Consider the following 115,343-nt stretch of genomic DNA (forward strand, 5'->3'; position numbering starts at 1 on the left):
AAAGCTGGCAGAAATCGGCGCGGCAAGCGAGGCGCTGTGCGCTGACCCGCCCGAGATTCCCGGTGGCGTCCTTGATGCCGATGATGGTCTGGAACTCTTCCGACAGGCGATGGATCACCGGCACGCCGATGTCGGTGATGGTGCGGCTGGGCACATTATAGAGGATGATCGGCAGCGAGCAGCGCTCGGCCAGATAGGCGAAATGCTGGTAGACGCCGTCCTGATTGGGCTTGTTGTAATAGGGCGCGACCACCAGCGCGGCGTCGGCGCCCGCCGCCTGCGCCGCGAACATATGCTCCAGCGCGATTCGCGTGTCGTTGGAACCGCAGCCTGCGATCACCGGCACCCGGCCGGCCGCCTGGTCGACGCAGATGGCGATGACGCGATTATGCTCCTCGACCGTCATGGTCGCGCTTTCGCCGGTCGTGCCGCAGGGCACCAATCCGCTGCTGCCTTCCTCGATCTGCCAATCGACAAAGGCGCGGAAGGCGGCCTCATCCACCGCCCCGTCACGGAAGGGCGTGATCAGCGCCGGAATCGACCCGGAAAACATGGCAAACAAACTCCTTCAATTCACCGGGATTCCGGGGCATCATAGCGTGAAACACGCGAACGGCGCGCTATAGCGCGTCATTCATGGCCTGATAAGGATGCAATTGCGATCATGTCTAGTAGGCTGTCGCCCTCCTGTTCTGAAACTGTCATGGTCCGTATGCCTTTGATTGCTCTCTTGCTGTTCACCGCGGGCGCCAGCGCCCAGACGGAAACGCCCGTGCCTCCGCCCGCTTCGGCCTATCCGCCGGGCGCCGTGGTCCAGCCGATTCCAAGTTCGAACGAACCGAGCCCCTGGCAAAGGGCGCAAGGCCGAATCGGCGTGGCGAGCGATCCTTCGATCTCCGGCACGATCAGCCAGTGGCGCGCGCTCCAGCAAAGCGATGGCCTCGGTTCCTCCACCTATATGAGCTTCATCATGGCGAACCCCGGCTGGCCGGGCGAGGACCGGATGCGGCGGTTGGCGGAAACCGGCATCAACCCCAACAGCTACGATCCGGGCCAGGTCGTCGGCTTCTTCACCCGCTTCCCGCCCCGCACCGCCACCGGCAATGCCCGTTACGCGCTGGCGCTGATGCAGCAGAACCGCATGGGCGAGGCGCGGGTCGCCGCGCGCAATGCCTGGATCGGCGGCACGCTCTCGCCCGATGACGAGGCGCGGCTGCTCTCACTCTTCGGTTCCGGCTGGACCTCGGTCGAACATGACCTGCGCGCCGACGCCCTGCTGTGGAAGGGCGACATCATGGGCGCGCAGCGGATGCTAGCCTATGTCTCCCCCGCCCGCCGCCCGGTCTATGACGCGCGCATCGCCTTCCGCCAGAAGGCGCCCGACGCGACGATGAAGATGCAGCTTGGCGAGGCGGTCGGCGCCACCGACGCCGGCTTCATCGCGGACAAGGCAGGCTGGATGCTGAATACCGGCAACTGGATCGCCGGCCGCCAATATCTCGCCAATCGCCCGGCGCTGACCTTCCGGCCGGGCGACGCGGAGAAATGGTATGAAACGCTGCTGACCCAGGCGCGCGCCGCCGCCAACGACAGCCAGTGGAGCTTCGCCTACGGCATCGCCAGCAAGCTGGACGACGCCTATCTGCCCGGCACCGACGTCAACACGCGGCCGATCGGCGAGCGCGACGATTATACCAGCCTTGCCTGGCTGGCGGGGTCGACGGCCTTCTATAATCTCAATAAGCCGCTGGACGCGGTGGAGATGTTCCGCCGTTACGCCACCGCCGCCAAGTCACCTCAGACCCAGTCCAAGGGTTTCTACTGGGCCGGGCGCGCCGCGCTCCAGGCGGGCGATGCCGCCAGCGCGAACAGCTATTTCGCACGCGCCGCCGTCTTCCCCGACCAATTCTACGGCCAATTGGCACTCGAACGGCTGGGCCGCCCGATCCCCGCGCCGGCCACCGTCGAGCGCCCCGTCGAAATCTCGGCCGCTGAACGCGCGGCGTTCGCCAACCGCTCGGTCGTTCGCGCGGTGAAGGCGCTGGGCGAAATGGGCTATTGGGAAGACCAGAGCAAATTCGCCCGCGCCATCGCCAACAATGCCGACAGCGACGCCGATCATTATCTGGCGGTGGAACTCGCCCAGAGCATCGGCCGCCCGGACATGGGGGTGATGGTCGGCCGCCGCGCCGTGTCGAGCGGCCTCACCGGCTATGGCACCAGCGCCTTCCCGCGCGTGCCCGTCCCGTCCGAGGCGCAATATAACTGGACCATGGTCCATGCCATCGCCCGGCAGGAAAGCCAGTTCGACCGGCAGATCGTCAGCCATGCGGGCGCACGGGGCCTGATGCAGCTGATGCCCGGCACCGCGCGCGAGCAGGCGGGCAAGCTGGGGATGAGCTACGATCCCAGTTCGCTCAACGATCCCAGCTACAACATCATGCTCGGCTCCTCCTATTTCCAGCGGATGCTCGACTATTATGGCGGCAGCTACCCGTTGGCGGTGGCGGCCTATAATGCCGGGCCGGGCAATGTGAACCGCTGGATCGCCGCCAACGGCGATCCGCGCCTGCCCGGCGCCGACATGCTGCGCTGGATCGAGCAGATCCCGCTGTTCGAGACGCGCAACTATGTCCAGCGCGTGCTGGAAAATGCCGTGGTCTACGAGGCGATGAACCCTCAGCGCGCCCGCTTCCGGGGGACCACGACGCCCTTGTCCAAATATCTCGGCAAGCAGACACCGGGCTGATATGGGCGGGGCATGAGCACCGCCCACCCCAATTACATCACTCCCGAAGGCTTTGCGAAGCTGCGCGCCGAATATGACCAGCTCCTCGGGATCGAGCGCCCCAGGATCGTGGAGGTGGTGAGCTGGGCGGCGGGCAATGGCGACCGCAGCGAAAATGGCGACTATCTCTATGGCCGCAAGCGGATGCGCGAGATTGACGGGCAATTGAAGCGCCTGTCGCGCAAGATGAAGGACGCCAAGGTCGTCGATCCGCGCCAGCAACCCGACAAGAGCAAGGTCTATTTCGGCGCCACCGTCACCATCGCGGACGAGGATGACAACCACCGCACCGTCACCCTGGTCGGCAATGACGAGACGGACGCGGGCGCCGGCCGCATCGGCTGGGCCACGCCCATCGCCCGCGCCCTGCGCGGCGCGGCCGTGGGAGACCTGCGCCGCGTGATGCTCCCCGCGGGGGAAAAGGAATATGAAGTGATGGCGATCCGCTATCCGGAGTGATCATTTTGCCGCCATTCCCGGATAGCGGTGCTAGAGTATCGTGCGCAAAAGTGGGAACCCGTTTTGCGCTTAAAACGATACGACAACAAAAGCTTAGAGCGCGCGACTTGCGTACGATTTAACGCAGCGCGCTCTAATCATGCGGCCGCAGCGAATGGTTGAGCCGCTCCATCACCTCCCCGATCGGTTCCACCACGGTCACGCTGCGCCCCTCGCCGAAGCGGATGCGGGTGCCGTCGGTGACCGATGAAACGAAGGTGACCTGCGCGGCATTGACGGCGGTTTCGGTCCGGTCGGCGCCCACGAACATGACGAGCATGCATCCTCTCCTTCTTTATGGAGGGCGAGCCTAGCCCGAATTCCGTCCGAAGCCAGCCCCTTTTCCCGCGAGGGCCATATTCAGCCCTATGCCGCCTGAATCGCGCGGATATAGGCTCCGGCGCGATCCTCCAGCCGGTGCGCCTCCTCCGACAGCCGGCCCGCCGCACTGCGCATCGCCCGCGCATCCTCCACCGCCGCGCTCGCATTGGCGCTGATCCGGCTGGCGCTGGTACGGATATGCTCGCTCGCCTCGCCCGCTTCCCCGACGCTGCCCGCGATCGCCTGGCTGAAGGCGCCATGCCGCGCCACCGCCTCGAACACCGAAGCCGACAGCCGGTCCGCCGTCGCCATGGCGGCGTCCATATGGGCATGACCCTGCGCCACATGGCCGACGGTCAGGCGGATATGGTCGATTCGCCGGGCAATCTCCGCCGCGGCATCGCGGGTCTGCCCGGCGAGCGACTTGACCTCCCGCGCGACAACGGCAAAGCCCTGCCCCGCCTCCCCGGCCCGCGCCGCCTCGATCCCGGCATTGAGAGCCAGCGTCGTCGTCGCCCGGGCGATGCTGTCGATCAGCGCGGTCACTTCGCCGATCCCGTCCGCCTGCGCGCTGAGCATGCGGGTCTGGGCCGACCCCGACTGCGTCTGCTCCACCGCCGCGCGAATGGCGGCGCCTGCCTCATGCACTTCGGCCTCCATCGACCGGAACAGCAGCCCCAGCTCGCGCCCGGACGCTGCAATACCCGACAGATTATCCGCCGTCTGCGCCGCCGCCACCGCCATGCCCGCCGAGGCCTGTCCATTATGCGCCGCCCGCTCCGCGGCGTCCTCAGCCAGGCGGGACAGCATGTCGGCCATTCCCACCAGATCGCCGATCAGCGTTTCGATGTCGGACCGGAACGTCGCGCTTTCCCGCGTCACCCGTTCCAGCCGCTCGACCCGCGCCAGTGCCACTCGCGCATCGCGCTCCGCCGCCAGCTTCAGCAGCAACTGACCGCCGACCATCCCCGCATACCGTCCGTCTTCGGTGACGATCAGCCCCTCACAACCCTGTCCCTGCGCGGCATAGAGATCGATCAGCGCCTCGATGCTGGCGCGCCGTTCGACCGTGGCGCAGGGCCGGACATGATCGTCCAGCCGCCCGCCGAAACTGGGATTGCGCAGCAGCGCATGGCCAAAGGGGTTGAACAGGATGCGCCGCATGTCACGCTCATAGATCGCCCCGACCGGCCGGTCCGCGGCATCCAGTACCGGCAGCAGGCGCAGCGCCGGGTCATGCTGGAAATGGTCGACCGCCTCGCTCAGCGGCCGCCCCAGCCGGATCGCCGGACTGGGCGCGACCAGGAACAGGGCCGCCTCCGGGCGAGCCCTGGCTTCGGTCGGGGACGGGTCGAGCATCTGCGGTGCGTACATGGCCGCTCGATTAGGCCCGAAATGGTAAACGGGTCGTTAGAATTTGGTGACAGTTTTGTTACAACCATATGTTTTCATAAGATATTCCTAGACAGGCTTATAGCCATAGGCCTTGGCCGCCAGCTTCACCACCGCAGGGTCGGCCTCTGGAAAATCCATGGGGACCAGCTTTTCCAATCGCTTGGCCACCATGGTCAGCGCCGCGATCCGTCCGGCCCGACGATGATTATTGTCGATCACATGCCATGGCGCATATTTGCTGTCGGTCTTGTGGAACATGTCGTGCATCGCATCCAGATAGTCGGCCCGCTTCGCCCGGTTGCGATAATCGTCCGCGCCCGTCTTCCACCGCTTCCACGGCGTATCGAGTCGTTGGGCGAGCTGTTCGTCCTGTACCTCCTGGGTGATATGAACGAACAGCTTGACGATATTGGTCCCGGCGTCGACCTGCTGCTTTTCGAACGCGTTGATCTCCTCATAGGCGCGCTTCCACTCGCCCTTGGAACAATAGCCCTCGACCCGTTCCACCAGCACCCGGCCGTACCAGCTCCGGTCGAAGATGGAGATGTTCCGCCCGGCGGGCAGCCGCGTCCAGAAACGCCAGAGGAAATGATGATCGCGCTCCGTCTCGCTGGGCGCGGAGATGGGATGGACCTGAAAATAGCGCGGGTCCCATTCAGCGGTCATCCGCTTGATGATACCCCCCTTGCCCGCCGCGTCCCAGCCTTCCAGCATGATGACGCTGCGCCGGTCGTGGATGATGTGGGCGACCTGGATCTTGGCGAGCCGCTGCTGGAGTGCGGCCAGCTGCGCCTCATAATCGCCCTTGAGCTTCACACCTTTCTCATAATCGGCGAGGTCGATGGTCATGCGTCCCTCCGGCAAAAGCAAAGCCCCGCCCCCGTTCTGGAACAGGGACGGGGCTTTAACAAGCCGTCACGCAATAAGGTTTCAGGCCTTGGCCTGGGGCTCCACCACGCGGATGTTGAGTTCGCGCAGCTGCTTGAACTCGGCCGCGCTCGGCGCGCCCATCAGCAAATCCTCGGCGCGCTGGTTCATCGGGAAGAGCGTGATTTCGCGCAGGTTCTGCGCGCCGCACAGCAGCATCACGATGCGGTCCACGCCCGCCGCCATGCCGCCATGGGGCGGCGCGCCATATTGGAAGGCGCGGTACAGACCGCCGAAGCGCTCCTCCACATCCGCCTGGCTGAGGCCCACCTTCTCGAACGCCTTGACCATCAGTTCGGGCGACTGGTTGCGGATCGAGCCCGAGGCGATCTCATAGCCGTTGCAGACCATGTCATACTGATAGGCGTTGATGGTCAGCGGGTCCTGATCGTTCAGCGCGTCCAACCCACCCTGCGGCATGGAGAAGGGGTTGTGCGCGAAGTCGATCGACTTCGTGTCCTCATCATATTCGTAGAAGGGGAAATCGACGATCCAGCACAATTCGAACCGATCCTTGTCGATCAGGTCCAACTGCTCACCCACGCGGATGCGCGCCAGACCGGCCAGCTTGGCCGCCTGCGACTCCTTGCCCGCCGCGAAGAACACGCCGTCATTGGGGCCAAGGCCCAGCGCCTCGATCAGCTTCGCCGTACGCTCCTCGCCATGATTCTTGGCGATGGGGCCACCGGGCACGCCGTCCTTGATGTTGATATAGCCCAGGCCCGAATAGCCCTCGGCCCGCGCCCAGACATTCATGTCGTCGAAGAACTTCCGGCTACCCGCGCCCGCGCCCGGCGCCGGGATCGCGCGGATCACGCCGCCGCTCTCCACGATCCCCGCGAAGATGCCGAAACCCGAACCCACGAAATGCTCGGTCACGTCGGTGATCAGGATCGGGTTGCGCAGGTCGGGCTTGTCCGACCCATATTTCAGCATCGCCTCGGCATGCGGAATCCGCGGGAAGCTGCCCGCGGGGGTCACCGGCTTGCCGTTGGCGAACGCCTCGAAAACCTCAGCAATCACCGGCTCCATCGTGTTCCACACATCTTCCTGCGTGACGAAGCTCATCTCCAGGTCGAGCTGGTAGAACTCACCCGGCAGGCGGTCGGCGCGCGGGTCTTCGTCGCGGAAGCAGGGCGCGATCTGGAAATAGCGGTCGAAACCGGCGACCATCAGCAACTGCTTATATTGCTGCGGCGCCTGCGGCAGGGCGTAGAATTTCCCCGCATGGATGCGGCTCGGCACCAGGAAGTCGCGCGCGCCCTCGGGCGAGGAGGCCGTCAGGATCGGCGTCGAATATTCGGTGAAGCCAATGCCCTCCATGCGGCGGCGCATGTCGGAGATGATCTTGGTGCGCTTGACGATGTTCGCGTGCAGCGTCTCGCGCCGCAGGTCGAGGAAGCGGTAGCGCAGGCGGATATCCTCGGGATAGTCCTGCTCGCCCGCAACCGGCAGCGGCAAATCGGCGGCGGCGGAGAGCACGACGGCGTCCAGAGCGCGAATCTCGACCTCGCCGGTCGGCAGGTTGGGGTTCACGGCCTCCGTGGCGCGGGCCACGACCTTGCCCGTCACCGTCACGACGCTTTCGGCGCGCAGCGATTCGATCACCTTGAACACCGGCCCGTCGACCTCGGTGACGATCTGCACCATGCCATAATGGTCGCGCAGGTCGATGAAGACCAGATCGCCATGGTCGCGCTTGCGGTGCACCCAGCCGGACACGCGCACCTCATTGCCGACCTCGGCCGAGGTCAGGGCGCCGCAGGTATGAGTGCGATAAGCATGCATGGCGATCTATTCTTTCAGCTACGTTTTACGGAAATGACAAATTGTTGCAGCGCCGCTATGGGCAGTCTTGTCAAGCATTGACGAGCCCGCGTGCGACGGGCCAGCCCATAATAAGATCGAAGACCATATGCAAATCCATCCGCTGATTACCGACAGCAAGACTCTCGCTTCATTCTGCGCCCGGATCGCCCAATCGCCCTATATTGCGGTCGACACCGAGTTCATGCGCGAAAACAGCTATTGGCCCGACCTCTGCCTGGTGCAGGTCGCGGACTCGAACGAGGCCGCCGCGATCGATCCCAAGGCACCCGGCCTCGACCTGTCGCCCCTGCTCAACCTGATGGTCGACAATGAGGATGTGCTGAAGGTCTTCCATGCGGGTGGGCAGGATCTGGAGATCATCTACAACCTGACCGGCAAGACCCCTCACCCGATGTTCGACACGCAGATCGCGGCGATGGCGCTGGGGCTGGGCGAACAGATCGGCTACGGCAACCTCGTCGACGCATGGCTGGGCGTGCAGCTCGACAAGGGCGCCCGCTTCACCGACTGGGCGCGCCGTCCGCTCGACAAGCGGCAGATCGACTATGCGATCGGCGACGTCACCTATCTCATCCAGATCTTCCCCAAGATGCTGGACGAGCTGCGCCGCACCGGCCGGGGCGACTGGCTGGACCAGGAGATGGAGCGGATCAGCAACCCGGAAAATTACGTGAACGTGCCGGAGGAAGCCTGGCAGCGCGTCCGCATCGCCAGCCGCAAGCCCGACGTACTCGGCCGCCTCAAGGCACTCGCCGCCTGGCGCGAGATCGAGGCGCAGGACAAGAACCTGCCCCGCGGCCGCATCGTCAAGGACGAGACGCTGGCCGACATCGCCAGTCATCCGCCACGCGCGCAGGAAGACCTTGGCAAGGTGCGCGGCCTTTCCGCCACCTGGAAGACCAACGACATCGGCGCCCGGCTGATGCTGGCGCTCACCAACCACAAGCCGCTGGGCAAGGACGAGATGCCCGAACGCGACCCCAAGCGCCCGGGCCTGGGCAAGGACGGCGCGCTGGTGGCCGATCTGCTGAAGCTGCTGCTGAAAATCCGTTCGCGCGACATCAACGTCGCCGCGCGGCTGATCGCCCGCAGCGACGATATCGACGCGCTGGCGGCGGGCGTGCGCGACGATCTCGCGATCCTGGAGGGTTGGCGCTATGAACAGTTCGGCCGCGACGCCGTCGATCTGGTGGAGGGCCGGCTCGCCTTCGCGGTCAAGAACGGCCGCCTCAAAATGACCCGGACGGAGTAGGAGCTTCCATCATGCGGACCGCAGCCCTTGCCCTCCTTCCCCTGCTGGCGGCCTGCGCGGGCGCAGCGGGCGAAGGTCCTGCAACGCCGCCGGCCGTCGCTGAAGGTCCTTGCCGCAACGAAGGTCTCGGCCGCTTCATCGGCCAGATCGCCAGCGCGGAGCTGGGCACGGAGTTGCTGAAGGCCTCGGGCGCGCGGACCCTGCGCTGGGGCGCACCGGGCATGGCGATGACGATGGATTTCCGCCCCGACCGCCTGACCGTCAGCTATGACGGGAAGATGACCATCACCTCCGCTCGCTGCGGCTGAAACCGACAACTACCGAATCCGACTTATTTCCGATGGAATAAAGGGCGCCCCTCGGTCGTAATCGTTCCGTCGACGGTCCCGGTCCCCCTGATCGCGATCGGCCGGCCCCTCGGGTGGTCCCCATGGGCGGCGTAGCGATGATGCAATGAGGCTAGGCCCCTCTCGGCGTCATCGCTACGCCATCGGTCATCTTCCATGCTAGACGGATCGGGATGCAGGAGCCGCCGCACATGGATGACACGAATACCCCTTCCGCGCTGATCGACGCCCGGATCCGGGAGTTGGGCGATTGGCGCGGCGAAACCCTCCGACATGTCCGCCAGCTTATCAGGGATGCCGATCCGCATGTGGTCGAGGAATGGAAATGGCGCGGCGTCCCGGTCTGGTCGCATGGCGGCATCCTCTGCACCGGGGAAAGCTACAGGACGGCCGTGAAGCTGACCTTCGCCAAGGGCGCGTCGCTGGACGACCCGTCAGGCCTGTTCAACGCCAGCCTGGACGGCAATGTCCGCCGTGCGATCGACATTCACGAAGGCGAAACGATCGACGCAGAGGCTTTCAAGGCGCTCATCCGGGCGGCGATCGCCCTCAACATGACCAGGCGCGGCGGGAAGCGCTGAGAGGAAGCGCTGAGAGTCTGTTTGGAAATGCGCGGAAGAGCGCATTTCGAGGCGGCACCAGCCCTCTCCCCCACCCGGCCACCCATAGAATACTGCCGTTGGGTGGCCGGGTGGGGGAGAGGGCTGGTGCGGCGATGCGTCGAGCGGCGCATTTCCAAACAGACTCTGACCTCAGCACTCCAGCCCGATCAGCGTCCCGCTACCGATGCGGCCGACATAGCGTTTGCCGTCAATCTCCAGCCAGTCGGGCGTGACCTCCAGCCGGCGGCCCCTGATGGTGGTCCGCAGATGCTCCACCGCGATCCGGTTGCGCGCCACGATCCGCAGCACCGCCAGCCCATCGCCCCGCGCCGCCATCATGCTGTACCGATCGCCCCGCAGCAGGAAATGCCAGCTCCCATTTTCGGGCAGCCATTCATTGCCGTCGATGATCTGCGTCGGCTCGCCATCGCTGTCGCCCATGCGCAGGCTGATGCGGGTCGCGCCGTTGCTGCGGCGCGGCGGCGCGAAGATGAGGATCGGCTCACCCTCCAGCGTCAGGGGAATCGGCGTGTCGCGCAGCAAGGGAGAGCCCCCCATGATCAGGGAGGGCAGTTCCGGTGAGAAAGGCAGGCGATCCCGCGCGAAATGGCGCTGTCGCACGACCGGATTGGTGTGGAACCCCTGCACCTGCATCGGCGTCAGCCGCCCTTCCTCCACCAGCCCGTGGCATGTCGGGCACAGCAGCGTGGCGCCATGGCTCTCGGGCAGGCGCAGATAGCGGTAGATCGTCACGCCACAACGGACGCAGGCAAAGCCGCAGGCCTGGCGAACCTCCTCCCGCTGTTGTGCGGTGAGTTCTGGTAGCGACGGCATCACACGCAAGCCCATGCACGACGACCCCTTGGCAAGCCGAACCCGCGCCATTCGCGGACCGGCATTCCTTCAGCGTCCTTCCTGCTAGGCTGGGGGCACTTGAAAGGGCCCCTTCTCGCTATGACCCTATCGTTGAAATAAATGCGAACAAGTCAAGAGGGCCTGCCGCAATCTTATCGCTGCGGCAGCAGATCGAGGTTGCGGGAAGCCGCGATCGCCCGGATGCGATCCGGCCGCGGCATGGATTTGATGGCGATTTCCGCCATGTCGCCGGCGCTGAACAATTCGACATTGCCGACGTTGAAAATGCGCTGGCCCAGCGTCTGGGTAATCCGCACGCTGCGGATGCTGGACAGGGCGATTTCGGTCCGCTGCTTGGCCAGCAAGCCGCGCTCCAGCAGCACCTCACGGTCGCTGAGCGCCAGCCGCTCACCCTTGCGCAACACCCACCACACGCCGATCGCCACTATGCCGACGACCGAAATCAGCAACAGGATGAACAGGAAGGGGTGCGCACGGAACATCGCCGGATGCTCGTCATACAGCCATGTCTCGCTCATGCCGGTCCCCTGCCGTTAACCGCCTGAATAGACGATGGAAGCATTGACCATGGAAGCAGCGCCATGGTCAAGACGGGATACGGCACGGAAACGCGATGGCCTTGGAGTCTGTTTGGAAATGCGAAAGAGCGCATTTCAGTGCCGCACCAGCCCGCTCCCCCGCCCGGCCACCCATATGATACTGCCGTTTGGGTGGCCGGGCGGGGGAGCGGGCTGGTGCGGGGTATGTGCCGATAGGCGCATTGCCAGACAGACTTAGCTCTCATCCCCCATGCGCAGCGCCGCGATGAAGGCTTCCTGCGGAATCTGCACGCTGCCATATTCGCGCATCCGCTTCTTGCCCTCTTTCTGCTTTTCCAGCAGCTTCTTCTTGCGGGTGATGTCCCCGCCATAGCATTTGGCGGTCACGTCCTTGCGCATCGCCGCGATCGTTTCGCGGGCGATCACCTTGCCGCCGATCGCCGCCTGGATCGGAATCTTGAACAGATGGCGGGGGATCAGGTCCTTCAACCGCTCGCACATATGCCGCCCGCGCGATTCGGCCGCGCTGCGGTGGACGATCATGCTGAGCGCATCGACCGGCTCATTGTTGACGAGGATGCTCATCTTGACGAGGTCGCCCTCACGCGTGCCGATCTGGTGATAGTCGAAGCTGGCATAGCCGCGCGAAATCGACTTCAGCCGGTCGTAGAAATCGAACACCACTTCGTTCAAGGGCAGTTCGTACGTCACCTGCGCCCGCCCGCCGACATAGGTCAGGTTCTTCTGGATGCCGCGCCGGTCCTGGCAGAGCTTGAGGATCGAGCCCAGATATTCGTCGGGGCAGTAGATCACCGCCTCGATCCACGGCTCCTCGATCATCTCGATATGGTTGGGATCGGGCATGTCGGCGGGGTTGTGCAGATGCTTCACCTCCCCGTCCTTCATGTGCATCTCATAGACCACCGAGGGTGCGGTGGTGATGAGGTCGAGATCATATTCGCGCGTCAGCCGTTCCTGGATGATCTCCAGATGGAGGAGGCCCAGGAACCCGCAGCGGAAGCCGAACCCCAGCGCAGCCGACGTCTCCATCTCGAAGGAGAAGCTGGCGTCATTGAGTCGCAGCTTCGAAATCGAATCGCGCAGCTTCTCGAAATCATTGGCGTCGACCGGGAACAGGCCGCAGAACACCACCGGCTGCACTTCCTTGAAGCCCGGCAGCGGCGCGGCGGCGGGATTCTTGACCGTGGTGATGGTGTCGCCGACGCGGGTCTGGCTGATATCCTTGATCTGCGCGGTGATGAAGCCGATCTCGCCGGGGCCGAGTTCGGGCAATTGCTCGATCTTGGGCCGCATGCAACCCACGCGGTCGATCAGATGCTCGGTCTCGCCGATCATGAACTTGATCTGCTGGCCCTTCTTGATGACGCCGTTGACGACGCGAACCAGAATGACGACGCCCAGATAGGGGTCGTACCAGCTATCGACCAGCATCGCCTCCAGCGGGGCGTTCCGGTCGCCCTTGGGCGGCGGAATCTTGGCGACGACGGCTTCCAATATGTCGTCGATGCCGATGCCGGACTTGGCGCTCGCCAGCACCGCCTCCGACGCGTCGAGACCGATCACCTCCTCGATTTCCGCGCGCACCTTTTCCGGTTCGGCGGCGGGCAGGTCGATCTTGTTGAGCACCGGCACGATCTCATGGTCATGCTCGATCGACTGGTAGACGTTCGCCAGCGTCTGCGCTTCCACGCCCTGCGCCGCATCCACCACCAGCAGCGCGCCTTCGCAGGCGGCCAGCGACCGGCTCACCTCATAGGCGAAGTCGACATGGCCCGGCGTGTCCATGAGGTTCAGCTCATAGGTCTCGCCATTCTTCGCCACATAGTCGAGCCGCACGGTCTGCGCCTTGATGGTGATGCCGCGCTCCTTCTCGATATCCATATTGTCGAGAACCTGGGCGCTCATCTCCCGGTCGGTCAGCCCCCCGGTGCGCTGGATCAGGCGGTCGGCCAATGTCGACTTGCCATGGTCGATATGGGCGATGATCGAGAAATTGCGGATGTGCGAGAGATCGGTCATGGACCGCGCCGATAGCAGCCATTTACGGGCCTGTCAGCAGCCTCGCGCATCGACGTGCCAGACGGCGCACCGAAGAAGGCCACAGCCATGATAACCATTCGCATTACTTGCGCGCCCACGCGGTTGTGCTAGAGCTTGGCTCCAATATCGGGGCGCTACAAAAGCAAAAAGACATCAGCAACTTTCAGGGGTGCATGACAATGCGTGTGTTCACGAAATTCGTCGCTGCCGCAGCCGGTCTGGCTGTCGTGGCTTCTCCCGCAATGGCTGCCGACAAGGGATCGTCCGCACGGCAGCAGCAGGCCAAGAAAACCGCCGAAATCCCTCATTGCACCCGTCGCCTGGGCACGGTTGCGATCGTCGAGCCCGACAACCAGTGGTGGCGTGAGTTGAACCTGGGCAGCCCGGAGGCGATCCTCAAGGTCTTCATCCAGCAGTCGGGCTGCTTCGGCCTGGTCAACCGTGGCCGCGCCATGGCCAACCGCAATATGGAACGCGCCATGGCCGACTCCGGCGAACTCCAGGCGGGTTCGAACCTTGGCAAGGGCCAGGTGAAGGCGGCGGATTATTTCCTCCAGCCCGACATCGTCTCCTCGAACAAGAATTCGGGGGGCAACGCTCTGGGCGGCATGCTCGGCGGCTTCCTGGGCGGCCGGACCTTCGGCGCACTGGCCGGCGGCATCTCGATCAAGAAGAGCGAGGCCAATGTGACGCTCTCGATCGTCAACGCCCGCACGACCGAGGAAGAGGCGCTGACGGAAGGCTATTCCCGCAAGTCGGACCTGAGCTTCGGCGCAGGCGGCGGCGCGGGCTGGATGGGCGGTCTGGCCGCCGCCGGCGGCGGCGGCTATCAGAATACCGAGATCGGCCAGGTGATCGTGCTCGCCTATCTCGACGCCTATACCAAGCTGGTGACCCAACTCGGCGGCCTGCCCGCCAACGCAGCGGCGGCGGCACCCCGCGCCCAGTAAATCGCGGCTATTGCTGAAGGGGCGCTGCCGGGCTCACCGGCGGCGCCCCTTCTTCATGTCTGGCTGGGCAGGATATCATCCGGCATGAGCGGCCGATTCCGGCGACGCCACCAGGACAGTATCGCCTCCCCAGCCGGCCGCTCGACGCACCGGTTGATGAGCGTGCCAAGGCCGAGCGCCACCGCGAAGGCGGCTGCGAACCCGGTCCAGGGACTATATCCCGCTTCGGCCATCTTCAGCATCACGACAAAGCCGACATGCTGGTGGATCAGGTAGAAGGAATAGCTGATCCCACCCATCCAGACGAGCGGCCTCAGGCGCAGGAAACGCAGCCGTCCGGCGACCAGCGCCGCGAACGCCGCCAGCAGGATGATGCCCGCCAGGCTGATGTCCGGACTGTCGACGGTCGCGATCGACAGCAGCGCCAGCGCGGCATAGGGCACCTGCTGCCGCCAGCGCCGCTGCCCCGCCCAGACGCGATAGGATAATATGCCGATGATGAAGAAGGGCAGATAACGCAGCACCAGCAGCATCACGATCCGTTCCGGCATGCCCGGCCACAGCGCATAGAGCCAGCGCAGCGCCAGCCAGCCCAGCAACACCGGCTCCAGCCTTTTGAGGCCCACCCATTTCCAGATCGCCACCATGCAGAAATAGAAGGCGATCTCGACCGTCAGCGTCCAATAGGCGCCATCGACCTCGGGCAGGAAGGCGAAACCCTGCAACATGGTGAAATTGGCCAGGATCGCGCCCGGCCCGATCAGCAATTGCGACGCGCGCGCCAGATATTCGATGCCCAACGTCAGCAGCATCGCCACCAGATAGGCGGGATAAAGCCGGGCGAAACGGTTGACGGCAAAATCGGCCACGGTGCCGATGCGGTCCAGGGTGAAGAAGATCGCAAAGCCGGAAATGGTGAAGAACAGCAGCACGCGGTAATTGCCGCCCAGGAAACTGAAGGGCACATGCGCCGCTTGCGGAAACAGCTCGTGAAAGCGCGTCGAGTAATGGAACACCAGCACGCATAACGCGCCCAGGCCGCGCAAGGCGTCCAGTTCCGTCAAACGGCCAGAGGAGAGGCGCGACCCTGCCATGGCGGCGCTATAGCAACGAAGCAGCAATCATTCCGTTAATATCGTGGTTAAGCCCGCGCACTGCCTGCATTTTCCCATATCGTGCGGGCCGCTAGGATTTTTCCGCCTCGGCCGCGCGCTTGAGTCCCACCAACTGTTCCGCCAGCACCTTGTCGACGATCGGCGCGATCCTCATCCCACCCATGCGGATATAGCCGCCCACGACATAGCTCATGACGACTCGCACCCCCTTGCCGGCGGGCGTGATGTCGAAGGTCAGCGTTCCCGTCACCGCCTCCGCCTGCAATGGCCCCAGGGCGCCCGACAGCCGCAACTGCCGGTCAGGCGCTGCGTAGATCACCCGGGCATGCTCAACGCTCCCCGCCCGCCCGCTCTTGCCCGGCATGGTTTCGCAGAAACAGCCGCCCGCCACCGGCTGAAGGCGCAGATTGGCCGCCTTGCCGCTATAGGTATGTTCGCTGCTCCACCAGCGTCCGGGCTGGCCCAGCAAGCGATAGACGGTGGCCGCGTCCGCAGCGACTTCGACGCTGTTCTCCACCGCAAAGCCGCCATCGCTGCTGGCTGTAACGGCAGAATGGGCCGGCGCGGCCATCGCCGCACCAGCCCATCCCAAAATCATGATCTTGCGCATGGCTCGTCCCTCCCGTGCAGGAGGGGCAGCGTAACTCAGGCGCCCTTGCCGTCCAAGATGGCGGCGATCTCGACCGTCACATCGTCCATGTCGGCCATGCCGTCGACCCGCGACACGATGCCGCGCGCTTCGTAGATCGGCAGGATCGGCGCGGTCTTGGCACGATATTCGGCCATGCGGGTGCGCACGGTTTCCTCATTGTCGTCCGGACGGCGCTTGAATTCATGACCACCGCATTTGTCGCAGCTGCCCTCGACCTTCGGCGTCTTGAACCTGTCGTGATAGCCCTCGCCGCAGGTCGCACAGGTAAAGCGGCCGGTGATGCGCTCGACCAGCGCGTCCTCGTTCACTTCCAGCTCGATCACATGGTCGAGCGTGCGATTGCGGTCCGACAGGATGCTATCGAGCGAATGGGCCTGCGCCTCCGTCCGCGGATAGCCGTCGAAGATCACGCCGGTTTCCGGCGCCAGCGCGTCCAGCGCCTCGCCGATGATGCCCGACACGATCTCGTCCGACACCAGTTCGCCCGCTTCCATCACGGCCTTGGCCTTGAGGCCGATCGGCGTCCCGGCCTTCACCGCCGCGCGGAGCATGTCGCCCGTCGACAGTTGCACCATGCCCCGGCTGTCCACCAGACGAGTCGCCTGGGTTCCCTTGCCGGCACCCGGAGGGCCGAGCAATATGATATTCATGTCGCGCATTCTCCCCTGTTCTTCGCGCTTTGACTGCCCTGCGCCCTAGCGCAGGCGCCCCTTCAGCTTCGCCTTCTTGATCAGATCCCCATATTGATGGGCGAGCAGGTGGCTCTGAATCTGCGTCACGGTATCGACCGTAACATTGACGACGATCAATAGGCTAGTCCCACCAAGGTAGAAGGGAATCCCCGCCCGGGCGATCACGAATTCGGGCACCAGGCAGATGAAGGCCAGATAGGCCGCGCCGATCACCGTGATCCGGGTCAGCACATAATCCAGATAATTTTCGGTGTTCTTGCCCGGACGGATGCCCGGAATGAACCCGCCATTGCGCTTGAGGTTATCCGCCGTCTCTTCCGGATTGAACACCACGGCGGTGTAGAAGAAGCAGAAGAAGACGATGCCGAGGCCATAGAGCGCCATATAGACCGGGCTGCCGTGCGACAGATACTGGTTCAGCGTCAGCACGAAATCGCCCAGCTTGCTCTCGCCCGCAACGGTCTGCCCAGCGAACTGCGACACGGTGAGCGGCATCAGCAGCAGCGAGCTGGCGAAGATCGGCGGGATCACCCCCGCGGTGTTGACCTTCAGCGGCAGATGGCTGCGGTCGGCCTGCATCAGGCCCTGACGCGTCTGCCGCTTGGGATATTGAATCAGCACCCGGCGCTGCGCCCGCTCCATGAAGCAGATGAAGGCGATCAGACCAAAGCCCAGCACGATCACCAGGAAGATGATGAGGCCCGAAATCGCACCCGTGCTGCTCGACTTGAACAGATTGCTGAGCGTCACCGGCAACTGGGCGACGATACCCGCCATGATGATGAGCGAGACGCCATTGCCGATGCCGCGCGAGGTGATCTGCTCACCCAGCCACATCAGGAACATGGTGCCGCCGATCAGCGAAATCACCGCCGCGACGCGGAACAGGATGCCCGGATCGACCACCGCCTGCACGCCCGATTGCGCGCCGAAGCTTTCAAGGCCGACGGCGATGAAATAGCCCTGCACCGCGGTCAGGCCGACCGTGCCGTAGCGGGTATATTGGTTCAGCTTCTTGCGCCCGCTTTCGCCTTCCTTCTTGATCGCGGCAAGCTGCGGCGAGAGGGAGGCGGCGAGCTGCACCACGATCGAGGCGGTGATGTAGGGCATCACGCCGAGCGCGATCAGGCTCATGCGCGAAAGCGAACCGCCCGAGAAGGTGTTGAAGATGTCGAGGATGCCTCCGTTCGTCTGCTTGTAGAGCTGCGACAGGGCGGTCGGATCGACCCCCGGCAGCGGCACGAAGCTGAGGAAGCGGAAGACGATCAGCGCGCCCAGCGTGAACCACAGGCGCTTCTTGAGGTCGGTCGCCTGGCTGAACTTCGCCAGGCTGAGATTGGATGCGAGCTGGTCGGCTCTCGATGCCATCTTGGCTGCCCTTCAAAACATCTAGCCGGGACACGCGCCCGGAGCGGAATCGCTAACCCCTTAGCGGGGCGATGGGGCGCTGTCGAACCGGATATTGCCGCCGATGCGACGAAAAAGCCCCTGATGCACATGGCCCCGCTTACCCATATCGGGCAGCGGGGCCATGCTTGCAAGAGTGGGTAGACCGAAATCAGGCCTTCGCTGCGGCCTTCTTGGCCGCAAGGGCGGTGCCCTTCTTCGCCTTGGCCTTTTCAGCCGCTGGAACCACCTCGATCACATCGACCTTGCCGCCAGCCTTCTCGACCGCCTCGACGGCGCCCTTGGAGGCGCCAGCGACCAGGAAGCTGACCTTCGCGGTCAGATCGCCCTTGGCGAGCAGGCGCACGCCGTCCTTGCCGCCACGGGCCAGGGCAGCGGCCTTCAGCGCCGCATGGTCGATGGTCGCATTGGCGTCGAGCTTGCCGGCGTCGATCGCCTTCTGCACCGCGCCCAGGTTCACGATCGCGTAATCCTTGGCGAAGATGTTGTTGAAGCCGCGCTTCGGCAGACGCATGTGGAGAGGCATCTGGCCACCCTCGAAGCCGTTGATGGCAACGCCCGAACGCGCCTTGGCACCCTTCTGGCCGCGACCGGCGGTCTTGCCCTTGCCCGAGCCGATACCACGGCCGACGCGCATCCGGCCCTTGCGGGCACCGGCATTGTCATTGAGTTCGTTGAGCTTCGTCATTGTTTGCACTCGCTTTCGCTATGTTCGCGCAGTCCCATCTGGGACAACTAAAAGAGGGCACGCCATTAGCGCCCTTTCCCAAAATACGAAAGAGGGGTTGCCCCCTCTTCCGCTTCATTCCGTCATGATCGGAAGGCTCAGCCTTCGACCACGGCCACCATGTGCGGCAGCTTGGCGATGGCACCGCGGACTTCCGCCGTGTCTTCCAGCTCCACGACGCGGTTCATCTTGCCAAGGCCGAGGCCGATCAGAATCTTCTTCTGGGCTTCGGGGCGACGGATCGGCGAACCGATCTGCTTGATCTTGATCTTCGCCATGATGTCTTACTCCGCAATCGCTTCGGCGTCAGCCTGCGCGACTTCAGCCGAGGCGCCACCGCGACGCAGAAGGTCGGCGACCTTCTTGCCACGACGCTGCGCAACCGCCTTCGGGCTGACCTGTTCACCCAGCGCCGCGAAGGTCGCCCGGATCATGTTATAGGGGTTCGACGTGCCGTTGGACTTGGTCACGACGTCCGCGACGCCGAGGCTTTCGAACACGGCGCGCATCGGACCGCCGGCGATGATGCCCGTACCGGCAGGCGCCGAACGGACCGTCACCTTGCCCGCACCGAAATGGCCGAGGCCATCATGATGCAGCGTGCGGCCTTCCTTCAGCGGAACGCGAACCATCGCCTTCTTGGCCGAAGCGGTCGCCTTGCTGATGGCTTCAGGCACTTCGCGCGCCTTGCCATGGCCGAAGCCGGCACGACCCTTGCCGTCGCCGACGACGACCAGAGCGGCGAAACCGAAGCGCTTACCGCCCTTGACGGTCTTCGAGACGCGGTTGATGTGAACCAGCTTCTCGATCAGCTCTTCGCCCTGCTCCTCGTCGCGGTTGCCGCGACGGTCGTCGCGACGGCCACGGCCGCCACGCTCGCCACGGTTGCGATCGCCGCCACGGCCACGGCCACGGCCGGGACCCCGACCTTCGGTCTGAGCCTCGACGCCCTCGGTCGGGGCGCCGGCTTCAATGGTGTTTTCTTCAGCCATGATCAGAACTCCAGCCCGGCTTCACGGGCCGCATCGGCCAGCGCCTTGACGCGGCCATGGAACAGGAAGCCACCACGGTCGAACACGACCTGGGTGACGCCGGCAGCGGTCGCCGCAGCGGCGACGCGCTTGCCGACTTCGGCAGCGGCTTCGGAAGAGGCGCCGGTCTTGCCCAGAGCCTTGGCACCCACATCCTTGTCCAGGGTCGAAGCCGACGCCAGGGTCTTGCCCTGCGCGTCGTCGATGACCTGGGCGTAGATGTGACGGCCCGAACGGTGGACGCTGAGGCGCGGACGGGTGCCCGAAACAGCCTTGAGCGCGGTGCGGACGCGGCGACGACGCCGCGCGAAGAGGGAAAGCTTTGCCATCTTACTTCTTCTTCCCTTCCTTGCGGAAGATGAACTCGCCGGCGTACTTGATACCCTTGCCCTTATAGGGTTCGGGCTTGCGCCAGCGGCGGATCTCGGCGGCAACCTGACCCACCTTCTGCTTGTCGATGCCGCTGATCTCGACCGTCGTGTTATCCGGGGTCTTGATCTCGATGCCTTCCGGCACGTCGAAGTCGACGTCATGCGAATAGCCGAGCTTCAGGTTCAGAACCTTGCCCTTGGCGTCCGCACGATAACCGACGCCGGTGATCAGCAGCTTCTTGGTGTAGCCCTCGGTCACGCCCGTGATCAGGTTGGCGACCAGCGTGCGCTGCATGCCCCAGAAAGCGCGGGCGCGCTTGCTGTCATTGGCAGGCTTCACCGCGATCACACCGTCTTCGATGCTGTAGGTGACTTCGTCGGCCAGCGGCAGCGACAGGGTGCCCTTGGGGCCCTTCACCGACAGCTGACCGCCTTCAATCGACGCCGTGACGCCCGCGGGGACGGCAACCGGCTTCTTACCAGTACGGCTCATCAGAACACCTCCGCCAGCACTTCGCCGCCGACATTCTGCTCACGCGCTTCGGCGTCGGACAGAACGCCGCGGGGCGTCGAGACAATGGTGATGCCCAGGCCATTGCGGATAACCGGCAGTTCCTTGGAACCCGAATAGACGCGGCGGCCCGGCTTCGACACGCGGGCGACATGCTTGATCGCCGGCTGGCCTTCGAAATATTTCAGCTCGATGCGCAGGCCAGCATGCTTGCCGAGCAGTTCCTCGGAATAGCCACGGATGTAACCTTCGCGCTGCAGCACGTCGAGCACGCGGGCGCGCAGCTTCGAAGCGGGGGACATCACGCTGTCCTTCTTCGCCTGCTGCCCGTTGCGGATGCGGGTGAGCATATCACCCAGGGGATCGGTCAATGCCATCTCAAATGATCCTTACCAGCTCGACTTGGTGACGCCGGGGATCAGGCCCTTGTTGGCCAGATCACGCAGCTGCACGCGGCAGAGGCGGAATTTGCGGTAATAAGCGCGGGGACGCCCCGTCAGCTCGCAGCGGTTCCGAACGCGGGTCGGGTTGCCGTTGCGGGGGATCTCCGCCATCTTCAGACGCGCGATCAGACGATCGCTGTCATCGGCCGCGGTATCATTCGCGATCGCCTTGAGCTTCGCATAGCGGCCGGCATATTTCTTCACCAGCTTCTTGCGGCGCTCGTTCTTGTTGATCGAACTCAGTTTCGCCATGACTTAAGTTCTCTTCCTTAGCTTAAGCGTTGGGAGAGAAGCGGGGCCAGATTCCCTAAAAAGGGCTTCAGGCCGCCTGCTTCTCTTCGAGCGGGAAGGGGAAGCCGAAGAGACGCAGCAGTTCGCGCGCTTCCTCGTCCGTCTTCGCCGTGGTGGTGACGATGATGTCCATGCCGCGCACCTTGTCGATGCGGTCATAGTTGATCTCCGGGAAGATCAGCTGCTCCTTGATGCCGAAGGCATAGTTGCCGCGGCCGTCGAAGCTCTTGGGGTTCAGGCCACGGAAGTCGCGCACGCGCGGCAGAGCGATGTTGATCAGGCGATCAAGGAATTCGTACATGCGCTCGCGGCGCAGCGTGACCTTGGCGCCGATCGGCATGCCCTCACGCAGCTTGAACTGCGCGATCGACTTGCGGGCCTTGGTGATGACGGGCTTCTGACCAGCGATCAGTTCCATCTCTTCCGCGGCCTGCGTGACCTTCTTCTTGTCCTGGGTCGCTTCGCCCACACCCATGTTGAGCGTGATCTTCTCGATCTTGGGGACCTGCATGACGTTCTCGTAACCGAACTTCTCGGTCATCGCCTTGGCGATTTCGGCGTCATAGAGCGACTTCGAGCGCGGGATATACTTGTCGCTCATTACAGCACCTCACCGGACTTGACGGCGACGCGGACCTTCTTGCCGTCGCGATCCTCGAAACGGACGCGGGTCGGCTTGCCATCCTTGTCGGCGACAGCGACGTTCGAAATGTGGAGCGGCGCGGGCTTGCGCTCGATGCCACCCTGCGGGTTCGCCTGGTCGGGCTTGCGATGCTTCGCATGCACGTTGATGCCTTCGACGAGGACCTTGTCGGCCTTCGGCAGCACCTGCAGGACGGCGCCGGTGCGGCCCTTGTCCTTGCCGGCCAGGATGACGACCTTGTCGCCCTTCTTGATCTTGGCAGCGCTCATTACAGCACCTCGGGGGCAAGGCTGATGATCTTCATGTGCTTCTTGGCGCGCAGTTCGCGAACGACGGGGCCAAAGATACGGGTGCCGATCGGCTCCTCGTTCTTGTTGATGAGCACAGCGGCATTGCCGTCGAAGCGAATCACGCTGCCATCAGCGCGACGCACGTCCTTGGCGGTGCGCACGATGACGGCGCGGTGCACGTCACCCTTCTTCACCTTGCCACGAGGCGCAGCTTCCTTGATCGAGACGACGATGATGTCGCCCACGCTCGCGAAGCGACGCTTCGAGCCGCCCAGCACCTTGATGCACTGGACGCGCTTGGCGCCGCTGTTGTCAGCGACGTCAAGATTGGATTGCATCTGGATCATGGATCCGGTTCCTTCTTATTTGGCCTACCGGGACAATTCCCGGCGGTTCCGAATTTCGTTGCCTAGAGCCTTTGACAAACCATCTGACTCGCACCCGGCGAGCCATTTGACTCTACGCGAAGCGCGGGCCTGTACCCTTTCCTGGAGGAAAAGGCCAGCCCCGCGCCGCGATTTTAGTTCAAAGGCTCAACGAGCCTCCCTCAGGCCGCCGTTTCCGGCGACTTGTGGGTGTCCACGCGCTCGATGACCTTCCAGGTCTTGAGCTTGGAAATCGGAGCGGTCTCCTCGATGCGGACCGTTTCGCCTTCCTTGTAGACATTGCCCTCGTCATGGGCATGGTACTTCTTCGAGCGGCGGATGATCTTGCCGTAGAGCGCATGCTTAACCTTGCGCTCCACGCGAACCACCACCGTCTTGTCGGTCTTGTCGGAAACCACCGTTCCCGTCAGCACGCGCTTGGGCATCGTGTAGTTCCTTCTTACTTCGCAGCCGAGCGTGAACGCCCAGCTTCTTCTTGTGCGCTCCGCGCACGGGCGGACTGGAGGGTCTTGATCTGCGCGATCGAGCGACGGACTTCCTTCACGCGGCTCGGCTTTTCCAGCTGGTTGGTGGCCGCCTGGAAACGCAGGTTGAACTGCTCGCGCTTCAGGTTGTTGAGCTCGGTCGACAGCTCGTCGTCCGACTTGGTCTTGAGGTCAGCTACATTCGCCACGGATTAACCCTCCAGGTGGGAGGTGTCGCCGAGGCGAGCGACAACCTTCGTCTTGATCGGCAGCTTCATCGCGGCGCGCGAGAAAGCCTCTGCTGCGAGCGGGCCGGGAACGCCGTCCAGTTCGAACAGGATGCGGCCCGGCTTGACGCGAGCTGCCCAATATTCGACCGAACCCTTACCCTTACCCTGACGGACTTCGGCGGGCTTCTTGGAAACCGGCACGTCGGGGAACACGCGGATCCACAGACGGCCCTGACGGCGAAGGTGGCGCTGGATCGCGCGGCGGGCCGCTTCGATCTGGCGTGCGGTGACGCGCTCGGGTTCCAGAGCCTTCAGACCATAGGCGCCGAAGTTCAGAGCCGAACCGCCCTTGGCGTCGCCCTTGATCCGGCCCTTGAAGGTCTTGCGGAACTTCATTTTTTTCGGTTGCAGCATGACGCTATACCTACCTTATTCTCAGCGCGCCGGGCGCACGCCGGAGGTCTGAGCCTCCAGCATCAGCCGGTCGGTAGCCATCGGATCGTGACCAAGGATTTCGCCCTTGAAGATCCAGACCTTGATGCCGCAGACGCCATAAGCGGTGTGCGCTTCGGCTTCGGCATAGTCGACGTTCGCGCGCAGCGTGTGCAGCGGAACGCGGCCTTCGCGATACCATTCCACGCGGGCGATCTCCGCGCCGCCCAGACGGCCGCCGCAGGTGATCTTGATGCCTTCGGCGCCCAAACGCAGGGCCGACTGCACCGCACGCTTCATCGCACGGCGGAACGCCACGCGACGCTCCAACTGGTCGGCAATGCCCTGCGCGACGAGCTTGGAGTCGATTTCCGGCTTGCGGATTTCGACAATGTTCAGGCTGACGTCCGAAGAGGTCAGGCTGCCCAGCTTCTTGCGTAGCTTCTCGATGTCCGCGCCCTTCTTGCCGATGATGACACCGGGACGGGCAGCGTAGATCGACACGCGGCACAGCTTGGCGGGACGCTCGATCACGACCTTGGAGATCGCGGCCTGCGGCAGGTTCTTCATGATATACTGGCGGATCTTCAGATCCTCCAGCAGCAGGCGGCCGTAATCGGCGCCTTCCGCGAACCAGCGGCTGTCCCAGGTACGGTTGATCTGCAGGCGCAGACCGATCGGATTGCTCTTGTGACCCATAGTCTTACGCCTCCGCTTCTTCAGCTGCTTCGCGAACGACGATGCGGACGCGGCTGAAGGGCTTCAGGATCCGGGTCGACTTGCCGCGGCCGCGGGCGTGGAAGCGCTTCATGGTGAAGCTCTTGCCCACCGATGCTTCCGCGACGACCAGCGCGTCGACGTCCAGATTGTGGTTGTTTTCCGCATTGGCGATGGCCGAAGCCAGCACCTTGCGCACGTCGACCGCCATCGCCTTCTTCGAGAAGGCGAGGATGTTCAGCGCGTCCTCGACCTTACGGCCGCGGATGAGCGTGGCGACCAGGTTCAGCTTCTGGGCCGAACCACGGATCTGCGTGCCAACGGCCAGCGCCTCATTGTCGGCGACGCGACGGGGAGCCTTTTCCTTGCTCATCAGCGCTTGCCCTTCTTGTCGGCGGCGTGGCCGGGGAAGTAGCGGGTGGGGGCGAATTCGCCCAGCTTGTGACCCACCATCTCCTCGTTCACGGAGACCGGAACATGCTTGCGGCCGTTATAGACGTTGAACGTCAGGCCGACGAACTGCGGCAGGATGGTGGAACGGCGCGACCAGGTCTTGATCGGACCCGAACGGCCACCGGCGTCCTGCGCGGTTTCCGCCTTCTTCAGAAGGCTGAGGTCCACGAACGGACCTTTCCAGACGGAACGAGCCATCTCGCTTACCTCTTCTTCTTCGCGTGGCGGCTACGGATGATGAACTTGTCCGTCGCCTTGTTGTGGCGGGTGCGCGCACCCTTGGTCGGCTTGCCCCAGGGCGTGACCGGATGACGGCCGCCCGAGGTCCGGCCTTCACCACCGCCATGCGGGTGATCGACCGGGTTCTTCGCCACACCGCGCGTCAGCGGACGCTTGCCGAGCCAGCGGTTACGACCGGCCTTGGCAAGGTTGGTGTTGGCATTGTCCGGGTTCGACACGGCACCGACGGTGCCCATGCAGTCCGAACGGATGTAACGCTGCTCGCCCGAGGACAGGCGGACCATCACCATGCCACGATCGCGGCCGACGAGCTGGGCATAGGTGCCCGCCGAACGGCAGAGCTGACCGCCCTTGCCTGGCTTCATCTCGATATTGTGGATGATGGTGCCGACCGGCATCTGGCCCAGTTCCATCGCGTTGCCCGGCTTCACGTCGGTCTTCTTGCCCGCGACGACCTTGTCGCCCGGGGCCAGACGCTGCGGCGCCAGGATGTAGGCCTGGGTGCCGTCGGGATAGTTGACCAGCGCGATGAAGGCGGTGCGGTTCGGGTCATATTCCAGACGCTCGACCGTACCTTCCACGTCCCACAGACGACGCTTGAAGTCGATGATGCGATAGCGCTGCTTGTGACCGCCGGCGATGCCGCGCGAGGTCACATGGCCCTTGTTGTTGCGGCCGCCGGTCTTGCGCTTGCCTTCGGTCAGCGCCTTGACGGGCTTGCCCTTGTGCAGACCGCTGCGGTCGACCAGGATCAGGCCGCGCTGGGCGGGGCTGGTCGGGTTATAAGTCTTCAGCGCCATGATCAGCGCACTCCTTCGGTGATGTCGATCGACTGGCCATCGGCCAGACGAACGATCGCCTTCTTCACGTCCGAACGCGTGTAGGGCTTGCCCTTCCACTTCTTGGTCTTGCCCTTGGCAACCAGCGTGTTCACGCTCTTGACGCTCACGCCCCAGATCGCTTCGACGGCAGCCTTGATCTCCGGCTTGGAGGCGTCATTGGCGACCTTGAAGACCACGGCGTTGTTCTCGGAGAGAAGCGTCGACTTCTCGGTGATGACCGGCGCGACGACGACGTCGTAATGACGGTTGTCGACGGTGGTCGCTTCCTTCTTAGCCATTGAAACGGGCCTCCAGCTTTTCGACCGCGGCGCGGGTCAGCACCAGCGAGTCGGCCTTCAGTATGTCGTAGACGTTGGCGCCAACGGCCGGCAGCAGGTTCACGCCGATGATGTTGGCCGACGCCTTCGCGAAGCTGACATTCACCGCGTCGCCGTCGATGAACAGAGCCTTGTTGAGGTTCAGCTTGGCGAGGTGCGCGACCAGAGCCTTGGTCTTGCCTTCCGCCACGTCGAGATTGTCGAGAACGATCAGCGAACCGCTCTTGGCCTTCGACGACAGGGCCATTTTCAGGCCGAGCGCACGAACCTTCTTGTTGAGGTCGTGACCGAAGGTGCGGGCGCGGGCGCCGTGAGCCTTACCACCGCCGATGAAGACGGGAGCGCGGCGATCGCCGTGACGAGCCGTGCCGCCGCCCTTCTGGCGGCCGAACTTCTTGCCGGTGCGGGCAACGTCCGAACGCTCACGGGTAGCGCGGGTCGGAGCCCGGCGCTTTTCGAGCTGCCAAGTGACGACGCGGTGCAGAATGTCGGTGCGGGGCTCGATACCGAACACGGCATCGTTCAGCTCCAGCTCGCCGGCGGCTGCGGCATCGAGGGTCTGTACATTGACCTTCATGGATTAGCCCTCCTGGCCTTCGGTCGCTTCGGGAGCAGCCGCTTCTTCAGCGGGCGTTTCGGCCGGAGCGTTGTTGCTGTTGGCGGCAGCCTTGAGGCTCGCCGGATAGGGCGCATCGGCCGGACGCTTCACCTTGACGGCATCGCTGACGGTCAGCCAGGTGCCCTTGGCACCGGGAACGCTGCCCTTGACGAACAGCAGGCCACGCTCGACATCCGTGCGGACGATTTCGAGATTCTGCTGCGTGCGCTCGCGGTCACCCATGTGACCCGCCATCTTCTTGTTCTTGAAGACGCGGCCCGGATCCTGACGGTTACCGGTCGAACCATGGGCACGGTGGCTGATGGACACGCCGTGGGTGGCGCGCATACCGCCGAAGCCCCAGCGCTTCATGGCACCGGCGAAACCCTTACCCTGGGTATGACCGGCGACGTCGACCAACTGGCCGGCGATGAAGTGATCGGCCGCGATCTCGGCGCCGACATCGAGGAGCGCGTCCTCGGCGACACGGAATTCGACCAGACGCTGCTTGGGCTCCACCTGCGCCTTGGCGAAGTGGCCGCGCTGCGGCTTGGCGACATTCTTGACCTTCGCGACGCCCGCACCGAGCTGCACCGCGACATAGCCGTCACGCTCAACTTCCTTGCGGGCCACGACCTGATTGCCCTCAAGGGCCAGAACCGTAACCGGAATATGACGTCCGTCCTCCTGGAACAGACGGGTCATCCCGACTTTCTTAGCGATCACGCCTGTGCGCATCACTGATTACTCCCATAGAGGCCCGCTGTAGCAGCGGGCGTATCCAACGAAAAAACCGCTCAGGATCTCTCCCTCGCGGCCAACCCATGCATAACAATCACCCCGTCCGGGTTGGATGCCGATCCCGCCAGGGAAAGGCGACGGGGGACCAGGACCACGCGCCTTGGCCGGTTCACCGGCGGGCCGTGCGGTATCCCTTGTGTCGTTTGAGCTTCCGGCCAGCCCAAAATAGAGTGGCCAGAATGCCCGATACCCTGCCCTCCTTTCGGAAAGCAGGGACTTGCCAGCTTAGGCCAGCTTGATTTCGACGTTCACGCCGGCAGCCAGATCCAGCTTCATCAGCGCGTCGACCGTCTGCGGCGTCGGCTGCACAATGTCAAGCATACGCTTGTAGGTGCGGACCTCGAACTGCTCGCGCGACTTCTTGTCGATGTGCGGACCACGGTTGACCGTGAACTTTTCGATGCGCGTCGGAAGGGGAATCGGACCGCGGATAAGGGCGCCAGTGCGGCGGGCGGTGTCGGCGATGTCGCCGGTCGCCTGATCAAGCACGCGATGATCGAACGCCTTGAGGCGAATGCGGATGTTGCTGTCCATTGTTCCTGTACCGATGCGAAAGAGCCAAAAACTCAGAGCATTTTCAAAAATCAGCCGGAGCAGCCGATGACTTGTGAAAATGCGCCAACAAAAATTTACCGCCCCGTTTCTGGCCCTTCTAGCTCAGTCGAGCCGGAGAAAGGCGATCCGGGGCGGTTAAAATCCTCAGCGGCGCGAATCAGGCGATTCGCGCCGCTGCGGTCCTATATTACTTCGAGATCGTGCCGACAACCCCTGCACCAACGGTGCGGCCGCCTTCACGGATGGCGAAGCGCAGACCCTGGTCCATGGCGATCGGGGCGATCAGCTTGACGCCGAGCTTCACATTGTCGCCGGGCATGACCATCTCGGTGCCCTCGGGCAGGATCACTTCGCCGGTCACGTCGGTGGTGCGGAAGTAGAACTGCGGACGATAGTTCGCGAAGAACGGGGTATGACGGCCGCCTTCTTCCTTCGACAGGACGTAGACTTCCGCGTCGAACTCGGTGTGCGGGGTGATCGTGCCGGGCTTGGCCAGAACCTGACCGCGCTCGACTTCTTCACGGCCCACGCCACGGATCAGCGCACCGATATTGTCGCCCGCACGACCTTCGTCGAGCAGCTTGCGGAACATTTCCACGCCGGTGACGGTGGTCTTGCGGGTGTCCTTGATGCCGACGATTTCGACTTCTTCACCAACCTTGACGATGCCGGTTTCGACGCGGCCGGTCACGACGGTGCCGCGGCCCGAGATCGAGAACACGTCTTCGATCGGCATCAGGAACGGCTTGTCGATCGGACGCTCCGGCTGCGGAATGAAGGTGTCGACCGCTTCCATCAGCTTCAGAACGGCGTTCTTGCCGATTTCGTCGTTCGTGCCATCCAGCGCCTTGACGGCCGAGCCGGGGATGACGGGGATGTTGTCGCCGTCGAAGTCATAGCTGCTCAGCAGTTCGCGGATTTCCAGCTCGACCAGTTCCAGGATTTCCGGATCGTCGACGAGGTCGACCTTGTTCATGAACACGACGAGCTGCGGCACGCCGACCTGGCGGGCGAGCAGGATGTGCTCACGGGTCTGCGGCATCGGGCCGTCGGTGGCCGAAACGACGAGGATCGCGCCGTCCATCTGGGCCGCACCGGTGATCATGTTCTTGACGTAGTCGGCGTGACCCGGGCAGTCGACGTGCGCGTAGTGACGGGCTTCGGTCTCATACTCGACGTGCGCGGTCGAGATGGTGATGCCGCGTTCGCGCTCTTCGGGAGCCTTGTCGATGTTGGCATAGTCGACGAAGGTCGCGCCGCCGGTTTCGGCGAGCACCTTGGTGATCGCCGCGGTCAGCGAGGTCTTGCCATGGTCGACGTGACCGATGGTGCCGATGTTGCAGTGCGGCTTGTTCCGCTCAAACTTAGCCTTAGCCATTTTATCCTACCTTCTAATCAAATCAGCTTTGGTCTGACCGCTCGGCCGCGCCTCGCGAAGGCGCGTCCATAGCAGCAAATTTACAGATTACCAGCCCTAACCGAACCGGTTGCCCGGTTCGGTCACGGGATTCTTCAGGCCATCTTCGCCTTGACCTCGTCCGCTACATTCTGCGGCACTTCGTCATAGTGCGAGAAGATCATCGAATAGTTCGCACGACCCTGCGTGAAGGACCGCAGCGAGTTCACGTAGCCGAACATGTTGGCCAGCGGAACCATCGCCTCGACGACCTGCGCGTTGCCGCGGGTATCGGTGCCCTGGATCTGACCACGACGGCTGTTCATGTCGCCGATGACGTCGCCCAGATATTCCTCCGGAGTGACGACCTCGACCTTCATGACCGGCTCGAGCAGGGTGATACCCGACTTCTGCGCCGCTTCGCGCATGGCGGCGCGGCCGGTGATTTCGAACGCCAGCGCCGACGAGTCGACGTCATGATAGGCGCCGTCATAGAGCAGGATTTCGAAGTCGATGATCGGGAAGCCGATGAGCGAGCCGGTGGCCGCCGTTTCGCGCATGCCCTTCTCAATGGCGGGGATATATTCCTTCGGAATGTTGCCGCCCTTGATCTCGTCCTTGAAGATGATGCCAGCGCCGCGCTCGCCCGGCGTCAGCTTCACCTTGATGCGGCCGAACTGGCCGGTGCCGCCCGACTGCTTCTTGTGGGTATAGTCGATGTCGACCGGCTTCTTGAGATACTCGCGATAGGCCACCTGCGGCGCACCGACATTCGCCTCGACCTTGAACTCGCGCTTCATGCGGTCGACGAGGATTTCGAGGTGCAGTTCGCCCATGCCCTTGATGATGGTCTGGCCCGACTCGTGATCGGTCGTGACGCGGAAGGACGGGTCCTCGGCGGCCAGGCGGTTGAGCGCGACGCCCATCTTTTCCTGGTCGGCCTTGGTCTTGGGCTCCACCGACAGTTCGATGACCGGCTCGGGGAATTCCATCCGCTCCAGGATGATCGGCTGGCGCTCGGCGCACAGCGTATCGCCGGTGGTGGTTTCCTTCATGCCGGCCAGCGCGACGATGTCGCCGGCATAGGCGGTGTCGATATCTTCGCGGCTGTTGGCATGCATCAGCAGCATGCGGCCGATCTTTTCCTTCTTGTCCTTGACCGAGTTCAGGTACGTGCCCTTGGTCAGCGTGCCCGAATAGATGCGCAGGAAGGTCAGCGAACCGACGAACGGGTCGTTCATGATCTTGAACGCCAGGCCCGAGAAGGGCGCGTCGTCCGCCGTGGCGCGGCTATCGGGCTCTTCGGTGTTCGGGTTGATGCCCTGCACATCTTCGATGTCGAGCGGCGAAGGGAGATAGTCGACCACTGCGTCGAGCAGCGCCTGCACGCCCTTGTTCTTGAACGACGAACCGCACAGCACCGGCACGAACGCATGACCCAGCGTACCCTTGCGGATCAGCTTCTTGAGCGTATCGACGTCGGGCAGATTGCCTTCCAGATAGGCTTCCATCGCGGCATCATCCTGCTCGACGGCAAGTTCGATCAGCTTTTCGCGATATTCGGCGGCCTTGTCGGCGAGGTCAGCCGGGATGTCGATATATTCGAACTCGGCACCCAGGCTCTCATCCTTCCAGATGATGGCGCGGTCGTGCACCAGGTCGACCAGACCCACAAAGTCCGATTCCGCGCCGATGGGGAGATAGAGAACGGCCGGAGTGGCGCCCAGACGGTCGATGATGGTCTGCACGCAATAATAGAAATTGGCGCCGGTGCGGTCGAGCTTGTTGATGTAGCACATCCGCGGGACCTTGTACTTGTCCGCCTGACGCCACACGGTTTCCGACTGCGGCTCAACGCCCGCGACGCCGTCGAAAGCGGCAACCGCACCGTCGAGCACGCGCAGCGAACGCTCGACTTCGATGGTGAAGTCGACGTGGCCGGGGGTGTCGATGATGTTGAGGCGGTGGTCCTTCCAGAAGCAGGTCGTGGCCGCGGAGGTGATGGTGATGCCACGCTCCTGCTCCTGCTCCATCCAGTCCATGGTGGCGGCGCCTTCATGGACTTCGCCGATCTTGTAGGACTTGCCGGTATAATAAAGGATGCGCTCGGTCGTGGTGGTCTTGCCGGCGTCGATATGCGCCATGATACCGAAATTGCGATAGCGTTCGAGCGGATGGCTGCGGGCCATGATGCGTCTCCGTTGCCGGCGCGCCGGCGGTGAGTGAATGAGTCTTGCGGCTGGCCCCTAAACCAATCCGTCCGCCATGGGTAGCCCCACGGCGAACGGACCGATCTTCGAAACCTGAAATGACAAGGCGGGCACCTGAGCGCCCGCCCTGAATTACCAGCGGTAGTGCGAGAAGGCGCGGTTCGCTTCCGCCATGCGGTGCGTGTCTTCGCGCTTCTTGACGGCATTGCCGCGGTTGTTGGCGGCATCCAGCAGCTCACCCGACAGGCGGGCGGCCATGGTGGTTTCGCTGCGGTTGCGCGAAGCCGTGATCAGCCAGCGGATGGCCAGAGCCTGGGCGCGCTCGGGACGCACTTCGACCGGGACCTGATAGGTCGCACCGCCGACGCGGCGGCTGCGGACTTCGATGCCGGGCTTCACATTGTTCAGCGCGTCATGGAACATCGCGATCGGGTCCTTCTTGGACTTCGTCTCGACGGTTTCGAGCGCACCGTACACGATGGACTCGGCGACGGCCTTCTTGCCGTCCTGCATGATGCTGTTCATGAACTTCGACAGCACGATATCGCCGAACTTGGGATCGGGCAGGATAACGCGCTTTTCGGGGCGACGACGACGTGACATATTCTAGTCTCCCTTACTTCGGACGCTTCGCGCCGTACTTCGAACGGCTCTGCTTACGGTCCTTGACGCCCTGGGTATCCAGAACGCCGCGCAGCACGTGGTAGCGCACACCGGGAAGGTCGCGCACGCGGCCGCCGCGGATCAGCACGACGCTGTGCTCCTGAAGGTTGTGGCCTTCACCGGGAATGTAGGTGATGACTTCGCGCTGGTTGACCAGACGCACCTTCGCCACCTTGCGAAGTGCCGAGTTCGGCTTCTTCGGGGTCGTCGTGTAGACACGGGTGCAAACGCCGCGCTTCTGCGGGTTCGCTTCCATTGCAGGGACCTTCGACTTGGTCTTCTGCAGCTCGCGGCCCTTGCGGACCAGCTGGTTGATCGTTGGCATGAAGCCCTTCACCTTTTTCAGTTACTTTACCTGCATTCCCGCGTTCCATGCAGCCTGAAAAAGCGAATCGCTTCCAAACGGCAAAGGCCCCGGCGGAAACCCGCCCGGAGCCGCAAGAGCACCGGCAATGTTCAGCTCTGGCGCCCCAAGGACCGTTTCTGGGCAGACGAATCCATCCATCCCGGACCTTTGAGCAGGCGCGCCTATAACGATGCCTGCCCGGTGGGTCAAGGACGGTGCCGGCCGCACTCGTTCCGTCCCCGGTCCGACATGGTGAAGGCAGGGTTAGGGAATTGATAAGAACAGGGAAGCTATTCTGGACCGATGCCGCCACGACGGTGCGCGCTTGGATGGAATGTGACCCAGCTTTCAACAATCACCGGCGAATTCAACGCCCCGGACATGGAGGCCGCCTTTCAGGCCGACCGACTGCCCGAGTCGCAACGCCACGCCCGGTTGCTTTTCCTGCTGTCGGCAATCCTCAACGCCCTCTTCCTCTTCAGCGACTGGCGCTTTGCCGGCACGCCGCATTTCTGGATCGCCGTTCCCGCTCGCACCGCGGTGGTCCTCTGGTCGCTCGTCTGCCTGTCCTTGTCCCGCCATATGGTCAATTTCCGGGCGGTGGAGCGGATCTGTTTCGCCTGGCAACTCGTGACGGCCATCGGTGTCGCATTCCTCGTTTCCTCGCGCAGCGACATCGCGATCTTCGTCCTCGTGATGCTGCCGCTGATCTTCTATCTGGTGGTGCCCACCAGCTTCCGTGGCAATGTCGGCGGCGGGCTGGGCTGCGCGGGGCTGCTGCTGGTCGGCTATCTCGCCCCGGCCCCCTTCGCGCCCACGGCGCCCGGCATGATCATGGCGGTGCTGATCCTGCATTGCGGCATGTGCATGGCGATCGCGCGAACCAACCGGCTCCAGCGCAAGGAATGGATGGCAAGCCAGATGGCCCAGACCGCCCGCACCGCGCTCGCCGCCAATAGCGAGACGCTGGAGCGCATGTTCCTGAGCGTGCCGATCCCGCTGCTCGTGACGCGGCCGGACGGTTCGGTCGTGCGCTTCAACGACGCAGCCGTCCGCACTTTCGGCGCCTATGGCGACCTTTCCAGCGTCCCGTTGCTGAGCGAAGAAGGCGCCGCGCCACCATCGGGCTGCGGGACGAACCTGCGCGACCGCATCGCCGCCGGACAGGAAGTCGACAATCTCGAATGCCGCATCGTCAGTGGCGACGGCGCCGTGCATGATGTGCTGCTGGCCTCCCGCCCGATCGTGATCGGGGGGGAGGATTGCATCCTCTCCAGCATCGTCGACATCACCGCCCGCAAGGAGGCGGAGCGTCATCTCGCCCATCTGGCCATGACAGATGCGCTGACCGGCCTTGCCAACCGGTCGCATTTCATGGCGATGCTGACCCAGGCCTCCGCCGCCACCAGCCGTTCGGGCGGGCAGATGGCCGTCGTGTTGATCGATGTCGACGAATTCAAACGGATCAACGACAGCGCCGGCCATGATGCAGGCGACGCCCTGCTCTGCGCCGTCGCCGAACGGCTCCGCGATGCGGTGCGGCCCGGCGATCTGGTCGCGCGCATGGGTGGCGACGAATTCGCGGTGCTGCTGACCCGGCTGCGTATCGCGTCCGACCTCGATGCCATATTGGCGCGCATGACCGAGCAGCTCCACCAGCCGCTCAGCCACGGCACCCGTGACATCGACTGCCGCGTCTCCATGGGGGTCGCGCTGTTCCCCGAACATGCGGGCAACATGGCCGACCTCATGAAACATGCCGACATCGCTCTCTATGAAGCGAAAAACGGCGGCCGGGGCCGGGCCTGCCTCTTCGAACCGGGCCTGCTGGTGCGCTGGCAGCGCGATGCGCGGATGCTGGAACGCGCGCGCGACGCGCTGGTCCACTCTCCGCCCGCGCCCTGGTATCAGCCCAAGGTTGACCTCTCCACGAACCGGGTCATCGGGTTCGAAGCGCTGCTGCGCTGCGTCCGCCCGAACGGATCGATCATCATGCCGGGCGAGATCGCCGCCGCCTTCGAACATTCCGAACTGGGTCGCGTGATTACCGAACGGATGCTGGCCCAGGTGCTGGCCGATTGCCGCATGTGGCAGGACCAGGGCCTAGATTTCGGCCATGTCGCGATCAACGTGCCCGGTGTCGAACTGCATGACGGCAGCTTCCCCGACCGGCTGCTCGACGCGCTGGAAGCCACGGGCGTCCCGCCCAACCGGATCGAGCTGGAGGTCACCGAATCCGTCTTCCTCGGCCGCAATGCCGAAGTGGTGGAACGCAGCCTGCATCGCCTGAGCGCGGCGGGCGTCTCGATCGCGCTCGATGATTTCGGAACGGGCTATGCCTCCCTGTCGCACCTCAAGCAGTTCCCGATCGACATCATCAAGATCGACCAGTGCTTCGTGCGCGATCTGGAAACCGATCCCGATGACGCCGCGATCGTACGGACGGTGCTCAACCTCGCCTATAGCCTGGGTATCCGCACCGTGGCCGAAGGCGTCGAGAATGTGCGCCAACTCGACTATCTGCGCGCAGGCGGCTGCCATTTCGGTCAGGGCTTCCATTTCGGCGCGGCGGCACCCGCGTCGCAAGTGCCCGAAATGCTGGGACTGAGCCCGTCGGCGAAGGCGGTCCGCCCCGCATAGCAATCCCGCGCAAGAATTTTTGCGACCGGCCGGAACCAAAATTCAGCTTCCACGTTTCGTCCCGTTCATCCTTCGACTCGTCACGACTCCGCCGACGCGGATTCGCGCGACTCGATTCCTTTTGTTAGCGCCCCCTTCACTAAAAAACGCACGCGGGGTCGCAATTGTCGCAACAGAGCAAGAAGGGGGTCGCCACCCTCTGGGCCAGGATCGCTGCCCGGTGCGCAAGCCTGTGCCCGGAGCGGGAGATTTTCCTGCGCTCAGGCGGCCAGGTGAAGTTCATCCGTATTTCCCGCCGGGCGCAGCTTGCCGCCGCCGGTCTCCTGTCCACCGCGGTGATCGGCTGGACCGGCCTGACCCTGTCCATGGCCGTCGGCAATGCAAGGATGGAGCGAGATCGCGCAGCGCTCAGCGCCGAGGGCAAGGCCGTCGCCAGCAGCGCCAACAAGGTCGCGACCTATCGTCAGTCGGTCGACCGGCTCGCCCATGAGCTGGAAGAACGGCAGGATTTCATGGACGACCTCTACCGCACCCATTTCGGCAAGGAAGACGCAACCCCTGCCCAGGATGTGGTCGGCAAGCCCGACAGGACGACACAGGCCAATGGACAGGCCGATGGCAAAGCCGGTGCGCACCGGCTCAGCACCCGGATCAGCGCCGCCCCGGAGGCGGCTCCACTGCTCCAGATCGACGCCCGCCAGCGCCGGTTCGCAGCGCTGCTGACCGGCGCCGTGCAACAGCGTGCGGAAAAGGCCGCCGCCGCGATCCGCAGCTTCGGCCTCAACCCCGATGCCCTCGCCCGCAGCGCCGCGCGGGCCCAGGGTGGTCCCTTCGTCCCATGGGAAGGACAGGATGCCATGCCCGGCGAGTTCGAAAAGCTCGCCAAGGCGCTGTCCCGCATGGAATTTCTGGAAGCCAGCCTGCTCGCCATCCCTTCGGGCAAGCCCACCGCGACCCCGATGCTCAGCAGCAGCTACGGCTATCGCAGCGACCCGTTCAACGGCCATGCCGCCTTCCATGCGGGGCTGGATTTCCCGGGCAGCTACGGCCAGCCGATCCTCGCCGCCGCCGACGGCAAGGTCAGCTATGTCGGCCAGCGCAGCGGCTATGGCAATGTGGTCGAGGTCGATCATGGCAACGGCATCATGACCCGCTATGCACATCTGTCCGGCTTTGCCTCCCATGTCGGTCAGAAGGTGGCGCGCGGCGACAGGATCGCCCGAATGGGCTCGACCGGCCGCTCGACCGGCACGCATCTGCATTTCGAAGTGCGCGTGAACGGCAACCCCATCAACCCTCGCCGCTTCCTGGAGGCCCGCAAAGATGTTCTCCAAATCCAGCAGATCGCCTCGGCCCGCCTCGCCGGTGTCGGCGACCGGGGCTAAGAACACCCCCTTTTCCCTGATCGGCAGCGATGTGACGATCACCGGCAATCTGACCGCGAGCGTCGACCTGCATGTCGACGGCGTGGTCGAAGGCGACATCGGTTGTGCCGCGCTGGTACAGGGGCCGGACAGCCGCATCACCGGCCATGTCACGGCGAAAAGCGCACGGCTCGCAGGCCTGGTCGACGGATCGATCACGGCGCAGGAACTGGTGATCGAAAGCAGCGCCCGCATCACCGGCGATGTCGTCTATGACAATATCTCGATCGCGCCCGGCAGCCGTATCGAGGGCCGCTTCACCCACAAGGACAACGGTCCGGTCGCGCCGGGCGAACTCAAACTGATCGCCAACGACAGCGCGGGCTAAGGATTAGCCTGGTCTGCGGCCGGTTTTGGCCAGAAGCGGACTTCAACAATTCGTCATCCCAGCGAAGGCTGGGATCTCGTGAGGCTGGGCTGTCCCCTCTCGCCTGAGATCCCAGCCTTCGCTGGGATGACGAGTTTGAGTGGCAGCTAACCACCCGATCCAGCCCGATCAGTTGACCGGCGCCCGCCGTCGATAGCTGAGCGCCTCCGCCACATGCACCCGGCCGACCCGTTCGGACCCGGCCAGGTCCGCGATCGTCCGCGCCACCCGCAACACCCGCGTATAGCCCCGCGCCGACAGCTTCATCGCCGCAGCCGCCTGCGCCAGCAATTCGCACCCCGCCTGGTCCGGCCCGGCGACATCCTCCAGCCGGTCGCCGTCCACCTCGGCATTGGTGCGCGCAGCCGTCCCGGCATAGCGCCGCGTCTGCACATCCCGCGCGGCCGCCACCCGCGCCGCCACCTCGGCCGATCCCTCGGCGGGCGGCGGCAACACCAGGTCGGCCGCGGTCACCGCCTGCACCTCGACATGCAAGTCGATGCGATCGAGCAGCGGCCCCGACACCTTGGCCTGATAATCCGCCGCGCAGCGCGGCGCCCTGGAGCAGGCCAGCGCCGGGTCGCCCAGATGACCGCAACGGCACGGATTCATGGCCGCCACCAGCTGCACCCGCGCGGGAAAGGTCACATGCGCATTGGCACGCGCCACCGTAACTTCCCCCGTCTCCAGCGGCTGGCGCAGCGAATCGAGCACCGTGCGCTGGAATTCGGGCAGTTCGTCAAGGAACAGCACGCCCAGATGCGCCATGCTGACCTCGCCCGGCCGCGCCTTGTGCCCACCGCCGACCAAGGCCGCCATCGACGCGCTGTGATGCGGGTTGCGGAAGGGCCGCGCCCGGCTGATCCGGCCGCCCTCCAGCGTTCCCGCCACACTGGCGACCATCGACGTTTCGAGCGCTTCCGCCGGTGTCAGTTCCGGCAATATCCCCGGCATGCAGCTCGCCATCAGCGACTTGCCCGCGCCGGGAGGGCCGACCATCAGGAGATTATGCCCGCCCGCCGCCGCGATCTCCAGCGCCCGCTTGGCCGTCTCCTGACCCTTGACCTGTTTGAGATCGACGGCGCGCAGCGGCGGCTCCACCGCTCCCGGCTGCGGCGGCGTGAGGGCGGCGGTGCCCTTGAAATGGTTGAGCAGGCCAAGCAGGTCGGGCGCGGCAACGACTTCCACCTGCCCCGCCCAGGCCGCTTCGCTCCCCTGCGCAACCGGGCAGACCAGGCCCAGTTCACGCTCCCCGGCATGAAGCGCCGCAAGCAGCACGCCCGGCGTCGGCGCGATACGGCCATCCAGCCCCAGTTCCCCGACGACGACATAGCCCGACAGCGTTTCGGCATCGATCACCCCCATCGCGCCCAGCAGGGCGAGAGCGATGGGGAGATCGAAATGCGATCTATTCACGTATTGATGGAAACCTGCCACTTCAGATCCTGGAAGGGTTAGCCGGATCGGGGCAACGAGCCGCCCCAATCGGCGCCCGAGAAAGTTCGTGTTGAGGCGGTGGCCGTAAGGCTCACGAGCGTACCTGCTGATGAACAAAGCCGATGGCGAATCGGATTCAGCGGGGCGTCTTCCGGCAATCCTGCATGAGAGCGTAGTCACAAAAATTTTCTCTCCGCCCCCCTTTTTTGGACGTCCAATCGGTAATGCGCGACGTCCGATGATTACGCCTCCGTGAGCAGGCTATTTCTCTGAATTGCGGCAACCACAATCGGACATGACGTCCAATTGAATTGGACGTTAAATAATACGTAATTCGATTATTACTTCATTTATCTATGTCCTATTTCGCATTCACTATTATAGTATTAATTTCGTGTTGATTTAATCCAGTACAATGTCTATCAATGCTCAGTTTTTGTAATGACGCGACGAAGCCGATCGTGCAGAAGCACTATGGCAGTCGCCGAATTGACTGGATAGAGTAGTGCCTTTTGAAAAGCTTACTAAGAAAGAATGTATGAGACGATGGTCGATGCTCAATGAGCAAACGACCGATCCGCATCAGACTGAGTCAGTTCCTGGACAATCCATTAGATTCGGCGGATCATTCTACGAATTCGGCCAACTAACACCGCTGTTTGGTTCTGATTTCGTATTTCCGCTGATAATTTATTTTGCCGAAGAATTTTATTCGAATGCCCCCTCAGGAAACGCCAAACGCAATCTCGGATTGCGTCTGTTTTTAACTTGGGTCGCAAGACAGGCTCTCGCTGCCCCGCTGAGCGCTGCGGGACGGGTACACGAGCAATTGTCGACTAGGGTCTGCCCCTCAGAAGTCGACATGACTGAAGTGGCTGAAACATATGGCGATATCATCCGCGATCTTGGCGATTTATCAATCCTGGATTCAGACGATGAGACTTACCGCTCCACACATTTAGATGCGGTGTCGGCCACATTACGGCGGCTAGCACCTTATGAGCTTTGGCCGTTGATGCCGCCGATCAGGCGTATGAGGCGCGGTACAAGGCACATTCCAGCTTTAGGTCAATTAGGGCCTGGCCGATCCAAGGTCGTGTTCGAGGGGGCAGACGCATACGCCAGAAGCGTTGAGGCATCGAAGGTGCGAATGGCGCAACTGCGGCGTATCGCAGAGGATGGGCTTATCGAGGAGTTCGAGATCTTTGAGACTGGCAAGAAACTCTTGGCGCGAAGTGATATTAGTGATTTCGCCACTATCACCCAAGCTGTCAAAAGCTTGACCGCATACGGTGTTAATAAGTCCGAGGGCGAACTAATCGATGAAGTGTTTCCAAAAAATGATCCAGAACTTCGATTAGCCAACTTACTGACTTATCTTGATCACACCACCAACGGTGCAGTGCCGACCTTAAGAGATCCAGATGGTTCGTACGGCCTAGATTGCCTTATTAGGGCATGTGGCGGCGGATCGTTCATTAATTCTCATCTCAACGGGACGAAGCGCGCGCTTCTTTGTGGCCAGTTGGTCGTCATGATCGACACCGGTTTAAATGTGCAGCCAGCCACGGATTTGGCTGCAGAACCTTTCGATGGCGAGTTTCGCCGTGGAAGCGTCAACCTGCTCGTGAATCAGGTAACCAAGACGCGACCCGAAGCAAAAACTGTCTTTAGCGTTGTACCCGCTGAGGGGGCTGAGGCGCTATTGAATGTGCCTGGATTTAAGTTGTCCACCAAATCCGCAATCACGATGTGGCAGGAAATGTCCTTGCGGATGCGTTGTCGAGCTAGGTCGCAGAGCGACGACGCACACCGATATCTGTGGATTTGCGGCAAAGGTTCGGGCCATTGCGGGGTAATACAGACCTTCGCTGGGACTGTCGCGAAATCACAAATAAATCTGTTCCGAGATGAATTGGCAGACGACCCGATACTCGGGGGAATTGAATTTACCAGGCAAAATATCAGGCCAACTTATCTCGCGATCAGAAACTCAAAGCACCTCGACAGTCAGGTGGTGGTTTCGATTGCAAACCATAACAGCGCCGCCACAACATTTGGTTCGTACTTAAGTAGCGCTGAATATCGTCAGGCACTTGCCTCACTTATTCGGAATTTCCAGAATCAGCTCGAGGCTGCCATTTTGGTCACCGACATATCGAGAGTCGTTCAACTCGGTGTTGACGCTGAGACGATTGTCGGCAGGGCCGAGGAGGCTATTCAAAACGGTCTTGATGAAATTTTATTCGATGCCAGCGCTGCCAAGACCTCAGCCATCGCCGCGACGCCCGAGGTCGAACTTGTCCCCGACAGCCTTGAGAGCTTCCTCACGTTCGAGCCGACCCACGAAGACTTAGTAGCGCTAATCCTCGTCAAGAAGGGGCTCGAAGCCGATGAAGAGCGCTTCCTTGTCGCCAATCCGGACCGTTGGAAAAACAAGTGGATGCCCGGCTTGGCGCTCGTGACCGCCACCGCCGCTCGTCTTGAGCAGAGCAAGTACAAGGTGGCGCTTAAGCGCGCCTTGACCTCGGCCGAGCAAGGAATTTCATCCGGCAAGCTAAGGATTTTTGTCCCATGGTAAAAGCAGTTGCCGCCGCGAAGAAGACTCGCTCAACTCGCACCCAAAAGAGCGATCACGATCGCATTATTGGAGCATTGCCGAAGCCTAGCTGGATGGTGAACGACTCGCCTCTCGACAATGAATGGATTGTCCGCACACACGGTGGCAATGTCCGCAAAGGTGACGTCACTGTCAAATTCGACGTTGTAATTGCCCCTGGCGTCAGGTCAATCGATCTAGAGATCGATTTGATTACAGCGAAGCTCCTCGCTTTTCGCGGCCTCACTGGCAATGACGCAAGATATGACTCCGGCGCGACCATCCCTATAAACAACAGGAACTACTTTGCCTTTGTCCGCTGGAGGCACGCCCGCGGGATTGAGCGCAACGCGGAGCTCACTAAGGACGATATTGATGACCTCGTTAAAGACCTGGAAGTCGGCGGCATCGTCGGATTGCCCCCATATCGGCAGCGGCTCGGAGAACTCATCCAGAAAATTGAGACGGGTGAGTTCGAAATTCCCTTCTATTGCAAAGGGAACAAGAAGTACGCCCGGAAAGAGCCGCTCGCCAATGCGCTCGGCGCACCTCACACACGGAGTCTTCCGGCATCCGTTTCGCATGATTTGGATGACTTCATCCGCGGACAAGGCCTTTCAATCCAACCTCGCAAAGGCGCGGGCCAAGACGATGAGGAAGATGATCTGGTCAACGAAATCGAGGAAGGTGCGCTTTCGGAGAATCGGATAATATCATTCCTGACTGCGCCGCAGTTACTATTCTATTATCGAAAATATCTTACCCATGATCCGATCAAATTCGAGCCGTTTGAAGGCGAGGATGGCATCTCGAAGATTGCTAAATCGATCTGCCGTGTCGCTGCGGAGCGATCTTTTACCACACCAGCATATCAGGCCTGCTTTCTCGTCAATCAAGCAATAACCTGGATCACAACGTATTTTGATGAGATTCGAGATTTTACTAATGATCTCGATGAAACTATTAAAAAGTACGAGGCGCTCAATCATTGGCGGCCCACAGAAGCGGCTTTCAATGAGCGGCTAAGAGAGGATCGGGACAAATACACCACGGCGCCGGGCAGTTGGTGGCCGATCCACCCGTCTTACTTCGCGGCACCTGGTTGGACAACGAATGTCAGTGAATACCGACCGGCGCTGCGTCCGGTCTTATTTGAGTTGCTCGCTACGGCGGCATTGGTGGTTATCGCTGCGTTCGCTGCCCGCCGAAAAGAGGAGATGGGCTCACTAAAGGCCGATTGTATTTCGACCGTAGATGGTGAGTTTTGGCTAGAGACTTGGATTTCGAAGAATCTCCATGAAATGGACAAAATTCCCGTCCCTACCACAGTGAAGAAGGCGGTCGATGTGTTGCTATGGCTATCCGAGGAGGGCCGCCTTAGCTCAGAAAGTGCCTGGATTTTGGATTTCGCTGAATTTGTGGTCGTTGGGGAAGGTTCGCAAGCAAGCAATCCTGCCTACCGTTTCTACGACGGCCTCGACCGCTTTGCCGAATTCGTTGGTGTGCCGCTTATTGATGGCAAGCGCTGGATTCCGAAACCGATCGAATACCGGCGCTTCTTCGGTATGACGTACTTTCACCGGTTTCATTATCCCAGCCTCGTCGCGCTCAGCGATTTCTACCGCCACTTCAATCCTACCCGGACCAGAGGCTACATCACCGAGATTGCCTACGGGACGGTTGTCACGCGTCAGGGGGAGAGTGCTGAACGCAGAAAGCGCGCCGAACGGAGGGTAGATAATTTCGCCCAAGACCGTTTGAAAGACTTTGAGGAATGCGGGCTGCAATTTCGCTTGTCCATAGTTCGCGATGCCATCACCGGCGAGGGCTACCTCACCGGGTTCGGCGGCACCACGATCGTAAACGACGCGAAAAAGCACGTCGACGACTACAAGGCCCAGATCAACTTGGGCCCAGGAGAAGATCTTGATCGCCCCACATTGAACAATGTGTTGCGCGTGATGGTCAAGCCGATGTCGTTCGAGCCTCACCCCGCGGGCCATGGCTTGTGCAAGTGCACTGGAAAGACGCAGGATTTGGCTACGGCCAACTGCGTTCGTTCCTGGAAAGAGGCGTATCCGAATGCGCCCGCCCCTAGTGGTCCTGTTATTGAGTTCGCGACTGAGAGTGCTTGCGGGCTCTGCGTTCACAACATGCAACTTCAGTGCAACAGGCGCTGGTGGGCGAATGCCTTGGAGCATGAGGAGCATGAGCGCGAGCACGCCCTTTTACCTTTTTTGCGGGAAATTGCCGCTCAGCGAGCCGCGATGATCGATGGCGTCCTCAAGCGCTGTCACCCGGACCCTAAGAGCTAGATATGAGCTCTGAGCCTGCGCAACTTCGTGAAGGAAAGAACGGAAAGTCGTTTCGCCTGAAGATCGAATTTCTCGAAGCAACGGCACGAAGCGGCACGATTCCAGAATTCATTCGTGATATGAAGTTTCTGAAAGATTTGGCATCTTGGGAGGATGAAGAACGCGGCTTCACAGCTTGGACGAGTGAAAATGTTCATTCGGAGAACGGCAGGTACCCTGACTTAGCGAAGCGGTGGCACGACGTTCGCCAGAAGATCGACCGTATTATTCCACACAAACGCACGGGTCGAAATCTTAGCGAAAGTAAGAAGCAAGAAATATCCCTGCGCTCGGAGAACAAGGTTCTCATGCTTCAGAATGAGAGTCTCCTTGTGAATGTGGAAAATCTTCGCAAGCAGCTGAGAAAGGCACTGAATGACCTCGAGAGGGCAAACAAGAGCCTACGCGGCCATGGCCTTGAGATTATATTGCCAACGGCGACGGAGATTTAGTCGTGGGGACAGTCACGCCATTCATTCCGAAGAATAGCCCGTTGCGCTTGCAGCGAGTAGTGCATGACGGCGCCGTGAGTTTTTTCATCGTGGATCCCGCAATCGGCATTTTTCCCGAAGCGCAGGCCTTTATCCGCGAACTGACGAAATGGAGATCCAGTCACAATAAAACTGTTCGAGGCATAGCCTACATTATTATTGATTGGTGCAACTATCTTAGGCGCAACGGCCTATGGTGGTATCAGGCCACTGATCAAAATTACATCGACTGGATGAAAAACCAGAAACTTGGCAAAAAGAGGCTCAGTCGGAAGAATCGAGTTGTATGGAGATGGTATAAATACCTTTACGAGCACAGCGAATATAAGCGCCAGGCGTTATCGATTTTCGAAAGCATTTCGTTGCCCACAGATGCATCAGAATTTGGAAAGCCAAGATATTCGCCTCCGCTCCAGGGAGGAGGCGAACGCGATCCTGAGAAAGCGCGCAAGAGTATAACTTTCTTGAGCGACGAGACAGTCGATACTCTCGTAAACGATATAGCGAATCTTCCTCAGAACTTTATAAATGAGCGCGATGGATTGATTGTGGCTTATGAAAAAGAGTGCGGGTTAAGAGCTATTGGCATCTCTGACATTCGCGTCTCATCGTTCAGCGCAGCGCTTTCCAAGGTAGGAATAATTCCGAAATATGGAAACATCCTCAAATATGCCACAGACAAAGCAGGGCGAGCGCAGGTGCGTCGCAAAGTCGCTGAGTTAGCTGAATTTGGCAGCCATGGCGTACAAATCAATGTGGTTGAGAAATTCAGCAAATCTCGCGACGTTATGCTCAATTTCGACGTCATATATCAAACGCTCGATTTCCTTTGGAAATATCATGACAGATGGAAGAAGAAAGGCTCTTCCTCATATCGGTCGAAAGTTCACCTGTTTATTAGTCTAAAAACAGGTGAAGGGCTTTTATCAAGCACCATAGCCGACATTGTTAAGAGGCGTTTCAACAATTCAAACTTGGATGGAAGTGGGCATGACTTGCGGCGACATCGAATCACACAGGACGCCTTAGACATGGTCAAAGCCAATAAAAGGGCAGGAAAATTATTCGACAATGTGGCAATAGAGGTCGCGCTGGCGGATAAGTATGGTCACAATGATTTTGCAACTATGAGGCCGTATGTAAATATGGCGAGAATTATGGACTCCATTGAGGAGGAAGTAATTGATCACTACGAAAGATAGAAGAGAAACTCGCTAATCGTATTTTCGCGATCTTGGTTCATTTGTTCCCTTGGGGATCATCGACGCGATCAGCCTTAGCATTCCCTGAGGGGACATCAGATCGACCCGTCGCGACTCAGTTGACGAAATGCCCCATGCAATAGAACATATGGCGAACAAGTGAGTCGATGATTGAGCCATGTCTACCCTGCAACCCTCCACGCCTCGGCCTTCAGCCGAGTTGCTCGCCGCGCTTCGCGTCGATCTGGCGATCGCACGCGCGCATCGAGGACCTGTGCTGAGTTTCGGGCTGCCGGCGATCGACGAACGACTTTCTGATCACGGCCTTGATGCCGGTGGGCTTCACGAGATTGCGGCAGCTTCCGAACAGCTTACCGACGATGCAGCAGCCACCCTGTTTCTCGCTGGAATAGCGGCGCGCTTCTGCGATCAACCCGACTTCACCATGCTGTGGGCAGTCACTGCCTTTGACCTCTATGCCCCCGGTCTCGAGCAGGTCGGCCTCGGGCCTGAAAAGGTTCTGTATGGCCAGGGCCGAAAAGACGCTGAAGTGCTTGCTATGGCCGAAGACGCATTACGCGATGGATCTTTGGCCTGCGTAATCGCCGAGGTGAAGGCGGCCGACATGACGGCCACGCGCCGGCTGCAGCTTGCTGCCGCAGACGGTCAAACCCCTATGTTGCTGTACCGAAGGCATCGTTCGCGCGGGCGATGCCCGCTGTCGACGCCGTCCGCAGCCATGACACGTTGGCGGATCGGTAGCGCAGCCTCAGAGCGTACGCCTTGGCAAGGCGTGGGGCGACCTCGCTGGCAGATCGACCTGGTCCGCCAGCGCAATGGCAATCCCTTCTCCCTCGAACTGGAGGCGTGCGATGCTACGGGTCGCCTCGCTCTTCCTGCCGCAGTTGCCGATAGAGCGGTTGCGCAGGAACGAGCGACCAGCAAAGCAGCCTGAGGCCAGCTACGCGGCCGTGCCGCGCTTCGCTCCGCCGATCGACGACGACCCTGGCGCCTGCTCAGTCCCACGAGGAGGAGGCTGGCGACCCGGTGCGCGCTGGGCGCGCGATGGCGCACTACTCCAGCGGCCATCGCAGTCGGATATCGATGCGCTCCCTGCACATCAACGGCCAACGATGCGTGAGATGGGACGGCGAAGCGAACATGCCGAACATCCATTCAAGGCTATGCGGGCTGACGATGCTGGATCAGGTTCGGCAGTCATTTCGGCGGCGCCGACCTGGGCGTCTCTTTGGGGGCGACCGACCGTGCTGATCACGCGCACCGGGCAGCGGGAAACCATCGTGTCAGCCTGCCCCGCGGCGCTGGATTTCGGGCTGCGACCCGGCATGGCTGCAGCACATGCCCGTGCGCTTGTGGCCGATCTTGATGTTCGTGACGCCGAGCCAGAAGCGGACGCGGCTATGTTGGAGCGCCTGGCACTCCATGCAGCACGGCAGTGGACGCCGACTGCCAGCGTATCGGGGCCGGACGGACTATGGTTCGATCTCACCGGCACGACTCACCTATTCGGCGGTGAGGCCCGCTTCTGTCAGCGGTTGCTCCGGTTCCTCGAACGGCTCGGTTTGACCGCGCGGATCGCCATCGCCGGAACCCCAGGCGCGGCCCATGCGCTGGCTCGCTTCGGCAATGAAGCGGTCACGCTCCTAGAATCTGGAAGGGAAACCCAAGCGATTGCGGACATGCCTCTGGCTGCACTTCGCCTTGCCCCCGAGGCGCTGCTTTCTGCGTCGCGCTTCGGATTGGAGCGGATCGCTGATCTTTACCCGATGCCACGCGGGCCTTTGGCGCGTCGCCTTGGGCTGCGGACGGTCGAGCGCCTCGACCAAGCTCGCGGGAGCCTTGCTGAGCCGATTGTCCCAGTGGTGCCGACGCAAGCTCCGGTCGTCACGCTCCGACTGCTCGAACCAATCGGCACTCCGGAGAGCATCGCACAGGTGATAAGCGACCTTGTCGATGATCTCGTAACTCTTCTGCAGACCCGTGGCCTTGGTGCACGAATCGTGCGCTTGAAGGCTGACCGCGTGGATGGTGAAGCTCAGCACCTTGCCATCGGTGCGTCCCGGGCCACCCGCGACGGTCGGCATCTCAAACGCATGTTCGCTTTGAAGATGGATGGGCTGGACCCCGGCCTTGGCATCGAAGTGATGCATCTCACAGTTCCCCATCATGAACCCCTCGGCGCCATGAGTGCTGGCGCATTGCTCGAGACATCCAGAAAGGAGCGGGATCTTGCGCCGTTGGTCGATCAACTCACAAGCCGCGCAGGTCCCTCAGCCTTGTTTCGCCTGTCATCTCAGGAGAGCGATGTACCGGAACGAGCGATGCGCCGCCTGGCGCCCCTCGCGACTCCAAAGGGTTGGCCAGGCTGGAAACGACCAGCGCGCCTGCTCAAGCGTCCTGAACGACTATCGAACGTGGTGGCATTGCTGCCTGATCATCCGCCGCGTCGCTTCACCTGGCGACGGCAGGATTATCGCGTTGTTGCCGGCGACGGGCCAGAGAGGGTTCACGGTGAGTGGTGGCGAAACACTCAAGAGATGTGGGCCGTTCGCGATTACTTCCGTGTTGAGGCTGAAGGCGGCCAGCGCTTCTGGCTCTTTCGCCGCGGCGATGGCGTTGATGCCCCGACGGGCGACCTCAGCTGGTACATGCATGGGATGTTCGGCTGATGGGGACCTATGTCGAGCTCCAGGTCGTCAGCCATTTTTCATTCCTGCGTGGCGCCTCCTCGCCCGAGGAGCTGTTCGCGGCCGCCGCCTTGCTTGGTCATGGGGCGATGGGTCTAGCTGACTGGAATACCGTCGCAGGCGTTGTGCGTGGCTGGGATGGCCAGAAGACGACTGGCGTCCGCATGATTCCCGGTGCTCGCGTCGAACTCACCGATGGCCGCGCGCTGCTGCTTTACCCCCGCACCCGAAACGCTTGGTCCCGCCTGACGCGCCTGCTTTCCCTCGGGAAGGGACGTGGAGGCAAAGGCAAGTGTATTCTGGAATGGGCGGACATCGCTGCCCACGCCGACGATTTGGTCGGCATCCTGCTGCCGGATATGCCGGGCGAAACCACGCTCGCTCACCTGCAAGACCTGCGCCGCGTCTTTGGCAAGCGCGGCTATTGTGCGCTGTCGCTCCGCCGGCGCCCTGACGATGCCGAACGGCTGCACAGGCTTGATGCCGCCGCGCGCAGCGCCGGGGTCCGGGCAGTCGCGACCGGTGATGTTCTTTATCATGAACCTGAGCGCCGCCCTTTACAGGACGTGGTCAGCGCGATCCGCGAGCACTGCACGATTGATACGCTGGGCTTTCGCCGTGAGCGGTTCATGGACCGTAATCTCAAGTCGCCTGAGGAGATGGAGCGGCGCTTCCGCGCTTTCCCGGATGCCATTCGTGCCACGGCAGACATCGCGCACCAGTGCACCTTCGACCTGGGCGAAATTCAATACCAGTACCCCTATGAGCAGGTGCTGGAAGGGCGGACCGCCCAACAGGCACTGGCCTCGCTGACCGAAAGTGCGGCTGAGGCAAAGTTTCCGGACGGCGTGCCCAAGCGCTATCGCGATCAGATCAATCATGAGCTCGGCCTCATCGATCAGCTTGGATATGCGCCGTACTTCCTGACAGTGAATTCCATCGTGGCTGAAAGCAGGCGGCGCGGCATCTTATGCCAAGGACGCGGATCCGCCGCGAACAGCTGCGTTTGCTACCTGCTGGGCATCACGTCGATCGACCCAATCCAGCATGAGCTCCTGTTTGAGCGCTTCGTGTCAGGTGAGCGACGGGAGCCGCCCGATATCGACGTTGATTTCGAACATGAGCGCCGAGAGGAGATAATCCAGTGGATTTACGAGACCTACGGACGCGACCGCTCGGCGCTGACCGCAGTGGTGGCCCGTTACCGGACGCGCGGCGCTGTCGCTGAAGTTGGCAAGGCACTCGGCCTGCCACGTGACCTGACGAAAATGCTCACAGGCCTGGTTTGGGGCTGGTCTATGGATGGCATCCCGAAGGAGCAGATCGAGAGCCTGAACCTCAACGCCGACGATCACCGGCTCAAGCTAACCCTGGATTTAGCCCGCCAGCTCATCGGCACGCCGCGCCATCTGTCTCAGCATCCCGGCGGCTTTGTGCTGACGCAGGATCGGCTCGACGACCTTGTGCCGATCGAGCCGGCGCGCAGGCGGATGACCGCCGGCAGAGATGTGGTCGAGGACTACCGGTCGCTCCAGCTATCCCTGCGCGGTCATCCCCTTCAATTTCTCCGGCCCGAGCTGGACCGCATGCGGATCGTACGCTGCGCCGATCTCCCGTCCATTCGGGATGGCCGCAACATCGAGGTCGCCGGCGTTATTCTCGTTCGCCAGCGCCCAGGATCAGCCAAGGGTGTCTTGTTTGTCACGATCGAAGACGAAACCGGCGTCGCTCAGGGTATCCTGTGGCCCAACAAGTTCGAAATCTACCGCCGCCAGATCATGTCGGCCTCTATGATCGCCATGCGGGGGCGACTTCAGAAGGAAGGCGAAGTCATTCACGTCATCTGCGATCGCATCATGGATCATGACGATATGCTCCGCTCGATAGGCAGCATGGATTTCACCGTGACGCCTGGTCGGGGAGATGGTGCATCACATGGCGGCGGCCCGGACCCACGCGATCCCGGCTTCCCGCGCGGGCGCACATTGGCGTCGGCGCCGTTGGGCAGCATCCAGGAGCAAGAAGAACTGGTGCGTATCCGTAGCCATGACTTCCACTGACGCGGACGCGCGGACCTCAGGCACCATCGACCGGGCCCTGAACGTCTTACGCGAGGCTACAGCTGCCCGGGCCAAGGTGCAGACGCGCGGTGTTGCCTTGGCTCTATGGGTGCTGCGTGGACGCTGCCCGGATGAATGGCTGTTGTCGTTCTGGGAGGCGGCCGGCTCCGACCATGAGATTGGGCGAAGCCAAGGCATGCACGCAGCATATAACGGAATCGTCCGTCAGCTTCGAAGCGGCAGAACGAGGATGGGTACGGCGTCGGACTGAGCAGTCCTGATCATTCGAACGAGATCCCAAGTCGCTCGCTGGCTACATGCTTCCCGTAGGCTTTCGCCATGTCCAACATGAGCGAAATGCTCGCGCCTCCGACCTTCTTTGCCCCATCCTTGGTACGCCGCCAAATTTCACCATCGCGGACAGTGTCGAGAAATTCATGACCGTTCCAGGTGATCCGCTCAACCTGCCGGTCTCCGCCACCGCCGCGATAGAACTCGACGAATTCTGCGTCGCGCAGCAAGCCGAGGTGGTAGTCGAGCCGGTCAGCCTCTTCAGGTTCAGTGGCCTGTGCCGGATCGACGCCAATCATTTCAGCGATCTCGTGACTGATGACATGGAAGACGCGCTTGCCACCCTCAATCTCCAGAAGGAGAGAGCGGATCAGATCCATGTCACGTTTCATCGGGCCGGGCATTTTCACTCCTGTTTGGCGGTAGCGGAGGCATAGCGCCTAGCGTGCCAACCGCCTATGCCGGGTGAATATCCCAGATCGCTCTGTCGTGCTGTGGGGGTGACGTTCGTGTCGCCTTGGGGTGCCGTCCGTGTCACCCATAACAGATAAGAAGAACGGACTGCTTGGTATCTGTTGCCGTTTGCGAAACTCCGACAGCGCTAAAATAGTCAACTTGCTTCCCATGCTTCCGTCAGAAGGACCGAGCCGAGTTCTCCCATTCGCAAGGTTATCACTTCACCGTGATTTCCCCGGATTGCTGAAACCTTATCAGCTGGGGCACGATCGTGCCGAACATGTCCTAAAACGATGCATTGGTTAATTTTTCCGCAGCAGGCATGGCGGGTGTTCTGCATAAGGACTATATCCATTCCCGATACGTTCGTCTCGGGGGCAGAAGTATGGCTAATGCAGTAGTAGCTGGGTGGCAGGGGCATGATTATCAAGCCCGCTTCTTCTGGCTTCACGCCTCGGCTCTGCGTGACCCTGACCAAACAAACGTGACGGAAGTGTCCTACGAGGCCGACTTTCCGAAGGGCTTCGATGACGTCGTGGTGCGGTATGACCCGCCCCGTCCGGGATCACAGGGTTACCGCATTGGGGTCCACCACTATCAGATCAAGTACCATGTCGTGGCCGCTGGCCGATTCGGTTACGAGGACTTGGTCGACCCTGCATTTACTGGCGGCACCGCTGTTTCCATTCTTCAGCGCCTCCGTGAAGCCAAGGACAAATCGCCGGAGAATGCTGCTTTTACGCTGGTCACGACAGACCGGATTAAGGACGGCGATCAGCTTCTCGATTTGCTCTCCAGCGACGATCGGCGACTGCGCCTGGACAAGCTCTTTGTCGGCGGCGGCGACAAAAGCAGGATGGGAAAAGTCCGGAAAACCTGGCGTGACCATCTTGGGCTTTCGTCGGATGACGAACTGCGCAGCCTGCTATCAGGCTTCGGTATTCATGAGGGTCACGTTTCTCTGGAGCAGATGCGCGATGCCGTGAACGACCGTTTTCGTGTCGTCGGGCTCACTACCTGCCGCGACGCGTTGGCGTTCAAGTACGATGGGGCCGCCAAACAGCTTAAAATCAACGGCATCAACAATCTTACCCGCGACAGTTTCGACAGGCTGTGCATCGATGAGAATTGGCTCACCATCGGAGATCCGCCGCGCTATCACAACATCGCCATCCGCAGCTTCAGTGATGGAATCGCCGCGGATCTCGATTCAACCGCGGATAACCGTCTATCGCTGCTCGACCGCTTCGACGGACGGTATCTCATAGAAGGTCAGGATTGGAACACCGATGTCCGGCCGTCGGCTGAAGCCTTTATTCGCGACGCCCTCAATGTCGGCGAAGCGATCAGGCTCACTATCAACGCACATTCGAGCTTCGCTTACCTTGCCGGCACAGTGCTTAACCTCAAAACCGGCGCTGATGTTGAGCTGGTGCAGAAAGGTCGCGCTCCCACCTCAATCTGGCGCGCTGACGATGGCAAGGCCGGCCCAGAGGCCACGATCGAAACGACGGTCAGTGGAGACGGCCAAGACCTTGCATTGGTTGTTAGCCTAACCCGCGACGCCACAGCTGATGTGGCTGACTATGTTTCTAATCATCTCCCTACCGTCGGGAAAACCATGCTCGTGAAGGCTGCGCCAGCGCCTTCGCAAAGCGCTATCTGCGGTGGAACACATGCCGCGGCGCTGGCCGATCAAGTTGGTGAGGCAGTTCGCGCTGCTCGCCTTCCCATTGGGGCTCGCGTCCACGTGTTTGCCACAGCGCCCAACGGGTTCCTGTTCTTCTTAGGGCAGCAGCGTCCGGCGATGGGGCCTTCCACATACTACGAGTACGACTTCGACCGCCGAGTACACGGCACCTATGACCCCACCTTCAGGATCGACTGACATGGAGCTCAAGCCGCAATTCAAAGAATTTCTCGGCGCGATTAGGCCGACCGACGCGCAAAAGGAAAACTGGCGCTCCAGCTCCACGACGCTTCGCAATCGGCTGAGTCAGGACGACGACTTGAAGGGGCTTGTGGTGTCCACTTTCCTTCAAGGAAGCGTGCGCCGTTCGACGGCGGTTCGGCCGCTGGGCGACAAGCGTCCAGACGTCGACATTGTCGTGGTCACCAATATCGATTCCACCACTGAATCGGCCCGCGATGCGATGGATCGGTTCATACCCTTCCTGAAGAAGTGGTATCCCGGAAAGTGGCGCCCGCAGGGTCGTTCATTTGGGATCGAGATGTCGCTTGTCGATATGGATTTGGTGATCACTGCGCTGCCGTCCGACCAGAATTCTCGCGATTTCATGACGCGTTTGTATCGGTCGCAAGCAGTCGAAACCCTCGATACGCTGGAAGAAGCGCGTAGCTGGCGGTTGAACGAAGATTGGCGACCATTCGTCCCCAGCCCTTTCGGTGACAGCCGACAGATCGTCGAGCTTGCAGATGCTCCGCGTGAGAAGTGGCAACCGAACCCGCTTTGGCTGCCGGACCGCGACGCCGACGGCTGGGGCCGTACCCATCCCCTCGCACAAATCCAATGGACTGCTGCCAAGAACCGAGCGAACGATGGCAATTATGTTGATATCGTCCGTGCTATCAAATGGTGGCGGCAGACCAACAGCAATAGCTTGCCTAAGTATCCGAAAGGCTACCCGCTCGAACATATGATCGGGCACGTTTTGCAGGATGGCACCACCTCAATGGCCCAAGGGGTTGTTCAGGTTTTCGAGTCGATGCGGGATACCTGGGCATTGCTTGCGGCAGCTGGTATGAAGCCCCGGCTCGCCGATCACGGCGTGCCAGAGCACGATGTGCTGAAGCGCCTGGCTGTCGACGACTTCAAGGCGTTCCACGCAGCGGCAGAGAGCGCTGCTGAAACTGCCCGCGAAGCATTGCTTTCACAGGATGCTCAGGAGAGTGCTGGCCTGTGGCGCGAACTGTTCGGCTCTCGCTTTCCGGTCCCAGGACCTCAGGGTGGAGATCGCGCTCGCTCAGGTTTCACGGCTCCTGCTCAGGCGGCAGTTCCAAGCACCACCGGTCGATTCGCCTGATCATTCTGTGACGCCGCCAGTTCTACAAACCATCGCTGAGCAAATCCGCGATGAGGCGCGCATCCGGGTTGAGGGTGACTGGGAGATCGATGAAAAGGGGCGTTGGCATCTAGCGATTGTCACGCACCTTTCCGTCGCCCCCAGCCAACACATGCCTGGTGAAACCAAATGGCGCGTGGTCATCGGCCCTAATCAGCCGGCCGATGGCGTCTTCATCTATCCGGACGCTGTTGGCGGCATCGCAACAACGTTTCGACATCAGGATTACAATCCAGAGCCGGAGCCTGGCGCGATGTGGCGCGACGGCAAACCTTGCCTTGAGCGTCCGATCGATGGCTTGGGTCGAGACCAGTGGGAAGACGAACCGCGGGAGTTGGCAGCGGCTGCCCTCTGGAAGACGGGGCGCTTACTACAATGGATTGATGCGGCGGCCGCAGACGCACTTGTTGAGGAAGGCGCTGCGAACGAACTTCCGGCCGGCGTCGGGATAGGGTCCAAGCTGACACTCGGTTTCCGCGAGGTTTTCGAGGGACTCGACTGGGCGGCGAGTGTGGGCGAACGCTGGGGATTCGCGAGTATCGCATCTGTCCCCGGAGCCACTAAAACCTGGGCGCTAACCGAGCTTCTGGACGATCGCTCGAACTCCATACGCCGCTTCGAATGGGGGACATCTCTGGCTGCAGCTCCGAGTTCGATCGGCGCCGTGTGGCTGCTGGTGCCTGTGCTCCCTGTTCGTGAGCCGTGGGATGCTCCCAAGACTTGGGCTCAACTGCGAGATGTCCTGATGGCCCACAACGTCGATTTGGTAGATATCATGGTGCGTGCTGGTGCCCGCTACCGTGCCGGCTCGCGGAAGACTGCCACGCATCAGTTGCTGATCGGATTCCCTTACTCACAGCGTGTAGGCGAAGCGCCATCTCGGCTGCATTGGCTCGCCATAGGGAAGATGCCATTGGCGGGCCGAACAGAAAAGCGAGATGGTTTCCGGCCCCGAGAGGAATCGCGGAAATTATGGGATCGCCAGCTCGCCGGCTCGAGCAAATCTTTGAACTGGCTTCGAACGGAAAACTGGGCACCGGATCAGTTGCAATCTCGAGGAGGGGTGGAGCCGGAAGTTAGCAGCAAAAAAATCCTGATCGTTGGTGCCGGATCACTTGGAAGTGCGATCGCGGAGAACCTCGTCCGCGCCGGAGCCCATCGAGTGGGAGTTATGGACGGTGAGATTTTGGTAACCGGGAATCTCGTGCGGCACGTTCTCTCGATGAATGATGTCGGCCATGCCAAAGCTGACGCCCTCGTGCGCAAACTGAACTCGGTATTGAGGATCAGCGTGCAATAGGCACCCCCTTCGTGGGGTGATCGGCGTGCAAAAAGGACCCCTTCATCCCGGGGATTTAGTCGGCCGACTGGTTTTGATCAGTTGGCGAGAACGGGATGTTGATCGTGGAGACAGTGGTTCGGATTCGGCGTGAGCATGCAGCGGGTAAGGCGATCAAGGCGATCGCTCGTGACCTTCGTTTGTCGCGGAAGGTCGTCCGCAAAGCGATCCGGTCGCCGGAGGCGGCGTTCAACTATCAGCGCAAAGTCCAGCCGCTGCCGCGGATCGGTCCTTATCAGGATCGTCTCGATGCGCTGCTTGAGGAGAACGAAGGTCGCGGCCGCCGCGATCGGCTACGGATGACGCGTATCCATGACCTGCTGGTGCGCGAGGGGTTCGATGGATCCTATGATGCGGTGCGCCGCTATGCGGCGCGCTGGCGTGCTGCGCGGCGGAAGGATGCTGGCGAAGGCGCACCGGCGTTCATCCCGATGACCTTCCAGCCGGGTGAGGCCTACCAGTTCGACTGGAGCCACGAGGATGTGGAGATCGCCGGCAAGCCGATGCGGGTGAAGGTGGCGCATATGCGTCTCTGCGACTCGCGCGCACCCTATGTCCGGGCCTATCCGCGCGAGGGCCAGGAGATGCTGTTCGATGCCCATGCCCGGGCGTTCGCGTTCTTCGGCGGTGTGCCGCGACGCGGTATCTACGATAATATGAAGACGGCGGTGACGGCCGTGTTCACCGGCAAGGAGCGTGTGTTCAACCGCCGCTTCCTGATCATGACCGATCATTACATGGTCGAGCCGACCGCCTGCTCGCCGGCGGCGGGATGGGAGAAGGGCCAGGTCGAGCAGCAGGTCCAGACAATCCGAGGCCGCTTCTTCCAGCCGCGGCTCCGGTTCGCCAGCCTGGCCGAGCTCAACGGGTGGCTGGAGGCCGAGTGCCGGCGCTGGGCCGAGCATCATGCCCATCCCGAACGCGGGGATATTACCGTCGCCGAGGCGCTGGATATGGAGCGACCGGCCCTGCAGCCGATCCTGGCACCGTTCGACGGCTTCCATGAGAGCGAGCATGCCGTCACCGGCACCTGCCTCATCAGCTTCGATCGCAACCGCTACTCGGTCATGTCGACGGCCGCACGCCGGACCGTTCAGGTGCGCTCCTATGCCGATCGCATCGTCATACGCTGCGGCGATGCGATCGTCGGGGAGCATGAGCGCCACTTCGGTCGGAACCGCACGATATACGATCCCTGGCATTATCTGCCGGTCCTCGCGCACAAGCCCGGCGCGCTGCGTAACGGCGCACCGTTCCAGGACTGGGATCTGCCGCCCGCCCTGCACCGATTACGGCGAAGGCTCGGCACCGGGGACGAGGCCGATCGCAGGTTCGTGCGGGTCCTCTCGGCGGTGCTCACCGATGGCCTGGAGCCGGTAGAGGCTGCCGTGCGCGAAGCGTTGGCGAACGGAACGGCCAGCGACGAGCTGATCCTCAACATCCTCTCCCGGCGCCGCGAGCCGGCGACACCCCACAGCATCGTCACTTCGGAAGACCGGATGCTGCAGCATCCTCCGCTCGCCGACTGTGCCCGCTATGATCTGCTGCGAGGCTATGATGCAGCGGCATGATATGATCGACACGATGCGCGGCCTCGGACTCAAGGGCATGGCGGCGGCGTTCGACGAGGCGGTCACCACCGGCCTCCAGCGCAAGCGCACCACCATGGAGATACTGACCGACCTGCTCCGTGCTGAGGCGACCCACCGGGATGCAGCCTCCATCCGCTATCGGATGACGGCTGCGAGGCTGCCCGTGGTGAAGGACCTGGAGCGGTTCAGCTTCGAGGGCACACCGATCAATGAGGAGATGATCCGCTCCCTTCACGATGGCTCCTTCCTCCCGCCTCGCCGCAATATCGTGCTGGTCGGCGGCACGGGGACAGGCAAGACCCACCTCGCCATCGCGATCACCGCCAATGTCGTGCGAAGGGGCGCTCGCGCCCGCTACTTCAACACCGTCGATCTGGTGACACGCCTCGAAGAGGAGACCCGGATCGGCAAAGGCGGGACCCTGGCGGCGCAGCTGTCGCGGCTCGACCTGATCGTTCTCGACGAGCTCGGTTATCTGCCGTTCGCCCGCTCGGGAGGGCAGTTGCTGTTCCACCTCATCAGCAAGCTTTATGAGCGGACCAGCGTCATCATCACCACGAACCTCGCCTTCGGCGAATGGCCGACCGTGTTCGGCGATCCCAAGATGACCACGGCGCTGCTCGACCGCGTCACCCACCACTGCGATATCGTCGAGACGGGCAACGACAGCTGGCGCTTCAAAAACCGCAGCTGACAGCCACCTTCGGCGCCTTCAAAAATCTATCTTGCGCTGCGCGCGCCTCCGGTCGGGCTACGCCCGCCCTCCGCCGCACGCAGCGCAAGGCCATCTTCAACAAACCAGCATCATATTATCTGAAAAGGGGGTCCCTCTTCGACGCCGATCGGGGGTCCCTTTTGAACGCCGTTTGACACTCGGTATCGCCAAATGCCGCCCTGCAGTCATTTCCAATGAGGTTCGACAGAGGCATGGCCTCTGATTTTGCCGAGAATGTGCGGGGTTACGATGTCATCGTCGACTGCACTGGATCTGATGACACTCTTGAGCACCTGTCGGACTTCGACTGGCAGGATGAAAAGACCTTCATCAGCCTATCAATGACGTGGGGTGCTGAGGGATTACTGGCATTCTGCGCCAAAGAAGGCAGTTTCCCGGTCATTGATGCCAAGAACCGGTTCGCTAAGGCAGGTGCGCCTGCAGTTCGTCACGACGAGGCGAACGTCGAGGCCATTGGCTGCTGGCATCCTGTTTTCCCAGCGTCCTCAGATGATGTCCAACAGTGGGCAGCACTCGGCAGTAAGTTCTGCCGGGCCGCCATCATCGATTCTACCCGGTGTCTGCGCTACTTCCGACGCAATGCGAGTGACGGCGTGGAGGTCATCGATGTCTGATCACGGTGACTTAGCGTTTCGCAGTCTCGATGATCGCTTCAACGTTGTGATCTCGAATTCCGCTCTCCAGGCGATGATCGATGAGTGTGCACAAGCCGGTCGAAAAGAAACGGGCGGCATCTTGATCGGTAGCATCGACCCAAGCGGCGATACGGCCGTCGTGATCGAAGCAACCCCCAAGCCGAAGGGCTCTGGGTTTGGTCTGTTCTGGTTCAAACGAAGTCCGACAGGCCTGAAGCAGTTGCTGGCTGAGCGCTGGAATAAAGGTCAGCACTACCTCGGGGAGTGGCACTTCCATCCGGGGGGATCGCCGGAACCGAGCGGCTCCGATTACCACACCATGGAAAAAATCGCTGCCGACCAACGTTATCAGGCCCATGAGCCGATACTCATCATCATGGGCGGAAAGCCGCCGGAACGATGGCAAGTGTCGGTGACAGTTATGCCCATTGGTGAATCACCTCACCGCTTGGTCACGATGGAATAGAGCGGCTGCTCCAATATTGCGGGGACTTTGGCAGCAACGCGCCCATTCCCGCCGCTCAATGCTCCTAGGGTAGCGCCTGAAAGCAGACGTTACGCAGCTTGGCGCCTCAACCCGTTCCTCCGGAGGCATCCGGCGCGGTGCCGGGGGCGGTATCCTGAGCCTTTCCGGTCGGCGCCCCATCCTGCGCTGCACTCATCGCCGTCAGATAGTCGACGATAGCCGGAATGTCCTTGTCCGCCACGGGAGCCTTGTAGACATCCTTCATCTTGGTGACCGTTGCCTTCCACTGGTCCGCTGAAAGCACTGGCTGGGTCATCGCCATGCTGGCGGAATGGCAAGACGTGCAATTCGCATTGATGACATCGGCATGAGGGCCATCGGGATATTGCTGCTCATCGATAGGAAGATCGACCGTATCCGAGGTCATGGTAAAGCCGTTCACGGAAATGCTGCTGGGTGTAGGCCCTGTGGATTGGGGTTCGGGCAGCGGGGTGTAGCTGCCGGGAGGGCCCACCATCATGAGGGTGAAGACGGTCACGCCGAGCAGTCCGACGGCCAGCATGCCTGGGGTTGGCGCTTTCATGCCAAAGCTCCTTATGCCGTCACGATGGTAGTGGTTTCGATATTGCCGCGCATGAAACCGCCAGGGTTCCAGATCGGCGCCATCGGCTGTGCGACGCCTGCCGTATTCCAGCAGCGCGACATAAGCGACGTCTTTCCGGGGCCGGGCAAGGGAACCTGCGCGTCCCACCGCCGGAAACTGTACTTCCCGTGGTCCGGTCCGAGCTTGGTTGCAAACCAGTGGCGACCGCCGTCGGTGGACACATCGACCCGTGCCACGCCGCAGTCGCCGCCCAGGGCAATACCGCCGAGCGGGATCGAGGCCTCGTGTGCGATCCGCTGACCTTCGCCCAGACTGGTAACCCACGAACGCGGGATCATGCGGTTGATCGGAACGGTTGGGAAGTCCTTGGCGCCGGGCTTTACATTGGCGCCCGGCGTCGCCGGGATCTTGTAGGCCTTGGCCATCCAGTATTCGTCATCAGGCCCGGGCAAGACCTCGATGTCGTTCAGCATCTTGACCCAGTAAGTCGAGTACCAGCCCGGCACGATCAGCCGGATCGGGAAGCCGTTGAGGAGCGGCAGCTGCGTGCCGTTCATGCCGAAGGCGATCATCACTTCGCCGTCGCGGGCATGATCGATGTCGAGCGCCTTCTGGAAGTCCGGGGCACCGGCGACCACAGGTTGATCGAGCGCCCCGAACCGGACCTGGACCGCCCCCGCCTTCACCCCGGCCAGATCGAGCACATCGCGCAGGCGCACGCCGAGCCACTTCGCATTGCCCATCGCCCCGTTGCCCCACTGCGCGCCGGGGACGCGGGGCTGGAACAGCCCGCGCGAATTGCCCGAGCACTGGTTCACCGCGGCCATCTCCACCCGCGGCAGGCGCATCAGCTGTTCGAGGCTGATTGCGATCGGCTTGTTGACGTGCCCGCGGATAGTGAGCCGGAAGGCATCGACGTCGATCGAGGTCGGGATGTCCGCCCAATGCCAGCGCACGAAGAACTGGTCATTGGGGGTGAACACATTTCGGTCGAAGACATCCATCGGTGTTTCCAGCAACGGCGGATGGACGCGCTGGAGGATCATGCTTCCTTTGCCGGGAAATGCGCTCGTCATTGGGCGCTGCGCATTGCCGCCGGGGAGATGCAGGTCGGTCAGACCCTGCGTGATGCCTTGCGCCAGAGCGGGTGCGGCAGCGATGGCTGCACCGCCGAGCGCGGCATTCTGCAGGAAACGGCGGCGGCTTGTTTCGGCCGCGAGCTCAGCATCCAGTCTGTCCATGGTCGTATCCTCTCGGGCAAAATGGTGGCGGGTGCTGCTGTGAGAAGCAAGCGATCAGAACGCCGTTACTGATCGCAATGCCCGATCAGTTTGTAGCGGCGATACAGGGTGATACGAACAGATTGCCGCGCCATCCGCCGATCAGGGTCTTGGCGGCCACCACGATCCACATCAGCGCGAGCGCCAGGGTCAGGGCGGTGCCGACGATACCGAAGAAGGCAAGGTTCAGGGTCGTGCCAAGGCGAAAGGTTGCCACGGTGAAGACGCCTAGCGGGAAGGTGTAACCCCACCAGCCAAGGTTGAACGGGATACCTGCCCGCCAGTAGCGCCAGGTGATGAGCGAGGCGAGCGCCAGCCACCAGAGGCCAAACCCCCAGAGCAGCAGGCCGGCGATTGTGCCGATACCCTGGGCGACAGCGCCGACATCGGCCAGCCCATGCCCGGCCATGATCGCAGGCGCATCGCCGCCCAGAACCAGCATGCCCAGCGCGCCGGTGCCGATGGGGCCGAGTGCCAGCCAGCTCGATGCGGCCATGCCCTCATGCGGCAGCTTGTGCAGCGCCATGCGCAGGATCAACAGCGCCAGGATGCTGAAGGCGACCGGGACCGAATAGGCCCACAGGATGTAGGACGTGACGAGCATCCCAAACTGTGCGCTGCCCTGCGCCAGATGCGGCGCCAACAGTCCTCCGCTGGCAGCCGTCACTTCGGCCGCCACGACCGGCAGCAGCCACACCGCCGTCATCCCATCGAGTGAATGCTGGTGGCGCGTGAACATGAAGTACGGGATCAGCACACCGCAGCTCACCGCCATGGCGGCGTCGATCCACCACAAGACCGTGGCGACCGGCACGATGCCCTCGCCGAAGCGCGCGATACCGAATGCGAGACAGCCGTTGATGATCGTGGCGAGGCCCATCGGGATCGTGCCGATGAACATCGATACGGTATTGTGCCCGAAGATGCGCCGCGCTTCGTGGCCGAACAGGATCCAGCGCGCGGTATAGAGCGCGGTAAAAAGGGTGAAGAGCCCGATGTTAAAGAACCACATCACTTCTCCCACCGGCTTGAGCGAAGCGCCGATGCCCGGCATCTGCGGGAGGGCCAGCGCAAGGATGCCCGTGCCCATGGTTGCGGCAAACCAGTTGGGCGTGAACTGGCGGATCATCTCGCGCGGGTGATCGAGCCGGCTGAGCGGGCGCATCCCTTCGAGGATGGGCTTGATATCCGTGGTCATCATCCAAACTCCTTGACCAGTTCGGTCAGCGCGTCGGCTGCCCGAGTGCGATACCGTTCCTTGTGGCGTAACGCCTCAAATGGACGGGCTGGCATCGCGAGCGGCAATTCATGAAGGTGCCCCGCAGCAAGCGCGCGGCGCACCACCAGTTCGGACAGGACCGCGACGCCAGCGCCGGCCTCGACAGCAGACCGTACGGCTTCGTTGGACGGCAGCGTCATGGCGATGTCCAGGTCTGCCGGATCGATACCGCGATCACGCAGCACATCCTCGAAACTCGACCGCGTGCCGGACCCGTGCTCTCGCACGATCCAGTTGGCGCCGCGCACCCAGTCCTCATTGATGGTATCGACAGCCTGCCCCGAGATAAGCAGCATCCGGTCCTCGCCGACTTTCCAGTGGGCGAGTGCGGGCTGGTCGATCGAACCTTCGACAAAGCCCAGTTCCGCGCGGCCATCCAGTACCCGCGCTGCCGCACCTTCGCTGTTGTCGATTGCGAGTTCGACGCGGATCGCCGGGTGACGGCTGTGGAACTGGGCGAGGCGCGAAGGGAGCCAGTAGCTGGCGATGGTCTGGCTGGCGACAAGGCGCAGGGTTCCGCGCTTCAGGCCGCCATACTCGGCCAGGGTAAGCTCCGCCGTCGCGGCGCGGCCAAGGACGGCGCGTGCCTCATCGAGGAACATGCGACCCGCCTCGGTCAGTTCGATGCCGCGACCCACGCGGTTGAAGAGCGGAACGTCATGTCTGGCTTCCAGTGTGGCAATCGCGGCGCTGGCGGCGGACTGGGTCACGCCCAGTGCCTCTGCGGCCCGCGTCATATGTTCGCGTTCGGCGACACCTACAAAGATGCGCAATTGTTCAAGGGTCATGGTGATCTCCTGTCACCATCGATACCTCAGCCCTATCAATCACTCCAACGCATTGATTATATCATTCCAATCGTATTTTAAGATCATTCGATTAGTACGGTCCTGGCGGCCACCAGCGCGCTCGCGATCCGTTGGCCGACATCAGGACTGTTGCAGACATTGGCCGGACTAGGATGGGGCATGGTGATGATTGATACATCGGGCCGCGCCTCTTTGATAAGCGCCTCCGCACCTGCAGCCACCCGTCCCGCCAATATGCAGACCCGCACGCACGGCAGTTTCGCAAGCAGGCCGGGAAGCGTTGCGAGACCCTCGGCAATCTCTGCGCGGCGCAGTGCGCGATTGCGGGCGCCGGGGGCGTGGACGATCCAGGGCACGCAGTTCCACTGAACGATGTCGTTTCGGCCAATGCCTGCAGCCTCAAGATAGCGGCGAAGGTTCCGAGCTGTGCCTGACGGATTGTCCCGCGACACGAAGCGAGTGCGATCAGGCCCGGGCCCCGGCGTCTCAAGAAGCAGGAGAAGGCGCGCATTTATGCCGCCATTGAACGGGTCGAAATGCGGCACCGGGTGTCCTGCGCCAACGAGCCCCTCACGCCATATCTCCAGCGGCGCGATGTGCGGCGCACCAAGTGCCGCTTTGCGTTCGGCGATCAACGCGGGATCATCCAGCCAGACCATTGATCGTCAAATCCTGTCGAAACTACAAAAATCATCGGTTGGATCGATCGCGACGGTTGCGCCATCCGTTCGATAGGCAACGCCTGCGTTGGCGCACATGCTCCTCAGCAGCTCGCATTTTTTCCGTTGCGCACTGCGACGATGACACTTGCGTCCGCTGTGGGCGTTATCGCCGGAGCGCCATGACGAAAGGGCTTCACTTGAAACTGCTATGGGGATTGGCCGGCCTTTGCGCGGCGACAGCATCGGCGGCCGCACTGGCGACATCGCCCGATGGCTTCGCAAGCCAGATGGCAGCCTCCATGGAGCGGATGCACCATGCGATGATGAATGCGCCATCGGGCGACCCGGACCGCGACTTCGCGGCAATGATGATCCCCCATCACCAGGGCGCAATCGAGATGGCGGAAGCGGAACTCAGGTATGGAAAAGACGAACGCCTGCGCCGTCTGGCTCAGGGCATCATCGTCGAGCAGCGGCAGGAGATCGCCGTCATGCAGGACATCCTCGCCGAAAAGACCGGCCCCGCTGCCGGCGCGCATCATCACATGGGAGACGACAAATGAACAAGACGCTGAGCATCGTGTCATGCACCTTGCCGATAGCGGCTGCCCTGGTCGCACTCCCGGCATCTGCGCAGCAGGTCCCCAATGCCCAGCCCGACAGGGCAGTCAGTGCGCAGGACCGCTTCTACACTTCGGACCAGTTTTCCAACACGGTATCGGTCATCGATCCGTCGACGAACACGCTGCTGGGGGTCATCAAGCTCGGCGATCCCACGCCTGCAAATCTCAGCCCGCTTTATCGCGGCCAGCTTCTGGTCCATGGCATGGGCTTCTCGCCTGATCGCCGTACCCTGGCGGTCGTGTCGATCGGGTCCAACTCGGTCAGCTTCATCGATACCGCGACCAATGCCGTGAAGCACACCGCCTATGTCGGGCGCTCCCCGCATGAAGCCTTCTTCCGGCCCGATGGCCGAGAAGCCTGGGTGAGCGTGCGCGGCGAGGATTATATAGCGGTGCTCGACGGGACCACCTTCAAGGAGACGGGCCGTATTGCTGTCCCCAACGGGCCGGGCATGACGATCTTCTCGCCCGATGGGAAATATGGCTACGTCTGTTCCAGCTTCTCGCCAGAAACCGTCGTCATCGACACCAGGTCAAAGCGCATCGTTGGCCGCGTGAAGCAGGACAGCCCCTTCTGCCCCGACATCGCCGCCACGCCTGACGGCAAGCAGGTATGGCTGACGCTCAAGGACGTCGGCAAGGTGATGGTCTTCGACGCCAAGCCGCCCTTCGCCGTGATGAAGACGATCGACACCGGGCCGATCACCAACCACGTCAACATCGCCAGGACAGCTAAAGGCCAGTTCGCCTATGTAACGGTCGGCACGCAGAATATCGTCAAGGTCTTCCGGACCGACACTTTCGAACAAGTCGCCTCGGTGCCGGTCGGCGCGCTGCCGCATGGGCTCTGGCCCTCAGGCGATGGCAGCCGGATCTATGTCGGGCTGGAAAATGACGATGCAGTCGCCGTCATAGATACGGCCACGAACAAGGTCATTGCCACGATCCCGATCGGACAGGGCCCGCAGGGCGTCGCCTATGTGCCCGGCGCCGTGCCTTCGGGGCAAGGCCTCGACAACCTCGTGCCGCTCGCCAAGGCGCAGGGCAAAGTGCAGGTCGTGCTGGAAGGTCAGGGACAGAGCCAGGTGTCGCTGTTCGATCAGGGGCAGGTGCAGATCCTGCAGGCCGCGGTCGCCGGACTGGCGCCCAAGCAGACCTTTACGCTGGGTCTGGCGGCGCGTCAGGATGGTACTGATACAGTCGAGCCGCTGGCCAAGTTCATGACCAATCCGGCAGGCGCGGCGATCGTCAATGCGGTTGGCCCGATCCGGCAGATCGTCAAGGACGCCGCGCCTGCAGAGCGCCGCTTCCTCGTAATCCGTTCCGGCGCGCCGGATGAGGCAGGCGCGGTGGTCCAGCGGCAGAAGCCGTGACGCTTGAAGCGGTCCTTAGCCAGTACGGCCTTGCCGCTCTGTTCCTCGGCGCCGGGATCGAGGGCGAGACGGTGGTCGTGCTGGGCGGCGTGATGGTCCACCGTGGCCTGATCGCGTACCCGGCGGCCATCGCGGCGGCAGCACTCGGGTCCTGTATCGCGGACCAGATCTTCTTTGCCCTCGGCCGCCGGTTCCGCGATCATCGCTATGTTCGGCGCGTCCAGCAGAAGGCCGCGTTCCGCCGCGCCATCGATGTGTTCGAGCAGCGGCCAGTGCTGTTCGTGTTCGGCTTCCGCTTTCTGTATGGCCTGCGCACTGTCAGCCCCATCGCGATCGGCACGACCGCGCTTCCTGCCTCCCGCTTCATGGCTATCAACGCATTGGCGGCCGTGGTCTGGGCGACAGTTTTCGTGACCCTGGGTTACCTGTTCGGTCAGGGCATCGAGGCTGCTTTTGGCCGCGTCCGCGATGTGGGCCATGTTCTGCTGCCCGTACTCGCGGTGCTGCTCCTCGTCGGCCTCGCCGCACACTTCCGGCACCGCAGGCGCGAGGTCACAGCAAAGGACTGACGAGGCGAGCTAGATTTTCGCAGAAGCGGGAAACACGCGGGCGATCACGCCATTCCTCCAGCAAAAGTCGGTCGCTTCGGCGGATGTATCCCCGTTGGACATCCGCGAGAGGTCCGGTGGACGCTTCATCATGCAAGATCAGGCTGATCTCGGCATTCAGCATGAAGGAGCGAACATCGGCATTGCTGGATCCGATGACGGCGATGCGGCCATCGATCGATACGTTCTTCGCGTGCAGCAACCTGTCGCGGTAGAGGTGGAGGCGTACGCCCGCCTCGAGCAGTTCGCTATAATAGGATCGCTGGGCAAGGTTCACGAGCCGCTGGTCCACGACACGCGAAACGACGAGGTCGATCGCGACGCCGCGTGCGACCGCGTTCTTGAGCGCGGTCAGCAGGGCTTCGTCTGGGATCAGATAGGGCGAGACAATGGTGATATTCTCTTGCGCCTCGTGAACGAGTTCGACGAGCAATCGCTCATAGCCGGGCACGCGGTAGTCTGGCCCACTGGGCATCGCCTGCAATTCTGAGGCGCCTGAGGCATCGGGCACGGGCAAGGCCGCGATGGTCTGTTCGGTCTCAAGGAACAAGTCGCTGGCAAAGACCGCATCGAGCGCGCAGACAACCGGGCCTTCAACCCGCGCTACGAGTTCGTCATTTACGATCCCGGGCTTGAAATCGCGGTTCACAATATTCTGCGACCCTACGAAAGCGACCCTGCCATCGATCAGGCACAGCTTGCGGTGATTGCGCAGATCGCTTCGCGCACGGCGAAGCGCCGCGAAGCGAACCGGCAGGACCAGGCGGGCAGTGACGCCTCGGTCCGCCAGCATCGGTAGGCTGCGTTTTGCCCAAGGGCGCGAGCCCAGCGCATCGATCAGGACGCGGACATCGACGCCGCGTGCATGTGCGCGGCCAAGGGCATCTGCGACTTTCTGTCCCGTCCGGTCGTCTGCGAAGATGTAGGTCAGCAGATGCACCCGAACATGGGCTGCATCTATCGCCGTCACCATAGCGTCGATCGTGCCGTCATAGTCCTCAAGCAGATGGAGGGCGTTGCCCCCACAGTTTGGAAAACCGCCCAGCCATTGTGCAAGCACAGCTGTCCGGGAAGGCGCGCTTTTGCTGCTCATCAGCGCTTGCCCGGCACTCTCCCGCTCCGGCGCCGCCCGCCCGAAGCGGTCCCGCCGCCAGGATGGGAACGCGGCCCGGCCGATCAGGCGGTACAGGATGAAGGCGGGCACCGGCAAGAACAGCACGAGAAGCAGCCAACTGCGCGCCGCTTCGGGCGGACGCCGCAGCGGAATGACCACCTCCATGATGAGCCGGATCGCCCATTCGAGCATCAGATAAGCGAGCGTCAGGCTCGGGATGGAGATCATCGCGCGATGCTACCTGTCTCTGCTGCGTCGTGTCGATGCGCCCGTCAGATCACGCCCCCTTCAACCTTAGCGAACCATCAGGAGCGGGATGTCCGCCTTGGCGAGCAGGTGCCGGGTGGTTCCGCCTGCGAACCATTCGATCAGCTGGTTATGCCGATAGGCTCCCGTCACAAGCATATCCGCTCCCGCCAGATGGGCCTCAGTCAGGAGTTGCTGACCAAGGTTTTCGTGCGAGCGCGGCACGACGTGGAGCTGGTGCGCAATCCCTGCATCGTCGAGCAGCGCTTCCAGCTTGAGCGCCGGATCACCTGCATCGCCGATCCGAATAGCGGTGACGTCAGTGGCGCCTTCCAACCAGAGCGTGGCCGCCTCGATGGCGCGCCTTGCCGCATCGGAGTCGCTCAAGCCGGCAGCCACACGCGAAAAGCTCTGACCGGGCTGGGGCTTCCAGGAAACCGGGACGATCAGCACCGGTTTCTGGCTATCGAACAGCGCGGCATGCAGGGCGTCCCCGCCGTCCATGTTTCGCTCGTGGGCGATCACGACCAGCAGGTCGGCATTGTTCGCCTCCTGCGTCACCACGACTTGCTCATCCCCAACGATGGTTCGCCAGGCAACGGGTGGCGCGTCCTGGGCGGCTCCTGCGGTCCATGCCACGAAAGCCGTGTGGCAGGCGGCCGATCGCTCGCTGGCCGTGCCTTCCCAATGTTCGCGCAGACGCTGCATATCGACCTCTTCGCTGGCGGCAACGAGCAGGCCGGGATCGACCACGACATTCAGCGCTTCGATTGTACAGTCCCCCACGCTCTGCGCTGCGAGAACGGCTGCATTGAGGCATGTCGCAGTGCTGTCGGCTCCGACGATGACGGAAAGGATCTTTATGCTTTGCTCTCCTGATGCGGCCTTGCCGGGGCTTCGATCGACCAATGTTCGAGCTGTTTGTAGATGACCACCTTCGTCGACAGCAGGGCGGCATGCCGCTGGCAGAACAGTTCAAGATCGGCGCGGTGGCCGATCAGTTCGACGCACATGGTCAGATAGGGATTGCTCGTTTCCGCGCCCTGATCGAGCACCGGCCCGTGGTTGCTGAAGCCGTAATGGGTATGATGGGCTACGGCGTTCATCAGACCGGCAGCCTTGGCCTGGACGACAAGCTCACGATAGAGCGGGCGTGCTGACCACAGCTTCCATGCCTTGCGCGGCTCTGCCGTATCACGCGGCGCCATGTAGATACGCAGCATGCCGATCTCGCTGGACGTGAGAATAGCCGTGTCAGTCATTTTTACGAAGATCCTGCTTTGTGATCTGAGGGCGCGCGGCGCGAACGCTCCGCAGCGTAATGCCGGGGCTGATGGAAATGCGCGGATGCTTGGGGACGGCAATCTGCTGAGACAGGTAGATGCCGCTGTGGCCTGAGCACAGATAGGCGACGAAACAGGCTACGGCGATGTAGACGGCATGGGTAGCACCGAACAGTTCGATGCCCATGATGGTGCAGGCCAAAGGCGTGTTCGCTGCCCCGGCAAAGACAGCAACGAACCCGAGACCGGCAAAAAGATCGACAGGAGCGCCGAATAGGGTGCCAAGGGCGTGGCCGAGCGCCGCGCCGATGAAGAACAGCGGCGTTACCTCGCCTCCCTTGAAGCCGGTGCCCAGCGTCACGACCGTGAACAGCAGCTTGAGCGCCCAACTCCAGTAGTCAGGCCCCGGCGCGAAAAAGCCGGCGATGGTGGGTGTCGAGGCGTCGGGCGCCCAGACGCCGAGGCCAAGATAGTCGCGCGTACCGAGCAGATAGACCAGAGCGATCACCGCCAGGCCGCCCAGGAAGGGACGCAGCGGCCCGAAGCGGACGTGGCGCTTCACGAAGTCGCCGAAGCCGTGCGACAGTTCGGAGAACAGCAGGCCGACCAGTCCAAACGCCACACCGGCAACGCCCGCCTCGAGCAGAAGCACCGGGTCGACGGCAATCGGTCCGACCGCGCGCTGGAGATAGTCGATATGGTACAATCCGTGGTGGATTCCCCACTGGTGACAGGTCCAGTCGCCGACAATCGCAGCTATCAGTACCGGCACCAGCGCCCGATATTCCACACGGCCGACTGCCAGCACTTCGAGAGCGAAAACGGCGCCTGCCAGCGGTGTGCCGAAAACGGCCCCGAAACCTGCGGCAATACCCGCCATCAGGATGATGCGGGTACTCTCGGCATCAAGCCGAAACATCGTGGCGAAGGCGCTGGCAAGGCTGCCGCCCAGCTGCACAGCCGTCCCTTCGCGCCCGGCCGAGCCGCCGAACAGGTGCGTGACAACGGTGCCGAGGAAGATTAGCGGCGCCATGCGCAAAGGTACGCCGCCGCCCGGTTCATGGACCTGCTCGACGATCAGGTTGTTGCCGCCTTCGACGCTGCGGCCAAACAGATGATAGAGCAGCCCGACCGCGAACCCGCCGACCGGCAGGAGGAACAGCAGCCATGGATGCGCAAAGCGCGTGCGCGTGGCAATATCCAGGCTCCAGAGGAAGGCTGCGCAGAGACTGCCCACCGCCGCCGCCATGGGAACAAGGAGCGCCAGCCAACGCAACACGGACAGAGCATGGTCGTGCCGGTCCCGAACAAAGGTCAGGACGTTCAGGTTCGACAGCAATATTGCGAATTTAGCGCGCACGATTCCTCCTTGTTGCGAAAACGCATCAGGTAGGAATCATCAGCCCGAAGGCGGTTCGGCCGAAGCCCGGCGGAAATCCATCGCCTTGCCGGCGCATATCGTATGGCGAATGCGTTTGGTCAAGCAGCAACGCATGCGGAGGTGGATCTGTACGGCAACTTCATGCCTCTCCTGCGCTGGAAGCTGTCAGTCGCCTTTCGGCCAACCCTGCGCATTCCTGAAACGATTATCAGGGCGTCAGGAATGCCGGGTGTTGGACGAGGATCTGCCATTCCCGGCCGGGCTTATGAACGCAGGGTTTGTCCCAGGCCCGGTCATACACGGACTGACCGCCAATGAGCGCATTGCTGCCTTCCTATCCTCGCCATCCAGCTGCCAAATTCCAACGCATAGCTTCGGCCTTTCCGCTGCTTGCGCATATACGCGTTCGAGATATGCTGTTCCCAGCTCGAAACGGCATGTCGGATGCTGACAAAGTCGGCCTTCAGGTACGGAGGAGCGGACTATCAGGAGCCGCTCCGCCCAGAGGGGGAAACAAACAGAAATACTTAAAATAGAGCAAAAATCTGCTCAAGAAATGCACAATGGTCGTGCAGACGGAGCAGAACGCGGCTTGGCTAGGGTTAACCGGTTCGGTAACGTTGCGCCTTATTCGGGGGCTTTCTTTTGGCTCCCATTCGCGAGCGTTGCAGGCCGCCACTGCGCAGGAGTGGGAGGCCGAGTTGTGCGGACACTAGGGGGACTGCGTGGGAATTACCGAATGGCTCGGTCATGGGCTAATATTTTTCTTTACTCAAGTTCCGCTCATCGGCGATGCGATGGCGGCATTCTTGGCAGTAGTTCTCATTGGGACAGCCTTTGCGATCGCCCATCGCTATAAGCGGGAGCATCACCAGCCCCTAGCTTCCGCAATTGAAGCGCGCGTACGCCTGATCGATGAGGTAACCGGCGGCAGTATGGCGGATGCCGATGCCGCACGGCTCGCCTTTGCACGACGTTTTAATGATATCGATGAGCAGATGATGGATGCGGCTCATCCGGAGGTGCTTCCGCTTCGCCGAACTTGGGAAGAATACCGCGAAACTATTGTCGATCCTGGTGCAGACGTGTTGAAAAATGCGGGGCGCCCCGAACATTTTTTTGTTAATATCGGCGAGCATCATCGCGGACTTAATTGGTTTGCGAATATTTTTATTGCGATCGGTTTGCTCATTACCTTTTTGGGCATCATTGCAGCTCTTTCGACCCTAGATTTCAGCGGCGGGGTTGATGCCATGCAGGAGCGGCTCAACGAGCTGATGAAAGTGGCTGGGGCCAAATTCTGGGCGTCGGTGGGCGGTATCGTCGCTTCAATTGTATTGCGCTCGTACGATTACCGTTTTGGCAAGCGCATCAACGATGGTCTTTCGGCGCTGTGTGATGGGCTGGAGCACGGGATGGCCTATTTGCCCCCTCAGCGCATCGCGGCCGATCAACTCGAGCAGCTTAAGGAGCAGACGCCGGCGCTTCGGACATTTTCCGAACAATTAGCAGCGGCCCTCGACGGCGCGCTTGAAAAGCAGATGGCGCCCATGATCAGCCATCTGGGATCGATTCAACAGGGCATCGACAAGATCACCGGCGGCGGTGGTGACGCTGTCCGGGATGCCATTGTTTCGGGCGCTGGCGCTGAGATGGCGGGCCTGGCCGAAGCAATTGGCGTAATGACCGCCTCGATGGCGACGATGGCAGACCGTTTCGAAAAGCAAACCGGTGAAGCGGATAAACAGATCGAAGAAGCTGTGCGCCGCTTTGGCCAAGCCTCTGAAGAGATGAGGGCGGCCTTCGGTGACCTCAATAAGAATTTCGGCGTCATCGCAGACCGTATGCGCGAAGAAAACGAGCAAACCAGTGCCATGGCCCGCCAGCGCATGGACGAGCTGCTCTCCAATCTGGGTGCCACGTTGGACGAAATGAAAGCAGGCTTGGCCGCAGCGGCAGGCAAAATGGGCGAAGCCTCGGCCGACGCGGCGAACAACGCTGCGCGCATCGGTCAAGAAGCGCTGGAAACCTCGTTCTCGAACTTTGTCGAAAAGTTCAACGCCACTGGCGCGCCGCTCGTAGCGAGCATGAAGGGAGCGGGCGATGCGATCGCCTCGTCGGCCGACAGGCTAGCGAGCGCACAGGGCGCTATAGGCGACCACGCGCGCGCGATAGAGCAAGTCGCTACGCGTTCGAATGATTTGGCTACCGCTTTCGGGACTGTCGCCAATGATGTCGAGGCGGCCAGCGCACCTGTACGCCAGTCAGCGCTTGCAATCGCCGAAGCGGTCAAATCGGTCGAGACGGTAGTATCGAAAAACGCGCAATCGTCGGAAAGCGCACGCGAGGAAATGCGCCAGCTCGCTACTTCGCTCAATCAGACCGCGTCGGCAGCCTCGTCGGCCTGGTCTGAATATCGGGCACGGTTCGAGGAAGTGGACCGTGCGCTTGGCGATGCGATTCAGAAGATTTCTGACGCTGCGGGCAATCATGCCTCGAACCTCAATGAGCGGGTTGGCCAGATCGACAAGGCGCTTGGCGAAGGTGTCGCTCAGCTTGCCGGTGCGCTCGAACCGTTGACGACCTTGCGCGACACGGTTGAGGAGCTCGCCGGAATCCTAGCGAACCAAAGCCGGGAAGCTACTGAATAATGGACGGTGTCGTTCGCCGGAGGCACGCCGACGAAGGTGAAAGCTACTTCATGTCCATGACCGACATGATGGTTGGCTTGCTCCTGATCTTTATCATTCTCTTGGCCTACTTCGCGCTTCAGCTTCAATCGAAAACCGCCGAGCTGACAGGGGCCAACCAGACCCGGGCTGAGATTCTCAACGATCTCCAACAGTCACTCAAGGACAAGGGGCTGCAAGTCGAGATCGACACCAAGACGGGAGTGTTGCGACTGCCCGACGACGTTCTTTTTGACAAAGGCCAGTGGGAACTGACCGATAGGGGCCAGGCCGCGATTAGCAAGGTCGCGAGCGCCATGGTCGAAGTATTGCCGTGCTTTACCACATCGAACCTCTGCAAAGGGGCTCGCTCGTCGCATCTCATCGATGCCGTTTTCGTCGAGGGCCACACTGATTCCGACGCCATGGTGGGCGCAATGAACAACTATGGCCTTTCGGTGCGCAGGGCCGAAACAACTTTCAGCATGTTGCAACGCAATCAGCCAGATTTGCAGGAATTCCGCAACAAGCCCGAAGGTGAGGCCCGATCGGCTCCGATTCTGGGGCTCAGCGGTTACGGTCCCGACCGGCCGATTGCTTCAGGTCACAGCGAAGTGGCCAAGAAACGCAATCGGCGAATCGATTTGCGTTTCCTAATGACTACGCCGAGCACGGGCCTCGATCAGGATATTCTGAGGCAAAAAAAATGAGCTTCTTGCGCACCGCGATCGCACGGATGGAAGCGCTGGCAGGTGCGGGCTTGGCGAAGCCGCCAACGACCCAGCCTGAATTGCAGCGGCAGTTCGCTAAGATCGCAGCAGCGGAAATCGGCGAAACAGAGCCGATCATCCAGCTAAAGCCATTTTTGCGCGAAGCGGCGCACACCGGCGCCAATCAGCTTCCGCGGTATCAGCTTAATCGGGTGCTGCGGGGAGCTTGGTGCGATCCGGAATTTGATGAATTGGGATCCGCTGCCATTGACCGCGTGGTTGGAGAGCCGAGGCGCAGTTCGGACCAGGCCGTAATTGACGGCTATCTGACTTATTTCCCTTATGATCGCCCTATCATGGGCAAACTCGCAAGTGTTGCTTCAAGTGCGGCGCGGCGGCATGACTGGGCGTGGCGCGACAGGGCTAGACGCTGGGATATGTTCGCTCCCCAGCAAGGCCCGTCGAACGTGGCCGTCGATTTTGTGTCATGCGACACGGACGGAATGGCGCAAATCATGAGAGAAACGGGTCTGGGGGTAAACCTTGCTGCCAGCAGGTTTGGGCAAGCGACTTTTGCAAAAACTTGCATCGCGACCGCCGCCTTGTCGCCTAGCCAAGCGCTTGGCGCTCAGCGCAATTTGCTCGCGCTCTTCGACCGCGATGCGCTCGCCGGGCAACTCGAATTGGTCGTGCGTGCGTTGCTGGAACCTTGGGTCAGCGCCAAACCTGACCCACAGCATCGCAAGGCAATCTCGGCCTTTCTCCTGGACCAGGTCGGTGATCCGCGTATTCAGCGCACCCGCTGGGACCGGATCGTGCGCTCGTTATCCGAGGCCATCGGTGAAGCGCGTGCCCGCGAGATTGCCCAAGTCTTCAAGCGCTGGCTCACTGAAGTGGCCATGCGCGAGTTTTTCCGCGCCATAGCCAAGACAACAGACCGCCCGGATCAATGGGCACAGCGTGAAAAATTCTGGATGGCCTATCTCGATGAGGGTCTTGTTACCGACGCTTGGCCGGCATTGGGCATCCGCGCGCGCAATCAGATCGAGCATCTCATCCGCCAAAGCGGTGAACGCCCCGAATTCGGAATTATCCAAGGGGGACCAGCGTCATCTTCGTCGATCATCATGCAAATCGGTGATCTCAGGATTTCAGAGTGGAGCGACAATGGCTCATGCCGGTTTTGGCGAGATGATGATCCTGATGCACCGGCGCTTTACGCAAAAGTCTACGACGGCGGCAAACTGCGGACGACCAGTGGGCGGGCCGATTTCGAATTCGAATCGCATGTGCCGGCAAGCCCTGGTTGGGAAAACAAGTTCGCTGGACTGATCCACCGCCGTGCCGCCATCGCCCACCCCCGCTTCGGCAGGGGACGGACCCGAAACGGGAATTGATCAATTGTGACCACCAAGTTCATCGCGACACAAGCAGCTGACGGCAGCGAAACAATAACACTGCTCCGCGACCTGCCGGGAGGGCTGTTCCGGCGCGCTTCCAGTGAAAATGTGCCGCTATCGGACTGGCTCAAGGCCGCCCCTCAAGCGGGTCAGGCCGCCTTGGCCCTCGCGCGCTCTTTCGACAGCGAAGGACAAATCCGCGAGGAAGCCGATGGCATAGTTCTTCCCGCAAATATTGTCGCGCGGTTGGATGAAGCTGATGCCTTCGCGCTCGGCTTGCCACCGGCTACCGCGCTGACATTGCAGCTCAATTCGAGCGGCTCGCTCGCAGCGGGCTCGATCCAGGTCAACGTCAAGTGGGTTCGCCGCGGAGGCTTACCGGTCCGCCCGGATATAACAGGTGCACGCGTGCGCGAGGGCGGCCGGGTCGGGCGGATTCCCGAGCCGATTTTCTCGGTCTTCGAAGCGGCGCTGGCCGTCAATGCGACGGCCGATCCCGATGAACGCCGGGCCGCATTCGCGCAGCTTCGTGCACAGCTCGGTGACGAATTCGGCAGCGGCATCGAGGCTGACGGTTTTCTCGAGCGCGTACGGATAGCCTATGCGGCCAATTTCTCGCTCAACGCCAAGACCGATCACGGGCGCTTTGACTTTGACCCGGTGCTCTTTTCCAGAAATGCCGCTGAAACCCTGGATGGTGATCTTGTCGATGAAGAGGCGGCATCGCTGCTGACGCCTGAGGATTCTCAGCGCTTTCAACGCAAGTTCAAAGGTCAGGAAGGTGGACGGCGCAGCTATCTTCTTTCGGACGGTACACTCCTTTTCCTTGACCCTATGCTGGGCAAGGCTCTCGATGTGGTACGTTCCAAGCAAGCTAGCTCCTCGCAGGAAAAGCGCGAGTTTTTGCGCTCGCCACAACGTATTTTACGCGAAGAGCTGAAACTAGACGCGGGCGATGATGATGAGGCGGCCGATCGCCTCTTTGTCGAGACACAGCAGTTTTCAGAGCGGGTCAGCGGCATCGAAGTTTGGCAGAAGCCCGTCCTGCCCTGGATCAAGCCGAAGCCGAACAGCTGGCTGCCGGAAGGGTTCGGCCTGCGGATCGGCGATCCGCCAAATGCGCGCCACATCGAATTGGCAGCCGGTGAGGCCGAAAGCCTGGCCGAGACCGTCGAAAAGGCGATTGATGCGGGCAGCGAAACGGTTGCCTGGCGGGGGGAGGACATTCCCGCCACGCCTGCTACGCTTCAGTCGGCGCGCGCCCTGGCCGATCTTGAGAAGCAGGTTGCCGCAAATGTGGGGCATTCATCTGCCGACGAGACCGATCGTGAAGCGCTCGAAACCTATTTCCTCCAGGTCGGCGAGAACTTCGAGCAACTCGACTATGCCCGCCTGCCCCGGTCGCAAGCGGCTTCTGAGCCGTTTACCGTCCCCGGGCTACCGCAAGGCTTGAAGTCGCAGCCCAAGCCCCACCAGCGCGAGGCCTTTGCCTGGCTTACCGAAGCCTGGGAACGCAAGTTGCCGGGCGTTCTCCTCGCCGACGATATGGGGCTCGGCAAGACGTTCCAGGCGCTGATGTTCTTGCTGTGGTTGCAGCGCAAATCGGAGCATCCCAAGCCCGTACTGATCGTTGCCCCGACCGGTCTCTTAAGAAACTGGCAGGCCGAAATTGCACAGCATATCGAACCCGGCCTTTTGGGGCAGGTGGTGGAAGCCTTCGGAGCAAATCTGCGCAACATCCGGCTCGAGCCGGGGAGCGACATCCGCGGCGGAACCTCGCGGCTGGACGTGAGCGAGTGGGAGCGCGCGGGTATTGTCCTCACCACCTACGAGACCATGCGCGACTATCATATGAGCTTTGCGCGCCTTCCCTTTGCGGCCATTGTCTACGACGAGATCCAGAAGCTCAAAAATCCAGCCAGTCAGATGACACGGGCGGCCAAGGCGCTGAACGGGCGCCTTCAGATCGCGATGACGGGCACTCCGGTGGAAAACAGGCTCCAGGACCTCTGGTCGATAGCCGACACCGTTTATCCAGGCTTTCTGGGATCGAGCCGCGAATTTGAGAACAGTTATCCCGCCAGCGATTTGGAGCGGCTCGGGGACCTGCAGCAACGGCTAATCGAGCGTGACGACGAACTGCCTCCCTTCATGCTTAGGCGCATGAAAGACGAAATTCTGACGGGCCTACCGGAAAAGAGTGCACGCAAATACGCCGTCGAGATGCCGCCGGCACAAGCTCAGGCCTACGATCTGGTCCTGGCCCGCGCGCGGGCGCTGCGCGAAAGCGGCGAGCAGGGCGCTATGCTCAAGGTGCTGCATATGCTGCGCGGCACGTCGCTCCATCCCCTCCCGCCGCGCGGCATTACCGATATCGATGCCTACATCGCGCAGTCCGCACGTCTCCAAAAGACGTTCGAAATTCTTGAGGGCGTCAAGCAACGCGGCGAGAAGGCGCTGCTCTTCTGCGAAGACCTCGAAATGCAGGCCTTTCTGGCCATGGCGGTACAAGAACGCTTCGATCTTAGGCGCAGGCCCATGTGTATCAGCGGTTCGGTCGCGGGTCACAAGCGTCAGGAAATGGTGAGCGCTTTCCAGACCTCATCCGCCGCATTCGATGTTCTCATTCTCTCGCCCAAAGCGGGCGGCGTCGGTCTGACGATCACGGCTGCCAACAATGTGATCCACTTGTCACGATGGTGGAACCCGGCGGTCGAAGACCAGGCGACCGACCGCGCCTATCGCATCGGCCAGACGCGCCCGGTGACGATCCACATTCCGATGGCGATCCATCCGGACGAGGCCATCGGCCCTTCAAGCTTTGACCAACGCCTCGATGCGCTGATGGATCGCAAGCGTTCGCTGAGCCGTGGCCTGCTCATGCCGCCGGAAAGCGAGCGCGACGTCGAGGATCTTTTGTCCGATGTGCTCGACGGGCGTCATGCCCAGCCGGAGGCAAGGGAAATCAATGCCGCTGCGTCAAGCACAGACGCAGCGTCTCGGGAAGATCGGCGCAGCGTAAGCGTGCGTGACATCTCTTCGGGCGACGAGACGCCGGATGAAGACGATCTATCGTTCTCGGCGGACGTGGCCTCGTCAGAGGCTCCGATCGCCGAGAAACGCGACAATCCGGAACCTGAAATCCTGGCAAATGAGCCGCAAAGGTCGATGCCCCCCGAGGCTTTGCCGGAAGAACAGACAGTATCTCTTGCCGAAAGTGCAAACGTAGAAAAGCCGGAGGCCGTATCGCGCGAGCCTGCGCGACCCATGAGGCGCCCCATTCTGTCAGCGCGCACCCCGATTGAGGCCGCCGAAGCGCGCACGCCGTTCGTTCAGCGCGTGGTCTTCGAGCAATATGGTCCACGCGACTGGACCATTTTTGAGCAATATGCGCGTAACGCTGCGATTGCGCGGCTCGAAGTCCAGGATCCTTATTGCTGCGCGGACGAACAGGCGCGTAGCCGTCTTATCAATTTCATCAGCCGGTTTGAGCAGCTCTCCTCGCAAATCGACGCTGTCCACATTGTGACCTTTGACGCGGATTCGGTTCAAACCCGGGATCCAGAAAGCACCCATGAGCAGCGAAAGGATCTCGAAGAGCGCTGGCAGCGTATTATGGCTTCAGTGCCCTTGCACCTTGTCCAGAAGTCGCGGCGATCGGGCGGCGACCTGCACGACCGCTTTGTCAAAGCCCGGCTTGAGAACGGCGATAGCGTGATTTGGGATCTGGGGCGCGGGATCGATGGCGTCATGAACGCGCGCTGGTCGTGCGTGGTCAACGCCTTTCATGAGCGTCCGGCGGCGGCGTCATCTCGAGTGCACTAGATGTGGCTAAGCTTCATAATTAATTAGAAAGTAATGATTAGTGGTGGTGGGGGACATGGGGGTGTCGCGCGAGCATCCTGGAGACGACGAGGCGCCGGGTGGATAGCTCAACACTAAAAGAACGTGATTTTAAGGCCGAGATCGCAGCAGCGCGCAGAAATCCCGAGCAGCTGCGCAAGATCGCTGACGAAATTCACACCCTTGGTGGTCCCCGCATCTTGATGATCCGGGCGATACAATTGGCACGAGAGGCCGCCAGCGGGCTGCACCCGCTCGGGAGGATAGGCGCGGAGCTCGCCTTGCCGCGCCCGGCCGATTTACCGCTGTATCGCTATAAACTGGCGGCGGGCACGTTCGAGCGGATCGCGCAGAAGCTATCATCGAGCCTGGCGTCGGATATGCTCCGGCCCTTGCTTGCTCCGGCCTTCGTTCTTTGGGCTGCGGATTGGTTTCGGCGATCCTACCAAGGCGGCATGCAGCGCTGGTCGGACATTGAAGCCGTGCTTGGCGTGCAGCTTCCTCAATCCGAATGGCGCGCGCTTGCCGACCGCGGCTTTCACGCCTGGGGAATCGCGCCGCTTGTTACCACATACGGCAACCAGCGATTGGCAAATCTCGCGCGTCACGGCGGATTTCCGGCGGCGGCCATCGCCAGCGGCGCGAGCTGGCCGCGCCGGTTTCTTGAAAGGACTGTGGGCGAGCTCCTGGGCGCCGATCAACCGGACATCGGGACTGCCGTCACCATTTGCGAACGCAACGATTATCTTCTCCCGTCAATTTGGCGCAGCCAGGAAATGCATGCGATTTGCGGCGAACTCGCGCTCAAGATCGTCGAATTGCGTGCTTTTGCCGACAAGGAAGCGCCGGCCGATGGCCGCCCCTATTCGGCCAGGCTGGACCAAGCCTACGAAGACTGGCGCGATGAATTACCGATGACACTCGACAGCGCTGCGACAGGCCTCATCGATACCCTTCTCGAGGCCCGCAAGCTGACCGGCACGGGCAGTATCCGGATCGGCCGATTGATGCGCCAGATCGACGGTGACTGGCGTGAGTGTCTCGACTTTCACCTCGACGGTCGCTGGGATGACAAGGATCGCATATTGTCGCCTGGCGAACATATTCGCGTGTTTCTTCAACCCACGGGGGCACTGGCCGACCGGGCTTCGGGCCGGCTGGCCTATCTCGAGCACGAAGCTGGCAACAGCTGGATCGCCCGGGCCATGCGCAGCGAAGCGGCGATCGAATTTCCGCTGGATCTACCCGTTACCGCTGAATTTCATGCGCGCGGCGAAAGACTGTGCAGAAGCTTCATGGTCCCAGGCGGCAAGCCGGTCACCAATGGCTTGCGCGTGTTCGAACAGCGAGCCGGAGACAGCGAACAAGCGACATTTGCGCTTATCGGCCAGGGTTCGGGCGGCTATCGTGCTGAACTGGTGTTTATCGACGTGCCGCACGACTGGTCGATCCGAGGAAAGGACACGGCGACTGAGATCGAAGCTGAGGACTTTGCCTTTGCCCTTGGCCGCCGCCTCTACCGATGCGCGGGCCAGATTGTCGCCGAGACGGCGCACGGCGACAGGTTCCTCATTCGAACCGGTCAAAGTGCGGACCGCAAGGATAAGCTTTCGATCATCGCCACGGCGCTTGCCGGCGTGCAGGCAAGCGATGGGGAGCGGCTGTTCAAGCACCCCTTCCACGCCGAAGTGGAAGATGGGATGTCGCGCCGCGTCGCCACTCGCGGCGAAGTTCGCTGGCGCCTTTCTGGCGAACGGTCTTGGCGCGATGACCTGGCCGCAGCCGGCCCCGGTCCTTGTGAATTTGCCTGGCTCGATAGCACAACGCACCATGTTCGCGACCGCTTGACCGCCATAGTGCTCCCTGCCGATTTTGCGGTAAGCCAACGTACCCATGGATCGCAAGCCGAGATCGTGTTGGACGGATGGGCCAGCACAGCCACACTCGGCGGTGAGCCGCGTTCGCAGGAACACAGCTGGACAGTTCGGATCAATCCCCCCAAAAGGGCGCTACTGCCTCTGCGGCTGACGCCGGGCACAGGCCCAGCCTTTGAGCTCCAGGTTCCGCTCCGGTCGAAAGAATGGTTGACCACCTGGAACGGCGAGCTCCTCAGGCGTGATACCATTCTGGGGCTTGCCGACCTTCGCGACACCGTGGCCCGAGTGCCCGCTACCGCGATCCTCATGGGCGAGGTCGTGGGGCACGGCGGAGCCGCGCTGGAAGCTCACTGGACAATTGATGGCGAACTCGGCTTGTCAGCCTTGCGGACCGATGTCGCCGCGCTCATGCGGCCCCTTGGCATCGATGCCAAGGTTCGGCTCGATTTCCATAATGGCAGCAACGATCATTGGTATGTGACCGAGTTCGGGAACACGCTGGAATGGGAGCCCGGTGGGGGGCTTCGTCCAAAGACCGCAATCCTTGGTGAAGATGCGCGGGTCTGCGGCCGGTTCTTGGGCGCGCCCGAGAAAGAAGCCGACTTTGGTTCCTATACAGGCTTGCTCAGTGGCCTGGGCGGCCAATTGCTTCAGCTTCCGCGTTTGCGCGGACCATGGCTCGTCTATCTGCGCGATGGAGCTCGCGTCCTCACGCGCCCTAAATTTATCGCAGGCGACCTGGTACACGATGCTCCGCAGCACAGGCTCGGGCGCGCTATGGCGCAGCCGCTCGAACTGGCGCGGGAGGATCTCCAGATTTTGGTCGATGAGATTGCGCGCGATCCCGCAACGGACGAGGCAAACAAGACCATACAGGCCGTCATGAAGCTGGCCTTGTCACTGAACGGCCTGCCCCCCCAGACGTTCGAGATCTTCGGAAAACTGGAGTCTGCGGGCGCCCTTGCGCCACTGCTGCTTTACCGCTGCGAAGAGCAATATCTGTCTCCAATTCTCGAAGTGTTCGACGGTCTTTGCTCAAGCTGGACCCTTTTGCCATGCAGCTCTTGGGAGACAGCCTTTCAAGCCCAGGGACTTTATCTCGTGTCCCGGCTTGATGATCCCCAATGGGCACTGACACGAATTACCGACCGGCAAAACGAAATTGCGGCGCGAGCCCCCGTTTTGGCACCGCTGCTGTGCCGCGGCTATGCGCCGGAAGGCTGGAACGACATTCGCAGCCACTTTACCAGCCATACCAGCGAAAGCATCAGCATGGATGCGGGCGGCTTCAATCCATTCCGCCCCGCATTCAGCGACCTGCTGCCCAGAGAAAGTTTCATCGAGTCCCTTATGCGGGTTTTCGATGCCCCGTTCGCGGCTGCTCTGGCGGCCAAGGGCCGAATTACGCTCGACAAGGAACAGGTCCTCACGGTGAAGGACGTCGAACGCCGTCACCCCACATATTTTGCCAAAGCCTATGGCTACGGCCTCTCGGAGCTCTAGAATGTCCGCTAACGATCCATCCCAGCCTGCCCACTTGTCGCCGATGGCTGTCCACCGGCGCCTGCAAGCAGGGCTCGCTGAGGCAGTCGTATCGCGTGCGGGCATCCGCCACGAGGGGCTCAACGCCTTTCTTCGGCAAAGTCTTGCTGGCACAGATCCGGCGAAGGGAGCGCTCGTGTCCGAGCAGCTTTTCCAGGCGGCGCCCGGCTATGTCTCCTCTGGCAAGAGCCCCAATCAGCTCAGCGCACTGCTTCATCCCCAGACGATCGAAGCGATCACCCAGACGCCCGACGCCGCGTTGCGGTTTGATTATCCGGCCTATGCGCATCAGCTCAAAACCTGGGAGCTGCTGAGCGAGATAGACCCGCAATCGGTGCTGGTCTCGAGTGGCACCGGTTCGGGCAAGACCGAGTGCTTCCTCGTGCCCATGCTTGATGATCTAGTGCGAGCGTCGGAGGCCGAAGGCCAGCTCACCGGCGTGCGCGCACTCATGCTCTATCCTCTGAACGCGCTGATCGCGAGCCAGGAGAAGCGCCTGACCGCATGGACCAAGCCGCTCAGGGGCGACGTACGCTTTGCGCTTTACAACGGTCTTATGGGAACGGCGCGCAAGTCGAGCCGCGATAAGGCCGAACACGAAATCCCGCACCAGGTTCTCTACCGCGAAACCCTGCGCGCCAATCCGCCCCCCATTCTCGTCACCAACCAGACTATGCTCGAATATATGACGATCCGGCGCGAGGATCGCCCAATACTCGATGCATCGCGCGGCAAGCTGCGCTGGATAGTTATCGACGAAGCCCATAGCTATATTGGTTCTGCTGCAGCCGAGCTTTCACTCCTGCTTCGGCGCGTGATGAATGCCTTCGATGTGACGCCCGATCAGGTCCGGTTTGTGGCGACCTCGGCCACCATTGGATCGGCAGATGATGCAGAGGCTGTTGCCTCACTGCAGCGGTTCCTCTCCGATATCGCTGGCGTGCCGCTTGAGCGTACGCATGTCGTTATTGGCAAGCCGCAGCCGGTCGATCTTTCCAAAGTCCTGACCGCATCGGATGATCCTGCGGCAAGGCAGGTGGCCGAGCTGCTCGAAAAAGAACCGCAAACCATCTCGGCGCTGTCTTCTGTCACGACCGCAGCCGAAAAGATCGTGCTCGCTCTCTCTGCGCACAATGCAAATGAGGCGAAGCCGGTTCTGCCAATGCGCGCCCATAGCTTCACCCGCGCGATCCCGGGCCTGTGGACCTGTATCAATCCGGGCTGCAGCGGTGAGGTAAAGCCCGCAGGCTGGCCGATCGGCTCCCTCCTGTTCGAGCAACGGGACAGCTGCCCGCATTGCCACTCTCTGGTGTATGAGGTTCAGAGCTGTGCGGATTGTGGCGAGCCATACCTGCCCGCCGACGATATGGGCGACAGGCTCCTGCCGCGCCGGAGCGCACAAGATACCGACGAGTTCCGCGAAAACAGCTACCGGGATCAGGACCATGACGACGCCGATAGCGACGGGGAAGAGCAGCAAGCGGAGCCTATCGGGCATCCGCGCCTGATCGCGATTAACCCGCAAACCAGTTCGACGCTGGTCGGGTTCGACGTGGCGAGCGGCGAATTCTTGGATGGCACCGGTCACTTCCATCTTACCCAGCTGAATGAGGGCCGTTGTCCGGCCTGCCTCGGCAACAAGCGTCAGGGCCGCCCGGCCATGCTGCCCTTCCGCTTCGGCACTCCGTTCCTGACCCAAAAAGCCGCGCCGATCTTGCTCGAAGGCGTGTCTCCGCATCAGGCAGACCACGCTTTGCCTTTTGACGGCCGCCAGCTGATCAGCTTTTCCGACAGCCGGCAGGGAACGGCGCGCTTTGCTGCCAATATCGAGACCAATGGCGAACGCGGCTTTGTGCGCGGCTTCATCTACCACGCCGTGCAGAAAGCAGCGCAGCGGACCGCATTGTCAGAAGAGGCGCGGGAGGATCTGCTCAAAAAGCGCGCAAAGCTCGCGAGCTTTGTTGAGGAAATGCCATCGTTCAGGGATGACATCGCGAAGATCGACGCCGAGCTCAACGGCGCGGGTGGTTCCGGCATTCCTTGGAAGGACCTGGTATCCGCGCTGGCGTCCGAGCCGACGATCGGCATGATGGCCAAAGTCTGGGACCTCGATCGCAGCGAGCGCTTTCATGACAACCGCGAAGCACTGGCCCGCTTCATGCTGCTGCGCGAAATGGCCCGTAGACCGCGCAACGCGAACGCCATGGAAACGTTGGGTCTGGCGCGTCTGCGGTTCCCCGACATCGAAAGAATCGGCAAGGACAAGCTGCCTGAGATCGTCGCTGCCAAAGGCTATGGAATCGAAGACTGGCGCGACTTTCTCTATTTCCTGATTGACTACCTGCGGGGCCAGTTCGCGGTAGACATTGACGACGGGGATGCGCGTTGGATGCCAGGAAGGGCACGGCCGAGAAGCATCATTGGACCTGATCAGCCGCCTGGCGCGAAGCGCGATCTCGTATGGCCGTCGGTCAACACAAAGGGCCGGCAGACCGATTCCGTTCTCCTTCTGGCCACAGCGCTGACCCTTGAGCTATCCTCGGCGAAGGATCGGCACGATATCAACGAGCTCCTTCGCACGGCATGGCACCATCTGACGCCACTGCTTGCGGGCGTAGGCGGCACGTTCAGTCTGCGTCTGGAAAAGGCCGCCGAGATCGAAGCTGTGACGAAGGCCTGGCAATGTCCGCTGACGCGCCGGGTGCTGCCGCGCCTCGTGTTTGGCAGATCCCCCAATCTTGTCAGTTCCGGCATCGGTCGGTTCGACGGCAAGATGGTGACAGAGGTCGAGTTTCCGAAATTACCGCAGTCCCGGCCGCTGAGTTCGCAAGCCAAGCAACAGCTAACCGCATGGTTGGCGGAGAATGAAGCGGTCACGACACTTCGCGGCGCGCATCTCTGGACCGACATTCACGACCAAGCTGCGCTCGCGACGCCCTATTTGCGCGCCGAAGAACATAGCGCGCAGCAGCCTCCGCATCGCCTGCGAGATTTCGAGGAGCAATTCAAACAGGGCGATATCAATCTCCTTGCCTGCTCGACGACGATGGAGATGGGCGTCGATATCGGCTCGATTGAGGCGGTCTTGATGACCAACGTCCCGCCCTCGATTGCCAACTACAATCAGCGCGCCGGTCGAGCGGGTCGACGGGGCCAAGGATTCTCGACGAGCCTAACCATCGCGCGCAACGCCCCGCTTGATCTCGAGACGTTCGCAGATCCTGCCAGCTATCTTGCCCGCAAGCTCGCCTCTCCGCGCGTGTCGCTGGATTCCGACCGCATCGCTCAGCGGCACGCGAACGCCTATCTGCTCGCGCAATGGTTCCGCGAGGTAGACGGCGAGTTCGCCCGGACCAAGACGGGCGATTTCTTCGGCTGCAGAGCCGACCTTCAATCGTTCGAAGGACTGCCGCCGGTGGACGCCTTCTGCGAATGGATTCGCCTGCCGACGACGGCTGCAAGTACCGACGCTGGCCTCAAACGCCTGCTGAAGAGCACTGGTCTCGAATTTGATACTGAGATCCGTGAGCATACGGCCGTGATGTTCGAACAGGAGACGGCGAACTTCCAGCGAACATGGCAGCGCCTGAAACTCGATGCCGACGCGCTCGAGGGCCCAGCGAAGAAAGCGACAGAGTTCCAGGCACGGCGCCTCTGCAAGGAATTTCTGCTCAAGGAGCTGGCCAACCGCTCGCTGATCCCGGGAAGTGGGTTTCCAACATCCGTCGTTCCTTTCGATACCCTGTGCGCCGAAACGCAAAAGGCGCAGGAGCGCCATCGCTCGGAGGAGGAGGGGACGCGGGATCGCCGCTATGAATGTCCGACCCGCAATGCCGACATAGCGATCCGTGAATATGCCCCAGGTGCAGAGGTTGTCGTCGATGGGCTGGTCTGGAAGTCGGCGGGCGTAACGCTCAATTGGCTCAGCCCTATTGATAGCGGCCAGCGAGAGCCACAGAATTTGCGCTGGGCCTGGTGGTGCGAACAATGCGGCGGGGCCGGCTCCGATCACCAAATGCCGGACTGTTGTGACCATTGCGGCGATCCAAACGTCAAGACGGAGCAATTCCTCGAACCAGCCGGTTTCAGGGTCGACTGGAACGCGCAGCCCCATGCCGACACCGATCAGGCTGTCTACATTGAGCCCAAGTCGCCAAAGGTCAGTGTCGGAGATGCTCTGTGGCAGCCTCTGCTGCAGCCCGAGAGCGGTCGCATCCGCGCATCGCACGATGGGTATATTTACCACCATTCACGCGGGCCGAACGACAAAGGCTACGAGATTTGCCTTGAGTGCGGACGAGCCGGGGAAGCCGGCACCGACGCGCTCAAGGATCACTGGCCGCTGACGCCACGGGACAAGAAATTGATCGATCGCTGCCCGGGCAACGATCAGGGATACGCGATTACGCGCGCCCTGGCCTTGGGACACGAGGTTCTGACCGATGTCGTCGAAGTCCAGTTACTAGGGCTCGCAAGCGACGGCGCGGCATGGGCGCTTGGGGCCGCACTGCGCGAAAGTCTTGCGCGCTGGCTCGGTATTGAGCCGCGCGAACTCGGCATTTCCGTAACCGCGAGGGACGGCCAATTGGGCCGAAAGTCGCCTTCGATCTACCTGTTCGACGAGGCATCGGGCGGCGCCGGCTACGCACCGAGACTGCTCGACGACATTCATCATGTGTTTGATCGGGCTTCTTATGTCCTCGATTGCCCCAAGGAATGTGAAATGGGGTGCTCGGCCTGTGTGCTGGCGCCAGATCTCTACAAGCAACAAGGCCGTCTGGACCGGCGGGCGGCGTTGAGTTCTGTTCGTGCGTTCCTCGAGAAGAATTCCGACCTGCCCGAGGAGGATCGGGCGGTTGTGGACGCCAAGGCTATCAGCGATGCCGCAAACACAATTCTGCTGCGTGCTCGCAGCGGGGATAGCGTAACGGCATTCCTACCGGAGGCCTTTGACCTTGCCGAATTGTCCTCGATCAAGATGCGGTCGTTCTTCTCGTCTGCCTCAGCCCGGGGCGTGCCGGTGACGCTCGTCCTGTCCGGCAAGTCGTTCAAGAACTTGGCAGAGGTAGAACGCCGGTTCTTGCGCGACGCGGCCGTGCGCAACGACTTCCAACTGGGGCTGGGCCAGTCAGAAAGCGGCCCCTTTGGAAATTGCCGGATAGCGGAACTGATCTCCTTGGGCGGAGCCACAGCCTTCTTTTCACGCGATGCGAATGCCCTGCAGCCCGGTGAACGATGGGGCGTTGGCGAAACCCATGCTGTCGTTGCGGGCAGCATCAATCCGCCAACGCCATTTGTCTTGATCGCTGCCGATGACCTTGAGCGCCAGGTTGCTTCTGGTGACAAGGTCGAGGTGATGCTTGGATTTGGCCAATGTCCGGTGGGCCAGTTCGGCAAGCGATTTGGTGCAAAACTGAAGCAGCATATGGAAGCAGCTGGCATCTGGCGACCAGGGCAGCTGCTCAGAATTTCCTATTCTGACCGCTATCTCAATGCGCCGCTTCCGATGCTTCTTTTCCTGCGGACCTGCGAGGCGCTTGCGGCAGAGCTGAAGGGTGGCGAGACAGTCGAAGTCGACGTCGTGGTGCAGCCGTTGAAAAGGGACCGAGTGCCCTATCGGATTTTCAACGACTGGGATCATGAGGGCGACCGGGAGGATGTGGCCCAGGTCCTTGGCGAAAGGCTTGGTCTCGATGTCGCTCTCGAGGTGACTGATAGCGCCATTCACGGGCGAAAGCTTGAGTTTGAGTACGGAGACGGAAGCAGGGCGCTCGTCTTGTTAGATCAGGGTTTTGGATATTGGCGCATCGTCGGTAACCCGCCCAGGCACGATTTCCGCGCAGCGCCGGCAACCCAGGCTGGTGACTTGTTCCGATCGACTGCTGCGGTGTCCGGGACTGGCGAAAGCTACTTCGCCGTGGCCAAGCGATGATTCAGGAGCTTTCCCCTGCGCGAGTGACGGCTGCCCCTGCATTGGCGGATCATCTGTATATACAGAAGCCGCGGGCGCTGCTGCGGTATCAGTGGCGGCAACAGGCAGTAGGGAGTGTAGGTGGTCGGACGACAGCTACGACGGGGCACCAATCAATTGACGATTCCCCGACTGGCATCTTCCAGCGAGTCTGATCGACCTGGATGTTCAACCGATCTCAAGCATATCGCCCGAGCCTCTGGGCGCGCCTGCTTCTGGGGCGGAACTGGAAGCTGGTGCTGGATCGATCGCGCCGAGATCGGTTGCGGATCGGCGAGGATAACATTTCCTGCATGGACATTACCGACGTCTCCGTCAGCAAAGCCCTGCTGTGGCATTCCGTTGAGATACGCACGAGAAGCCGTGTCGAGATCCTAACGGGCCTATCTGCGGATTCCGCGCGCGGCCTTAATCACGACCTGCGCGTTTTCGTGAACCATCATCTGTCCGACCTGATCGGTAAAGACCGGAAGCAGTTACAGGTCGTCGATGATGCCATCACCGGCATCGTTAGGGCTAGGCGGCAGTATCTGGCTCAGTCCGACATCAGCCGAGCGATTGCTTCAGTCCCAGGAAACGCCTCGGCCGCCTTGGCTCATCCGCTCTTCAACTATGGCCATATGCCTGCTGAAATGCGGTCCAGCCTGCCCGCCTCGTTCAGCATCCTCACCGATCCGAGCCAGCGGAAGCGCTACAACGACGACTTCGTCGCCCATGAAATGCAGGCCTTCGAAAGCTTCTTCGATGATCTGGGTGGTTTCCCGCTATCCGATGAACAGCGGGAAGCCTGTATCCGTCTCGAGGATAGCAACCTGCTCGTCGCATCCGCTGGTTCAGGGAAGTCGGCGACTATGGTTGGCAAGGTCGCGTATGTGTTGAAAAAGGAGTTGCACGAGCCGGAGGAGCTTCTCGTGCTCGCCTTCGGCAAGCATGCCGCGGACGAGTTGAAGGAGCGCATCGCCCGCCAGCTTGATGTGCCTGCCGGAGACCTGAAATGCCGTGTCACGACCTTCCACGCGCTTGGCCTCGGCATCATCAAGGAAGTCGAGGGCCGACCTCCGCAAATGGTGAACTGGGTGGAGAGCGCAACAGGTGAAGCGCGCTTCCTGAACGGCATCATCGACAAACTGATTGAGACGGACGAGGAGTTCCGACGGCTATGGGTAGAGATCCTCATTCTGTACCCTAAGGCGCACATTCCCCCACCCGAGTTCAAGGATGAGGCATCTTATCGGGCTTATATGGCCGACAATAAGGGCCGAAGGCCAAAGGAGATCGGAACCTATTCGGGCGAATACGTCAAGTCACTGGAGGAGCAGACCATCGCCAATTGGCTTTGGCTTAATACCGTCGATTTCGAATATGAGCGCCGAACCAAGACCCAAGACGAGGACGGAAGCGACCGATGGATCGATCCAGACTTCTACTACCCCGCCACGGATACGATCCACGAACACTTCGCCATCAATGCAGATGGAACCTCACCCTTCCCTGACTACGTGAAGCATGCCGGGCTGAAGCGCGCCGCCTATGCGCGACTGGGTGCGGACCTGTTCGAGACGACTTCGGCACAGGCGAATGATGGGACTCTGCTTGTCCGATTGAAGGGCGAACTCGAAAAGCGCGGAATGACACTCGTCGAGCGGCCGCTGGAGGAGGTGTTGAAGGCTGTCCAACCGGTGGTTCTAAACCACTATCGCAAGATCATCGCCGTCTGCATCAAACACATCCGCGCGAGCAACCTGACCGTCGACATCCTGCTCCAGAAGGCGAAGTCCCTCCATCACCCGCAGCGCGCCGAACGGTTCGCAAGGGTAGTGATGGCCATAACCGACGCATACACCCGCAAGCTTGAGGAGCAGCGCCGCATCGACTTCGACTCGATGATCGGGGACGCCGTCAGACTGGTCGAGAACGGCCGATACAAATCCCCCTATTCGCTGATCCTCGTGGACGAGTTCCAGGACATATCCGATCCGCGGGCCCGGCTGATCAAGGCGCTCAAGCATCAGCGCGCCTTCACCAAGCTGTTTGCGGTCGGAGACGACTGGCAGTCCATCTATCGTTTCACCGGGTCCGACATCACGCTGTTCACGGACTTCCAGACGCACTTCGGGGCGTCGTGGGAAGGCCGACTGCAACGCACATATCGCTGCAACCAGTTGCTCGCAGACACAGCCGCCGCCTTCATCCAGAAAAATCCGGCCCAGATGACCAAGACGGTGAGATCGTCGCGTCCTGCGATCCCGCGCTCGATCCGTGCGATCCCGGTGACGGTGGGCAAAACCAAGTCGAAGTTTGCCGATGCCTGCCAAAGGCTGCTTGGTCGCCTGGACACCTTCCTGGAGGGCATAGCCGATCAGTGGCGCAAGGACGATGGCGATCGGCTGAAGGTTCTGGTGCTGTGGCGCTACAACTCGCTGGATCCATTTGATGGCGAGCCGCCCGCATACCGGAACATCGACGTGTCCGGCCTGTCGTTTCATCGCTCAAAGGGGCTCGAGGCGGACTACACGATCCTCCTCGGCATCAGCGAGGGAGACTATGGCGTCCCCAGCCGGATTGAAGACGACGAACTTCTCAATCTCGTCATCCCGAAACCCGAGACATTCGAGTACGCCGAGGAGCGCCGGCTATTCTACGTAGCTCTGACCCGTGCAAGCCGTGGCGCATATCTACTCTACGATGACACGCAGCCATCACGCTACATAGCCGAACTGTGCAGCATCGCAGGCGATGACATTCGTTTCGAGACGGTTGACGGATCCCGTTTGTGGCAATGCCCAAAGTGTATCACTGGAGAGCTAGCCGAGCATGTTGCTGAAAATGGTGCTGTGGCGATCCGTTGCAGTCGCCATCCTAAATGCGGTAATTCTTGAGTATGCAAAATCGGACTGTGGTGCGGTCATTACATTTGACACAACCTCGTAGCCGCCGCTGACTCGCTCGACGGCTAATTGCGGCTAAACTATGTCACCGGTAGGCTGTGCTATATGAGATTGGATTTCCTTGGAGGCCGCACGCTCTGCGCGGCGCTGATCCTGCCTTGATTAGCCGGATGGGCCTTTGTTAATCTGTTACGAATGCAATTCGAGTGCTGCGCTTCAGCAGCCGGTAGCGCGTATTGTCCGTCCGCACGATTGCGCCCTCGGCGATAGCGCTAGGTGAAGAACGGACCGTAGAGGTGCAAACGGATCGACCATCGGGGAATCGCTGCCGGCGATCGTTAGAAATCAACCCCACGAGCCGGACTTGGGGCCGAGCTGGATCGAAACATGCTGTCGAGTAGACGGGCGTCCAATCATCGAGGTCGGCGTCATATTCGCCAGACTTGGAGCTGTGGTTCTTACTTGCGCTAGACATCGGTTGACGATTCCGGATTATTGGGTGGCTTTCGAGAGGCCTCGCCAAGAACCCTAGCAACCAACGCCCAAGGGCCATCCCCCCGGGGATGAGATGCGACCGTTACACTCCGGACGAAACTAGGCACGCCAATTGTTGGCGTCGCCCTCTGCGTGACGGAGGCTGCATAGGCGCCGACATCAGCCACGGCGCCGACGTTGGCTACATCCATACGGCCGATCTCGAAAGCGGCCTGTTCGTCCCCGCCAGGCCAAATTTCTATCCGAACGACCATCATCCCGGAATGACGTCGCTGAAATTCTTTGGCGGCTTTGCTCGCTTGAAATCTGGAGTAAATACCTCTGCTGTGACTTGCCGGCGAAATTCGCGAAGGGTGCGAAACGCTTCCAGCATAGCGATAATCTGCCCCTCTGCGGAACTCTCCGTCCATCTTCGAAGAAACGTCTTGAAGCCGATGCCTTCAGCCACCTCAATCCGAAGTTCGTCAAAGAGTGCATACGCGTCGCCTACCGCGCGAAGCCAAGAAGGCTTAACCTGAGCCTCCTCATGGAACGACGTTTCTGGGCTACTATTTGGTCGATAGTCGGTCTTCTCTATGACCACGCCGCGGAGGCGCCGATTGAGGGCGTTCGCGGCATTCCGATAGAGGCGGAGCTTTTCCGCCTCACTTGTCGGACTGGCTTCTAGGTTCTTCCACTTAATAGTGATGGTCCCGGACGTTATGCTTCCAGCGTCGTCGAGCGTCCCCCAACTGATGTCCGCGACGAGCCGCTGACTGTTTCGTCTCACATTTATGAGGCCGATCTTTGCGCCCGGAGGCAATGCTCCGACCCAATCCGGTCTGAAAGGCGACGTCACGTACTCGTAACTTAAAAAGTCGGTTTTCATTGCGTGGACCTGAGTGTGCGGCGCGTCGCCTCAGGCATCAGGAATGCCAAACAGGAGGTGGACCCCCACGATGCATGCTCAAGGCGTGTTTCTTGAGAAGTGTCCGCGACGAGATTCATCTTGAGGCTCCCACTATTTTCCTGTGCATCGGCTTGCCGAAGCGATGGCCGACATTCCCTACGGCCCACGAGGATCAGCACGATGAGCGCCTCTTCCCAAACGAGTGGGTGTGAGGCTGTTCGCTAGGAAGTGTCGGTCCGACCTGCCTATCGAGTGTGCTAACACATAGCGCCATATATGGCGTGGCTATATATGGCGTTGCCGTGATTGCAAGTATTTCGTTGAACGGCCAAGTGTACAGCACGGCCCAAAAGAAGCTCGCAGCGACCATTCGCAGCCTGAGAGAAGCCAAAGGCGTCTCTCAGGAGCGATTCGCGCAACTCGCAAACGTGGAACGCGCTCGTTACGGACGTATCGAGCGAGGGGAGCTCAACATCTCGCTCAACGTCCTATTCGCGTTAGCGGCGGGCCTGGGTGTGAAGCCTTCCGAAATCCTCGGAGAGATCGAGCTCACCGATTGCCAGCCCGACTCGGTTGGTCTTGAACCTGAAGAAACTCGGGCATAGCTTGAGTCTGGGCGGACTTTCGGCGGGAACCAGGGGCTCAAGAGAGCCGGCAGCACGATCGTTGTCGTGATCCGTGGCTAATCGATGGCGAACACCAATGTCCCACCATCTATCAAGAAGTAGAATCCTTCTGACTTGAAGGGAATCGCCAATCGCCAAATCGAAGTTGCGCGACAAGGCAAATCGACGATCTTGTCCGTGGCATCTGACGCTGGATCCGCAACAAGTGCTGCGCGAATTATGCCGCACCACATGGAAACGGGAGGTTGCGGGACGACAGGTATTTCTCGTGGATCAGGTTAGTTGCCGCCCCTGGCCATCCGGCTCGTGCTACTGTTCGCTGTCATCCGTATTAAACAGGTCACGCAGTTGGCCGAGTTCAAGACCGACGAATTCATCGATTGAAAAAACGTTTGGACGGGCGATCGCATACTCGGGTGAACCAACCACAACCAGGACTGGCGGATATCCGCCGTAAGCGGCGGGGTCAGACATATCTCTCCCCAAACTCGCCGCAAACGCGTCGGATCGCATCAGCCCTTCCAAAGAATCTGCTGAAATAATTTGCACCTGCGTCGGATTGATGGAGTTTTCAGCAATCTGTTCAATCATCTTCGCGCCAGCTTCGACAATATCATTTTGCCCGCCAGCGTCGACTATTATCGCCTTAAAGTCAGATTCCAACAACTTCCTTTCGACTTGCTTCAGCGCGATGTCATTGCCTGTGGATGAGACTATCTGGATTAGGTCTAGCATTTCGAAAACCTCAAAAATTTCGAGTGCCACCTTAGTCGCTAATTAGAGCATCTGCGGCCAGACCTCTAAATGTCCCAAAATGAGAAAAGCAACCGCCAACGTTGATCGACAACAAAACCCGCTCAGGCGCTGCCTCATCTCACGTCTGTGACCCCGCCTGTCACAGGTTCTTGAGCGGCACCAGGTGTCTGATGTGTAGCCTCAATGACAAAGTGGCCCCATGGAGCCGTCTTCAGCCCCCTCAGGCCTTGCCGCACACGTTGGCTGTGGCGCTAAGGAAGTGCCGCCTTCGGCGGTTGCGACCAGGGAAGTTCGAATATAAAATTCGAACTTCCCTGGTCACTCAGATTTTATGGCAGCCTATCAATTCGGCGGTGTCAAAAAAAACAGGCTTTTCCGATACCTTAACCCAAATTGATAGGTTTCAGAAACGTGAGAGGCACGCCTTCCTTCGGCAGATCGGCAGGCGACAGGTTCACGGTGATCCGCTTGGGAGGCAGCGACAGGCCGATCGCGGCGATGGCGTTGCGCACCCGTTCGCGGCTTTCGGCGACCGCCTTGTCGGGCAGGCCGACGACAATGAAATTGGGAAGTCCGGGGACCAGTTGGCATTGGACCTCTACACCCCGGGCCTCCAGCCCGAGATAGGCGACCGTCGATACCGTCGAAACCAAATGATGATCCCCCTGCCGCGCCCGACGTCTGGAAACCCGGTTCCAGAAGGCAGGCTTCCCGCTCCTGCCTTCGCAGGAACAGGGGGTGGATTCAATAGCTTAGCTTCATGGAGGTTCAGCCTTGTTCCGGCCGCCCCTTGAACCCTTGCGCCACGACATACCATTCGACGCTGCCCTTGCGGCTGGCGGGCGGCTTGGCATGTTTGATGGTCGTGAAATGCTTCTTGAGGATGGCGAGCAGATCGGCGTCGGTGCCGCCCGCGAACACCTTGGCGACGAAGGTGCCGCCCTTGCGCAGATTTTCGACCGCGAACATCGCCGCCGCCTCGACCAGCCCCATGGTACGCAGATGGTCCGTCGCCGCATGGCCGACCGTGTTCGCCGCCATGTCCGAAATCACCAGATCGGGCTCATCGCCCAACGCCTCGGCCAGCAGGGCGGGCGCCTTGTCGTCCATGAAATCCATCTGGAACAGGGTGACCCCTGGAATCGGATCGGTCGGCAGCAGGTCGATGCCCACCACCTTCGCCTTGGGGCAGAGTTTGCGCACCACCTGCGCCCAGCCGCCGGGCGCCACGCCCAGGTCGACCACCGCGCGCGATCCCTTCACGAAATGGAATTTCTCGTCCAGCTCTATCAGCTTGAAGGCAGCGCGGCTGCGCCACCCTTCCGCCTTGGCGCGGCGGACATAGGGATCGTTCAACTGCCTCTCGAGCCAGCGGGTGGACTGGGCCGTCCGCCCCTTCGCCGTCTTGACCCGCACCTTGCCGGCGCCAGTGCCTCTCACAGCCTATCCCTCACATCTTCACTCCATCGCGATCCATCAGGCCGCGCAATATGCCTTCGCGAATACCGCGATCCGCCACACCCAGACGCTGGGCAGGCCAGATGTCGAGGATCGATTCCAATATGGCGCAACCCGCCACGACCAGATCGGCCCGCTCCGTCCCGATGCAGGGCAGCTTCTGCCGCTCCGCCAGGGCCATGGAGGAAAGCCGCGCCGAAATGGCCCGCATCGATGTCGAGGGCACGATCAGCCCATCGATCGCCTGTCGGTCGTAGCGCGGCAGGTCGAGATGCAGGCTGGCCAGCGTCGTCACCGTTCCCGACGTTCCCAGCAGGCGAATATCGGCCTGTGGAGAGGGCAGGCGACGGGCAAGGGGCGAAAAAGCGTCCGCGACACGCGCGCGCATCCGGCCATAGGCCGCCAGCCGGTCGGTGGGATCGGCATGGTCGAACGGCTCGCTCTCGGTCAGCGAAACGACACCCCAGGGCGCGCTCACCCAATCGACGATATGCGGCATACCTTCTTGACGGGAATTGACCAGGACCAGTTCGGTCGACCCGCCGCCGATGTCGAAGATCAGCGCAGGGCCATCGCCCGGTTCCAGCAGCGCATGGCATCCCAGCACCGCCAGCCGCGCCTCTTCCTGCGCGCTGATGATGTCGAGGGCGATGCCGGTTTCCCGGTACACGCGCTGAATGAACTCGGCCCCGTTGGATGCGCGGCGGCAAGCCTCCGTCGCGACCGACCGGGCCAGCGTGACATGACGGCGGCGCAGCTTGTCGGCGCAGACCGACAAGGCCGCAATCGCGCGCTCGATGGCTTCGTCGCTGATCCTGCCGGACGCCGAGAGGCCCTCCCCCAGACGAACGATTCGCGAAAAGGCATCGACGACGATGAAGCCGTCGGCCGAAGGCTTGGCGATCAGCAGGCGGCAATTGTTCGTGCCAAGGTCGATGGCCGCATAGGAGCGGCGCCCGCGCAGCGGATGAGGCAAAAGGCCCCGCGATTGCGACGGGGGAGTGAGGGCCGCAGCCTTGCTCCCATTGCCCTGACCGGAACGGACCCCTTTGCCCGAAATTCCGCCGGCCGGGCCGGAACTCTGCGGCGATGGGCGGCTGTGCTGCACCATGGCCGTATCTCTTTTCTTCTTCGCCAGCGCCGAAAGGCGCCGGAACTTGCCCCAAGAGTAGGCAAAGGGAAAAGAAAGCGCAAGGCGGGGCGAATCCCCTTATGAAAGGGGCAACAACGCCGCGACGATCCACCGCTCCTCGGCACGCAGCACACCCCAGGCGCGGGCGGCGGCACGGCTGTCCATCGCCTCGACACCGATGCCGCGGCCTTCCAGCTCGCGGACGAAGGGACGCGGCGGCTGGCGCAGGCCGGCGCCAGTCCCGACCAGCAGGAATTCGGGCTGGATCTCAAGGTCGAACAGGTCGCCCAGATCGGCGACGGTCAGGGCGTCGATGGCCGGTGCATTCGCCCAGGCCAGAGCCCGGACCGGCGAAAGCAGCAGGCCATCGGGAAAGACATCGTCCCTGACCCGGAAGCCGCGCCCTGAAAACCGGTGACGATCGGCCCCTGCCCCGCCGCATCGCGACGCAGTTCAATCCCCGATCTCTTCCCGTTCAGGGCCGCGCTCCATCGTCGCGCGGTCCCATGCGTTCGGCCTGGGCAGCGATGTTGGGCTTGCTCGCCCTTTTCTCCGATCCCATGGGCGAGAGGCCGAGCGTGATCAGCAGCGACGACGACACATAGACCGACGAATAGGTGCCGACGACGATGCCCAGCATCATGGCCGCGGTGAAGCCGCGCAGCACATGACCACCCAGCAGCAGCAGCGCACCCAGCGCCAACAGCACCGTCACCGACGTCATGACGGTACGTGGCAGCGTTTCGTTGACCGACAGGTCGATCAGCGCCTTCATGTCCATCTTGCGGTATTTGCGCATATTTTCGCGGATGCGGTCGTCGATCACCATCTTGTCGTTGATCGAATAGCCCACGATGGTCAGCACGGCGGCGACGATGTTGAGGTCGAATTCCAACTGGGTGATGGCGAAGAAGCCCAAAGTCATCAGCACGTCGTGCATGATCGCGACGAAGGTCGAGATGCCGAACTGCCATTCGTAGCGGAACCAGGAGAAGATCGCGATACCGACCACCGCCAGCATCACCGCCAGCACGCCGTTCTGGATCAATTCGCCCGACACCTTGCCCGATACCGTGTCGTAGCGGGAGAAGGTGACACCGGGGAATTCCGCCGTCATCGCCTTGCGCGCCTTTTCAACGATGGCGTTGGCCGCGCCCGCACCGCCCTGCTCGGGCAGCGGCAGGCGGATCTGCACCGTCTTGGGATCGCCGAATTGCTGGAGCGAACCGTCGCCCACGCCGAGGCGGTCCACTACGCCGCGCACCTTCTCCAGATGCGGGGGCTGTTGGAACTTCGCCTCGATCATCAGGCCGCCGACGAAATCGACGCCCATGTTGAGGCCCTTGTAGAAGGTCGCGCCGACCGCCAGCACGGTCAGCAGCGCCGTCAGGGCAAAGGCCCAGTGGCGCAGCTTCACAAAGCCGATATTGGTGTTGTCGGGGACGAGTTTCAGCAGTTTCATATTCTCTCTCCCGCCCCGTCAGATGTGGATCTCGGTCGGACGCTTGGCCCGAACCCAGAGCGACACCAGCCAGCGCGTGAAGGTGACGGCGGTGAACACGCTGGTCGCGATGCCGATCAGCAGCACGATCGCGAAGCCCTTCACCGGGCCGGACCCCAGGGCGAGCATGATGCCGCCGGCGATGGCGTGCGTCACATTCGCTTCGAAAATGGTGCGGCTGGCTTCCTTATAGCCATGTTCGATCGACTGGACCACATTCCGGCCACGGCGGCGTTCCTCGCGGATGCGCTCGTAGATGAGGACGTTGGCATCGACCGCCGTACCGATGGTCAGCACGAAACCGGCAATGCCCGGCAGGGTCAGCGTCGCGCCCAAAATGCCCATCACGCCCAGGATCACCAACACGTTGATGGCGACGGCCAGATTGGCATACATGCCGAAACGGCCGTAGCTGACGAACATGAAGGCGGCGACAGCCACCACGGCGATGATCGAGGCGGTAAGGCCGGCCTTGATCGAGTCGGCACCCAATTGCGGCCCGACCGTACGCTCCTCCACAACCGTCAGCGCGACGGGCAGCTTGCCCGAACGCAACGCGATGGCGAGCTGGTTGGCGCTTTCTACCGTGAAATTGCCGCTGATCTGCGCGCTGCCGCCCAAAATCGGTTCATTGATGTTCGGCGCGGAAAGCACCTTCCCGTCGAGGATGATGGCGAAGGGCCGGTTGACATTCTGCGACGTCACCTGGCCGAATTTGCGGCCGCCCGCGCCGTTGAAGCGGATGTTGACGATCGGCGTGTTACCGCGCTGGTCATAACCCTGCTGTGCGTCGGTCAGGTCTTCGCCCGACACCATGACCTGCCGGTAGACGGCGATCACCGGGGGCCCGGCGGGATTGCCGGGATAGGGCAGCACTTCGCTGCCCACCGGCGCGCGGCCCTGCGCGACCTCGGCGGGGTTGGCATTGACATCGACCAGCTTGAATTCCAGCTTGGCGGTCTGCCCCAGCAGGTCCTTGAGCGCCTTGGGATTCTGAAGGCCCGGCACCTGCACGACGATGCGGTTGCCGCCCTGCTGCTGGATGGTCGGTTCGCGCGTGCCCATTTCGTCGATGCGCTTGCGGATGACTTCGGTCGCGACTTCCATCGCGCTCTTCACCGCATTGTCGATCCCCGCCTGGGTCGGCGTGATGGTGATGGTGGAACTGTTCACCACCTCGACATTGAAGTCGCGCTGGCCGGTCAGGCCCGCGCCCTGCGTCAGCGGCCGGATGCGCTCGACCGCGGCATCGACCTCCGACGGATTGCGGACCATGAAGCTCAGCTTCCCGTCGCGGCTGGAAATGTCACCGATCGCGATCTTGGTGTCGCCCCGGCGCAGTTCCGTGCGGACCTGCTCCTCCATATTGGCGAGCCGCTGCTTGGCGACATCCTGGGTGGACGCTTCCAGCAGCAAATGGCTGCCGCCCGACAGGTCGAGCCCCAGATTCACGCGAGTCTGCATGAATTTGGGAAAATGCCCGACCACCGAATCCGGCAGGAAGCTCGGCACGGCGCAGAAGATGCCGATCAGCAGCGGCAGCAGGATTCCGGCGACCGCCCAGCGAGGGAAGTTCAGCATGGGGCCGCTCAGTCGTTCGCGGGCTTGGCGGTGGCGGGATCGATCACGTCGGTCAGGGTGGACTTCACCGCCTTGACCTTCATGTTCGGCGCCAGTTCGACATCGACGTAGAATTCGTCGACGCGGGCGACCTTGCCGACCAGACCGCCGCCGGTCACGACCTGATCGCCCTTCTTCACGGCGTCGATCTTGGCCTTATGTTCCTTCATCTTCTTCTGCTGCGGACGGATCAGCAGGAAATAGAAGACGACGAAGATGAGGACCAGCGGGGCCATCTGCACCAGCATGGAGGCGCCGGACGATTCCCCGCCCGCAGTCTGGGCAAAGGCTGTGGAAATGAACATGGTTGGGACTTTCGCCTTATTGTCTTGTCCAGTCGCGGGCGCAGGATAAACGCCCACAGATCAAAGGCGCGCGGCTAACACAGATGAGGCCGCCGAGGCAACATGATTAGGGTTTCCGACGAAAGCGCGAAAAGCCTGCATCGAATGGCTTGCATATTCTCCAAACTGCTTCTAATTGCGCCGCTCCGGTCGGGACGTAGCGCAGCCTGGTAGCGCATCACACTGGGGGTGTGGGGGTCGGAGGTTCGAATCCTCTCGTCCCGACCAAATCGATCAAGGCGCCAGACGCCTTGCAATCCTCCCGCCATGATCCATTTCGCCGTTCGTGCCGCGCAGCGCTTTTCCGCTGTCCTACAACGAACCAAATGGGATAAATAATCCGCCTTTCTGCGACAGGAGGGCAGTTTCATGGATATTTCGGCTCTGATCGACGAAGTGATCGCGCGCGAGGGTGGCTATAGCAACCATCCAGCGGATCGCGGCGGCCCCACCCATTTCGGCATTACCCAGGCGGTGGCACGGGCGAACGGGTTCATGGGCGACATGCGCGCCTTGCCCCGCAGCGTGGCGGAGGCGATCTACCGGCGGCTTTATTGGGAAAGGCCCGGCTATGCCTTTGTCGCGGAGCTGGCCCCGAGGATCGCCGAGGAACTTTTCGATACGGCCGTGAATATGGGTCCGGCGACGGCCGGCGGCTTCCTCCAGCGGGCCCTGAACGCGCTCAACCGCAATGCGCGGGATTATGCCGATCTGAAGGTCGATCAGGCAGTGGGCGGCAAAACCCTCGCCGCGCTGGGCGCGTTCATGCAGGTGCGCGGACGGGCAGGCGAAAGGGTGCTGCTCAAGGCGCTCGAAGCCCTTCAGGGGGAACGCTATCTCGCGCTCGCGGAAAGCCGGCCGGCCAACGAGGCCTTCCTCTATGGCTGGCTGGCAAACAGGATCGGTTAGGAGACAAGAGGCATGACGTCTGTACGGCGAAGGCGAATCACGGAGGACCGGTGGACGCTGCGGGCGCGCCCGGCCTTTCTCTATATGATGTACGGATTGCTGCTCTGGTCGGTCCCGCTGGGGTTGATAGGCGGCGTACGGCCGGCCATGGCGGCCGCGATCATCCGCGCGATGCACGCCTATTTCAACGCCTTGCCGGAGCCGCTCTACGCCCTCTTCGGCACAGGCTATCTGGGATATACGGCGGCCCGCGCCTGGGGCAAGGCCAGGGGAGTTGAGCGTTAGGCAGCACCGCCCTGTCGGTCGCCAGGGAAATTCGCCTTGAGAAAATCGAGCACCACCCGCGCACGCGGGGGCAGCCGCTTGTGCGAAGGGTGCACCGCCAAAATGTCGAGCGGGGCGATGACGCTGTCGGGAAGGACAGGGACCAGGCGCCCCGCTTCGATATCGTCCCTGACCCGGATTGCGGGGAGCAACGCAATGCCGAGGCCGCTGAGCGCGGCGCGATGGACCGCTTCGCTGCTGTCGCTGCGGAATGTGCCGCCGACCACCCTCTCCCGCCCATCTATGGTCCAGCGGGCGGGCACATCGCCATAGGCATAGGCGATGCATTGATGGTGCAAGAGGTCTTCGGCGCAAGCGGCCGCGCCGTGGCGTTCAAGATAGGCCGGATGCGCCACCAGCAAGCGCGCCAGCAATCCCAGCGGGTGAATCACCAGGCTGTCGTCGCTTACCGGGCCAACGCGCAGGGCGAGGTCGAGCCGGTCCTCCACCACGTCGCGCTGCCAGTCGGTCATGGCGCAATCGAGCTGGAGCGCCGGATGGAGGGCGGTCAGTTCGCCCAGGCGCTCGACATAATAGAGGCCGAGCGCAGTGGTGAACCCGATCCGCACCAGCCCGCTCGGTTGATTGCGCACGGGACCGAAATCCTGTTCCGCCACGTCCAGCGCGTCCAGCATCGAACGGGCGTGGACCAGCAGACGGTCGGCATCCGGCGTCGCGATCAGCCTGCGCGTGGTGCGGTGAAACAGCGTCGCGCCGAAATGTGCCTCCACCTGGTCCAGACGGCGCGCGATCGTGGTATGACTGGCATGCATTTCTGCGGCCACGCGGGAGAAATTGGGTCTCTCGCAAAGTCGCACAAATGTCCGCATGGCGATCAGAAGATCTGTCATCTGAACGGTTCCCGCACAAATATTGTGCGGCGAATCCTTATTGTCTGGCGGCCCGAAAAGCCAGAAGCGATCGCATCGTCCGGCGACGCCGGGTCCGAGGAGAAGAGGATGCCCATGTCCAATCGTATCGCCCATGCCGGGCTGGCCGCCAAATGCCGGACGGCCGAGGAAGCTGCTGCCCTTATCGAACACGGCATGGCCGTCGGAATGAGCGGCTTTACCGGGTCCGGCTATCCGAAGACCGTGCCGCTGGCGCTTGCCGCGCGGATGACCGCCGCCCATGCGGCGGGCGATCCTTTCCGGGTCAAGGTGTGGACCGGGGCGTCCACCGGGCCGGAACTGGACGGCGCGCTGGCGCAGGCCGACGGGGTGGAATTCCGCCTGCCCTACAATAGCGATCCCATCGCCCGCGAGCGGATCAACAAGGGCCAGATGCAATATTTCGACATGCATCTGAGCCAGGTCGCGCCGATGGCCTGGCAGGGTTTCCTGGGCGATCTGGATATTGCGGTCATCGAGGTGACGGGGATCACCGCCGATGGCGAACTGATCCCGTCCGCTTCGGTCGGCAACAACAAGACCTGGATCGACCGGGCAAAGGGCGTGATCCTGGAGGTCAATCGCTGGCAGAACCCCGCGCTCGAAGGGATGCACGACATTTATTACGGCACGGCGCTGCCACCGCATCGCCAACCGATCCCGCTGGTGCGCGCCGACCAGCGGATCGGCCAGCCGACCTTCCGCTGCGATCCCGAAAAGGTGATCGCAGTCGTCGAGACGGACGCCCCGGACCGCAACGCCCCCTTCACCCCGCCCGACGACAAGGCGCGGTCCATTGCCGGGCACCTGCTGGAGTTCCTGAACCATGAAGTGGGGAAGGGCCGCCTGCCCGCTTCGCTGCTGCCCTTGCAGTCGGGGGTCGGCAATATCGCCAATGCGGTGCTGACCGGCCTGATCGACGCGCCGTTCGAGAATATGGTCGCCTTTACCGAAGTGATCCAGGACGGCATGCTGGACCTGCTCGACACCGGCAAGCTGCGCGTTGCCAGTGCGACGTCGCTATCGCTCAGCCCCGAAGCCGCAGCCCGGCTGAACGCGGACATGGGCCGCTATCGCGAAAAGATCATCCTGCGCCCGCAGGAGATCAGCAACCACCCCGAACTGGTGCGGCGGCTGGGCTGCGTCTCGATGAACGGCCTGATCGAGGCGGACATCTACGGCAATGTCAATTCCACGCATCTGATGGGGTCGCGCATCCAGAACGGCATCGGCGGCTCGGGCGATTTCGCGCGCAACGCCTTCCTGTCGATCTTCATGACGCCGTCGACCGCCAAGGGCGGCGCGATCTCGGCCATCGTGCCGCATTGCAGCCATGTCGATCACATCAACCAGGATGTGCAGGTGATCGTGACCGAGCAGGGCCTCGCCGACCTGCGCGGGCTGGCGCCCCGGCAGCGGGCCGAACTGATCATGGAGAAATGCGCGCATCCCGACTTCCGTCCGATGCTGAAGGACTATTTCGCACGGGCCATGGCTGGCTCCTACGGACTGCAATCGCCGATGCTGCCGGGCGAGGCACTGGCCTGGCACCAGCGTTATATCGATACGGGCACGATGCGCCTCTAGGAGCAAAACCCAGAGCAGCGGCCCGATCGACGCTCAATCCAGACAGGCCTGCATCCCCACCCCGGCCGGATTGATCGTCCCATCGACGCCAGCATCATGCCCGGCGGGTCTGCGAGCGCACGCGCAGACCCGCCATTCCTTCCTCATCGCGCTGAAAATGAGAGGGGCCGTTGGGCGAAAATGCCCAACGGCCCATCATTGACATGGTCAGCGGCCGGAAGCGCCGCCCAAGGGAAACGGTAATCGCGCTATTTTCCGGATGCGCAGCTTCGCCCGCGAAATCGCAGTCGACAGTCCCCGAATTCTGGAAAACCGACGCTAAAGGCGTCGCTCAGCGGCGCGTTCCCCGAATGGACTTGACCGACCCCATTGCTGAACCATGAGACATCGGATCACCTCCTTTCGCTAGTTGAAGCCCCTATAGCCGTTCCCGGTACTGGTCCTTCGCCGTCTATGAGATGATATGTGAATCAGACGAGCCGCATGTTCAAGGCTTGTAAAATTCTTTTTTCGAATCATACTTCTACGTCCGCGTTTCGCAGGCTATTTGCTTCGAAAATCACGGAAATAAACTGAAATCAAAGACTTAGGCGCGACAATCCTCGACGACGCGGCCGACCTCCGCCCAGGCGGGCAGGATGAGCGTGGGCAGACCCTGCACCTCGACCGCGAAACGGCCCCGACTATAGGCGATTTGATCGAGCGCCGCGTCGTTGGCGGCGCGGATCGCCTGCGTCGCAGGGACCGTCCCGGCGACCGCGCTGGCGGGCCAACTCACCGCGCCATAGCTTGTCCGCAGCGTCATCGCCGGCTGGGCGATGCCGGAGCGCAAAAGGCTGATGCGTCGCGTCGCCTTGTCGCAGCGGATGACGAACAGGCTGCTTTGCGCATCGGCGCCGAACAGGGCAACCGATCCGGCGCCGTCGACCTGATAACGCCAGTCGCCCGCCGTGGTGTCGCGGTCCTGCCACTCGGCCGGCGCGGGCGGCGGCGGCGCGGGTTGCGGTGCCGGGGCGGGCCTTGGCGCGGGCGTCGGTGAAGGCGCGTGCCGCTCGGGCGCGCCGACGCAGGCAGCCAGCAGGAGGAAGGCGGTAGCCGGCACGGCAGGGGGCAGAATGAAACGCATCCCGCCTCCATGCCTCATGGCAAGGGATGGCATCAACCCGAAAAGGGTGGGACGACCGGTCCGCCCCGGCCGAATGGGCGGGCCCGAAGAAGCGCCGGATTTCACCGCTTTTGCGCCGCCCCATCATTGACAGTTCAAAGTCGAATCGGTAAGGGCACCCCTTCCCAATTCGCTGGCGAGCGGCGGTGCAACGGCACTGGCCGTCTTTTTTGCGTCTTGGGGTCTATCGAATCGGCTGCGAATCCTTATGCAAGGATTTTCAGCCCTGACGCTTTGAGATGGAGCGGCGCCAACCGCCCCGTGGAGCAGGAGTACAGAATACCATGGCACGTATTGCGGGTGTCAACATCCCGACCAACAAGCGCGTGATCATCGCGCTCACCTACATTCACGGCATCGGCCGCAAGACCGCCGTCGACATCGCCGACAAGCTGGGCATCGACCACAGCCGCCGCGTTCAGGAACTGTCGGACGCCGAAGTCCTGCAGATCCGCGAAGCCATCGACGCCGATCACACCGTCGAAGGCGATCTGCGTCGCGAAACCGCGATGAACATCAAGCGCCTGATGGATCTGGCCTGCTATCGCGGCCTGCGTCACCGCAAGGGCCTGCCGGTCCGCGGCCAGCGCACGCACACCAATGCGCGCACCCGCAAGGGCAAGGCGAAGCCGATCGCTGGCAAGAAGAAATAAGAAATAGTCCGGGGGACTATTTCGTTTTCTTCTCCGCCGGAGGCAGCTCTCCCCAGGGAAGACGCTTCCAGCACCACAAGTTTCAGTAGGATAGAGCAAAAATGGCACGCGAACCCCAGCGCATCAAGCGCCGCGAACGCAAGAACATCTCGGCCGGCGTCGCGCACGTCAACGCCAGCTTCAACAACACCATGGTGACCATCACCGACGCCCAGGGCAACGCCATCTCGTGGTCCTCGGCCGGCATGATGGGCTTCAAGGGCAGCCGTAAGTCGACCCCGTACGCCGCGCAGGTCTGCGCCGAAGACGCCGGCCGCAAGGCTGCCGAACATGGCGTGCGCACCCTGGAAGTCGAAGTGAAGGGCCCCGGTTCGGGCCGTGAATCGGCCCTGCGCGCGTTGCAGGCCGTCGGCTTCCACATCACCTCGATCCGCGACGTGACGCCGATCCCGCACAACGGCGTGCGTCCTTCCAAGCGCCGCCGCGTCTAATCACCGGCCGCCACGGTAATGGCGGGCGGCGGACGCGTCGCCCGCTTACCCATCTGCATCGGCCGGAACGTCCTGTTGGGTTCAGGATCTTAAGCGTTTCGGCCTCATCCCCAGGGGAAATACATGACTGTCAACATGAAGAACTGGCAGGAATTGAAGAAGCCCAACAGCCTTGAGATCAAGGTCACGGGCGACGGCAAGCGCAAGGCGACGTTCGTCGCCGAACCTCTGGAGCGCGGCTTCGGTCTGACGCTTGGCAATGCGCTCCGCCGGGTTCTTCTGTCCTCGCTCCAGGGCGCGGCGGTCACCTCGATCAAGATCGAGAACGTCCTCCACGAATTCTCCTCGCTCGCCGGCGTACGCGAAGATGTGACGGACATCGTCCTCAACATCAAGCAGGTCGCGCTCAAGATGGAAGGCGACGGTCCGCGCCGTCTCCAGCTATCCGCCACCGGCCCCGCCGAAGTGAGGGCCGGCGACATCATGACCGTGGGCGACATCGAAGTGATGAACCCCGATCTGGTGATCTGCCACCTCGACCAGGGCGCCACGCTGAACATGGAACTGACCGCCGACGTCGGCAAGGGCTATGTCCCCGCCGTCGCCAACCGTCCGGCCGACGCCCCGATCGGCCTGATCCCGGTCGATGCGCTCTATTCGCCGGTCCGTCAGGTCGCCTACAAGGTCGACAATACCCGCGTCGGCCAGGAACTGGACTATGACAAGCTGTCGCTGACGCTCGAGACCGACGGCACCGTCACGCCGGAAGACGCGGTGGCCTATGCCGCCCGCATCCTGCAGGACCAGCTCCAGCTCTTCGTCCACTTCGAGGACGCGCTGCCCGCCGCCGCTCCGGCTGCCGGTGCCGCTGCCGGTGGCTCGGCCAGCGAGGGCGAGAGCGACGCGAACCAGATCAACCGCTACCTGCTCAAGAAGGTGGACGAACTGGAACTGTCGGTCCGCAGCGCCAACTGCCTCAAGAACGACAACATCATCTATATCGGCGATCTGGTCCAGAAGACCGAGGCCGAGATGCTGCGCACCCCGAATTTCGGCCGCAAGTCGCTGAACGAAATCAAGGAAGTGCTGTCGTCCATGGGTCTGCGCCTGGGCATGGACATCCCCGGCTGGCCGCCGGAAAATATCGAGGAAATGGCCAAGAAGCTCGAACAGGAGCTGCTGGGCTGACCCTTGCCACACCGTCCCCGGATTCATTCCAGGAACGGTGTGAACTTCGCCTGATTTTCAGGCAGGGAAATGGCGGCGCCCTTAATTGCCGCCTGGTCTGGGGTACCTGAAACGGCCCCTTAACGAACGGAAGGAAAGACATATGCGTCACAAGGTTGGTCATCGTAAGCTTCAGCGCAGCGCCGGGCATCGCAACTCGCTGCTCCGCAACCTCGCCGCTTCGCTCATCAAGCATGAGCAGATCCTGACGACCACGCCCAAGGCGAAGGAACTGCGTCCCTACGTCGAAAAGCTGATCACCCTCGCCAAGAAGGGTGGCCTGTCCAACCGTCGTCTGGCCCATGCCCGCCTGCAGGACGACACGCAGCTCACCAAGCTGTTCGACGTCCTGGCCGAGCGCTACAAGGACCGCAATGGCGGCTACACCCGCGTGATCAAGGCCGGCATCCGCGCTTCGGACGCGGCGCCGATCGCGATCATCGAGCTGGTCGACCGCGACGTCGATGCCAAGGGTCAGGATTCCGGTCCGGTCCAGAGCGCCGATGCCGACGAGCTGGAAGCGGCATGATCCGCTGATACCACTTCCATCAAGGTGGTAATTTGATTTCAGAACAGGCCGTGGCTTGATAGGAGCCACGGCCTGTTTCGTTTTGCTTTCATGGGGATAGGGGGAAGAGGAAGAGGATGCGCGCGCTTGGCTGCCTTGCTTTGGCGTCGCTGCTGCTCGCCGCGTCGACCGCGCACGCCGAACCGGATGCCGCCGCGATCGTTGCGCGCGCAAAAGCGTCGACCCTGCACTATCCCGCCGCCAGGCGGCTCGACCTGGTCGAGGATCATTTCGGCGTCAAAATAACTGACCCCTATCGCTGGCTGGAAAATGACGTTCGCACCGATCCAGCCGTGCGCGACTGGGTGGCACGGGAAAACGCCCTCACCCGCCATTATATCGACGACCTGCCCGGCCGCGATGCCCTGAAGGCGCGGATGCAGGCGCTGTTCTCGCACGGCCGGTACACCATCCCCCGCAAGGCCGGCGGACGCTATTTCTACGGCTATAACAAGGGCCTCCAGAACCAGACCCCGCTTTATGTGCGCGATGGCCTCAACGGCCAGAAGCGCCTGCTGATCGATCCCAACGACTGGGCGGAGGACGGATCGGACGCGCTGGCCGAATGGGCGCCCTCCCCGGACGGCCGTTTCCTGCTCTATGCGGTGCAGGAGGCCGGGAGCGACTGGCGCACGCTCAAGGTGCTGGACGTCGGCACCGGCAAACCGCTGGACGACGTGGTGCAATGGGTGAAATTCTCCCAGCTTGCCTGGGACGGGCAAGGCCAGGGTTTCTTCTATTCCCGCTTCGCCGCGCCGCGGGACGGCGCAAGCTCCCAATCCTCCATCCTGGGGCAGCAACTCTATTATCATCGCCTCGGCACGCCCCAGGCGCAGGACCAGTTGATCTACGCGACGCCCGACCAGCCCCGGCTCAGCCACACCGCGCAAGTGACGCAGGATGGCCGTTGGCTGATCATCAGCAGTTTCCAGGGCACCGATCCCCGCCGCGAACTGCATGTCGCGGAACTGACCGGTGGCAAGGTCAAGGTCCGCTCGCTGGTCAAGGGACTCACCAACGATTGGCGCCTGATCGGCAGCCGGGGATCGACCCTCTATTTCATCACCGACCAATATGCCGCGCATCTGCGCGTCGTCAGCATCGATGCGCGCTATCCGCGCCGCAGCGGCACACAGGTGGTGGCGGAACGCCTGGACACGCTGGCGGGCGGATCACTGGTGGGGAACCGGTTGATCCTCGCCTATCTGTCCGACGCCGAAACCGTGGCGGAACTGGTTGACCTGGAAGGACGCAAGGTCGCCGACGTACCGCTGCCCGGCATGGGAACGGCGGCGGGCTTCGGCGGGCGCGACGGCGATCCGGAAACCTTCTTCAGCTTCTCCGGCTTCACCACGCCGTCGAGCATCTACCGCTTCGACACGAACACGCTGCGCTACGAGCTGTTCGCCCGGCCGGAACTGCCCTTCAATCCCGACGATTACGGGATAGAGCAGGTCAACTATCCGTCGAAGGACGGCACGATGATCCCGATGACGGTGATCCGCCAGAAGGCATTGGCTCTGTCCAAAACCCCTGCTCCCACCATCCTCTACGGCTATGGCGGCTTCAACATCGCACTGACGCCCGGCTATTCGGCGACACGCATGGCATGGCTGGAGCAGGGCGGCGTCTATGCCATCGCCAATCTGCGCGGCGGGGGCGAGTTCGGCAAGGCGTGGCACGACGCAGGCCGCCTCGCCAACAAGCAGAATGTGTTCGACGATTTCATCGCGGCGGGCGAATATCTGAAGGCCAATGGCTACACGACCAAGGACGGCCTCGCGATCGAGGGCCGGTCCAATGGCGGCCTGCTGGTCGGCGCGGTGGTGAACCAGCGGCCCGACCTTTTCGCCGCCGCGCTCCCAGCCGTCGGGGTGATGGACATGCTGCGCTTCGACCGTTTCACCGCTGGGCGTTACTGGATCGACGATTATGGATCACCGGACAATGAGCAGGATTTCCGCCTGCTCTACGCCTATTCGCCTTATCACAACATCCTCCCCGGCAAGGACTATCCGGCGATCCTCGTCACCACGGGCGACACCGACGACCGAGTGGTGCCGGCTCACAGTTTCAAATATGCCGCCGCACTCCAGGCGGCGGACCTCGGTTCGAAACCCCGCCTCATCCGCATCGACAGCAAGGCGGGCCATGGTTCCGGCAAGCCGATCGACAAGCTGATCGACGAGGTGGCCGACAGCTATGCCTTCGCCGCGCATTTCACCGGCCTGCCGATACGCGACGAACCGAGATAGCCGTTCAGCCCCCTGACAGCCGGACCGGCATAGCCATCACCTGAATATGGATGAGGGACGCGCGTGATGAACAAGGCAAGATGGATGACAGGATCGCTGCTGGCTCTCGCGCTGCTGACCGGTGCGACGTCGGCGCAGGCACTTCAGCCTCGGCAGGGCTATCCGCAGCAGGAGCAGGACGACCTGGCGCAACCGCCTGCCGATGAAGCGCAGGCCGAACCCGACGATCATGCACCCCCGCCCCGCGCCGACGACGATTTTTCGGACGTTGTGGGAGCGGATCGGCAAAGCGCCGAGTCCGCGCCCCGCAATGATGGTTATGGCCGGCGGGACCATGCGAACGGCGCCCCGAGCGCCGAAAGCGAGGAAGCCATCACCAACTGCGCCCTCGCCGCCCGCGACGAGGCCGAGCGCGACGGCGGCTATGCCGAGGTGCGTCAGGTGCAGGAACCGCGCGAAACCCGCAACGGCTATGATGTCGAGGGCGATGTCGAGGTCCGCTCCGGCTGGCGGGCGCAGGACGGGCAGGATCGGCACTTCACCTGCTCGGTGCAGAATGGCCGCATCGCGGATGTGTATTTTCGCGGGGATCGCGCCGCGCGCTGACCTTCATCGCTTCGCCGCTGAGCGGCCACGCTTTGCCCTATGCTGTTTGCGGTCAATGCCTTAGCATTGATGCGAATCAGGGGAGTCAGGGGTGGCCGCGTTCCTTTTCGCGACCGAGAATATCGTTTTCGTCTCGGCCATCATGCTGATGCTGCTGATCGGAGCGGTGCAGGCCATCGGCGTCTCGGGCGATTTCGATCTCGATCTGCATGCGGAAGCCGACCTGCTCGGCTGGCTCGGCTTCGGGCGCCTTCCGCTGCTGATGCTGCTGGCGATCTTCCTCGCCCTGTTCGGCATGATCGGGCTGGTCGGTCAGCATCTGGCGCTGGATGTGACCGGCGCACTGCTCTCGCCCTTCATCGCCGCACCCGCCGCTGCCGTCGCCGCCATCCCCGCCACCGCCCTCGCCGCGCGATGGCTTGGCCCCCTGCTCCCGCGCGATGAAAGCAGCGCCGTGCCGCTCGACGCGCTGGTCGGCAGCTTCGCCCGCATCGTCACCGGCCGTGCGCAGAGCGGTTTCCCCGCCCGTGCCAGGGTTGAGGATCCCTATGGCCAGGCCCATTATGTGATGGTCGAACCCGACAATGCCGGACAAACGCTGGAGGAGGGCGAAACCATCCTGCTCGTCCGCCGCGAGGATCATGTCTTCCGCGCCATTTCCCATGGCGACCATTATCTGCCCCGTCTTTAGGAGTTTCCCATGAATCCGCCCGTCGTGCAGGAGAGCTTTTCGCTCATGCCCTATCTGATCATCTCCGGCACCGCGCTGCTTCTGCTGATCGTGCTCGGCGTCGTGCTGGCGCGGCTTTACAAGCGTGCATCGAAGGAGATCGGCTTCGTGCGCACCGGCTTCGGCGGGGAGAAGGTGGTGATGAACGGCGGCGCGCTGGTGCTGCCGATCTTCCACGAGACGATGCCGGTCAACATGAACACGGTGCGGCTGGCGGTGGAACGCAAGAATAGCGACGCGCTGATCACGCTCGACCGGCTGCGCATCGACGTGAAGGCCGAATTCTATGTCCGGGTGAAGCCGGACGCGCAGTCGATCGCCATCGCCGCGCAGACGCTCGGCATGCGGACGATGCATCCTGAAGCGTTGAAGGAACTGGTCGAGGGCAAGTTCGTCGACGCGCTGCGTTCGGTCGCGGCGGGGATGACGATGAACCAGCTCCACGAACAACGCAGCGAATTCGTGCAGAAGGTCCAACAGGTCTCCTCGGTCGACCTCGCCATGAACGGGCTGGAGCTGGAAAGCGTGTCGCTGACCGGTCTGGACCAGACGTCCATCGAGCATTTCAACGCCAACAATGCCTTCGACGCCGAGGGTCTGACAAAGCTGACCGAACAGATCGAGCTGCGCAAGAAGAGCCGTAACGACATCGAACAGGAAACCCGCGTCCAGATCGAGACCAAGAATCTGGAGGCGGAGCGCCAATCGCTGCTCATTGCCCGCGACACCGAGTTCGCCCGGCTGGAGCAGGAGCGCGAGGTCGAGATGCGCCGCGCCGCCCAGATCGCCGAAGTCGCCCGCGAACAGTCGCTGCGTAGCCAAGAGGCGGACCAGGCCCGGATCGAGGCGAAGAAGCTGGTCGACAGCCAGCAGATCGAGGCCGACCGCGCCGTGCAGCAAGCCAGGATCGCGCAGGAACAGGCGCTCGAACTCGCCCGGCAGGAACAGCAGATCGCGGTGCAGAACAAGAGTCGCGAGGAAAGCCAGGCCAAGGCGCAGGCCGACGAAGCCCGTGCCAAGGCGGTCGCGGCCGAGGAACAGGTCCAGACATCCCGCCAGACCGAAATTGCCGAGCGTACCAAGCGGATCGAACTGATCGACGCGGCGCGGGAGGCGGAACGCGCCGCCATCCAGGTCCGGGTCGAGGCCGAGGCCGAAAAGCAGGCCGCCGCCGACCGGGCCGAGGCGCTGCGTGTCGCCGCCGAGGGCGAGGCGGAGGCCGCCAAGCTACGCGCCGAGGCCGACCGGGTGCGCTTCGAAGTCGAGGCGGCAGGGCAGCGCGCGGTCAACGAGGCGGCGAACATCCTTTCCTCCGACCAGATGTCGCTCCAGACCAAGATGGCCTTGCTCAAGGTGCTGCCCGATCTGGTACGCGAGGCCGCAAAGCCGATGGAATCGATCGACTCGATCAAGATCGTGCAGGTCGACGGACTTACCGGCCAGGGCGGCGGCGACGGGCTTTCGGTGGTCGCCGGTGGGGAACCCAATCTCGCCAATGCCGCCGTATCAGCCGCGCTGCGCTACCGGGCGCAGGCGCCCGTCATCGACGGGCTGATGAAAGAGCTGGGGCTGGACGGATCGAGCCTGGACGCGCTGGTCAAGGGCGCAGTCGAATCGCCCACCGTGCCGGTCATCGCCGAACCGATCGCGCCGGAGCACAAGGCCCCGCCGCGCGCCTGATCCGCCAAAGCCGAGACGACCGTCATGCGCCACTACGATGTTCCCCGCCATATGCTGGCTATCGGCCTCGCGGCCCAGGCGGGGTTCATCGACGCACTCGGCTTCCTCAAGCTGGGCGGGCTGTTCGTGTCCTTCATGAGCGGCAATTCGACGCGGCTGGGCGTAGGGCTTGCCTCCGGCGCGGCGGTGGCATGGACGGCGGCAGGGCTGGTCGGCGCCTTCGTCGGCGGCGTCATCGCGGGTGCGCTGGTCGCGCGCACGGCCGGGCGATGGCGCAAGCAAGCGGTATTGGGGTTAACCACCGCGCTGCTGACGGTGGCCGCGCTGCTGACGCTGACCGGGCAGTCCGGCAATGGCCTGACGCTGCTGATGGCGGCGGCGATGGGCACGGTCAACAATGTGTTCCAGCGCGATGGCGAGGTCAGCATCGGCGTCACCTACATGACCGGCGCACTGGTGAAGCTGGGCCAGCAACTGGCCGTGGCGCTGACGGGAGGGTCCGCATGGAACTGGCTACCCTATCTCCTGCTTTGGCTGGGGCTGGTGGCGGGCGCCGTGGCGGGGGGATGCCTCTTCGCGCTGATCGGCCTGCATGCGCTCTGGATCGCCGCGGCCTTTTCCGCGCTGCTGCTGCTGTGGAGCAGCCGGATCAGACCGTTGGGCTTGGCATGATGATGACCAGCATCTAGGCCCGGTCCGAATCCAGGAGTTCCCGTGTCCACCATCTCATCCCGTCGCCGCACGGCTGCCATCGCGTTCATTCTGGTGACCGCCCTGCTCGACGTCATGTCGATGGGGATCATCATCCCGGTGCTGCCCCATCTCATCGAGACGCTCGCAGGGTCAAATGCGTCGGCCGGGATGTGGAACGGACTGTTCGTGGCCTTGTGGGCGGCGATGCAGTTCATCTGCTCGCCCGTGATCGGATCGCTTTCCGACCGGTTCGGACGGCGGCCGGTGATCCTGATTTCGGTGGCGGGGCTGGCGCTCGACTTCGTCCTGATGGCGCTGGCACCCAATCTCTGGTGGTTGGCGTTGGGGCGGATGCTGGCCGGGGTCACATCCTCCAGCTTCACGTCCGCATTCGCCTATATGGCGGACATCACCCCGCCCGAAGGCCGGGCGCGGGGCTATGGGCTGATCGGCGCGGCCTTCAGCGGCGGCTTCGTTGCCGGGCCGCTGCTGGGTGGAATGCTGGGCGAGATTTCGCTGCGGGCGCCCTTCGGGGCGGCGGCGGGCCTGTCGGGCCTCGCCTTTCTCTATGGACTGTTCGTGTTGCCCGAATCGCTCGCGCCTGAAAAGCGGATGGCCTTTTCCTGGCGGCGGGCCAATCCCTTCGGCGCGCTGCGACTGTTGCGATCGCATCCGGAATTGTCGAGCCTCGCCATCGTCAATTTCCTGCTCTATTTCGCGCATCACCTCTTCTCCGCCGTGTTCGTGCTCTATGCGGGCGACCGCTACGGCTGGGGGGCTTGGCAAGTGGGGACATTGCTCGCGCTGGTCGGCCTGATGGACATGGGCGTGCAGGGCTTGCTGGTCGGGCCGGTCGCGAAGCGGATGGGCGACCGGATCACGATGGTGGTCGGTCTCGGCTTCGGCGCTGTCGGCATTCTTGCCATGGGGCTGGCACCGACGGGCTGGCTGTTCGTCGCGGCGATGCTGCCCAATGCCTTTTGGGGCCTCGCCATGCCGACCATCCAGTCGCTGATGACCCGGCGCGTGTCGGAGTCGGAGCAGGGCCAGTTGCAGGGCGCAAACAACAGCGTCGGTTCGATCGCGGGCATTTTGTCGCCGCTGTTCTTCGGCGCGATCTATTCCATATCGGTGGGCGCGAAACCGCTGCTGCCCTTCATCGGCAGCGCTTTCGTGATCGCGGCGGCCATCCTGGCAGGCGGGGCATTGCTGGGATGGGCCGCCGGACGGGCCAAAGACCCGGCTCCGCTGGACAAGGGGGCTCAAGCGCACTAACCGGGCGCGAATCCCTAACCCTCCTCAGGAAAAGCAAAGGCGATTCGATGACGCTGCCCCTTCAGGATTCCATTCTCATCGTGGACTTCGGCAGCCAGGTGACGCAACTCATCGCCCGCCGTGTCCGCGAAGCCGGCGTCTACTCCGAAATCGCCCCCTTCAACAGCGCCGCCGAAGCGTTCGATCGGCTGAAGCCCAAGGGCATCATCCTTTCGGGC

The 115,343-nt window shown here is 62.1% G+C and carries 105 protein-coding genes, 1 tRNA gene, 2 pseudogenes and 1 riboswitch (2 of these 109 only partly in view); of the genes and pseudogenes, 49 read left to right on the forward strand and 59 right to left on the reverse strand.

Going from position 1 to position 115,343, the window contains the following annotated elements; translation table 11 throughout:
• On the reverse strand, positions 1-553 hold the 5' portion of the coding sequence (dapA, locus tag YP76_RS00290) for a 4-hydroxy-tetrahydrodipicolinate synthase (protein ID WP_046761651.1). Its footprint begins 326 nt before the window's first position; only the first 553 of its 879 coding nucleotides appear in the window; its start codon is at positions 551-553; the stop codon falls past the left edge of the window.
• Positions 554-712: 159 nt separating this feature from the next.
• On the opposite strand from dapA, the gene YP76_RS00295 reads away from it, so the two are divergent.
• Positions 713-2,749 carry a lytic transglycosylase domain-containing protein gene (locus YP76_RS00295; protein ID WP_408640423.1) on the forward strand — a complete coding sequence of 679 codons (2,037 nt, stop codon included), beginning with the start codon at positions 713-715 and terminating at the stop codon, positions 2,747-2,749.
• A 12-nt stretch (positions 2,750-2,761) separates the two neighbouring features.
• Complete coding sequence (greB, locus tag YP76_RS00300; protein ID WP_046761653.1) at positions 2,762-3,247, forward strand: transcription elongation factor GreB; 486 nt, start codon at positions 2,762-2,764, stop codon at positions 3,245-3,247.
• Between the two features lie 133 nt (positions 3,248-3,380).
• On the opposite strand, the gene YP76_RS00305 is transcribed toward greB, so the two are convergent.
• The 4 genes from YP76_RS00305 to aspS form a co-directional block, all read right to left on the reverse strand.
• Positions 3,381-3,566, reverse strand: a complete 186-nt coding sequence (locus tag YP76_RS00305; RefSeq protein WP_046761654.1) for a hypothetical protein — start codon at positions 3,564-3,566, stop codon at positions 3,381-3,383.
• A gap of 86 nt (positions 3,567-3,652) precedes the next feature.
• The gene (locus YP76_RS00310) at positions 3,653-4,981 is read right to left on the reverse strand and encodes a methyl-accepting chemotaxis protein (protein WP_046761655.1); all 1,329 of its coding nucleotides are present in this window, start codon (positions 4,979-4,981) and stop codon (positions 3,653-3,655) included.
• An 87-nt stretch (positions 4,982-5,068) separates the two neighbouring features.
• Complete coding sequence (locus tag YP76_RS00315) at positions 5,069-5,851, reverse strand: polyphosphate kinase 2 family protein (RefSeq protein WP_046761656.1); 783 nt, start codon at positions 5,849-5,851, stop codon at positions 5,069-5,071.
• An 81-nt stretch (positions 5,852-5,932) separates the two neighbouring features.
• Positions 5,933-7,717 (reverse strand): aspartate--tRNA ligase, encoded by a 1,785-nt coding sequence (aspS, locus tag YP76_RS00320; protein WP_046761657.1) that lies wholly within the window; start codon positions 7,715-7,717, stop codon positions 5,933-5,935.
• A 127-nt stretch (positions 7,718-7,844) separates the two neighbouring features.
• Between aspS and rnd the strand changes: the two genes are divergently transcribed.
• The 3 genes from rnd (at position 7,845) to YP76_RS00335 (ending at position 9,939) form a co-directional block, all read left to right on the forward strand.
• Positions 7,845-9,011, forward strand: a complete 1,167-nt coding sequence (rnd, locus tag YP76_RS00325) for a ribonuclease D (RefSeq protein WP_046761658.1) — start codon at positions 7,845-7,847, stop codon at positions 9,009-9,011.
• Positions 9,012-9,022: 11 nt separating this feature from the next.
• Positions 9,023-9,319, forward strand: coding sequence for an I78 family peptidase inhibitor (locus YP76_RS00330; protein ID WP_046761659.1), 297 nt, complete (start codon positions 9,023-9,025; stop codon positions 9,317-9,319).
• A gap of 230 nt (positions 9,320-9,549) precedes the next feature.
• Positions 9,550-9,939 (forward strand): DUF1801 domain-containing protein, encoded by a 390-nt coding sequence (locus YP76_RS00335; RefSeq protein WP_046762536.1) that lies wholly within the window; start codon positions 9,550-9,552, stop codon positions 9,937-9,939.
• A 171-nt stretch (positions 9,940-10,110) separates the two neighbouring features.
• Here the strand turns inward: YP76_RS00335 and YP76_RS00340 are convergent, their stop codons facing one another.
• The 3 genes from YP76_RS00340 to lepA form a co-directional block, all read right to left on the reverse strand.
• The gene (locus YP76_RS00340) at positions 10,111-10,794 is read right to left on the reverse strand and encodes a hypothetical protein (RefSeq protein WP_046762537.1); all 684 of its coding nucleotides are present in this window, start codon (positions 10,792-10,794) and stop codon (positions 10,111-10,113) included.
• 173 nt (positions 10,795-10,967) lie between these two features.
• The gene (locus tag YP76_RS00345; RefSeq protein ID WP_046761660.1) at positions 10,968-11,354 is read right to left on the reverse strand and encodes a PH domain-containing protein; all 387 of its coding nucleotides are present in this window, start codon (positions 11,352-11,354) and stop codon (positions 10,968-10,970) included.
• Between the two features lie 255 nt (positions 11,355-11,609).
• On the reverse strand, positions 11,610-13,415 hold the full coding sequence (gene lepA / locus YP76_RS00350; RefSeq protein WP_046761661.1) for a translation elongation factor 4: 1,806 nt from the start codon (positions 13,413-13,415) through the stop codon (positions 11,610-11,612).
• Between the two features lie 200 nt (positions 13,416-13,615).
• Here lepA and YP76_RS00355 point away from each other — a divergent pair, with 200 nt between their 5' ends.
• The gene (locus tag YP76_RS00355) at positions 13,616-14,386 is read left to right on the forward strand and encodes a CsgG/HfaB family protein (RefSeq protein WP_046761662.1); all 771 of its coding nucleotides are present in this window, start codon (positions 13,616-13,618) and stop codon (positions 14,384-14,386) included.
• A 53-nt stretch (positions 14,387-14,439) separates the two neighbouring features.
• Here YP76_RS00355 and YP76_RS00360 read toward each other — a convergent pair whose 3' ends face one another.
• The 29 genes from YP76_RS00360 to rpsL form a co-directional block, all read right to left on the reverse strand.
• Positions 14,440-15,480 (reverse strand): acyltransferase family protein, encoded by a 1,041-nt coding sequence (locus YP76_RS00360; protein WP_046761663.1) that lies wholly within the window; start codon positions 15,478-15,480, stop codon positions 14,440-14,442.
• Positions 15,481-15,571: 91 nt separating this feature from the next.
• A complete protein-coding gene (locus tag YP76_RS00365) occupies positions 15,572-16,111 on the reverse strand; it encodes an SRPBCC family protein (RefSeq protein WP_046761664.1) in 540 nt (179 codons plus the stop codon).
• A gap of 35 nt (positions 16,112-16,146) precedes the next feature.
• Entirely contained in the window at positions 16,147-16,803 is a 657-nt protein-coding gene (locus YP76_RS00370) for an adenylate kinase (RefSeq protein ID WP_046761665.1), read from the reverse strand.
• A 45-nt stretch (positions 16,804-16,848) separates the two neighbouring features.
• Positions 16,849-18,213, reverse strand: coding sequence for a preprotein translocase subunit SecY (gene secY, locus YP76_RS00375; protein ID WP_046761666.1), 1,365 nt, complete (start codon positions 18,211-18,213; stop codon positions 16,849-16,851).
• A gap of 190 nt (positions 18,214-18,403) precedes the next feature.
• Complete coding sequence (rplO, locus tag YP76_RS00380; protein WP_046761667.1) at positions 18,404-18,940, reverse strand: 50S ribosomal protein L15; 537 nt, start codon at positions 18,938-18,940, stop codon at positions 18,404-18,406.
• A gap of 137 nt (positions 18,941-19,077) precedes the next feature.
• Positions 19,078-19,257, reverse strand: a complete 180-nt coding sequence (gene rpmD / locus YP76_RS00385; protein ID WP_046761668.1) for a 50S ribosomal protein L30 — start codon at positions 19,255-19,257, stop codon at positions 19,078-19,080.
• 6 nt (positions 19,258-19,263) lie between these two features.
• Positions 19,264-19,971, reverse strand: coding sequence for a 30S ribosomal protein S5 (gene rpsE, locus YP76_RS00390; protein WP_046761669.1), 708 nt, complete (start codon positions 19,969-19,971; stop codon positions 19,264-19,266).
• Positions 19,972-19,973: 2 nt separating this feature from the next.
• Entirely contained in the window at positions 19,974-20,339 is a 366-nt protein-coding gene (gene rplR, locus YP76_RS00395) for a 50S ribosomal protein L18 (RefSeq protein WP_046761670.1), read from the reverse strand.
• Between the two features lies 1 nt (position 20,340).
• A complete protein-coding gene (rplF, locus tag YP76_RS00400; protein WP_046761671.1) occupies positions 20,341-20,874 on the reverse strand; it encodes a 50S ribosomal protein L6 in 534 nt (177 codons plus the stop codon).
• The gene (rpsH, locus tag YP76_RS00405; protein WP_046761672.1) at positions 20,874-21,269 is read right to left on the reverse strand and encodes a 30S ribosomal protein S8; all 396 of its coding nucleotides are present in this window, start codon (positions 21,267-21,269) and stop codon (positions 20,874-20,876) included. The genes rplF and rpsH overlap by 1 nt, the downstream gene beginning before the upstream one ends.
• A 12-nt stretch (positions 21,270-21,281) precedes the next feature.
• Positions 21,282-21,587, reverse strand: a complete 306-nt coding sequence (gene rpsN, locus YP76_RS00410) for a 30S ribosomal protein S14 (RefSeq protein WP_007707881.1) — start codon at positions 21,585-21,587, stop codon at positions 21,282-21,284.
• Between the two features lie 67 nt (positions 21,588-21,654).
• A complete protein-coding gene (gene rplE, locus YP76_RS00415) occupies positions 21,655-22,227 on the reverse strand; it encodes a 50S ribosomal protein L5 (RefSeq protein WP_046761673.1) in 573 nt (190 codons plus the stop codon).
• Complete coding sequence (gene rplX, locus YP76_RS00420; RefSeq protein WP_046761674.1) at positions 22,227-22,538, reverse strand: 50S ribosomal protein L24; 312 nt, start codon at positions 22,536-22,538, stop codon at positions 22,227-22,229. The genes rplE and rplX overlap by 1 nt, the downstream gene beginning before the upstream one ends.
• Positions 22,538-22,906 carry a 50S ribosomal protein L14 gene (gene rplN, locus YP76_RS00425; RefSeq protein ID WP_007686569.1) on the reverse strand — a complete coding sequence of 123 codons (369 nt, stop codon included), beginning with the start codon at positions 22,904-22,906 and terminating at the stop codon, positions 22,538-22,540. The genes rplX and rplN overlap by 1 nt, the downstream gene beginning before the upstream one ends.
• A 200-nt stretch (positions 22,907-23,106) precedes the next feature.
• Complete coding sequence (gene rpsQ, locus YP76_RS00430) at positions 23,107-23,370, reverse strand: 30S ribosomal protein S17 (RefSeq protein ID WP_006960320.1); 264 nt, start codon at positions 23,368-23,370, stop codon at positions 23,107-23,109.
• Positions 23,371-23,384: 14 nt separating this feature from the next.
• Positions 23,385-23,618: a 50S ribosomal protein L29 gene (rpmC, locus tag YP76_RS00435; RefSeq protein ID WP_046761675.1), complete on the reverse strand. Its 234-nt coding sequence runs from the start codon at positions 23,616-23,618 to the stop codon at positions 23,385-23,387.
• 3 nt (positions 23,619-23,621) lie between these two features.
• Positions 23,622-24,053 carry a 50S ribosomal protein L16 gene (rplP, locus tag YP76_RS00440; RefSeq protein WP_007686573.1) on the reverse strand — a complete coding sequence of 144 codons (432 nt, stop codon included), beginning with the start codon at positions 24,051-24,053 and terminating at the stop codon, positions 23,622-23,624.
• 21 nt (positions 24,054-24,074) lie between these two features.
• The gene (rpsC, locus tag YP76_RS00445; RefSeq protein ID WP_021239758.1) at positions 24,075-24,770 is read right to left on the reverse strand and encodes a 30S ribosomal protein S3; all 696 of its coding nucleotides are present in this window, start codon (positions 24,768-24,770) and stop codon (positions 24,075-24,077) included.
• 4 nt (positions 24,771-24,774) lie between these two features.
• Complete coding sequence (gene rplV / locus YP76_RS00450) at positions 24,775-25,161, reverse strand: 50S ribosomal protein L22 (RefSeq protein WP_021239759.1); 387 nt, start codon at positions 25,159-25,161, stop codon at positions 24,775-24,777.
• Positions 25,161-25,439, reverse strand: coding sequence for a 30S ribosomal protein S19 (gene rpsS, locus YP76_RS00455; protein WP_046761676.1), 279 nt, complete (start codon positions 25,437-25,439; stop codon positions 25,161-25,163). The genes rplV and rpsS overlap by 1 nt, the downstream gene beginning before the upstream one ends.
• A 5-nt stretch (positions 25,440-25,444) precedes the next feature.
• Positions 25,445-26,281 (reverse strand): 50S ribosomal protein L2, encoded by an 837-nt coding sequence (gene rplB, locus YP76_RS00460; protein ID WP_046761677.1) that lies wholly within the window; start codon positions 26,279-26,281, stop codon positions 25,445-25,447.
• Between the two features lie 2 nt (positions 26,282-26,283).
• Positions 26,284-26,601, reverse strand: coding sequence for a 50S ribosomal protein L23 (locus YP76_RS00465; RefSeq protein ID WP_046761678.1), 318 nt, complete (start codon positions 26,599-26,601; stop codon positions 26,284-26,286).
• On the reverse strand, positions 26,594-27,217 hold the full coding sequence (gene rplD / locus YP76_RS00470; protein WP_046761679.1) for a 50S ribosomal protein L4: 624 nt from the start codon (positions 27,215-27,217) through the stop codon (positions 26,594-26,596). The genes YP76_RS00465 and rplD overlap by 8 nt, the downstream gene beginning before the upstream one ends.
• Before the next feature lie 3 nt (positions 27,218-27,220).
• Complete coding sequence (gene rplC, locus YP76_RS00475; RefSeq protein ID WP_046761680.1) at positions 27,221-27,976, reverse strand: 50S ribosomal protein L3; 756 nt, start codon at positions 27,974-27,976, stop codon at positions 27,221-27,223.
• Between the two features lie 288 nt (positions 27,977-28,264).
• Positions 28,265-28,573 carry a 30S ribosomal protein S10 gene (rpsJ, locus tag YP76_RS00480; protein WP_007686587.1) on the reverse strand — a complete coding sequence of 103 codons (309 nt, stop codon included), beginning with the start codon at positions 28,571-28,573 and terminating at the stop codon, positions 28,265-28,267.
• 208 nt (positions 28,574-28,781) lie between these two features.
• Entirely contained in the window at positions 28,782-29,972 is a 1,191-nt protein-coding gene (gene tuf, locus YP76_RS00485) for an elongation factor Tu (protein WP_046761681.1), read from the reverse strand.
• Between the two features lie 134 nt (positions 29,973-30,106).
• A complete protein-coding gene (gene fusA / locus YP76_RS00490) occupies positions 30,107-32,179 on the reverse strand; it encodes an elongation factor G (RefSeq protein ID WP_046761682.1) in 2,073 nt (690 codons plus the stop codon).
• A gap of 153 nt (positions 32,180-32,332) precedes the next feature.
• Complete coding sequence (gene rpsG / locus YP76_RS00495; protein ID WP_037464411.1) at positions 32,333-32,803, reverse strand: 30S ribosomal protein S7; 471 nt, start codon at positions 32,801-32,803, stop codon at positions 32,333-32,335.
• Between the two features lie 13 nt (positions 32,804-32,816).
• Positions 32,817-33,188, reverse strand: a complete 372-nt coding sequence (gene rpsL / locus YP76_RS00500; protein WP_007686591.1) for a 30S ribosomal protein S12 — start codon at positions 33,186-33,188, stop codon at positions 32,817-32,819.
• Positions 33,189-33,545: 357 nt separating this feature from the next.
• On the opposite strand from rpsL, the gene YP76_RS00505 reads away from it, so the two are divergent.
• The 3 genes from YP76_RS00505 (at position 33,546) to YP76_RS00515 (ending at position 37,601) form a co-directional block, all read left to right on the forward strand.
• Complete coding sequence (locus tag YP76_RS00505) at positions 33,546-35,849, forward strand: putative bifunctional diguanylate cyclase/phosphodiesterase (protein WP_157035625.1); 2,304 nt, start codon at positions 33,546-33,548, stop codon at positions 35,847-35,849.
• Between the two features lie 164 nt (positions 35,850-36,013).
• Positions 36,014-37,234 (forward strand): M23 family metallopeptidase, encoded by a 1,221-nt coding sequence (locus tag YP76_RS00510; protein ID WP_046761684.1) that lies wholly within the window; start codon positions 36,014-36,016, stop codon positions 37,232-37,234.
• A complete protein-coding gene (locus YP76_RS00515) occupies positions 37,173-37,601 on the forward strand; it encodes a bactofilin family protein (protein WP_046761685.1) in 429 nt (142 codons plus the stop codon). Before YP76_RS00510 ends, YP76_RS00515 begins: the two co-directional genes overlap by 62 nt.
• A gap of 168 nt (positions 37,602-37,769) precedes the next feature.
• On the opposite strand, the pseudogene YP76_RS00520 reads toward YP76_RS00515, so the two are convergent.
• Positions 37,770-39,047, reverse strand: a pseudogene (locus YP76_RS00520) (YifB family Mg chelatase-like AAA ATPase); the annotation flags it as partial.
• Between the two features lie 583 nt (positions 39,048-39,630).
• On the opposite strand from YP76_RS00520, the gene YP76_RS00525 reads away from it, so the two are divergent.
• The 7 genes from YP76_RS00525 (at position 39,631) to YP76_RS00555 (ending at position 50,491) form a co-directional block, all read left to right on the forward strand.
• Positions 39,631-41,658: a hypothetical protein gene (locus YP76_RS00525; RefSeq protein WP_157035626.1), complete on the forward strand. Its 2,028-nt coding sequence runs from the start codon at positions 39,631-39,633 to the stop codon at positions 41,656-41,658.
• Positions 41,652-43,991: a hypothetical protein gene (locus YP76_RS00530; protein ID WP_157035627.1), complete on the forward strand. Its 2,340-nt coding sequence runs from the start codon at positions 41,652-41,654 to the stop codon at positions 43,989-43,991. Before YP76_RS00525 ends, YP76_RS00530 begins: the two co-directional genes overlap by 7 nt.
• A 2-nt stretch (positions 43,992-43,993) precedes the next feature.
• Positions 43,994-44,482 carry a hypothetical protein gene (locus YP76_RS00535; protein ID WP_046761688.1) on the forward strand — a complete coding sequence of 163 codons (489 nt, stop codon included), beginning with the start codon at positions 43,994-43,996 and terminating at the stop codon, positions 44,480-44,482.
• A 2-nt stretch (positions 44,483-44,484) separates the two neighbouring features.
• Positions 44,485-45,723 carry a hypothetical protein gene (locus YP76_RS00540; protein WP_046761689.1) on the forward strand — a complete coding sequence of 413 codons (1,239 nt, stop codon included), beginning with the start codon at positions 44,485-44,487 and terminating at the stop codon, positions 45,721-45,723.
• A gap of 178 nt (positions 45,724-45,901) precedes the next feature.
• Positions 45,902-46,678, forward strand: a complete 777-nt coding sequence (locus tag YP76_RS00545; protein WP_046761690.1) for an ImuA family protein — start codon at positions 45,902-45,904, stop codon at positions 46,676-46,678.
• Positions 46,679-46,856: 178 nt separating this feature from the next.
• Positions 46,857-48,413, forward strand: coding sequence for a DUF6504 family protein (locus YP76_RS00550; protein WP_052757278.1), 1,557 nt, complete (start codon positions 46,857-46,859; stop codon positions 48,411-48,413).
• Entirely contained in the window at positions 48,413-50,491 is a 2,079-nt protein-coding gene (locus YP76_RS00555; protein WP_046761691.1) for an OB-fold nucleic acid binding domain-containing protein, read from the forward strand. The genes YP76_RS00550 and YP76_RS00555 overlap by 1 nt, the downstream gene beginning before the upstream one ends.
• A gap of 281 nt (positions 50,492-50,772) precedes the next feature.
• Here YP76_RS00555 and YP76_RS00565 read toward each other — a convergent pair whose 3' ends face one another.
• A complete protein-coding gene (locus tag YP76_RS00565) occupies positions 50,773-51,186 on the reverse strand; it encodes a DUF2513 domain-containing protein (RefSeq protein WP_232307409.1) in 414 nt (137 codons plus the stop codon).
• A 437-nt stretch (positions 51,187-51,623) separates the two neighbouring features.
• Here YP76_RS00565 and YP76_RS00570 point away from each other — a divergent pair, with 437 nt between their 5' ends.
• The 7 genes from YP76_RS00570 to YP76_RS26815 all read left to right on the forward strand — a co-directional run bounded on the left by YP76_RS00570 (position 51,624) and on the right by YP76_RS26815 (position 59,089).
• Positions 51,624-53,126 (forward strand): SAVED domain-containing protein, encoded by a 1,503-nt coding sequence (locus tag YP76_RS00570; RefSeq protein ID WP_046761694.1) that lies wholly within the window; start codon positions 51,624-51,626, stop codon positions 53,124-53,126.
• A 1-nt stretch (position 53,127) separates the two neighbouring features.
• A complete protein-coding gene (locus tag YP76_RS00575) occupies positions 53,128-54,282 on the forward strand; it encodes an SMODS domain-containing nucleotidyltransferase (RefSeq protein ID WP_046761695.1) in 1,155 nt (384 codons plus the stop codon).
• Positions 54,206-55,621: a ThiF family adenylyltransferase gene (locus YP76_RS00580; RefSeq protein WP_157035628.1), complete on the forward strand. Its 1,416-nt coding sequence runs from the start codon at positions 54,206-54,208 to the stop codon at positions 55,619-55,621. Before YP76_RS00575 ends, YP76_RS00580 begins: the two co-directional genes overlap by 77 nt.
• 95 nt (positions 55,622-55,716) lie before the next feature.
• Positions 55,717-57,231: an IS21 family transposase gene (gene istA / locus YP76_RS00585; RefSeq protein ID WP_021238707.1), complete on the forward strand. Its 1,515-nt coding sequence runs from the start codon at positions 55,717-55,719 to the stop codon at positions 57,229-57,231.
• Entirely contained in the window at positions 57,218-57,946 is a 729-nt protein-coding gene (gene istB, locus YP76_RS00590; RefSeq protein ID WP_031304487.1) for an IS21-like element helper ATPase IstB, read from the forward strand. Before istA ends, istB begins: the two co-directional genes overlap by 14 nt.
• 233 nt (positions 57,947-58,179) lie before the next feature.
• The gene (locus YP76_RS28100) at positions 58,180-58,602 is read left to right on the forward strand and encodes a hypothetical protein (protein WP_198147401.1); all 423 of its coding nucleotides are present in this window, start codon (positions 58,180-58,182) and stop codon (positions 58,600-58,602) included.
• Positions 58,595-59,089 (forward strand): Mov34/MPN/PAD-1 family protein, encoded by a 495-nt coding sequence (locus YP76_RS26815; protein ID WP_046761697.1) that lies wholly within the window; start codon positions 58,595-58,597, stop codon positions 59,087-59,089. The genes YP76_RS28100 and YP76_RS26815 overlap by 8 nt, the downstream gene beginning before the upstream one ends.
• Positions 59,090-59,195: 106 nt before the next feature.
• Here YP76_RS26815 and YP76_RS00605 read toward each other — a convergent pair whose 3' ends face one another.
• The 5 genes from YP76_RS00605 to YP76_RS00625 all read right to left on the reverse strand — a co-directional run bounded on the left by YP76_RS00605 (position 59,196) and on the right by YP76_RS00625 (position 63,720).
• Complete coding sequence (locus tag YP76_RS00605; RefSeq protein ID WP_008830650.1) at positions 59,196-59,672, reverse strand: hypothetical protein; 477 nt, start codon at positions 59,670-59,672, stop codon at positions 59,196-59,198.
• 11 nt (positions 59,673-59,683) lie between these two features.
• Entirely contained in the window at positions 59,684-60,934 is a 1,251-nt protein-coding gene (locus YP76_RS00610; protein ID WP_046761698.1) for a molybdopterin-dependent oxidoreductase, read from the reverse strand.
• Between the two features lie 85 nt (positions 60,935-61,019).
• Complete coding sequence (locus YP76_RS00615; RefSeq protein WP_230588550.1) at positions 61,020-62,174, reverse strand: TDT family transporter; 1,155 nt, start codon at positions 62,172-62,174, stop codon at positions 61,020-61,022.
• Positions 62,171-63,040: a LysR family transcriptional regulator gene (locus YP76_RS00620; RefSeq protein WP_008830653.1), complete on the reverse strand. Its 870-nt coding sequence runs from the start codon at positions 63,038-63,040 to the stop codon at positions 62,171-62,173. The genes YP76_RS00615 and YP76_RS00620 overlap by 4 nt, the downstream gene beginning before the upstream one ends.
• An 83-nt stretch (positions 63,041-63,123) precedes the next feature.
• Positions 63,124-63,720: a uracil-DNA glycosylase gene (locus tag YP76_RS00625; RefSeq protein WP_046761699.1), complete on the reverse strand. Its 597-nt coding sequence runs from the start codon at positions 63,718-63,720 to the stop codon at positions 63,124-63,126.
• A gap of 302 nt (positions 63,721-64,022) precedes the next feature.
• Here YP76_RS00625 and copM point away from each other — a divergent pair, with 302 nt between their 5' ends.
• The 3 genes from copM to YP76_RS00640 are packed head-to-tail and all read left to right on the forward strand — an operon-like array spanning position 64,023 to position 66,288.
• Positions 64,023-64,286: a CopM family metallochaperone gene (gene copM / locus YP76_RS00630; RefSeq protein ID WP_232307410.1), complete on the forward strand. Its 264-nt coding sequence runs from the start codon at positions 64,023-64,025 to the stop codon at positions 64,284-64,286.
• Positions 64,283-65,719 carry a YVTN family beta-propeller repeat protein gene (locus tag YP76_RS00635; RefSeq protein WP_008830656.1) on the forward strand — a complete coding sequence of 479 codons (1,437 nt, stop codon included), beginning with the start codon at positions 64,283-64,285 and terminating at the stop codon, positions 65,717-65,719. The genes copM and YP76_RS00635 overlap by 4 nt, the downstream gene beginning before the upstream one ends.
• Positions 65,716-66,288, forward strand: coding sequence for a DedA family protein (locus tag YP76_RS00640; RefSeq protein ID WP_008830657.1), 573 nt, complete (start codon positions 65,716-65,718; stop codon positions 66,286-66,288). The genes YP76_RS00635 and YP76_RS00640 overlap by 4 nt, the downstream gene beginning before the upstream one ends.
• Here YP76_RS00640 and YP76_RS00645 read toward each other — a convergent pair.
• From YP76_RS00645 to YP76_RS00660, 4 genes are all read right to left on the reverse strand, one after another.
• Positions 66,272-67,669: a phospholipase D-like domain-containing protein gene (locus tag YP76_RS00645; RefSeq protein WP_046761701.1), complete on the reverse strand. Its 1,398-nt coding sequence runs from the start codon at positions 67,667-67,669 to the stop codon at positions 66,272-66,274. The genes YP76_RS00640 and YP76_RS00645 overlap by 17 nt on opposite strands.
• A 66-nt stretch (positions 67,670-67,735) precedes the next feature.
• Positions 67,736-68,473 (reverse strand): universal stress protein, encoded by a 738-nt coding sequence (locus tag YP76_RS00650; protein ID WP_046761702.1) that lies wholly within the window; start codon positions 68,471-68,473, stop codon positions 67,736-67,738.
• Between the two features lie 74 nt (positions 68,474-68,547).
• A complete protein-coding gene (locus tag YP76_RS00655; protein WP_008830660.1) occupies positions 68,548-68,949 on the reverse strand; it encodes a DUF190 domain-containing protein in 402 nt (133 codons plus the stop codon).
• Positions 68,942-70,330 (reverse strand): voltage-gated chloride channel family protein, encoded by a 1,389-nt coding sequence (locus tag YP76_RS00660; RefSeq protein ID WP_010339505.1) that lies wholly within the window; start codon positions 70,328-70,330, stop codon positions 68,942-68,944. Before YP76_RS00660 ends, YP76_RS00655 begins: the two co-directional genes overlap by 8 nt.
• Positions 70,331-70,353: 23 nt before the next feature.
• A riboswitch (Fluoride riboswitch) is annotated at positions 70,354-70,424 on the reverse strand.
• A 652-nt stretch (positions 70,425-71,076) separates the two neighbouring features.
• Here YP76_RS00660 and zorA point away from each other — a divergent pair.
• From zorA to YP76_RS00695, 7 genes are all read left to right on the forward strand, one after another.
• Positions 71,077-73,002, forward strand: coding sequence for an anti-phage ZorAB system protein ZorA (zorA, locus tag YP76_RS00665; RefSeq protein WP_046761703.1), 1,926 nt, complete (start codon positions 71,077-71,079; stop codon positions 73,000-73,002).
• Positions 73,002-73,730: an OmpA/MotB family protein gene (locus tag YP76_RS00670; RefSeq protein ID WP_046761704.1), complete on the forward strand. Its 729-nt coding sequence runs from the start codon at positions 73,002-73,004 to the stop codon at positions 73,728-73,730. The genes zorA and YP76_RS00670 overlap by 1 nt, the downstream gene beginning before the upstream one ends.
• Positions 73,727-75,127: an EH signature domain-containing protein gene (locus YP76_RS00675; protein WP_198147402.1), complete on the forward strand. Its 1,401-nt coding sequence runs from the start codon at positions 73,727-73,729 to the stop codon at positions 75,125-75,127. The genes YP76_RS00670 and YP76_RS00675 overlap by 4 nt, the downstream gene beginning before the upstream one ends.
• Before the next feature lie 3 nt (positions 75,128-75,130).
• The gene (locus YP76_RS00680; RefSeq protein WP_046761705.1) at positions 75,131-78,955 is read left to right on the forward strand and encodes a DEAD/DEAH box helicase; all 3,825 of its coding nucleotides are present in this window, start codon (positions 75,131-75,133) and stop codon (positions 78,953-78,955) included.
• Between the two features lie 98 nt (positions 78,956-79,053).
• Positions 79,054-82,353: an STY4851/ECs_5259 family protein gene (locus YP76_RS00685; RefSeq protein WP_046761706.1), complete on the forward strand. Its 3,300-nt coding sequence runs from the start codon at positions 79,054-79,056 to the stop codon at positions 82,351-82,353.
• Between the two features lies 1 nt (position 82,354).
• Positions 82,355-88,324 carry a DEAD/DEAH box helicase gene (locus YP76_RS00690; RefSeq protein ID WP_046761707.1) on the forward strand — a complete coding sequence of 1,990 codons (5,970 nt, stop codon included), beginning with the start codon at positions 82,355-82,357 and terminating at the stop codon, positions 88,322-88,324.
• A gap of 332 nt (positions 88,325-88,656) precedes the next feature.
• Positions 88,657-91,242 carry a UvrD-helicase domain-containing protein gene (locus YP76_RS00695; protein ID WP_232307412.1) on the forward strand — a complete coding sequence of 862 codons (2,586 nt, stop codon included), beginning with the start codon at positions 88,657-88,659 and terminating at the stop codon, positions 91,240-91,242.
• A 757-nt stretch (positions 91,243-91,999) separates the two neighbouring features.
• On the opposite strand, the gene YP76_RS00705 is transcribed toward YP76_RS00695, so the two are convergent.
• Entirely contained in the window at positions 92,000-92,614 is a 615-nt protein-coding gene (locus tag YP76_RS00705; RefSeq protein WP_046761710.1) for a hypothetical protein, read from the reverse strand.
• Positions 92,615-92,937: 323 nt separating this feature from the next.
• Here YP76_RS00705 and YP76_RS00710 point away from each other — a divergent pair, with 323 nt between their 5' ends.
• Positions 92,938-93,240 carry a helix-turn-helix domain-containing protein gene (locus YP76_RS00710; protein ID WP_046762542.1) on the forward strand — a complete coding sequence of 101 codons (303 nt, stop codon included), beginning with the start codon at positions 92,938-92,940 and terminating at the stop codon, positions 93,238-93,240.
• Positions 93,241-93,570: 330 nt separating this feature from the next.
• On the opposite strand, the gene YP76_RS00715 is transcribed toward YP76_RS00710, so the two are convergent.
• From YP76_RS00715 to yajC, 8 genes and pseudogenes are all read right to left on the reverse strand, one after another.
• Positions 93,571-94,026, reverse strand: a complete 456-nt coding sequence (locus YP76_RS00715; RefSeq protein ID WP_046761711.1) for a hypothetical protein — start codon at positions 94,024-94,026, stop codon at positions 93,571-93,573.
• 413 nt (positions 94,027-94,439) lie between these two features.
• A pseudogene (locus tag YP76_RS00720) lies at positions 94,440-94,670 on the reverse strand (magnesium chelatase domain-containing protein); the annotation flags it as partial.
• A gap of 115 nt (positions 94,671-94,785) precedes the next feature.
• Positions 94,786-95,457, reverse strand: coding sequence for an RlmE family RNA methyltransferase (locus tag YP76_RS00725; RefSeq protein ID WP_046761713.1), 672 nt, complete (start codon positions 95,455-95,457; stop codon positions 94,786-94,788).
• A gap of 10 nt (positions 95,458-95,467) precedes the next feature.
• On the reverse strand, positions 95,468-96,586 hold the full coding sequence (locus tag YP76_RS00730; protein WP_046761714.1) for a Ppx/GppA phosphatase family protein: 1,119 nt from the start codon (positions 96,584-96,586) through the stop codon (positions 95,468-95,470).
• A gap of 99 nt (positions 96,587-96,685) precedes the next feature.
• Positions 96,686-96,970 (reverse strand): MTH938/NDUFAF3 family protein, encoded by a 285-nt coding sequence (locus tag YP76_RS26825; RefSeq protein WP_084732993.1) that lies wholly within the window; start codon positions 96,968-96,970, stop codon positions 96,686-96,688.
• A 112-nt stretch (positions 96,971-97,082) separates the two neighbouring features.
• Positions 97,083-98,069 (reverse strand): protein translocase subunit SecF, encoded by a 987-nt coding sequence (secF, locus tag YP76_RS00735; RefSeq protein ID WP_046761715.1) that lies wholly within the window; start codon positions 98,067-98,069, stop codon positions 97,083-97,085.
• A gap of 18 nt (positions 98,070-98,087) precedes the next feature.
• Complete coding sequence (gene secD / locus YP76_RS00740; protein WP_046761716.1) at positions 98,088-99,689, reverse strand: protein translocase subunit SecD; 1,602 nt, start codon at positions 99,687-99,689, stop codon at positions 98,088-98,090.
• A gap of 8 nt (positions 99,690-99,697) precedes the next feature.
• Positions 99,698-100,033: a preprotein translocase subunit YajC gene (gene yajC, locus YP76_RS00745; protein ID WP_046761717.1), complete on the reverse strand. Its 336-nt coding sequence runs from the start codon at positions 100,031-100,033 to the stop codon at positions 99,698-99,700.
• A 190-nt stretch (positions 100,034-100,223) separates the two neighbouring features.
• Between yajC and YP76_RS00750 the strand changes: the two genes are divergently transcribed.
• From YP76_RS00750 to YP76_RS00760, 3 genes are all read left to right on the forward strand, one after another.
• A tRNA-Pro gene (locus tag YP76_RS00750) sits at positions 100,224-100,300 on the forward strand.
• Positions 100,301-100,441: 141 nt separating this feature from the next.
• Positions 100,442-100,981, forward strand: a complete 540-nt coding sequence (locus tag YP76_RS00755) for a glycoside hydrolase family 108 protein (RefSeq protein ID WP_046761718.1) — start codon at positions 100,442-100,444, stop codon at positions 100,979-100,981.
• Between the two features lie 12 nt (positions 100,982-100,993).
• Positions 100,994-101,266: a 3TM-type holin gene (locus tag YP76_RS00760; protein WP_046761719.1), complete on the forward strand. Its 273-nt coding sequence runs from the start codon at positions 100,994-100,996 to the stop codon at positions 101,264-101,266.
• Here the strand turns inward: YP76_RS00760 and YP76_RS00765 are convergent.
• Positions 101,263-102,156: a LysR family transcriptional regulator gene (locus tag YP76_RS00765; RefSeq protein ID WP_046761720.1), complete on the reverse strand. Its 894-nt coding sequence runs from the start codon at positions 102,154-102,156 to the stop codon at positions 101,263-101,265. The genes YP76_RS00760 and YP76_RS00765 overlap by 4 nt on opposite strands.
• A gap of 114 nt (positions 102,157-102,270) precedes the next feature.
• Between YP76_RS00765 and YP76_RS00770 the strand changes: the two genes are divergently transcribed.
• Complete coding sequence (locus YP76_RS00770) at positions 102,271-103,782, forward strand: acetyl-CoA hydrolase/transferase family protein (RefSeq protein WP_046762543.1); 1,512 nt, start codon at positions 102,271-102,273, stop codon at positions 103,780-103,782.
• A 586-nt stretch (positions 103,783-104,368) separates the two neighbouring features.
• Here the strand turns inward: YP76_RS00770 and YP76_RS00775 are convergent.
• Positions 104,369-104,908 carry a hypothetical protein gene (locus tag YP76_RS00775; RefSeq protein WP_046761721.1) on the reverse strand — a complete coding sequence of 180 codons (540 nt, stop codon included), beginning with the start codon at positions 104,906-104,908 and terminating at the stop codon, positions 104,369-104,371.
• Positions 104,909-105,231: 323 nt separating this feature from the next.
• On the opposite strand from YP76_RS00775, the gene rpsM reads away from it, so the two are divergent.
• The 11 genes from rpsM to guaA all read left to right on the forward strand — a co-directional run.
• A complete protein-coding gene (gene rpsM / locus YP76_RS00780) occupies positions 105,232-105,600 on the forward strand; it encodes a 30S ribosomal protein S13 (RefSeq protein WP_046761722.1) in 369 nt (122 codons plus the stop codon).
• 101 nt (positions 105,601-105,701) lie between these two features.
• The gene (gene rpsK, locus YP76_RS00785) at positions 105,702-106,091 is read left to right on the forward strand and encodes a 30S ribosomal protein S11 (protein WP_004208752.1); all 390 of its coding nucleotides are present in this window, start codon (positions 105,702-105,704) and stop codon (positions 106,089-106,091) included.
• A gap of 123 nt (positions 106,092-106,214) precedes the next feature.
• Complete coding sequence (locus YP76_RS00790) at positions 106,215-107,279, forward strand: DNA-directed RNA polymerase subunit alpha (protein WP_046761723.1); 1,065 nt, start codon at positions 106,215-106,217, stop codon at positions 107,277-107,279.
• Between the two features lie 142 nt (positions 107,280-107,421).
• Positions 107,422-107,847 carry a 50S ribosomal protein L17 gene (rplQ, locus tag YP76_RS00795; protein ID WP_046761724.1) on the forward strand — a complete coding sequence of 142 codons (426 nt, stop codon included), beginning with the start codon at positions 107,422-107,424 and terminating at the stop codon, positions 107,845-107,847.
• Between the two features lie 116 nt (positions 107,848-107,963).
• Positions 107,964-110,141: a prolyl oligopeptidase family serine peptidase gene (locus tag YP76_RS00800; RefSeq protein ID WP_046761725.1), complete on the forward strand. Its 2,178-nt coding sequence runs from the start codon at positions 107,964-107,966 to the stop codon at positions 110,139-110,141.
• A gap of 66 nt (positions 110,142-110,207) precedes the next feature.
• The gene (locus YP76_RS00805; RefSeq protein WP_046761726.1) at positions 110,208-110,747 is read left to right on the forward strand and encodes a hypothetical protein; all 540 of its coding nucleotides are present in this window, start codon (positions 110,208-110,210) and stop codon (positions 110,745-110,747) included.
• 91 nt (positions 110,748-110,838) lie between these two features.
• Positions 110,839-111,438, forward strand: a complete 600-nt coding sequence (locus YP76_RS00810; RefSeq protein WP_046761727.1) for an OB-fold-containig protein — start codon at positions 110,839-110,841, stop codon at positions 111,436-111,438.
• Between the two features lie 9 nt (positions 111,439-111,447).
• Entirely contained in the window at positions 111,448-113,157 is a 1,710-nt protein-coding gene (locus tag YP76_RS00815) for a flotillin family protein (protein ID WP_046761728.1), read from the forward strand.
• Between the two features lie 24 nt (positions 113,158-113,181).
• Positions 113,182-113,829: a YoaK family protein gene (locus tag YP76_RS00820; protein WP_084732994.1), complete on the forward strand. Its 648-nt coding sequence runs from the start codon at positions 113,182-113,184 to the stop codon at positions 113,827-113,829.
• A gap of 42 nt (positions 113,830-113,871) precedes the next feature.
• Positions 113,872-115,125 carry a TCR/Tet family MFS transporter gene (locus tag YP76_RS00825; RefSeq protein WP_046761729.1) on the forward strand — a complete coding sequence of 418 codons (1,254 nt, stop codon included), beginning with the start codon at positions 113,872-113,874 and terminating at the stop codon, positions 115,123-115,125.
• Positions 115,126-115,172: 47 nt separating this feature from the next.
• Positions 115,173-115,343, forward strand: partial view of a glutamine-hydrolyzing GMP synthase gene (gene guaA / locus YP76_RS00830; protein ID WP_046761730.1) — the 5' end (the start) only. The gene runs 1,389 nt beyond the window's last position; the window shows 171 of its 1,560 coding nt (coding positions 1-171); it begins with the start codon at positions 115,173-115,175; its stop codon lies off the right edge, out of view.

Source organism: Sphingobium chungbukense, assembly GCF_001005725.1.
Classification (GTDB): Bacteria; Pseudomonadota; Alphaproteobacteria; order Sphingomonadales; family Sphingomonadaceae; genus Sphingobium; species Sphingobium chungbukense.

Excerpts from the sequence above, each read along its gene's own strand:
- YP76_RS00530 (WP_157035627.1), top strand. The coding sequence starts at position 41,652 with ATGGTAAAAGCAGTTGCCGCCGCGAAGAAGACTCGCTCAACTCGCACC.
- YP76_RS00615 (WP_230588550.1), bottom strand. The coding sequence starts at position 62,174 with ATGATGACCACGGATATCAAGCCCATCCTCGAAGGGATGCGCCCGCTC.
- YP76_RS00365 (WP_046761664.1), bottom strand. The coding sequence starts at position 16,111 with ATGCGCAAGATCATGATTTTGGGATGGGCTGGTGCGGCGATGGCCGCG.
- YP76_RS28100 (WP_198147401.1), top strand. The coding sequence starts at position 58,180 with ATGGCCTCTGATTTTGCCGAGAATGTGCGGGGTTACGATGTCATCGTC.
- rpsN (WP_007707881.1), bottom strand. The coding sequence starts at position 21,587 with ATGGCGAAACTGAGTTCGATCAACAAGAACGAGCGCCGCAAGAAGCTG.
- YP76_RS00730 (WP_046761714.1), bottom strand. The coding sequence starts at position 96,586 with ATGGTGCAGCACAGCCGCCCATCGCCGCAGAGTTCCGGCCCGGCCGGC.
- rpsE (WP_046761669.1), bottom strand. The coding sequence starts at position 19,971 with ATGGCTGAAGAAAACACCATTGAAGCCGGCGCCCCGACCGAGGGCGTC.
- YP76_RS00570 (WP_046761694.1), top strand. The coding sequence starts at position 51,624 with ATGGCTAATGCAGTAGTAGCTGGGTGGCAGGGGCATGATTATCAAGCC.
- rplQ (WP_046761724.1), top strand. The coding sequence starts at position 107,422 with ATGCGTCACAAGGTTGGTCATCGTAAGCTTCAGCGCAGCGCCGGGCAT.
- secY (WP_046761666.1), bottom strand. The coding sequence starts at position 18,213 with ATGGCATCGAGAGCCGACCAGCTCGCATCCAATCTCAGCCTGGCGAAG.
- rplN (WP_007686569.1), bottom strand. The coding sequence starts at position 22,906 with ATGATCCAGATGCAATCCAATCTTGACGTCGCTGACAACAGCGGCGCC.
- rpsS (WP_046761676.1), bottom strand. The coding sequence starts at position 25,439 with ATGGCTCGTTCCGTCTGGAAAGGTCCGTTCGTGGACCTCAGCCTTCTG.
- YP76_RS00775 (WP_046761721.1), bottom strand. The coding sequence starts at position 104,908 with ATGCGTTTCATTCTGCCCCCTGCCGTGCCGGCTACCGCCTTCCTCCTG.
- YP76_RS00295 (WP_408640423.1), top strand. The coding sequence starts at position 713 with ATGCCTTTGATTGCTCTCTTGCTGTTCACCGCGGGCGCCAGCGCCCAG.
- rpsH (WP_046761672.1), bottom strand. The coding sequence starts at position 21,269 with ATGGCATTGACCGATCCCCTGGGTGATATGCTCACCCGCATCCGCAAC.
- YP76_RS00545 (WP_046761690.1), top strand. The coding sequence starts at position 45,902 with ATGTCTACCCTGCAACCCTCCACGCCTCGGCCTTCAGCCGAGTTGCTC.
- rpsC (WP_021239758.1), bottom strand. The coding sequence starts at position 24,770 with ATGGGTCACAAGAGCAATCCGATCGGTCTGCGCCTGCAGATCAACCGT.
- YP76_RS00820 (WP_084732994.1), top strand. The coding sequence starts at position 113,182 with ATGCGCCACTACGATGTTCCCCGCCATATGCTGGCTATCGGCCTCGCG.
- lepA (WP_046761661.1), bottom strand. The coding sequence starts at position 13,415 with ATGACCGATCTCTCGCACATCCGCAATTTCTCGATCATCGCCCATATC.
- YP76_RS00575 (WP_046761695.1), top strand. The coding sequence starts at position 53,128 with ATGGAGCTCAAGCCGCAATTCAAAGAATTTCTCGGCGCGATTAGGCCG.
- rnd (WP_046761658.1), top strand. The coding sequence starts at position 7,845 with ATGCAAATCCATCCGCTGATTACCGACAGCAAGACTCTCGCTTCATTC.
- YP76_RS00815 (WP_046761728.1), top strand. The coding sequence starts at position 111,448 with ATGAATCCGCCCGTCGTGCAGGAGAGCTTTTCGCTCATGCCCTATCTG.
- rplP (WP_007686573.1), bottom strand. The coding sequence starts at position 24,053 with ATGCTGCAACCGAAAAAAATGAAGTTCCGCAAGACCTTCAAGGGCCGG.
- rplE (WP_046761673.1), bottom strand. The coding sequence starts at position 22,227 with ATGAGCGACAAGTATATCCCGCGCTCGAAGTCGCTCTATGACGCCGAA.
- YP76_RS00760 (WP_046761719.1), top strand. The coding sequence starts at position 100,994 with ATGACGTCTGTACGGCGAAGGCGAATCACGGAGGACCGGTGGACGCTG.
- YP76_RS00355 (WP_046761662.1), top strand. The coding sequence starts at position 13,616 with ATGCGTGTGTTCACGAAATTCGTCGCTGCCGCAGCCGGTCTGGCTGTC.
- YP76_RS00465 (WP_046761678.1), bottom strand. The coding sequence starts at position 26,601 with ATGGCTAAGAAGGAAGCGACCACCGTCGACAACCGTCATTACGACGTC.
- YP76_RS00635 (WP_008830656.1), top strand. The coding sequence starts at position 64,283 with ATGAACAAGACGCTGAGCATCGTGTCATGCACCTTGCCGATAGCGGCT.
- YP76_RS26815 (WP_046761697.1), top strand. The coding sequence starts at position 58,595 with ATGTCTGATCACGGTGACTTAGCGTTTCGCAGTCTCGATGATCGCTTC.
- YP76_RS00605 (WP_008830650.1), bottom strand. The coding sequence starts at position 59,672 with ATGAAAGCGCCAACCCCAGGCATGCTGGCCGTCGGACTGCTCGGCGTG.
- YP76_RS00565 (WP_232307409.1), bottom strand. The coding sequence starts at position 51,186 with ATGCCCGGCCCGATGAAACGTGACATGGATCTGATCCGCTCTCTCCTT.
- rpsJ (WP_007686587.1), bottom strand. The coding sequence starts at position 28,573 with ATGGACAGCAACATCCGCATTCGCCTCAAGGCGTTCGATCATCGCGTG.
- YP76_RS00335 (WP_046762536.1), top strand. The coding sequence starts at position 9,550 with ATGGATGACACGAATACCCCTTCCGCGCTGATCGACGCCCGGATCCGG.
- rpsG (WP_037464411.1), bottom strand. The coding sequence starts at position 32,803 with ATGTCACGTCGTCGTCGCCCCGAAAAGCGCGTTATCCTGCCCGATCCC.
- YP76_RS00515 (WP_046761685.1), top strand. The coding sequence starts at position 37,173 with ATGTTCTCCAAATCCAGCAGATCGCCTCGGCCCGCCTCGCCGGTGTCG.
- YP76_RS00620 (WP_008830653.1), bottom strand. The coding sequence starts at position 63,040 with ATGACCCTTGAACAATTGCGCATCTTTGTAGGTGTCGCCGAACGCGAA.
- YP76_RS00550 (WP_052757278.1), top strand. The coding sequence starts at position 46,857 with ATGCGTGAGATGGGACGGCGAAGCGAACATGCCGAACATCCATTCAAG.
- YP76_RS00755 (WP_046761718.1), top strand. The coding sequence starts at position 100,442 with ATGGATATTTCGGCTCTGATCGACGAAGTGATCGCGCGCGAGGGTGGC.
- YP76_RS00765 (WP_046761720.1), bottom strand. The coding sequence starts at position 102,156 with ATGACAGATCTTCTGATCGCCATGCGGACATTTGTGCGACTTTGCGAG.
- rplO (WP_046761667.1), bottom strand. The coding sequence starts at position 18,940 with ATGACGAAGCTCAACGAACTCAATGACAATGCCGGTGCCCGCAAGGGC.
- YP76_RS00305 (WP_046761654.1), bottom strand. The coding sequence starts at position 3,566 with ATGCTCGTCATGTTCGTGGGCGCCGACCGGACCGAAACCGCCGTCAAT.
- YP76_RS00310 (WP_046761655.1), bottom strand. The coding sequence starts at position 4,981 with ATGTACGCACCGCAGATGCTCGACCCGTCCCCGACCGAAGCCAGGGCT.
- fusA (WP_046761682.1), bottom strand. The coding sequence starts at position 32,179 with ATGGCCCGCAGCCATCCGCTCGAACGCTATCGCAATTTCGGTATCATG.
- rpmD (WP_046761668.1), bottom strand. The coding sequence starts at position 19,257 with ATGGCGAAGATCAAGATCAAGCAGATCGGTTCGCCGATCCGTCGCCCC.
- rplC (WP_046761680.1), bottom strand. The coding sequence starts at position 27,976 with ATGCGCACAGGCGTGATCGCTAAGAAAGTCGGGATGACCCGTCTGTTC.
- YP76_RS00675 (WP_198147402.1), top strand. The coding sequence starts at position 73,727 with ATGAGCTTCTTGCGCACCGCGATCGCACGGATGGAAGCGCTGGCAGGT.
- tuf (WP_046761681.1), bottom strand. The coding sequence starts at position 29,972 with ATGGCTAAGGCTAAGTTTGAGCGGAACAAGCCGCACTGCAACATCGGC.
- YP76_RS00690 (WP_046761707.1), top strand. The coding sequence starts at position 82,355 with ATGTCCGCTAACGATCCATCCCAGCCTGCCCACTTGTCGCCGATGGCT.
- rpsL (WP_007686591.1), bottom strand. The coding sequence starts at position 33,188 with ATGCCAACGATCAACCAGCTGGTCCGCAAGGGCCGCGAGCTGCAGAAG.
- YP76_RS00705 (WP_046761710.1), bottom strand. The coding sequence starts at position 92,614 with ATGAAAACCGACTTTTTAAGTTACGAGTACGTGACGTCGCCTTTCAGA.
- YP76_RS00345 (WP_046761660.1), bottom strand. The coding sequence starts at position 11,354 with ATGAGCGAGACATGGCTGTATGACGAGCATCCGGCGATGTTCCGTGCG.
- YP76_RS00695 (WP_232307412.1), top strand. The coding sequence starts at position 88,657 with ATGGACATTACCGACGTCTCCGTCAGCAAAGCCCTGCTGTGGCATTCC.
- YP76_RS00610 (WP_046761698.1), bottom strand. The coding sequence starts at position 60,934 with ATGGACAGACTGGATGCTGAGCTCGCGGCCGAAACAAGCCGCCGCCGT.
- rplD (WP_046761679.1), bottom strand. The coding sequence starts at position 27,217 with ATGAAGGTCAATGTACAGACCCTCGATGCCGCAGCCGCCGGCGAGCTG.
- secD (WP_046761716.1), bottom strand. The coding sequence starts at position 99,689 with ATGCTGAACTTCCCTCGCTGGGCGGTCGCCGGAATCCTGCTGCCGCTG.
- rpsK (WP_004208752.1), top strand. The coding sequence starts at position 105,702 with ATGGCACGCGAACCCCAGCGCATCAAGCGCCGCGAACGCAAGAACATC.
- YP76_RS00525 (WP_157035626.1), top strand. The coding sequence starts at position 39,631 with ATGCTCAATGAGCAAACGACCGATCCGCATCAGACTGAGTCAGTTCCT.
- copM (WP_232307410.1), top strand. The coding sequence starts at position 64,023 with ATGGAGCGGATGCACCATGCGATGATGAATGCGCCATCGGGCGACCCG.
- rplV (WP_021239759.1), bottom strand. The coding sequence starts at position 25,161 with ATGAGCAAGGAAAAGGCTCCCCGTCGCGTCGCCGACAATGAGGCGCTG.
- YP76_RS00340 (WP_046762537.1), bottom strand. The coding sequence starts at position 10,794 with ATGCCGTCGCTACCAGAACTCACCGCACAACAGCGGGAGGAGGTTCGC.
- yajC (WP_046761717.1), bottom strand. The coding sequence starts at position 100,033 with ATGTTCATTTCCACAGCCTTTGCCCAGACTGCGGGCGGGGAATCGTCC.
- YP76_RS00315 (WP_046761656.1), bottom strand. The coding sequence starts at position 5,851 with ATGACCATCGACCTCGCCGATTATGAGAAAGGTGTGAAGCTCAAGGGC.
- YP76_RS00800 (WP_046761725.1), top strand. The coding sequence starts at position 107,964 with ATGCGCGCGCTTGGCTGCCTTGCTTTGGCGTCGCTGCTGCTCGCCGCG.
- YP76_RS00655 (WP_008830660.1), bottom strand. The coding sequence starts at position 68,949 with ATGACTGACACGGCTATTCTCACGTCCAGCGAGATCGGCATGCTGCGT.
- YP76_RS00625 (WP_046761699.1), bottom strand. The coding sequence starts at position 63,720 with ATGGTCTGGCTGGATGATCCCGCGTTGATCGCCGAACGCAAAGCGGCA.
- greB (WP_046761653.1), top strand. The coding sequence starts at position 2,762 with ATGAGCACCGCCCACCCCAATTACATCACTCCCGAAGGCTTTGCGAAG.
- YP76_RS00670 (WP_046761704.1), top strand. The coding sequence starts at position 73,002 with ATGGACGGTGTCGTTCGCCGGAGGCACGCCGACGAAGGTGAAAGCTAC.
- secF (WP_046761715.1), bottom strand. The coding sequence starts at position 98,069 with ATGAAACTGCTGAAACTCGTCCCCGACAACACCAATATCGGCTTTGTG.
- YP76_RS00770 (WP_046762543.1), top strand. The coding sequence starts at position 102,271 with ATGTCCAATCGTATCGCCCATGCCGGGCTGGCCGCCAAATGCCGGACG.
- rpsM (WP_046761722.1), top strand. The coding sequence starts at position 105,232 with ATGGCACGTATTGCGGGTGTCAACATCCCGACCAACAAGCGCGTGATC.
- rplX (WP_046761674.1), bottom strand. The coding sequence starts at position 22,538 with ATGAGCGCTGCCAAGATCAAGAAGGGCGACAAGGTCGTCATCCTGGCC.
- istB (WP_031304487.1), top strand. The coding sequence starts at position 57,218 with ATGCAGCGGCATGATATGATCGACACGATGCGCGGCCTCGGACTCAAG.
- YP76_RS00805 (WP_046761726.1), top strand. The coding sequence starts at position 110,208 with ATGAACAAGGCAAGATGGATGACAGGATCGCTGCTGGCTCTCGCGCTG.
- aspS (WP_046761657.1), bottom strand. The coding sequence starts at position 7,717 with ATGCATGCTTATCGCACTCATACCTGCGGCGCCCTGACCTCGGCCGAG.
- rplR (WP_046761670.1), bottom strand. The coding sequence starts at position 20,339 with ATGGCAAAGCTTTCCCTCTTCGCGCGGCGTCGTCGCCGCGTCCGCACC.
- YP76_RS00790 (WP_046761723.1), top strand. The coding sequence starts at position 106,215 with ATGACTGTCAACATGAAGAACTGGCAGGAATTGAAGAAGCCCAACAGC.
- YP76_RS00535 (WP_046761688.1), top strand. The coding sequence starts at position 43,994 with ATGAGCTCTGAGCCTGCGCAACTTCGTGAAGGAAAGAACGGAAAGTCG.
- YP76_RS00645 (WP_046761701.1), bottom strand. The coding sequence starts at position 67,669 with ATGATCTCCATCCCGAGCCTGACGCTCGCTTATCTGATGCTCGAATGG.
- YP76_RS00330 (WP_046761659.1), top strand. The coding sequence starts at position 9,023 with ATGCGGACCGCAGCCCTTGCCCTCCTTCCCCTGCTGGCGGCCTGCGCG.
- YP76_RS00555 (WP_046761691.1), top strand. The coding sequence starts at position 48,413 with ATGGGGACCTATGTCGAGCTCCAGGTCGTCAGCCATTTTTCATTCCTG.
- rplF (WP_046761671.1), bottom strand. The coding sequence starts at position 20,874 with ATGAGCCGTACTGGTAAGAAGCCGGTTGCCGTCCCCGCGGGCGTCACG.
- YP76_RS00360 (WP_046761663.1), bottom strand. The coding sequence starts at position 15,480 with ATGGCAGGGTCGCGCCTCTCCTCTGGCCGTTTGACGGAACTGGACGCC.
- istA (WP_021238707.1), top strand. The coding sequence starts at position 55,717 with ATGTTGATCGTGGAGACAGTGGTTCGGATTCGGCGTGAGCATGCAGCG.
- rpsQ (WP_006960320.1), bottom strand. The coding sequence starts at position 23,370 with ATGCCCAAGCGCGTGCTGACGGGAACGGTGGTTTCCGACAAGACCGAC.
- YP76_RS00370 (WP_046761665.1), bottom strand. The coding sequence starts at position 16,803 with ATGAATATCATATTGCTCGGCCCTCCGGGTGCCGGCAAGGGAACCCAG.
- rplB (WP_046761677.1), bottom strand. The coding sequence starts at position 26,281 with ATGGCGCTGAAGACTTATAACCCGACCAGCCCCGCCCAGCGCGGCCTG.